Source organism: Sphaerisporangium album (genome assembly GCF_003323745.1).
Classification (GTDB): Bacteria; Actinomycetota; Actinomycetes; order Streptosporangiales; family Streptosporangiaceae; genus Sphaerisporangium; species Sphaerisporangium album.
Map to the genome: position 1 here is coordinate 165934 of NZ_QOIL01000010.1, position 112176 is coordinate 278109.

General features: G+C 71.9%; 107 protein-coding genes. 75 read left to right on the forward strand and 32 right to left on the reverse strand.

The features are described from left to right. Positions 1–919, forward strand: a 919-nt coding sequence (locus tag DQ384_RS19180) for a M20 family metallopeptidase (RefSeq protein WP_220183015.1), incomplete at its 5' end; no start/stop codon positions are given. Here DQ384_RS19180 and DQ384_RS19185 read toward each other — a convergent pair. Then, positions 916–1104 (reverse strand): hypothetical protein, encoded by a 189-nt coding sequence (locus tag DQ384_RS19185; protein ID WP_114030214.1) that lies wholly within the window; start codon positions 1102–1104, stop codon positions 916–918. The two genes, DQ384_RS19180 and DQ384_RS19185, sit on opposite strands and share 4 nt — an antisense overlap. Positions 1105–1429: 325 nt before the next feature. Here DQ384_RS19185 and DQ384_RS19190 point away from each other — a divergent pair, with 325 nt between their 5' ends. The 3 genes from DQ384_RS19190 to DQ384_RS19200 all read left to right on the forward strand — a co-directional run bounded on the left by DQ384_RS19190 (position 1430) and on the right by DQ384_RS19200 (position 4748). Next, a complete protein-coding gene (locus DQ384_RS19190; protein ID WP_114030215.1) occupies positions 1430–3106 on the forward strand; it encodes a thiamine pyrophosphate-binding protein in 1677 nt (558 codons plus the stop codon). 202 nt (positions 3107–3308) lie between these two features. After that, positions 3309–3833 (forward strand): NUDIX hydrolase, encoded by a 525-nt coding sequence (locus DQ384_RS19195; RefSeq protein ID WP_114030216.1) that lies wholly within the window; start codon positions 3309–3311, stop codon positions 3831–3833. A 201-nt stretch (positions 3834–4034) separates the two neighbouring features. Beyond that, positions 4035–4748 carry a response regulator transcription factor gene (locus tag DQ384_RS19200; protein ID WP_114030217.1) on the forward strand — a complete coding sequence of 238 codons (714 nt, stop codon included), beginning with the start codon at positions 4035–4037 and terminating at the stop codon, positions 4746–4748. 50 nt (positions 4749–4798) lie between these two features. Here the strand turns inward: DQ384_RS19200 and DQ384_RS19205 are convergent, their stop codons facing one another. The 3 genes from DQ384_RS19205 to DQ384_RS19215 all read right to left on the reverse strand — a co-directional run bounded on the left by DQ384_RS19205 (position 4799) and on the right by DQ384_RS19215 (position 8978). After that, positions 4799–5359, reverse strand: coding sequence for an SgcJ/EcaC family oxidoreductase (locus DQ384_RS19205; protein WP_181871288.1), 561 nt, complete (start codon positions 5357–5359; stop codon positions 4799–4801). Between the two features lie 364 nt (positions 5360–5723). Further along, on the reverse strand, positions 5724–7118 hold the full coding sequence (locus tag DQ384_RS19210; RefSeq protein WP_114030219.1) for a Dyp-type peroxidase: 1395 nt from the start codon (positions 7116–7118) through the stop codon (positions 5724–5726). A 705-nt stretch (positions 7119–7823) separates the two neighbouring features. Next, complete coding sequence (locus tag DQ384_RS19215; protein ID WP_114030220.1) at positions 7824–8978, reverse strand: RtcB family protein; 1155 nt, start codon at positions 8976–8978, stop codon at positions 7824–7826. A 381-nt stretch (positions 8979–9359) separates the two neighbouring features. On the opposite strand from DQ384_RS19215, the gene DQ384_RS19220 reads away from it, so the two are divergent. The 4 genes from DQ384_RS19220 to DQ384_RS19235 all read left to right on the forward strand — a co-directional run bounded on the left by DQ384_RS19220 (position 9360) and on the right by DQ384_RS19235 (position 13038). After that, on the forward strand, positions 9360–10745 hold the full coding sequence (locus DQ384_RS19220) for an amidase (protein WP_245966602.1): 1386 nt from the start codon (positions 9360–9362) through the stop codon (positions 10743–10745). A 217-nt stretch (positions 10746–10962) separates the two neighbouring features. Continuing rightward, positions 10963–11952: a GTP 3',8-cyclase MoaA gene (moaA, locus tag DQ384_RS19225; RefSeq protein ID WP_114030221.1), complete on the forward strand. Its 990-nt coding sequence runs from the start codon at positions 10963–10965 to the stop codon at positions 11950–11952. 131 nt (positions 11953–12083) lie between these two features. After that, positions 12084–12713 carry a molybdenum cofactor guanylyltransferase gene (gene mobA, locus DQ384_RS19230; protein WP_245966603.1) on the forward strand — a complete coding sequence of 210 codons (630 nt, stop codon included), beginning with the start codon at positions 12084–12086 and terminating at the stop codon, positions 12711–12713. A 67-nt stretch (positions 12714–12780) separates the two neighbouring features. After that, positions 12781–13038 carry a DUF6457 domain-containing protein gene (locus tag DQ384_RS19235; protein WP_114030223.1) on the forward strand — a complete coding sequence of 86 codons (258 nt, stop codon included), beginning with the start codon at positions 12781–12783 and terminating at the stop codon, positions 13036–13038. Positions 13039–13244: 206 nt separating this feature from the next. Here DQ384_RS19235 and DQ384_RS19240 read toward each other — a convergent pair whose 3' ends face one another. Next, a complete protein-coding gene (locus DQ384_RS19240; protein WP_114030224.1) occupies positions 13245–13556 on the reverse strand; it encodes a DUF3099 domain-containing protein in 312 nt (103 codons plus the stop codon). Between the two features lie 92 nt (positions 13557–13648). Here DQ384_RS19240 and DQ384_RS19245 point away from each other — a divergent pair, with 92 nt between their 5' ends. Further along, positions 13649–13861, forward strand: a complete 213-nt coding sequence (locus tag DQ384_RS19245; protein ID WP_114030225.1) for a dodecin — start codon at positions 13649–13651, stop codon at positions 13859–13861. An 87-nt stretch (positions 13862–13948) separates the two neighbouring features. On the opposite strand, the gene DQ384_RS19250 is transcribed toward DQ384_RS19245, so the two are convergent. Next, positions 13949–15316, reverse strand: coding sequence for a metallopeptidase TldD-related protein (locus DQ384_RS19250; RefSeq protein WP_245966604.1), 1368 nt, complete (start codon positions 15314–15316; stop codon positions 13949–13951). Beyond that, positions 15313–16812, reverse strand: coding sequence for a TldD/PmbA family protein (locus tag DQ384_RS19255; RefSeq protein WP_114030227.1), 1500 nt, complete (start codon positions 16810–16812; stop codon positions 15313–15315). Before DQ384_RS19255 ends, DQ384_RS19250 begins: the two co-directional genes overlap by 4 nt. A 76-nt stretch (positions 16813–16888) precedes the next feature. Between DQ384_RS19255 and fabG the strand changes: the two genes are divergently transcribed. Next, positions 16889–17593, forward strand: coding sequence for a 3-oxoacyl-ACP reductase FabG (fabG, locus tag DQ384_RS19260; RefSeq protein ID WP_114030228.1), 705 nt, complete (start codon positions 16889–16891; stop codon positions 17591–17593). A gap of 1 nt (position 17594) precedes the next feature. After that, on the forward strand, positions 17595–18359 hold the full coding sequence (gene fabI, locus DQ384_RS19265; RefSeq protein WP_114030229.1) for an enoyl-ACP reductase FabI: 765 nt from the start codon (positions 17595–17597) through the stop codon (positions 18357–18359). Between the two features lie 48 nt (positions 18360–18407). On the opposite strand, the gene DQ384_RS19270 is transcribed toward fabI, so the two are convergent. Continuing rightward, positions 18408–19364, reverse strand: coding sequence for a hypothetical protein (locus DQ384_RS19270; protein WP_114030230.1), 957 nt, complete (start codon positions 19362–19364; stop codon positions 18408–18410). 187 nt (positions 19365–19551) lie between these two features. Then, complete coding sequence (locus tag DQ384_RS19275; RefSeq protein WP_114030231.1) at positions 19552–20499, reverse strand: aldo/keto reductase; 948 nt, start codon at positions 20497–20499, stop codon at positions 19552–19554. 191 nt (positions 20500–20690) lie between these two features. Here DQ384_RS19275 and DQ384_RS19280 point away from each other — a divergent pair, with 191 nt between their 5' ends. The 5 genes from DQ384_RS19280 to DQ384_RS19300 all read left to right on the forward strand — a co-directional run bounded on the left by DQ384_RS19280 (position 20691) and on the right by DQ384_RS19300 (position 24389). Continuing rightward, positions 20691–21512 carry an undecaprenyl-diphosphate phosphatase gene (locus tag DQ384_RS19280; RefSeq protein WP_114030232.1) on the forward strand — a complete coding sequence of 274 codons (822 nt, stop codon included), beginning with the start codon at positions 20691–20693 and terminating at the stop codon, positions 21510–21512. A 10-nt stretch (positions 21513–21522) separates the two neighbouring features. Continuing rightward, positions 21523–22236 (forward strand): histidine phosphatase family protein, encoded by a 714-nt coding sequence (locus tag DQ384_RS19285; protein WP_114030233.1) that lies wholly within the window; start codon positions 21523–21525, stop codon positions 22234–22236. Positions 22237–22245: 9 nt separating this feature from the next. Beyond that, positions 22246–22815, forward strand: coding sequence for a DUF3090 domain-containing protein (locus tag DQ384_RS19290; protein ID WP_114030234.1), 570 nt, complete (start codon positions 22246–22248; stop codon positions 22813–22815). Further along, entirely contained in the window at positions 22812–23576 is a 765-nt protein-coding gene (locus DQ384_RS19295; protein ID WP_114030235.1) for an SCO1664 family protein, read from the forward strand. The genes DQ384_RS19290 and DQ384_RS19295 overlap by 4 nt, the downstream gene beginning before the upstream one ends. 78 nt (positions 23577–23654) lie before the next feature. Further along, positions 23655–24389, forward strand: coding sequence for an NRDE family protein (locus DQ384_RS19300; protein WP_114030236.1), 735 nt, complete (start codon positions 23655–23657; stop codon positions 24387–24389). Between the two features lie 34 nt (positions 24390–24423). Here DQ384_RS19300 and DQ384_RS43655 read toward each other — a convergent pair whose 3' ends face one another. Next, positions 24424–26118 (reverse strand): serine/threonine-protein kinase, encoded by a 1695-nt coding sequence (locus DQ384_RS43655; protein WP_181871289.1) that lies wholly within the window; start codon positions 26116–26118, stop codon positions 24424–24426. A 210-nt stretch (positions 26119–26328) separates the two neighbouring features. Here DQ384_RS43655 and mshC point away from each other — a divergent pair, with 210 nt between their 5' ends. Next, positions 26329–27564, forward strand: coding sequence for a cysteine--1-D-myo-inosityl 2-amino-2-deoxy-alpha-D-glucopyranoside ligase (gene mshC, locus DQ384_RS19310; protein WP_114030238.1), 1236 nt, complete (start codon positions 26329–26331; stop codon positions 27562–27564). Between the two features lie 67 nt (positions 27565–27631). On the opposite strand, the gene DQ384_RS19315 is transcribed toward mshC, so the two are convergent. From DQ384_RS19315 to DQ384_RS19365, 11 genes are all read right to left on the reverse strand, one after another. Further along, on the reverse strand, positions 27632–28009 hold the full coding sequence (locus DQ384_RS19315; RefSeq protein ID WP_114030239.1) for a gas vesicle protein K: 378 nt from the start codon (positions 28007–28009) through the stop codon (positions 27632–27634). After that, complete coding sequence (locus DQ384_RS19320) at positions 27990–28238, reverse strand: gas vesicle protein (protein WP_220183016.1); 249 nt, start codon at positions 28236–28238, stop codon at positions 27990–27992. Before DQ384_RS19320 ends, DQ384_RS19315 begins: the two co-directional genes overlap by 20 nt. Positions 28239–28362: 124 nt before the next feature. Beyond that, positions 28363–29175: a GvpL/GvpF family gas vesicle protein gene (locus DQ384_RS19325; protein ID WP_114030240.1), complete on the reverse strand. Its 813-nt coding sequence runs from the start codon at positions 29173–29175 to the stop codon at positions 28363–28365. A 57-nt stretch (positions 29176–29232) separates the two neighbouring features. Beyond that, on the reverse strand, positions 29233–29661 hold the full coding sequence (locus DQ384_RS19330; protein WP_114030241.1) for a gas vesicle protein: 429 nt from the start codon (positions 29659–29661) through the stop codon (positions 29233–29235). 1 nt (position 29662) lies between these two features. After that, positions 29663–30094, reverse strand: coding sequence for a gas vesicle protein GvpO (locus DQ384_RS19335; RefSeq protein ID WP_245966605.1), 432 nt, complete (start codon positions 30092–30094; stop codon positions 29663–29665). A gap of 51 nt (positions 30095–30145) precedes the next feature. Next, positions 30146–30367 carry a gas vesicle protein GvpG gene (locus tag DQ384_RS19340; RefSeq protein ID WP_114030242.1) on the reverse strand — a complete coding sequence of 74 codons (222 nt, stop codon included), beginning with the start codon at positions 30365–30367 and terminating at the stop codon, positions 30146–30148. A 14-nt stretch (positions 30368–30381) separates the two neighbouring features. Beyond that, positions 30382–31230: a GvpL/GvpF family gas vesicle protein gene (locus DQ384_RS19345; RefSeq protein ID WP_114030243.1), complete on the reverse strand. Its 849-nt coding sequence runs from the start codon at positions 31228–31230 to the stop codon at positions 30382–30384. Between the two features lie 2 nt (positions 31231–31232). Next, positions 31233–31643, reverse strand: a complete 411-nt coding sequence (gene gvpJ, locus DQ384_RS44195; RefSeq protein ID WP_114030244.1) for a gas vesicle protein GvpJ — start codon at positions 31641–31643, stop codon at positions 31233–31235. Positions 31644–31734: 91 nt separating this feature from the next. Beyond that, a complete protein-coding gene (locus tag DQ384_RS19355) occupies positions 31735–33006 on the reverse strand; it encodes an SRPBCC family protein (protein ID WP_114030356.1) in 1272 nt (423 codons plus the stop codon). 5 nt (positions 33007–33011) lie between these two features. Continuing rightward, complete coding sequence (locus DQ384_RS19360) at positions 33012–33752, reverse strand: hypothetical protein (RefSeq protein WP_114030245.1); 741 nt, start codon at positions 33750–33752, stop codon at positions 33012–33014. Between the two features lie 135 nt (positions 33753–33887). Next, positions 33888–34367 (reverse strand): peptide deformylase, encoded by a 480-nt coding sequence (locus tag DQ384_RS19365; protein ID WP_114030246.1) that lies wholly within the window; start codon positions 34365–34367, stop codon positions 33888–33890. Positions 34368–34602: 235 nt separating this feature from the next. On the opposite strand from DQ384_RS19365, the gene DQ384_RS19370 reads away from it, so the two are divergent. The 7 genes from DQ384_RS19370 to DQ384_RS43660 all read left to right on the forward strand — a co-directional run bounded on the left by DQ384_RS19370 (position 34603) and on the right by DQ384_RS43660 (position 44287). After that, complete coding sequence (locus DQ384_RS19370) at positions 34603–35961, forward strand: MFS transporter (protein WP_220183017.1); 1359 nt, start codon at positions 34603–34605, stop codon at positions 35959–35961. 87 nt (positions 35962–36048) lie between these two features. Next, positions 36049–38187 (forward strand): molybdopterin oxidoreductase family protein, encoded by a 2139-nt coding sequence (locus DQ384_RS19375; protein WP_245966606.1) that lies wholly within the window; start codon positions 36049–36051, stop codon positions 38185–38187. Next, positions 38184–39587: an FAD-dependent oxidoreductase gene (locus DQ384_RS19380; protein WP_114030249.1), complete on the forward strand. Its 1404-nt coding sequence runs from the start codon at positions 38184–38186 to the stop codon at positions 39585–39587. The genes DQ384_RS19375 and DQ384_RS19380 overlap by 4 nt, the downstream gene beginning before the upstream one ends. Next, entirely contained in the window at positions 39584–42004 is a 2421-nt protein-coding gene (gene nirB / locus DQ384_RS19385; RefSeq protein WP_114030250.1) for a nitrite reductase large subunit NirB, read from the forward strand. The genes DQ384_RS19380 and nirB overlap by 4 nt, the downstream gene beginning before the upstream one ends. Further along, on the forward strand, positions 42001–42366 hold the full coding sequence (gene nirD, locus DQ384_RS19390) for a nitrite reductase small subunit NirD (protein WP_114030251.1): 366 nt from the start codon (positions 42001–42003) through the stop codon (positions 42364–42366). The genes nirB and nirD overlap by 4 nt, the downstream gene beginning before the upstream one ends. Then, positions 42363–43532 (forward strand): uroporphyrinogen-III synthase, encoded by a 1170-nt coding sequence (locus DQ384_RS19395; RefSeq protein ID WP_114030252.1) that lies wholly within the window; start codon positions 42363–42365, stop codon positions 43530–43532. Before nirD ends, DQ384_RS19395 begins: the two co-directional genes overlap by 4 nt. Then, complete coding sequence (locus DQ384_RS43660; protein WP_114030253.1) at positions 43529–44287, forward strand: sirohydrochlorin chelatase; 759 nt, start codon at positions 43529–43531, stop codon at positions 44285–44287. The genes DQ384_RS19395 and DQ384_RS43660 overlap by 4 nt, the downstream gene beginning before the upstream one ends. 42 nt (positions 44288–44329) lie before the next feature. On the opposite strand, the gene DQ384_RS19405 is transcribed toward DQ384_RS43660, so the two are convergent. Continuing rightward, positions 44330–45184: a PAC2 family protein gene (locus DQ384_RS19405; RefSeq protein WP_114030254.1), complete on the reverse strand. Its 855-nt coding sequence runs from the start codon at positions 45182–45184 to the stop codon at positions 44330–44332. A 210-nt stretch (positions 45185–45394) separates the two neighbouring features. Between DQ384_RS19405 and metH the strand changes: the two genes are divergently transcribed. The 8 genes from metH to DQ384_RS19445 all read left to right on the forward strand — a co-directional run bounded on the left by metH (position 45395) and on the right by DQ384_RS19445 (position 57189). Continuing rightward, a complete protein-coding gene (gene metH / locus DQ384_RS19410) occupies positions 45395–48862 on the forward strand; it encodes a methionine synthase (RefSeq protein ID WP_114030255.1) in 3468 nt (1155 codons plus the stop codon). A 58-nt stretch (positions 48863–48920) separates the two neighbouring features. Continuing rightward, entirely contained in the window at positions 48921–49568 is a 648-nt protein-coding gene (locus tag DQ384_RS19415; RefSeq protein ID WP_114030256.1) for an HAD family hydrolase, read from the forward strand. Positions 49569–49812: 244 nt separating this feature from the next. Beyond that, positions 49813–50313 (forward strand): cellulose synthase, encoded by a 501-nt coding sequence (locus tag DQ384_RS19420; protein ID WP_114030257.1) that lies wholly within the window; start codon positions 49813–49815, stop codon positions 50311–50313. Positions 50314–51135: 822 nt separating this feature from the next. Beyond that, positions 51136–52131 (forward strand): ABC transporter permease, encoded by a 996-nt coding sequence (locus DQ384_RS19425; protein ID WP_114030258.1) that lies wholly within the window; start codon positions 51136–51138, stop codon positions 52129–52131. 54 nt (positions 52132–52185) lie between these two features. After that, a complete protein-coding gene (locus DQ384_RS19430) occupies positions 52186–53970 on the forward strand; it encodes an ABC transporter substrate-binding protein (RefSeq protein ID WP_114030259.1) in 1785 nt (594 codons plus the stop codon). Positions 53971–54057: 87 nt separating this feature from the next. Further along, positions 54058–55077, forward strand: coding sequence for an ABC transporter permease (locus DQ384_RS19435; protein ID WP_114030260.1), 1020 nt, complete (start codon positions 54058–54060; stop codon positions 55075–55077). Between the two features lie 55 nt (positions 55078–55132). Next, positions 55133–56158, forward strand: coding sequence for an ABC transporter ATP-binding protein (locus DQ384_RS19440; RefSeq protein WP_114030261.1), 1026 nt, complete (start codon positions 55133–55135; stop codon positions 56156–56158). Further along, positions 56155–57189 carry an ABC transporter ATP-binding protein gene (locus tag DQ384_RS19445; protein WP_114030262.1) on the forward strand — a complete coding sequence of 345 codons (1035 nt, stop codon included), beginning with the start codon at positions 56155–56157 and terminating at the stop codon, positions 57187–57189. Before DQ384_RS19440 ends, DQ384_RS19445 begins: the two co-directional genes overlap by 4 nt. A gap of 31 nt (positions 57190–57220) precedes the next feature. Here the strand turns inward: DQ384_RS19445 and DQ384_RS19450 are convergent, their stop codons facing one another. From DQ384_RS19450 to DQ384_RS19460, 3 genes are all read right to left on the reverse strand, one after another. Beyond that, entirely contained in the window at positions 57221–57904 is a 684-nt protein-coding gene (locus tag DQ384_RS19450) for a response regulator (protein ID WP_114030263.1), read from the reverse strand. 3 nt (positions 57905–57907) lie between these two features. Further along, positions 57908–59104, reverse strand: coding sequence for a sensor histidine kinase (locus DQ384_RS19455; protein WP_114030264.1), 1197 nt, complete (start codon positions 59102–59104; stop codon positions 57908–57910). A gap of 107 nt (positions 59105–59211) precedes the next feature. Then, complete coding sequence (locus DQ384_RS19460; protein ID WP_114030265.1) at positions 59212–60072, reverse strand: RecB family exonuclease; 861 nt, start codon at positions 60070–60072, stop codon at positions 59212–59214. Positions 60073–60187: 115 nt separating this feature from the next. Between DQ384_RS19460 and DQ384_RS19465 the strand changes: the two genes are divergently transcribed. After that, the gene (locus DQ384_RS19465) at positions 60188–61324 is read left to right on the forward strand and encodes a site-2 protease family protein (protein ID WP_245966607.1); all 1137 of its coding nucleotides are present in this window, start codon (positions 60188–60190) and stop codon (positions 61322–61324) included. A gap of 304 nt (positions 61325–61628) precedes the next feature. After that, complete coding sequence (locus DQ384_RS19470) at positions 61629–63113, forward strand: FHA domain-containing protein (protein ID WP_114030266.1); 1485 nt, start codon at positions 61629–61631, stop codon at positions 63111–63113. 65 nt (positions 63114–63178) lie between these two features. Here DQ384_RS19470 and DQ384_RS19475 read toward each other — a convergent pair whose 3' ends face one another. Together DQ384_RS19475 and DQ384_RS19480 are read right to left on the reverse strand one after the other, a co-directional pair. Next, complete coding sequence (locus tag DQ384_RS19475) at positions 63179–63868, reverse strand: class II aldolase/adducin family protein (RefSeq protein WP_114030267.1); 690 nt, start codon at positions 63866–63868, stop codon at positions 63179–63181. Then, on the reverse strand, positions 63865–64500 hold the full coding sequence (locus tag DQ384_RS19480; RefSeq protein WP_114030268.1) for a TetR/AcrR family transcriptional regulator: 636 nt from the start codon (positions 64498–64500) through the stop codon (positions 63865–63867). Before DQ384_RS19480 ends, DQ384_RS19475 begins: the two co-directional genes overlap by 4 nt. A gap of 88 nt (positions 64501–64588) precedes the next feature. Between DQ384_RS19480 and DQ384_RS19485 the strand changes: the two genes are divergently transcribed. After that, complete coding sequence (locus DQ384_RS19485) at positions 64589–65545, forward strand: carbohydrate kinase family protein (RefSeq protein ID WP_114030269.1); 957 nt, start codon at positions 64589–64591, stop codon at positions 65543–65545. 6 nt (positions 65546–65551) lie between these two features. Beyond that, a complete protein-coding gene (locus DQ384_RS19490) occupies positions 65552–66790 on the forward strand; it encodes an aminotransferase class III-fold pyridoxal phosphate-dependent enzyme (protein ID WP_114030270.1) in 1239 nt (412 codons plus the stop codon). Positions 66791–66841: 51 nt separating this feature from the next. On the opposite strand, the gene DQ384_RS19495 is transcribed toward DQ384_RS19490, so the two are convergent. Further along, positions 66842–67897, reverse strand: a complete 1056-nt coding sequence (locus DQ384_RS19495) for a GNAT family N-acetyltransferase (RefSeq protein ID WP_114030358.1) — start codon at positions 67895–67897, stop codon at positions 66842–66844. A gap of 164 nt (positions 67898–68061) precedes the next feature. On the opposite strand from DQ384_RS19495, the gene DQ384_RS19500 reads away from it, so the two are divergent. The 3 genes from DQ384_RS19500 (at position 68062) to dop (ending at position 72613) form a co-directional block, all read left to right on the forward strand. Further along, complete coding sequence (locus tag DQ384_RS19500) at positions 68062–68922, forward strand: tRNA (adenine-N1)-methyltransferase (RefSeq protein WP_114030271.1); 861 nt, start codon at positions 68062–68064, stop codon at positions 68920–68922. A gap of 222 nt (positions 68923–69144) precedes the next feature. Next, a complete protein-coding gene (arc, locus tag DQ384_RS19505; RefSeq protein ID WP_114030272.1) occupies positions 69145–70908 on the forward strand; it encodes a proteasome ATPase in 1764 nt (587 codons plus the stop codon). A gap of 187 nt (positions 70909–71095) precedes the next feature. After that, a complete protein-coding gene (gene dop, locus DQ384_RS19510; protein ID WP_114030273.1) occupies positions 71096–72613 on the forward strand; it encodes a depupylase/deamidase Dop in 1518 nt (505 codons plus the stop codon). Positions 72614–72669: 56 nt separating this feature from the next. Here the strand turns inward: dop and DQ384_RS19515 are convergent, their stop codons facing one another. Beyond that, positions 72670–73551: a serine/threonine-protein kinase gene (locus DQ384_RS19515; protein WP_114030274.1), complete on the reverse strand. Its 882-nt coding sequence runs from the start codon at positions 73549–73551 to the stop codon at positions 72670–72672. Between the two features lie 121 nt (positions 73552–73672). Then, positions 73673–74098 (reverse strand): DUF8059 family membrane protein, encoded by a 426-nt coding sequence (locus DQ384_RS19520; protein WP_245966608.1) that lies wholly within the window; start codon positions 74096–74098, stop codon positions 73673–73675. Positions 74099–74375: 277 nt separating this feature from the next. Between DQ384_RS19520 and DQ384_RS19525 the strand changes: the two genes are divergently transcribed. From DQ384_RS19525 to DQ384_RS19610, 18 genes are all read left to right on the forward strand, one after another. Next, positions 74376–74585: a ubiquitin-like protein Pup gene (locus DQ384_RS19525; RefSeq protein WP_114030275.1), complete on the forward strand. Its 210-nt coding sequence runs from the start codon at positions 74376–74378 to the stop codon at positions 74583–74585. 753 nt (positions 74586–75338) lie between these two features. Beyond that, positions 75339–76169, forward strand: coding sequence for a proteasome subunit beta (gene prcB / locus DQ384_RS19530; protein WP_114030276.1), 831 nt, complete (start codon positions 75339–75341; stop codon positions 76167–76169). 39 nt (positions 76170–76208) lie between these two features. Next, the gene (prcA, locus tag DQ384_RS19535; RefSeq protein ID WP_114030360.1) at positions 76209–76994 is read left to right on the forward strand and encodes a proteasome subunit alpha; all 786 of its coding nucleotides are present in this window, start codon (positions 76209–76211) and stop codon (positions 76992–76994) included. A gap of 217 nt (positions 76995–77211) precedes the next feature. Beyond that, positions 77212–78312: an S-methyl thiohydantoin desulfurase family protein gene (locus DQ384_RS19540; RefSeq protein WP_114030277.1), complete on the forward strand. Its 1101-nt coding sequence runs from the start codon at positions 77212–77214 to the stop codon at positions 78310–78312. Next, positions 78309–79865 carry a hydantoinase/oxoprolinase N-terminal domain-containing protein gene (locus DQ384_RS19545; RefSeq protein ID WP_114030278.1) on the forward strand — a complete coding sequence of 519 codons (1557 nt, stop codon included), beginning with the start codon at positions 78309–78311 and terminating at the stop codon, positions 79863–79865. The genes DQ384_RS19540 and DQ384_RS19545 overlap by 4 nt, the downstream gene beginning before the upstream one ends. A gap of 13 nt (positions 79866–79878) precedes the next feature. Beyond that, positions 79879–81498 (forward strand): ABC transporter substrate-binding protein, encoded by a 1620-nt coding sequence (locus DQ384_RS19550; RefSeq protein WP_245966609.1) that lies wholly within the window; start codon positions 79879–79881, stop codon positions 81496–81498. A gap of 3 nt (positions 81499–81501) precedes the next feature. Further along, on the forward strand, positions 81502–82518 hold the full coding sequence (locus DQ384_RS19555) for an ABC transporter permease (protein WP_114030279.1): 1017 nt from the start codon (positions 81502–81504) through the stop codon (positions 82516–82518). Between the two features lie 7 nt (positions 82519–82525). Next, a complete protein-coding gene (locus DQ384_RS19560; RefSeq protein ID WP_114030280.1) occupies positions 82526–83398 on the forward strand; it encodes an ABC transporter permease in 873 nt (290 codons plus the stop codon). Between the two features lie 61 nt (positions 83399–83459). Continuing rightward, positions 83460–84230: an ATP-binding cassette domain-containing protein gene (locus DQ384_RS19565; RefSeq protein ID WP_114030281.1), complete on the forward strand. Its 771-nt coding sequence runs from the start codon at positions 83460–83462 to the stop codon at positions 84228–84230. Next, positions 84227–85279, forward strand: a complete 1053-nt coding sequence (locus DQ384_RS19570; protein WP_114030282.1) for an ABC transporter ATP-binding protein — start codon at positions 84227–84229, stop codon at positions 85277–85279. The genes DQ384_RS19565 and DQ384_RS19570 overlap by 4 nt, the downstream gene beginning before the upstream one ends. Beyond that, positions 85263–86705 carry a helix-turn-helix domain-containing protein gene (locus DQ384_RS19575; RefSeq protein ID WP_147268826.1) on the forward strand — a complete coding sequence of 481 codons (1443 nt, stop codon included), beginning with the start codon at positions 85263–85265 and terminating at the stop codon, positions 86703–86705. Before DQ384_RS19570 ends, DQ384_RS19575 begins: the two co-directional genes overlap by 17 nt. Positions 86706–86793: 88 nt before the next feature. Next, positions 86794–89064: a hydantoinase/oxoprolinase family protein gene (locus DQ384_RS19580; RefSeq protein WP_114030284.1), complete on the forward strand. Its 2271-nt coding sequence runs from the start codon at positions 86794–86796 to the stop codon at positions 89062–89064. Then, positions 89061–90788: a hydantoinase B/oxoprolinase family protein gene (locus DQ384_RS19585; RefSeq protein ID WP_114030285.1), complete on the forward strand. Its 1728-nt coding sequence runs from the start codon at positions 89061–89063 to the stop codon at positions 90786–90788. Before DQ384_RS19580 ends, DQ384_RS19585 begins: the two co-directional genes overlap by 4 nt. A 165-nt stretch (positions 90789–90953) precedes the next feature. Continuing rightward, on the forward strand, positions 90954–92312 hold the full coding sequence (gene pafA / locus DQ384_RS19590; protein WP_114030286.1) for a Pup--protein ligase: 1359 nt from the start codon (positions 90954–90956) through the stop codon (positions 92310–92312). A gap of 322 nt (positions 92313–92634) precedes the next feature. Next, positions 92635–93588 carry an FKBP-type peptidyl-prolyl cis-trans isomerase gene (locus DQ384_RS19595; protein ID WP_114030287.1) on the forward strand — a complete coding sequence of 318 codons (954 nt, stop codon included), beginning with the start codon at positions 92635–92637 and terminating at the stop codon, positions 93586–93588. Between the two features lie 123 nt (positions 93589–93711). Further along, positions 93712–94392 carry a helix-turn-helix transcriptional regulator gene (locus DQ384_RS19600; protein WP_245966610.1) on the forward strand — a complete coding sequence of 227 codons (681 nt, stop codon included), beginning with the start codon at positions 93712–93714 and terminating at the stop codon, positions 94390–94392. Positions 94393–94424: 32 nt separating this feature from the next. After that, complete coding sequence (locus DQ384_RS19605; protein ID WP_114030288.1) at positions 94425–94910, forward strand: DUF3291 domain-containing protein; 486 nt, start codon at positions 94425–94427, stop codon at positions 94908–94910. Between the two features lie 72 nt (positions 94911–94982). Then, positions 94983–96122 carry a sensor histidine kinase gene (locus tag DQ384_RS19610; RefSeq protein ID WP_114030289.1) on the forward strand — a complete coding sequence of 380 codons (1140 nt, stop codon included), beginning with the start codon at positions 94983–94985 and terminating at the stop codon, positions 96120–96122. Positions 96123–96324: 202 nt separating this feature from the next. Here the strand turns inward: DQ384_RS19610 and DQ384_RS19615 are convergent, their stop codons facing one another. Beyond that, positions 96325–97443, reverse strand: coding sequence for a DUF3866 family protein (locus DQ384_RS19615; protein WP_114030290.1), 1119 nt, complete (start codon positions 97441–97443; stop codon positions 96325–96327). Positions 97444–97481: 38 nt separating this feature from the next. Between DQ384_RS19615 and DQ384_RS19620 the strand changes: the two genes are divergently transcribed. From DQ384_RS19620 to DQ384_RS19650, 7 genes are all read left to right on the forward strand, one after another. Next, positions 97482–98426 carry a helix-turn-helix transcriptional regulator gene (locus DQ384_RS19620; protein ID WP_114030291.1) on the forward strand — a complete coding sequence of 315 codons (945 nt, stop codon included), beginning with the start codon at positions 97482–97484 and terminating at the stop codon, positions 98424–98426. Next, positions 98423–99379 (forward strand): helix-turn-helix transcriptional regulator, encoded by a 957-nt coding sequence (locus DQ384_RS19625; protein ID WP_220183018.1) that lies wholly within the window; start codon positions 98423–98425, stop codon positions 99377–99379. The genes DQ384_RS19620 and DQ384_RS19625 overlap by 4 nt, the downstream gene beginning before the upstream one ends. Before the next feature lie 71 nt (positions 99380–99450). Further along, positions 99451–99639: a hypothetical protein gene (locus DQ384_RS19630; protein ID WP_114030292.1), complete on the forward strand. Its 189-nt coding sequence runs from the start codon at positions 99451–99453 to the stop codon at positions 99637–99639. Positions 99640–99705: 66 nt separating this feature from the next. After that, positions 99706–100062, forward strand: a complete 357-nt coding sequence (gene tatA / locus DQ384_RS19635; protein ID WP_114030293.1) for a Sec-independent protein translocase subunit TatA — start codon at positions 99706–99708, stop codon at positions 100060–100062. A 56-nt stretch (positions 100063–100118) separates the two neighbouring features. Then, positions 100119–100979, forward strand: a complete 861-nt coding sequence (gene tatC / locus DQ384_RS19640) for a twin-arginine translocase subunit TatC (protein WP_114030294.1) — start codon at positions 100119–100121, stop codon at positions 100977–100979. 262 nt (positions 100980–101241) lie between these two features. Then, entirely contained in the window at positions 101242–102114 is an 873-nt protein-coding gene (locus DQ384_RS19645; RefSeq protein ID WP_114030295.1) for a M23 family metallopeptidase, read from the forward strand. Between the two features lie 121 nt (positions 102115–102235). Beyond that, the gene (locus DQ384_RS19650) at positions 102236–103114 is read left to right on the forward strand and encodes a diacylglycerol/lipid kinase family protein (protein WP_114030296.1); all 879 of its coding nucleotides are present in this window, start codon (positions 102236–102238) and stop codon (positions 103112–103114) included. Between the two features lie 95 nt (positions 103115–103209). Here the strand turns inward: DQ384_RS19650 and DQ384_RS19655 are convergent, their stop codons facing one another. Further along, entirely contained in the window at positions 103210–104493 is a 1284-nt protein-coding gene (locus DQ384_RS19655; RefSeq protein ID WP_114030297.1) for an NsdA family TPR-like regulatory protein, read from the reverse strand. Between the two features lie 170 nt (positions 104494–104663). Here DQ384_RS19655 and DQ384_RS19660 point away from each other — a divergent pair, with 170 nt between their 5' ends. The 11 genes from DQ384_RS19660 to DQ384_RS42945 all read left to right on the forward strand — a co-directional run. Next, positions 104664–105137, forward strand: a complete 474-nt coding sequence (locus DQ384_RS19660) for an ATP-binding protein (protein WP_181871290.1) — start codon at positions 104664–104666, stop codon at positions 105135–105137. A gap of 215 nt (positions 105138–105352) precedes the next feature. Then, positions 105353–105592 (forward strand): hypothetical protein, encoded by a 240-nt coding sequence (locus DQ384_RS19665; RefSeq protein WP_114030299.1) that lies wholly within the window; start codon positions 105353–105355, stop codon positions 105590–105592. Further along, on the forward strand, positions 105561–106085 hold the full coding sequence (locus DQ384_RS19670) for a DUF6879 family protein (protein ID WP_114030300.1): 525 nt from the start codon (positions 105561–105563) through the stop codon (positions 106083–106085). The genes DQ384_RS19665 and DQ384_RS19670 overlap by 32 nt, the downstream gene beginning before the upstream one ends. Positions 106086–106117: 32 nt before the next feature. Further along, a complete protein-coding gene (locus DQ384_RS19675; RefSeq protein ID WP_114030301.1) occupies positions 106118–106966 on the forward strand; it encodes a helix-turn-helix domain-containing protein in 849 nt (282 codons plus the stop codon). A 154-nt stretch (positions 106967–107120) separates the two neighbouring features. Further along, entirely contained in the window at positions 107121–107819 is a 699-nt protein-coding gene (locus DQ384_RS19680) for a radical SAM protein (protein ID WP_114030302.1), read from the forward strand. Position 107820: 1 nt separating this feature from the next. Further along, entirely contained in the window at positions 107821–108678 is an 858-nt protein-coding gene (locus DQ384_RS19685; protein WP_114030303.1) for an aminoglycoside phosphotransferase, read from the forward strand. Continuing rightward, positions 108672–109418 (forward strand): AAA family ATPase, encoded by a 747-nt coding sequence (locus tag DQ384_RS19690; protein ID WP_114030304.1) that lies wholly within the window; start codon positions 108672–108674, stop codon positions 109416–109418. Before DQ384_RS19685 ends, DQ384_RS19690 begins: the two co-directional genes overlap by 7 nt. Before the next feature lie 208 nt (positions 109419–109626). Further along, positions 109627–109974, forward strand: coding sequence for a hypothetical protein (locus DQ384_RS41325; RefSeq protein WP_181871291.1), 348 nt, complete (start codon positions 109627–109629; stop codon positions 109972–109974). Continuing rightward, positions 109913–110125, forward strand: coding sequence for a GH-E family nuclease (locus tag DQ384_RS44200; protein WP_425451472.1), 213 nt, complete (start codon positions 109913–109915; stop codon positions 110123–110125). Before DQ384_RS41325 ends, DQ384_RS44200 begins: the two co-directional genes overlap by 62 nt. Continuing rightward, positions 110112–110513, forward strand: a complete 402-nt coding sequence (locus DQ384_RS19700) for an ankyrin repeat domain-containing protein (RefSeq protein ID WP_114030306.1) — start codon at positions 110112–110114, stop codon at positions 110511–110513. The genes DQ384_RS44200 and DQ384_RS19700 overlap by 14 nt, the downstream gene beginning before the upstream one ends. 276 nt (positions 110514–110789) lie before the next feature. Next, positions 110790–112176 (forward strand): DEAD/DEAH box helicase (locus tag DQ384_RS42945; protein ID WP_245966611.1); only part of this gene is annotated, 1387 nt, incomplete at its 3' end.

Sequence of the window (112176 nt, forward strand, 5' to 3'; positions counted from 1 at the left end):
CCGCGTGATCCTCAACGCCCACCTCGACGTCGTCCCCGCCGAGCCGCGCCAGTTCCGGCCGCGCCGCGACGGCTTTCGGCTGTACGCCAGGGGCGCGCAGGACATGAAGGTCTCGGCGCTGGTGCTGGCGAAGGTGTTCCGCGAGCGCGCGGCGCTGCTGCCGTACCCGGTCGCGCTGCAGCTCGTCACCGACGAGGAGACCGGTGGCCGCGACGGCACGCTGCACCAGCTGGAGCGGGGGGTCGCCGGCGACTTCGCGCTGATCGGCGAGCAGAGCGGCCTGCGCATCGTCACCGACTCCAAGGGGATGGTCACCGCCGACCTGCGCGCGGCCGGCCGCGGTGCCCACAGCGCCTACCCCTGGCTCGGCGACAGCGCCGTGCTGAAGCTCATACGCACCCTGGGCAACCTGCTGGCCCGCTACCCCGCCGCCACCGAGGAGGCCTGGCGCACGACCGTCAACGTCTCCCGGGTCACGACGCCGGACACCGCGCGCAACCAGGTGCCGGAGCTGGCCGAGGCGTGGCTGGACATCCGCTATCCACCCGAGGACGCCGACCTGAACGGCAGGACCGCCCGGCAGATCGCCGAGCACCTGCTGACCTTCTGCGAGCCCGGCGTCACGCCCGTCGTCGGCCATGTCGGCCCGCCGCACCACGCCCGCCGCGACAGCCCGGACGTCCTGGCGCTGTGGAGCGCCGTGCGCGCGCAGGGGTACCGGCCCGACTTCCTGCGCAAGCACGGCGCCGCCGATGGGCGGTTCTACTACGAGCGCGGCGTCGACGCCGTCATCTTCGGCATCGGCGGCGACGGCCAGCACGGCCCCGAGGAGTACGCTGACCTGACCACGGTCATGCCCTACCACCGCGCCCTGGAGGACTTCCTGTCCCGGCTGGGCCCCGGCCGCGCGGGTCCCTAGTCGCGCCGCAGGCAGCGTTCCCCTTCGGCGACGGCGAAGCCCGCGATGATGGCGGCGAGCACGCAGCAGGGGAACAGCAGGGACCACATCTCGGTCAGCCCCGCGTAGATCGCGAGCGCGACGCAGATGACGACCGCGGCGCACGCGGCCCAGAGCCACGCGCGTGGCCGCCGGAAAGGCCCCATGGGTAAGCCGTACCCGCTCGAATGAGCATGTACCACGTAAATACATGACATCAAAGCGAACGGCGGCCGATCGGCGGAGGAATCCGGCGTCCGGCGGGATCTGACGTAGTGCGGCCCGGGACCTTGGATAGTGCGCGACCTCCGTCGCGCTCCCATGTGCGCCGCGATCTCCCCCGGTTAGCGTGGTCCGAGGCTGAATGCCGCGTACAGGCGAGGTTTCGAACCGGGCGCACGTGCCTGCTCGGCACCGTCCCGCTCGGCACCGTGCCGGACGCGGCCTCCTACCGCGAGCGAGACCCCCGCACACGAAGAGAGGCAGGAGAACATGGCCGCCAGCAGACCCGCCCGCGTGGCGATCATCGAGCAGTTCCAGGCCGACGGCATCACTCATATCTTCGGGAACCCGGGAACGGTCGAGCAGGGGTTTCTGGACGAACTGCGCCGCTTTCCCGACATCCAGTACGTCCTCGCGCTCCACGAGGCCGCCGCCGTGGGCATCGCCGACGGGTGGGCCCGCTCCACCCGCAGGCCCGCGCTCGTCCAGCTCCACTACGGTGTCGGCCTGGGCAACGGCATCGGCATGTTGTACGAGGCGCTGCGCGGCCAGACCCCGATGGTCGTGATCGCCGGCGAGGCCGGGGTGGCCTACGACGGCATGGACGCGCAGGGATCGGCCGACCTGGTCGGCATGGCCAAGCTGGTCACCAAGTGGTCCACCCGCGTGGTCAACCCCAGGACCTCGCTGCGCATGCTGCGCCGCGCGTTCAAGATCGCGGCCACGCCCCCGTACGGGCCGGTGCTCGTCGTGCTGCCCGCCGACGTGATGGACGCCGAGACGGACGAGGCCGCCGTCCCCACGTCCTTCCTGGACGCCGCGAGCAGCCCCTCGCAGGACTCCATCGCGCAGGCCGCGCGGCTGCTCTCCGCGGCCCGCCACCCGATCGTGATCGCCGGCGACGGCATCCACTTCTCCGGCGCGCAGGACGCCCTGGCCCGGCTCGCCGAGACCTGGGGCGCCGAGGTGTGGGGCGCCGACTGGTCCGAGGTCAACATGGCGGCGGACCACCCCCTGTACCGGGGCGAGCTCGGCCGCATGTTCGGCACCTCCAGCCACAGGATCACCGCCGCGGCCGACGCCGTGCTCGTCTGCGGCACCTACCTCATGCCCGAGGTCTTCCCCGCGATGGACGGCGTCTTCGCCCCCGGCGCCAAGGTCGTGCACATCGACCTGGACGGCGACGCGATCGCCAAGAACTACCCCGTGGACCTCGGCCTGGTGGCCGATCCCAGGCACGCGCTCGGCCTGCTCGCCGACGCCCTCGAGGTCGAGATGACCCCGCGGGACCGCGCCGCCGCCGCGGAGCGCATGCGCGACGGCGCCGCGCACAAGGCCGAGGCCCTCGCCGAGGCCCGCGCCCGGGACCTGGACAACGCCGAGAGCCTGCCGCTGTCCACGGCCGTGTTCGCCCACGAGCTGGCCAAGCACCTGCCCGAGGACGTGATGATCTTCGACGAGGCGCTGTCCTCTTCGCCGGCCATCTCGCGGTATTTGCGCGCGAACCGGCCCGGGCACTGGCACAAGAGCCGTGGCAGGACGCTGGGCGTGGGCGTCCCCGGAGCCGTCGGCATGAAGATCGCCAACCCCGGCCGGACCGTGATCGGGTTCGCCGGGGACGGCGGCACCATGTACACCTTGCAGGCCCTGTGGACCGCCGCCCGGTACAACATCGCGGCCAAGTTCGTCATCTGCAACAACGGCCGGTACCGCACGCTGGACGACAACGTCGCCCACTACTGGGGCACACAGGGCATCGCCGAGCACCCGCTGCCCGAGATGTTCGACATCAGCTACCCCGCGATCGGCTTCAGCCAGCTCGCCGCCTCCCTCGGCGTGCGCTCCGTCCGGATCGAGAAGCCGCAGCAGGTGCGCGACGCGGTCGCCCAGGCGCTGGACTACCCGGGGCCCTTCCTCATCGACCTCGCCATCAGCCGCGACTCCTGAGGACTAAGGCAGGAGATCACGCCCCTGCCGAGATTCCCTGATCGCCGCCCCTGCGATGACGCGCGCCGGCCGCCGATCGGGCGCTGGGCGGTCCGATCGGCGGCCGGATCCGGCTCTCGTCCGGGGCGGCGGGCGGGGGTGGCGGGGGTCGCCTTGTAGCGTGGGCGCGGGGACCAGGGCGAGCCGAGCCGGGAGTGGGCGCATGCGCTGGAAGGTCAACTCGGAAGTTCCGCTCTACACCGACCAGTGGCTGGACATCCGGCTTGCCGATGTCGAGCTTCCCGACGGCTCACGTATCGGCCACAGGCTCGTCCGCATGGCCCCGGGGGCGGCGGCCGTGGTCGTGGACGACCGGCGGCACGTGCTGATGATCTGGCGGCACCGCTTCATCACCGACTCCTGGGGGTGGGAGATCCCCGGCGGCCACGTGGACGCGGGGGAGGAGCCGATCGCCGCCGCCGCGCGCGAGGTCGTCGAGGAGACGGGCTGGCGTCCCGGGCCGCTGCGCCCCATGTTGACGATGCAGCCCCTCAGCGGCATCTCCGACTGTGAACAGCACATCTTCCGCGCGGACGGTGCCGTCCGCCTCGGCCCGCCGCTGGACGGCTCGGAGGCCGAGCGCGTCGACTGGGTGCCCTTGGCCGACGTCCGCGGCCTGATCGGCAAGCGCGAGATCGTCGCCGGCTCCACGATCGCCGCCCTGCTCTACCTGCTCGGCGAGGCCTGAGCACGCCTTTCCGGACGCGCGGGCCGCCCGGCCGCGGGGCCCGCTCATCATGAACGCCCCTTGCGGTCGTCCGGCGACGTGTGCCCGCCTGCGCCGATCAAGGCCGAGGGCCGGTGGGGGACGCCGAAGCCCATACCGTATCCTGTATCCGGCTTATGCGTTCCTGTTGATCTCTAATCGTCACCACACCTGGGGCGACTCGTGCATGTTCTGCTGGTAGAGGATGATGAGCCCCTCGCAGAAGCACTGCGGGACGGTCTGGGCCGGTTCGGCTACCGGGTGGACTGGGTCGGTACCGGACGGGCCGCGCTGGCCGCCGCACCGGCCGAAATGGTACTCCTCGATCTCGGTCTCCCGGACGGGGACGGCCTGGACGTCTGCCGCACGCTGCGCGGCCGGGGCGACGTGCCGATCATCGTGATCAGCGGCCGCACCGACGAGACCGAGAGGATCGTCGGGCTGGAGATGGGCGCCGACGACTACGTCACCAAGCCGTTCGGGCTGCGCGAGGTGGTCGCCCGCATGCGCGCGGTGGCGCGGCGCGCGCGGCCCGGCGACGGATGGCCCGGCGCACCCGAGAGCGGCCAGGACGGGAACGGCGCCGGCCGCCCCGCCGTACCCGGTCTCGACCGGCACGGCAGGCTCGGCATCGACCGCCGCGCCCGCCGGGTGTACGCCGACGACCGCGAGGTCACGGTCACGCCCAAGGAGTACGACCTGCTGGCGTACCTGGCCGAGGACGACGGGGCGCTGCTGACCAGGGAGAGCATCATGCGGGCGGTGTGGGACGCCAACTGGTTCGGCCCCACCAAGACGCTGGACGCCCACGTCGGCGCGCTGCGCCGCAAGCTCGGCGAGGTGGCGCGCATCGAGACCGTGCGCGGCGTCGGCTTCCGCCTGGTCGTCACGCCCTGACCCGGGCGGGCGCCGGTGCGGACCGCTCGCCCGGGTGGCCGTCCCCCCGGTCAGTCGCCTGCCGGCATCAGGGAGGAGTGGTGGCTGACGATCAGCCACTTGCCCGCGATGCGCTCGTAGACGAAGGTGTAGCGGGCCTGCACCGTCTCCATGACGCCCTCGGCGTTCTTGAGGGAGAACTCGTAGGTGCCGCTGTTGACCGCGCTCCGGTCGCCGAGGATCTCGATGATCGACTGCTTGACCGTGGCGCGCGGCTCCTTGGCGAGGAATCCCGTGAAGTAGTCGATCATGCCCGCGCGGTCGGTCCGGACCTGCGCCGACAGGGTGGGCAGCAGGACGCCCTTCGGCGCGTACAGGTCCGCGACGCGGGCCGGGTCGCGGGTGAGCAGTGTGGCGGCCCAGGTGTCCAGCAGGGCGGCGACGCGCGCCCTGGTCGGACGGCCGGCGAACTCCGTGGCGTGCGACCCGGGCGCGGCGTGGACCGTGCCCCGCGTGCGCGCCTCGGCGCTCGCGGCGGTGCCGGCCAGCGGCGTGAGGGTCAGCAGGACGGTCAGACCGGCCAGGCCGGCACGGCGGGCGGGGGAGAGCTTCGCCCACTTCGTCGAAGACATCGGTATCCCTTGGGGGTAGGGCGCGGTGGAGGTCGTCCCCCACCCTTGATCACCACCCCCAGCGCCCGGAAAGGACAAATCCAACGGAAGTGTAATTTTTCCCCAATAACTCGCTATGCACCCCAGCCGCCCCACCGGCGAGGCCGGCCCCGACCGCCCGATGATGAGGCCCACCCGAACGCCCGCACGGGTGAGGCCCCCGCCACACCCCCCGCCCGTCCGCGCGACGACGAGGCCCGTGCCGGACAGACCTCCCGGCTCCGCGGCCGTGTGATCTCGCCGCGGCGTGGTCCCGCCCATGGCCGGGCCGGGGACCACAGGGATCCCCGGCGCCCGGCTCGGTCGTCCGTCGATCAGGACTCGCTCAGCGGTCCTTGAGGCCCTTCAGATAGGCCAGCGACGGCATGAAGAAGTACTCTCCGCCCTTCATGGTCACCGTCTGGGGTACCTGCGCCTGCGGGGCGCTGCGTTTCTCGCTGCCCCACGCCTGCGGGAACCGCACCTTGCCCTCACGCTCGCCCTGCCCGATCACCGGGTCGTGGCCGGTGCCGTCCACAGGGAAGCCGGGGCTGTCGGCCCACGCCTGCTGGGTGAACTCGAACTGCGCCTGCAAGCTTGCGTTGAACGCCATGAACAGCAGGCCGACCCCGCCCGTGGGACGGTTCTGCGGCGGCGCGTCGTCCCACGGCACGTCCGTACGCGTCCCGTACGTCTGCCCGCGCCGCGCCATCATCACCCCGAGCACCCGCTCCAGGCCGCCGTCGCGGGAGTCACGGGGGTTTGTCTTGCGGATGTGCGCGCTCACCGGGCACTTGGACCCAGGGTCGTCGCGGTAGCTGAAGTCGTTCTGCACCGCGAAGCCGTCCGAGCTGGGCCGGCCGTGAAGCCGCAGCGGGGTTCCGTTGCGGAACCGGCCCACCAGCATGGCCCCCGCCAGCGGGCGGTCGGCCCCCGTGAGCCCCAGGGCGTCCGCGAGACGCTCCTCGGCCTCCCGGAAGGCCCGGACGTTCTGCTCCAGCTTCCGGAACACCAGGTAGCTGCCGAAGTGACGCTCCGGTTTGGGCGCCAGGGGGTCGGAGACCAGGATGTGGCTCAGCGGGAAGAACGGCGTCCAGTTGACCCCACGCTCCGCGGCCACCTGGTCGGCCAGGAAGAGCGGCTGGCTACGGCCGTCGACGTACCCGAAGTGCTCGATGCCCCTGCCCTGCGCGTCGCGCAACCCGTTCCCGGTCTCCTCGCCGACCACCTTCGCCGTCTTCGGCAACAGTGCCAGCACGCGCGCCCGGGTGGCCGCGACCGGTCCGGGCGTGGCGTCGCCGATCAGCACGACCGCGTGGATCTCCTCCCGGTACGACGCCTCCCACGCGCTCACCGGAGGGTCGCTCAGGGTGTCCTTGCGGCGCTTGAGCCCAGACTTGAAGGCGTTGTCGGTGAACTTCACCGTGTCGTGGCCGAGCTTGTTGTAGCCGAGCCTGCTGATCCCGACTCCCACGTACGGCGTCCCGGGCGCCTTCGAGGCGTTGAACGCGCGCACCTCCTCGAAATGCCGCCGCGCCGACTTCATCAGCGCGGCCACCTCCCGCAGAAACCGCCGCCCCCCGGCACCATCCCCGAACTGCAGGAACAGCACCGCGAGATGCTCCCGCACGTGCGCCTGCAGGATGTTGGGCTGCAGGTTGTCGAGCATCGCCCTGGTATCGGCGTCCAACGCCGCCGAGTCCCAGACGAGCGGCTTGCCGTTGGACAGTTGCACCGGCATGGCAGTCCTTTCCCCGTGGTACCTGTTGTCGGGCCCCTCCCATACGAGTCTTTTCTCACGCCAAAGGTTCACCGCCTAGCGAAATCCACCAATCAACCGCGCTCTTCCCGAACCACACCTCAGACGCGCGCGGCGAGACTGGTACGAAGATCGCGATCCCGTCCCAGAGACACGTGACTCCCGATCGCCGGCCCAGTGCTCGGCCAGACCGGGGCCATCGGATGGCGCGGCACGCTGCTGAAGTCGCATTATGGGCGCATTCTGTGCCGTTTGATTGCCGGTAACTCGGCGGCAGCTCCACACCCAGCCGCTCTTCAAGCTCGCGGACCTCTGCTTCGGTAGCCGGGGGATACAGATCGCCGAGTGGACTGACCGCCGGGTGATCAGAACTTCTGGTCACCGGATGCCTTGCAGGGAAGCGTTCAGACCATGCGTACTGGGCACTCACGGCGAGGAAGATATCCCGATTCGAGTGGCTCCTGCATTTGCAGCACAATGCATGGGCCGCCCTCCGCGATAACCTCCAGGCGTGGGACGAACGCGGGATGACCAGGGCGTGACGCTATCGACGCTTATTATCCTCGCAGGTCACCCGGCACATATGACCACAGGAGCATAGCTCTCTTAACGAGGGTGTCGTTCATTTGGCTCTCGGAGAGGGGCGCCCCGTCGCCTGGTGTGGGCGGCGGGGCGCGTGTCCAGGCTTCAGCCTTTGTAGTTGAAGATCTGGTGCAGGGTGTGCTGGATCTCCACCAGGTCCTTCTGGTCTTCCATCACCTGGTCGATGGACTTGTACGCTTCGGGGTGCTCGTCCACCAGGGCGGCGGCGCGCTCTGCGTTCCAGGTTCGGCCGCGCATCGCTTCGGTGAGTGACTTGGCTGATAGCTCTCGCTTGGCTCGGCTGCGCGACATTCGGCGGCCGGCGCCGTGGGAGCAGGAGTTGTAGGAGTCGGGGTTCCCAAGTCCGCGGACGATGTAGGACTGGGTGCCCATCGAGCCGGGGATGACGCCCTCGTCGCCGGTGTCGGCTTTGATGGCCCCCTTGCGGGTGATCCACAGCTCCTTGCTGTTGTGCGTCTCCTGCTGGGTGAAGTTGTGGTGGCAGTTGATCGTGCGGACGCGCTGGCCCTTGCCGACGACGCGGAACAGGGCGTTGATCAGGACCTTGTCCATGCGGGCGCGTGAAGCCATGGCGTAGCGCTGGGCCCACAGCATGTCTTCGATGTAGGCGGTGAACTCCGGCGTGCTCTGGATCAGGTAGGCCAGGTCGGGGTCTTCCAGGCCGATGGCCTGCTTCTTCATGAGCTTCTTGGCGTCCACGATGTGCATCGTGGCGAGCTGGTTGCCGATGCCGCGTGAACCGGAGTGCAGCACCGTCCAGACCCGGTCACGTTCGTCGAGGCAGACCTCGACGAAGTGGTTGCCGGAGCCGAGGGTGCCGAACTGCTCGGATACCTTCTTCGCCTGCCTGGGGTTCAGGTCGGTGTGGGGGAGTCCGAGTTCGCTGAGGGTACGGTCCATGGACGGGTCGGCGTGGCCCTTGCCGACGCCGGCCGGGATGCGGTGCTCCACCATGGGCATCAACGCGGCCAGGGTGTCGGGCAGGTCGGCGGCGGTGAGCGTGGTCTCGGTCGCGACCATGCCGCACCCGATGTCCACACCCACGGCGGCCGGAATGATCGCACCCTCGGTAGGAATCACGGATCCGACTGTCGCGCCAATGCCGATATGCGCGTCCGGCATGAGCGCGACATGACCGGAAACGAAACGCAGGCGGGCGGTACGTGCCGCCTGCTCGATCGTGCCCGGGTCTATTTCGCTGGCCCACGACAGAAGGTTAGGTGCGATCTGGTTCGGCATGGTGGATCTCCTCTTTGATCGAGATCTACTCTGCCCAAGTCCTCGCCGACATCCCACTCATTATTCAACACGCCCGCGCGTAAGCATTCACGGCTTGCGCATTCCGGTGTCGCATGATCGCCGAGTGTGATCGCCCCAGGGGCGTGAGTTGTCGCTGGTGGTCACGCACCGCGGGGTCTCCGTTCGCCCCGGACGGGCTGGACGGAACCGCCCAGGCCGGAGCCATCGGCGCGGCGTGGCACAGTGGGATTCCTGCACGGTGACCGTCTCCGGTCGTACCGGCCTCGCGGTGGTCTTCTGGTGGATCGTCGGTAACGTGCTGCCCATGACAGCGTGCGTGACTTCCGGAATGCCAGGGCCCGTCCCCGGGGGCCGGGCGAAGTGAGCGACGACATCACCGGTGTCCGCCCCCGGGGGTTCTTCGCCGGGCGTACGATCGCCGGGCTCGGACGCGACATGAGGGCCGGCGTCCTGTCCGCCGCCGATCTGGTCGATCGTGCGCTCGAGTCCATAGCCGCGCTCGACGGGCCGCTCAACGCCTTCGTGACGGTCGACGCCGAAGCCGCGCGCCTGGCCGCCCGGCGGGCGGACGCCGAACGCGCGGCCGGAGTGGACCGAGGTCCCCTGCACGGGATCCCGGTCGCGGTCAAGGACATCATCGAGACCGCGGGGATGACGACCGAGATGGGCTCCGCGCACTTCGCCGGCCACGTTCCCGGCCAGGACGCCACCTGCGTGCGCCGGCTTCGCGAGGCCGGGGCGATCATCGTGGGCAAGACCACCACCCACGAGTTCGCGTACGGCCCCACCGGCGACCGATCCCGCAACGGCCCGTCGCGCAACCCGCACGACCCGGCGCGGATGACCGGAGGGTCGAGCGGCGGTAGCGCGGCGGCCGTGGCGGCGGGCATGGTCCCCCTCGCCATCGGGACCGACACCGGGGGGTCGGTGCGCATCCCGGCGGCCCTCTGCGGCGTGGTCGGCTTCAAGCCCGCGTACGGCGCCGTCCCCGTCCACGGGGTCTTCCCGCTCGCGTCCTCTCTGGACCATGTGGGAGTGCTCGCCGGTACGGCCGAGGACTGCGGGCCGGCCTTCCGCGTGCTGGCGGGGCAGGTGCCGGCCTCCGCCACACAGGTGGGCTCGCCCCGCGTGGCCCGGCTGGTCACGGACGCGCCGCCGCTCGTCGACCCGTCCGTCGCAGGCGTGGTCGAAGCCGCATTTCCGGACGCCGAGGAGGTCACGTTTCCCGGTGTCGCCGAGCTGTACCAGGTGTACGCGGCGATTCAGGGCAGTGAGGCCTACGCGGTGCACGCCGATCGGGTCGCGCGGTCGCCGCACCTGTTCGACCCCGAGGTGCTCGACCGGCTGCGCCACGCCGGTGGGATCCCCGGCTGGCGTTACGTCCGCGCGGCGGAGGCCCGCGAGTCCTTCCGCGGGCGGGTGGCGGCGCTGCTCGACCGGTACGACCTGCTGGCGCTTCCGACCGTCGCGGTCCCGGCGCCGCCGATCGGCGCGCGCGACCTCGAGGTGGGCGGCGTCCGGGTTCCGGTCCGCGACGCGCTGCTCTCCTTCACCAGCCCGTGGAACCTGGCGGGTGTGCCGGCGGTGAGCGTCCCGGCCGGGGCCGTCGGCGGCCTGCCGGTCGGCGCCCAGCTGATCTGTGCCGCCGGGCGCGAAGAGACGCTTCTCGCGTACGCCGACCGTGTGCGGGCGGTATCCTCACGCGCACCGTCCCGGCCGGCGCCTCCGCGGGGTGAGCCGCGCTGAAGCAGTTTGAACGCGATCGAATCCACGCGCGGCCCGGGGCGCGTGTGTTCTTACGGCGCCGCACCGTCTACTGTGAAACGAGTTTCACGTCCACCGCGCCCGGTGCCCGGGCCGGCGCGTCACCGGCCGGGAGTCCTGGACGGTGCCGCCACGGCGCCAGGCCAGGGCGGCCGTCGTCCGCCGGTGGCGCGACACGCAACGCTAGGAGGGCCTTCCGGTGCTCGTTGACTCGTTCGGGCGAGTGGCGACCGACCTGAGGGTCTCGCTGACCGACAGGTGCAACCTCCGCTGCTCGTACTGCATGCCCCCGGAGGGCCTCGACTGGCTGCCCAAGCCCGAACTGCTCACCGCGGACGAGATCTGCAGGCTCGTGGCGATCGGCGTCGAACGGCTGGGCATCACCGAGGTCCGCTACACCGGGGGCGAGCCGCTGCTGCGCCGCGAGCTGGTGGAGATCGTCGGGCGGGCGGCGGCGCTGCGGCCGCGTCCGCGGCTGTCGATCACCTCCAACGGCATCGGCCTGGCCCGTCTCGCCGAGCCCCTGGCCGCGGCCGGGCTCGACCGGGTCAACATCTCGCTGGACACCCTCGACCGGGACACCTTCGTCCGGCTCGCGCACCGAGACCGGCTGGAGGACGTCCTCGCGGGCCTGGCCGCCGCCGACGCCGCGGGGCTGCGCCCGGTGAAGGTCAACTCGGTGCTCATGCGCGGCGTCAACGACCACGAGACGGTCCCGCTGCTGCGCTTCTGCCTGGAGCGCGGCTACGAGCTGCGGTTCATCGAGCAGATGCCGCTGGACGCCCAGCACGGCTGGCGCCGCGAGGACATGGTGACCGCCGACGAGATCCTCGGCACGCTCACGCGGGCCTTCGCCCTGACGCCGGACGACCCGGCGGCGCGCGGCAGCGCCCCGGCCGAGGTCTTCCTGGTGGACGGCGGGCCCGCGCGGGTCGGGGTCATCGGCTCGGTGACCCGCCCGTTCTGCGGCGCCTGCGACCGGGTGCGCCTGACCGCCGACGGTCAGATCCGCAACTGCCTGTTCGCCACCGAGGAGTCCGACCTGCGCGGCGCGATGCGCGCCGGAGCCTCGGACGACGAGCTCGCCGAGCGGTGGGTGGCCGCCGTCCGCGGCAAGCGCGCGGGGCACGGCATCGACGACGCGGGCTTCCTCCAGCCGGCGCGCCCCATGTCGGCCATCGGCGGCTGACGATGCCTCCCGGAGGCCGCGCGGAGGCCGGGGATCGCGCGGACGCCGACGATCGCGAGGCGGCCGGGGATCACCGGCCGCCCTTCCAGGCCCTCCATGGCCCCTCTGGGTGCGCGTGGCGGCCGGGTGAGGTGGGAGATCGCGCCGGCGTCTCCGAAGGCTCGTACGGCCCCTACGACGCGGTGGTGCTCGCCGGCGGCGAGGCGCGCAGGCTTGGGGCGTTCGCGAGAGGGGACAAGCCGGGGGTCACCGTCGGCGGGCTGGCGCTCATCGAGCGGGTCGCCGCCGCGGTCACCGGCGCCGCCCGCCTGATCGTGGTCGGCCCGGCGCGTGACGGCCTGCCCCGCGCCGAGTTCGTCCGCGAGGACCCGCCCGGCGGCGGCCCGGTCCCGGCGGCGCGCGCGGGGCTGGCGCGCGTCTCGGCGCCCTGGACGGCGCTGCTGGCCGCCGACCTCCCGTTCCTGATGCCCGGTCACCTCGCCGCGCTGCGCGAGGCGGCCGGGAGCGGCCCGGGGGCCGTCCTGGTGGACGACGAGGGCCGCGAGCAGTGGCTCACCGGCGTGTGGCGCACGGACGTGCTCACCGGCGCGCTGGCCGCCTACGCGGGGCGGTCGCTGCGCGGGGTGCTCGGGCCGCTGGAACCGGTGCGGCTCGGCCTGCCGGTGGGGGACGGGGAGCGGGTTCCGTGGTTCGATTGCGACACGATCGACGATGTGAAAGACGCGAGAAGGCGGTTGACTCCTACGTCCGGCGAGTCATGATTCACCGGACGACGTGCGGGAAAACCCGTTTTGGCCCGTACGGATATCACCGGAGGAAAGGGACGCGATGAATGTGCTGGCCGAGTGGACGGCGCTTGTCTGCAAGGAGCTCGGTGTCGACCCGGAAAAAGTGGATCGAGACGCGGTTCTCGATCTGACGAGGGACGTGGCCCACGGTGTCGCCCGCCCGGCCGCGCCGCTGACGGCGTACCTGCTCGGGCTGGCCCAGGGGGCGGGCACCGCGTCGCCGGACGCGCTGGAAAGGCTCTCGATGCTGGCCCGCAACTGGGGCCAGGCCACGGCCGAGACACTGGGTGATCACTAAGGCATCCGGAACATCCGGAAAATCGATTCAACGGATGTTTTCCCGGGAAATGGACGACGCCGGGTGGTTACGGGGGCAAACCACCCGGCGTCGCTTCATCGGCGTTCCGACGGGGGCCCGGAACGCCGGCACGAGCGCTCCGACGGGGGACCAGAGCGCTTGTCTAAAGCGTACACCTACAACCCATGGGGTGCGTCAAGAGTTTGTCACGACCCGATCTCGCGTCGGTGGCGTGGTATCTCGGTTTGGTTAGGTGCGTCCCCGTCAAAGGTCGAGCTCACGCCACGAGTCGGCTGGTTCGCCCCCACGACGGCGATGTACGGCAGGAAGATCGCTCCTGCGACGAGCAACGCCCTGACCGGCCATGGAACGGTGAGCACGACCGCCAGGACGAGGCATACCAATCGGATCCCCATCTGGACGAAATACCGCTTCTCGCGGCGGCCGATGTCCGAGGACAAGGACGGCTGCGCGTCGGTGACCTGGTGCACGACGGTACGGCGACGCCATAGCTTCACAACTTCCACGGTAGACCCCGGGGCGACCGGGGTGTCCCGCGCGGCCGTCCGAGCGGTCGCATACGATCAAGGACGACGGTGAGGAGAGTCGGATGAGCGATCGTACGTACCGCGTGACCGAGATCGTCGGCACGTCACCCGAGAGCGTCGACCAGGCGATCCGCAACGGCATACGCCGCGCGGCCGAGACCCTGCGGCACCTGGACTGGTTCGAGGTCACCGAGGTACGCGGCAGCATCCAGGACGGCGAGATCGCCCACTACCAGGTGGGCCTGAAGGTCGGCTTCCGCCTAGAGGACTCCTGACCCCCGCCTTGACAGCCCTCGCGCCCGGCCCCGCGACCGCCGCCGGGCGCGTTCCCGGCGGCGGAGGGTCACGCCATCGTCGGCGGATCAGTTGGCCTGGCTGACCGTCGACATGTTGAAATCGGGCACGCGCACCGGCGGCATGATCGCCCGGGTGAAGTAGTCGCTCCACTCGCGGGGCAGGGTCTGCTCCTCGCGCCCGACCTCGGTCATCCGGTCCAGCAGGCCGACCGGGCTCTCGTTGAAGCGGAAGTTGTTGACCTCGCCGACGACCTCGCCCCTCTCGACGAGGTACACCCCGTCGCGCGTGAGGCCGGTCAGCAGCAGCGACTGCGGGTCAACCTCGCGGATGTACCACAGGCAGGTCAGCAGCAGCCCGCGCTCGGTCGAGGCGACCATCTCCTCCAGCGAGCGGCCGCCCCCGGGCCCGGCCATGATCAGGTTGTCGATACCCGGGGTGGTCGCCAGCCCGGTCAGCTCGGCGGAGTGGCGGGTCTGCAGCAGCGCCGAGAGCGACCCGTCGTGGATCCAGTCGGTGGAGGACAGCGGCAGGCCGTTGTCGAACACCGACCGCTGCCGCCCGCCCGCGTGCGCGATCACGAACGGCGCGCACTCGATGCCCCGGGCCGCCGGGTCGCTGTAGAGCCGCACGGGGGACCCGGACAGGGACTCGCCGACGCGGGTCGCGCCGTCCGGCTTGGAGAAGACCGTGCGGCCGTCCGCGGCGTCCCTGGCGCCCGCCGACCAGTAGAGGTAGATCATCAGGTCGGCGACCGACGAGGGCGGGATGAGCGTCTCGTACCGCCCCGGGGGCAGGTCGATGCGGCGCTTGGCCCACTCCAGGCGGCGCGCCAGCGTGGCGTCCAGTGCGGCGACGTCGACGTCGGTGAAGTCCCGGGTGGCGACGCCCGCCCAGGCCGAGCGCGCCATGTCGGGGGACTTGGCGTTCAGCTCCAGCCGGCCGGTGGGCTGGTCGTGGCGCAGCCGCAGCCCCGTGGAGGAGCCGAGGAACGTCGTGGTGAGCAGGTGCTCGGCGAAGCCGTACAGCTTGCGGTCGCCGGTCTCGGCCACGGCGAAGGCCTCGCCGAGCGCCGGGGCGAAGTCGCCGAACACGCCGATCGTGGTCGGCTCCGCCGGGGCGTCCCAGTCGGGCGACACGGCCGCGCCGACCAGCGGGCGGGCGTCCTCGGCGGGCGGCGCCTCGCGCGAGGCCAGGTCCGCCGCCGCGACGACGTCGGCGAGCTGGTCGGGACGCACGGCCGAGCGCGACACGACGCCGACGCCCCGCCCGGTCACCGAGATCACGGTGAGGCGCGAGGACCGGCTCACGCCGTTCGTGGTGAGCGTGTTGCCGGCGTAGCGGAGGTTCGCGGCGGACCCCTCGTCGACGATCACGACGCAGTCGTCGGCCCCGCTCAGGGCGAGGGCACGCTCGACGGTCTCCTGGGGAGTCACTTTCCACCCTCCTGGACGGTGTTGAGGATCTTGACCCCGCGGAACAGCGCCGACGGGCATCCGTGGCTGACCGGTGCCACCTGGCCCGGCTGGCCCTTCCCGCAGTTCATGGCGCCACCGAGCACGTAGGTCTGCGGGCCGCCGACGGCCTCCATGGAGCGCCAGAAGTCGGTGGTGGTGGCCTGGTAGGCGACGTCGCGCACCTGGCCGGTGACGCGGCCGCCCTCGATGAGGTAGAACCGCTGGCCGGTGAACTGGAAGTTGTAGCGCTGCATGTCGATCGACCAGCTCTTGTCGCCCATGATGAAGATGCCCCGCTCGACGCGCGAGATCAGCTCCTCGGTCGTGAGGCCGTCACTGGCGGGCATCAGCGAGACGTTGGCCATGCGCTGGATCGGCACGTGCCCGGGCGAGTCGGCGAACGCGCACCCGTTGGACCGGCCGAGCCCCTTCAGCAGGGCCATGCGCCGGTCGAGCTGGTAGCCCACCAGCCGGCCCTCGCGCACGATGTCGAACCGCCGCGTCTCCACGCCCTCGTCGTCGTAGCCGATCGTGGCCAGGCCGTGCTCGGCGGTGCGGTCGCCGGTGACGTTCATGATCGGCGAGCCGTACCGCAGCGTTCCGAGCTGGTCGAACGTCGCGAAGCTGGTGCCCGCGTAGGCGGCCTCGTAGCCGAGGGCGCGGTCCAGCTCGGTGGCGTGGCCGATCGACTCGTGGATCGTGAGCCACAGGTTGGAGGGGTGGATGACCAGGTCGTAGTGACCGGCCTGGACCGACGGCGCCTTGAGCTTCTCCTCCAGCAGCTCCGGCAGGATCGCCACCTCGGAGGGGAAGTCCCACCCGGTCCCCGTGAGGTACTCGTACCCGCGCGCCGACGGCGGCGCCAGCGTGCGCATGTCGTCGAAGCGTCCCTCGGCCGCCCGCATCACCGTGAGCACCGGGTGCGTCCTGACCCGCTGCTGGGTGGTGTCGGTGCCGGCGGTGTCGGCGTAGAACTTCTGCTCCTTGACCTGCATGAGCGAGGCGGCGACGTGGTCGACCCGCGGGTCCTTCAGCAGGCCGGAGGACCAGTCGGCCAGCAGGGCCACCTTCTCCTTCAACGGCACCGTGAAGGGGTCGACGTCGTAGGGCGACACCCACGTGGCCCCGGCGTACACCGGCTCGGGAGCCAGCTCGACGGGTTCGCGGTTGACGGCGGCGGCCACCCGGGCGACCTCGACGGCCTGCTCGGCCACCGCCGCGGCCGCCTCGGGCGTGAGCAGGATGCCCGCGGCGAAGCCCCAGGTGCCGTCGCGGATGACGCGCACGGCGTACCCGAGGTCGTCGGCGTCCATGGACCCTTCGAGGCGGGCGTCGAAGAGGCTCAGAGTCTCGCCGCGCACCCGCTCCAGCCGGAAGTCGGCGTGCTCGGCGCCCAGGTCACGGGCACGTTGCAGGGCCGCGTCCGCCAGTTGCCTCAGCGGCAGGGCGAGAAAGTCGGGATCGATCTGGCGCATGTCCACGATCCTAACCCCGTGATCTTGTACGGCGCGGATAAGGATTTACCTGCGAGTAGGCGATAGCGTCGTGGGCATGGCTCGATCAGTACTCGTAACCGGCGGCAACCGCGGGATCGGCCTCTCGATCGCCCGCGAGCTGGCCGCCGCCGGTGACGCCGTCGCCGTCACCTACCGCTCCGGAGAACCCCCCGAGGGCCTGTTCGGGGTGAGGTGCGACGTCACCAGCTCGGAAGACGTGGACACGGCCTTCTCCAAGGCGGAGGCCGAGCACGGGCCCGTCGAGGTCGTCGTGGCCAACGCCGGCGTCACCCGGGACACGCTGCTGCCCCTCATGAAGGAGGCGGACTTCACCGGCGTCCTCGACACCAACCTCACCGGCGCCTTCCGCGTCGCCAAGCGCGCCACGCGCGGCATGCTGAAGATGCGCCGGGGCCGCATCATCATGGTGTCCTCGGTGGTCGCGCTGCTCGGCTCGGCCGGCCAGACGAACTACGCCGCCTCCAAGGCGGGCATGATCGGCTTCGCCCGGTCGCTGGCCCGCGAGCTCGGCTCCCGTAGCATCACCGTCAACGTCGTCGCCCCGGGGTTCGTCGAGACCGACATGACGGCCTCGCTCGAATCCGGGCAGCAGCAGGCCATACTCAAGAACGTCCCGCTCGGCCGCGCCGCGACCGCCGCGGACGTCGCGCGTGCGGTCAAGTTCCTGGCGAGCGAGGACGCCGCGTACATCACCGGAGCGGTCCTGCCCGTCGACGGCGGCCTGGGAATGGGGCACTGACATGGGAATTCTCGACGGCAAGCGCCTGCTGGTGAGCGGCGTGCTCACCGAGGCCTCGATCGCCTTCTCCGTGGCCAGGCTGGCCCAGGAGCAGGGCGCCCAGGTCGTGCTCACGGGTTTCGGCCGGCTCAGCCTGGTCGAGCGCATCGCCAAGCGGCTGCCCGAGCCGCCCCCGGTGGTCGAGCTGGACGTCCAGAACACCGACCACCTGGACACGCTGGCCGACCGCGTCGGCGAGCACCTCGACGGCCTCGACGGCGTCGTCCACGCCATCGCCTTCGCCCCGCAGACCGCGCTCGGGGGCAACTTCCTCAACACCACCTGGGAGGACGTCTCCACGGCCGTCCAGGTCTCCACGTACTCGTTCAAGTCGCTGGCCGTCGCCTGCCTGCCGCTGATGAAGGAGGGCGGCGCCGTCGTCGGTCTCGACTTCGACGCCACCAAGGCCTGGCCGGTCTACGACTGGATGGGCGTGGCCAAGGCGGGCCTGGAGTCGTGCTCGCGCTACCTCGCGCGCGACCTGGGCAAGCACGGCATCCGGGTGAACCTCGTGGCGGCCGGCCCGGTGCGCACGATGGCGGCCAGGTCCATCCCCGGCTTCGCCGAGTTCGAGGAGAGCTGGCCGTCCAAGGCCCCCCTCGGGTGGGACCTGGGCGACCCCACCCCGACGGCCAAGGCGTGCGTCGCGCTCCTGTCGGACTGGTTCCCCGCCACCACGGGTGAGATCGTCCACGTGGACGGCGGCGTCCACGCGATGGGCACCTGACACCGCGGGCCCCCGGCCTCGCGCCGGGGGCCGGTTCCCGGCCCGTCCTCAGGCCAGGCGGTGACGCCCGGCGTCGGGGCGGCCCAGCCCCTCCAGGGGCATCGTCCTCGGCGGCTCGTCGCGCCTGCGCGCCTGCACGACGCGCGTGGCGAGGATCGCCGAGGCCAGTAGCACCGCCGTGAGCGCCGTCCCCGCCGCGTCGTAGGGCCTGCCGGGGGCGACGGGACGGGCGCCGAGCCGTCCCGTGAGCGTCGGAAGCCGCTGGCCGGGCCACAGCGGCATGATCGGCGGCGTCTCGACGTCGGCGGACGGAACCGGCGAGGGCGTCACCCGCGGGACCTCGACGGCCCAGGAGCCGCCTCCCGGCCGCGCGCCGCCCGTGGGCCCGGGCTCCACCGGCCATGAGGGGGACAAGGGGGTGGGCGTCTTCGCGGGCTCGGGGGACCGCGGAGCGTCCGGCACGCGGGACGGGGATGGGGACGGGGACGGGGCGACGGGCAGCGGCGCCGGGGTGGGAGTGGAACGATCCCGGGGGGCGGGCGGGCGCGGGGTCGGAGAGACCGCTTCCCGGTCGCAGTCGTCGGACGCGATCAGCGGCAGGCACGAGGTGTCCACGGGGACCCGCAGCAGCTCGCCGCCTGTCGGCGAGTCATCGGCGGGCGACCCGCTCGGCGCCGCGGCCTTCGGCGAGGCGGGCGCGGGGGGTGTGGCGGCGGGGGAGGGTCCGGCGGACGAGCGGTCGCCGCCCAGCAGCTTGTCGGCCGTCTCGTCGATCGGGCGGGTGATCCCGTCCAGGTCGCGGGTGAGGTGGTCCACCGTGTCGGCGACGCCGCCGAGCAGGCCGCACAGGTCGTCGGTGAGGCCGGACGAAGGGCCGCCGCCCCCGTCGCAGCCGGCCGGGCGCGCCGGCGCCGCCGCGGCGGGCGCCGCCACCAGGAGTGCGGTCACCCCGCTCAGCGCCAGCGTCAGCGCTCCCGCCGATACGACGGTCGTGCCCTTGCGCATGCCTTCTCCTCCATCTCCTCGTGCGGCGAGGGCCGCCGGGCTCCCCTCCCCGCCGACCCCCGTCAATCGTGTAACTCCGCGCCCGTCATTCCAGTAAAAGGTGCGATTCGGTACCGACTAGTGATACGCGAGGACGATTCCCGTTCACCGTGTGCCCACTCCGATGACGGCCCGGTGAACGCGGCCTTCAGTCGACGGCGGAGACGTCGTCCAGTGCCTCGCGGATCTCCACCGGCAGGGTCAGCGCCTCGGCCTGCAGGACGCCCTTGAGCTGGGCGTGCGTGCGCGCCCCCACGATCGCCGAGGCCACGCCCGGCTGGTCGCGCACCCAGGCCAGGGCCACCGCCAGCGGCGACACCCCGAGCCCGTCGGCGGCAGTGGTCACCGACTCCACCACGCGGCGGCAGCGCTCGTCGAGGTAGGGCTGGACGAAGTCGGCGAAGTGCGGCGTCGCGGCCCGCGAGTCGGCCGGGATGCCCACGCGGTACTTGCCCGTCAGCACCCCACGCCCGAGCGGCGACCAGGCCAGCACCCCCGCGCCGACGTGCTCGGCCGCGGCCAGCACCTCGCGCTCGGCGTCCCTGGCCAGCAGGGAGTACTCGACCTGGACCGACACGATCGGCGCGCGGGCGGGCGCCGAGCGCTGCCAGACGCCGGCGGCGGCGACCTGCCACCCGGTGTAGTTGCACACCCCCGCGTACATCGTGCGGCCCGAGGAGACGGCCGTGTCGACCGCGGCCAGCGTCTCCTCCAGCGGGACCTCGGGGTCGAAGGCGTGAAGCTGCCACAGGTCGACGTCCTCGACCCCCAGCCGGTCCAGCGAGGCGTCCAGCGCCGAGATGAGGCTCCTGCGCGAGGCGTTGCGCGAGCGGGGCCCACGCGGCGTCAGGACCGCCTTGGTGGCGATGACGACCTCCGAGCGCGGCACCGACGCGCGCAGCAGGCGGCCGAGCAGCCGCTCGGCGTCGCCCCCCGCGTACACGTCGGCGGTGTCGACGAGCGTGCCCCCGGCCTCGGCGAACGCGACGAGCTGCGCAGCGGCCTCCTCGGCCGCCGTGTCCCGCCCCCAGGTCATCGTGCCGAGCCCCACTCTCGACACCGAAAGACCGCTGCGCCCGACCAATCGCTGATCCATGATCCGGCCAGGTTACCGTGCCGGGTCCTGCCACCGGCCGGGAAGCCCCCGGACGCGCCCCCGCGGGCCTTCCGCCACCCCGGCGGCCGCCTCCGCGGCGGCCCTCGGCGATTCCTTCACCGTCTCATCGCCGCGTTGTCACCGCGCCGGGCTCACCGGGGCGGCGGCGCTGCCCTAGGCTGGCGCGCACTATGGACGCACTGCAAGCGATCGTGCTCGGCATCGTGCAGGGTCTCACCGAGTTCCTGCCGATCTCGAGCTCCGCCCACCTGCTCATCGTTCCCCGGTTGTTCGGCTGGGCCGACCCGGGCGCCGCCTTCACCGCCGTGATCCAGCTCGGCACCATGCTGGCCGTGGTCATCTACTTCTGGCGCGACATCGTGCGCATCGCCTGGACGTGGCTGCGGAGCCTGTGGACGCCCGAGCTGCGCGGCGAGGTGGACGCGCGCATGGGCTGGTACATCGGGCTGGGCACGATCCCGCTGGGGGTGCTCGGGGTGGTGTTCAAGGACGCCATCGAGGGCCCCGCCCGCAACCTGTGGATCAACGCCACCGTGCTGATCGTCTTCGGCCTGCTGCTCCTGCTCGCCGAGCAGATCGGCCGCCAGCGCACCCCGATCGACTCCCTCACCCTCCGGGACGGCCTGATCATCGGAGGTTTCCAGGCGCTCGCGCTGGTGCCCGGCGCGTCCCGGTCCGGCTCGACGATCACCGGCGGGCTGTTCCTCGGGTTCACCCGCGAGGCGGCCGCCCGCTACTCGTTCCTGCTCTCCATCCCGGCAGTGGTGCTGTCCGGCCTGTTCGAGATGCGCAACGTCGGCGAAGGCGGCGGCCCCGACCTGGTCCCGACCGTGATCGCGACCGTCGTCTCCTTCGCCGTCGGCTACGCCTCGATCGCCTGGCTGCTCCGGTACATCACGCGTCACTCCATGATGGTCTTCGTCACCTATCGCGTATTCATCGGTGCCTTTCTGCTGACTCTGTTGTCCCTAGGGGTGATCACGGCCCAATAGGCTTGGCGTTGTGACCACTTTGCTTCTGGTGCGGCACGGTCTGACGGACATGACCGGGCCCGTGCTCGCCGGCTGGACCCCCGGGGTCCACCTCAGCGAGCGGGGGCTGGCGCAGGCCGAGGCCCTCGCCGCCCGGCTCACCCCCGTGCACCTGGACGCGATCGTCTCCAGCCCTCTGGAACGCTGCCAGGAGACCGCCTCCGCGGTGCTCCGGGGACGTGACGGAGTGAAGATCGAGACCGATGAACGTTTCGGCGAGTGCGGGTACGGCGACTGGACCGGCCGGCCGCTGAAGGAACTCGCGCAGGAGCCGCTGTGGCGGGTCGTGCAGCAGCACCCGAGCGCCGCCGTCTTCCCGGGCGGCGAGTCGCTCGCCGGGGTGCAGCGCCGCGCGGTCGCGGCCGTGCGCCACTGGAACGACAGGCTGGGCGAGAAGGCGACGTACCTGGTCTGCAGCCACGGAGACGTCATCAAGGCCATCGTGGCCGACGCGATGGGCGTCCACCTCGACCAGTTCCAGCGCATCACCGCCGACCCGGCGTCCCTCACGGCGATCCGCTACACCCCGCTGCGGCCGTTCGTCCTGAGGGTCAACGATGTGGGAGGCGGGGTCGAGAATCTCCTACCCCCACCGCCCGGGCCTGAGGGTTCGGAGCAGGAAGACGGGGCAGAAAAATCCACCGAGAGCGACGCCGCTGTCGGCGGCGGAGCCGGGACCACGTAAGGTCGGGCTATGCCGGTCTTCGACTACGATCCGCCAGACAGGTTCGTGGCCGGTGCCGTTGGGCAACCGGGGTCACGCGCCTTCTTTCTGCAAGCCCGTGGTGAGGGGCGCCTGACGACCGTCGGGCTGGAGAAGTTCCAGGTCGCGGTCCTGGCCGACCGGCTGGACGAGCTGCTCGACGAGGTGTTGCGCCGCAGCGGGGGCACCGCGCCCGTGCCGGCCATGGCGCCGGTGGAGCTCGCCGACAAGGGCCCCCTCGACCTCCCCATCGAGGAGGACTTCCGGGTGGGCACCATGGCGCTCGCCTGGGACCCGGACACCGCGCAGGTCGTCATCGAGGCCCAGGAGGCCACCGACGAGGACGAGGAGCAGCCGGAGGACGAGCTCGACCGGCTCGACCGTCCCGAGTCCGCGGTCCTGCGGGTCCACATCAGCGCCGCCGCGGCCCGGGCGTTCACCCAGCGGGCCCTGGAGGTCGTCGCGGCGGGCCGGCCGCCCTGCCCGCTGTGCGGGCAGCCGCTCGACGCCGAAGGCCATATCTGCGTCCGGCTGAACGGCCACCGGGGGGACCGTACGTGAGTGCAGAGAGCGACCCCCGGCTCAGCAGCCTCCCCGGTGCGTCGGGCCTCGACGACGTCACCGCGCTCCGCCTGCTCCGCGAAGGGACCATCGAGGTCGCCGGCCGCTTGGTCGAGGCGACCAACATGACGCTCTACTGCACGATCCGCCTGGACGGCCTGGTCTCCGAGTGCGTGTACAAGCCGGTGCGGGGCGAGCGGCCGCTGTGGGACTTCCCGGACGGCACGCTGGCGGCCCGGGAGGTGGCGGCCTTCGAGGTCTCCGCCGCGACCGGCTGGCACATCGTGCCGCCGAGCGTCCTGCGCGACGGGCCGTTCGGCCGCGGAATGTGCCAGCTCTGGATCGACACCGACCCCGAGGCCGACCTGATGGCCCTGATCCGCAGCCGCAACCCCGCGCTGCGCCGCATGGCCATCTTCGACGCGGTGGTCAACAACGCCGACCGCAAGGGCGGCCACCTGCTCCCGCTGCCCGACGGGCACATCTACGGCGTGGACCACGGCGTCTGCTTCTCCGAGGAGGACAAGCTCCGCACCGTCCTGTGGCAGTGGCGCGGCAAGCCGCTTCCCCGCGAGGCCGTGAACGTCCTGGCCAGGCTCGAACGCGAGATCGAGCGGGGCAGGCTCGGCCGGCGGCTGCGCGAGCTGCTGACGCTCGCGGAGGTCGAGGCCACCTGGGAGCGGGTGCGCCGCCTGCTCAGCACGGGCATCCACCCCTACCCGTCGGAAGACTGGCCCGCCATCCCCTGGCCGCCCATCTGAGCCGGTTCCGGCGGTAACGGGCGCAGGCGTACCCTTCCAGAGGGCTGTCCATCTCTACCACCCCTGGAGGGAACGGGCATGTGCACCGTCGTCATCGGATTCCAGCCGGGCGCGCCGACGCCGGTGGTCCTCGCGGGCGTGCGCGACGAGTTCGCCACGCGGCCGTGGGAGCCCCCGGGGCCGCACTGGCCCGAGTACCCGCGCCTCGTGGGCGGGCGCGACCTGGAGGCGGGCGGCACCTGGCTGGCGGCCGACCCCGGCGCCTCCCGCGTGGCCGCGCTGCTGAACGGCCACGGGACGCCCGCCGCCGCCGGGACCCGCAGGTCACGCGGCGACCTCCCCCTGCGCGCCGCCGTCGCGGGCGAGCTTCCGGCGGGCGACCTGGCGTGTTACGACCCCTTCCACCTGCTCGTGGCCGATCCCGGCGGCGTGCGCCTGTGGAGCTGGGACGGCGAGCGGGTGACCGACGCCAAGCTCCCCGAGGGCACGCACGTGATCGTCAACGGCGGCTGGGAGCGCGACGAGGAGGGGCCGCGCGGCGCCTACTTCCGCCCGCGCTTCGCCGCGGCGGCGCGCCCGTCCGCGCACGACGACGGCGCCTCGTGGCAGCAGTGGCGCGGGCTGGCCACCGGGGCGGGGCTGCCGGTCTCCGACCCCCGCGCCCTGGTGGTCCGCCACGAGCTTCCCGAGGGGAGCTGGGGCAGCAGCTCGGTCACGCTGGTCGCGCTGGCCCCCGACGCCCTGCGCTACGAGTTCTGCCCGCGTCCCGCCGACCCCTCGTCGTGGTATCCCGTCCCGCTCCCGGGGGCCTGATCGGCGGCACGGGCGGTCAGCGCGGCACGGGCGGTCAGCAGAGCGTGCCGCCCCAGGCGATCGTCACGGTCCTGGCGCCCCCGTTGGACGTGAACCTGATCCGCGAGGTGCTGCAGTACGGCGTCCCGTAGGCGGTGATCGTGGCCGAGCGGCCCGCGCGGATCGTGCCGTGCGTCGAGCTGAGCACCCCGCCCTCGGTGATCGACGCCCGCCACCGCACGGTGCCCTTCGGCGCCCGCAGCCGGATGTTCACGTAGAAGATGAAGTCGGAGTTCACCCGGTAGTTGGTCGGGCTGACCTCCAGCACGGGCTTGGGGGCCGGCGGCCTGGTCGTCTCCGGCGGCGGGCTCGGGGTCGGGCTCGGCTTGGGCGTGGTCTTCTCCGGCGAGGGCACCGGGGTCGGGTCCGTGGCGGGCGGCTCGCTGGCGGAGGGCGTGGGCTGGGGGAGGAGCGTGGGCGGCGGCGCGAACGACCCCGGTATCGCCCGCTCGTCCCCGCCGCCGGGGGAGGAGACCACGACGATCGCGGCGGCCAGCGCCGCGCCTCCGGCCGTGATCGCGGCCACGGCCAGCAGACGGCGGCGCCCGCGCCCGCGCGCGGGGACGGGCCTCGCGCCGGGACCGGGCCCGGCGGCGGGCGGCAGCGCGTGACGGCTCGGCGGGGGGACCGGGCGGCCGGGCGGTACCGGGTGGCCCGCCGGCGCGACGGGGCGGCCCGGCGGCACGACGCGGCCACCGGCCACCGGCACGTCGCCGGACGTCCCGCCGGGAGCCTCTGCGGCCGGCCCGGGCGGCGGGACGGCCGGGGCAGGCGGGGCCGGAGGGACTGCCGGGACAGGCGGGGGAGGCGGGGAGACGGGCGGGACCGGGCCCGCCTGCGCCGGGGGAGCCGGCGGGGGGAGCACCGGCGTGTACCCCCAGGCGGGGACGCCCGTGGACGGCGGGACCCCGCGCGGGTCGCGCAGCCCGTCCAGCAGGGCACGGGCCGTGGGCCGGCGGGCGGGCTGCTTGTCCAGGCACGCGGCGACGGCCTCGCGCAGGGGCCCGGCGAGCATCGAGACGTCAGGGACGCCGGTCAGGATGCGGTTGACCACGGCCGGGACCGAGTCCTGCCCGAACGGCGCGCGGCCGGTGGCCGCGTAGGCCATGGTGCCCGCCCAGGCGAACATGTCGGCCTCCGGGCCGAGCGGCGTGCCGGCCAGGTTCTCGGGCGCGGTGAACGGCGAGGCGACGGGGGACGGCGCCGGCGCCGCCGCCAGCGCGCGCCCGAGGCCGACCTCGGCCACGCGGGGGCCGTCCGGCCCGATCAGCACCGCCCGGGGGCCGAAGCCGCCGTGCGCCGTGGACGCCTCGTGCACGGCCGCCAGGGCCTCCAGCGTCGCGACCGCCAGCCGGTCCAGCTCGCCGCCGCCGCGCGGCCCCTGCCGCTCCACCAGCCCGGCCAGGGAGGGGCCGTCGACGTACTCGGAGGCGAGGTACAGGCGGCCGTCGTGGATGCCGTACGACAGGACCCGCGCCACGTGGGGGCCCGCCACCCGCTGCGCCCGCCGCAGCTCCGCGCCGAAGGCCCGCCGGACGCCCTCGTCCTCCGACAACCGGCGGTGCAGCAGCTTCACGGCCACGCGCTCGCCCCGCGCCGTCTCGGCGGCGTACACGACGCCCTGGCCGCCCTCGCCGATGCGGCCGGTCACCCGGTAGGAGGCGACGAGGGGCGGATCGTCGGGGCCCAAAGACCTGGAGGACGGCAAAGGCGGCAAATGAGGTCTCCTTGGCAGCGAACGCCTGACGTGCCGAGCCCCCGCACCCGTGGCGGCAAGATTCTGCCACGTCGAGACCGCCTTGGTATGGGTTTGCGTGATCGGCCACGCCCGACCCCTACTCTGACGAAACGGACACCCCAGGGTGATCCCACCGGACCTGCGCATGGATAGGCTCAGGGCATGCGATCCTGGCCTGCTCCCGAGATAGCGCCACTGCCCGGCGCCGGCCTCCCCCTCCGGCTCTACGACACTTCGGCGCGCGAGGTCAGGCCGACCTCCCCGGGGCCGACGGCGCGCATGTACGTGTGCGGGATCACCCCGTACGACGCCACCCACCTCGGGCACGCGAACACATACCTGGCGTTCGACCTGGTGAACCGTGTCTGGCGGGACGCGGGGCACGAGGTGCACTACACCCAGAACGCCACCGATGTGGACGATCCGCTGCTGGAACGCGCCGAGCGGGACGGCATCGACTGGCGGGAGCTGGCCGGCCGCGAGATCGAGCTGTTCCGCACCGACATGGAGGCGCTGCGCCTGCTGCCGCCCCGTGAGTACGTCGGCGTGACGGAGGTCGTCGGCCAGGTCGCCGAGCTGATCCAGCGGCTGAAGGACAAGGGCGCCACCTACGAGGTCGGCGGCGACGTCTACTTCTCGGCCGCCGCCGCCCCCAAGTTCGGCGCCGTCTCGGGTTACACCGAGGAGCGCATGCTGGAGCTGTTCGCCGAGCGCGGCGGAGACCCCGCGCGCGAGGGCAAGCGCCACCCCCTCGACTGGCTGCTGTGGCGCGCCGAGCGGCCCGGCGAGCCGTCCTGGCCGTCCCCCTTCGGCCCCGGCCGTCCCGGGTGGCACGTCGAGTGCACCGCGATCGCGCTGAGCTGCCTCGGAAGCGGCTTCGACGTCTCGGGAGGCGGGTCGGACCTGATCTTCCCCCATCACGAGATGGGCGCCAGCGAGGGCCACGTCGCCACCGGCGAGTGGCCCTTCGCGAAGTCCTACGTCCACGCCGGCATGGTGGGGCTGGACGGCGAGAAGATGTCGAAGTCCCGGGGCAACCTCGTTTTCGTCTCCCGGCTGCGCGCCGAGCACGACCCGCTGGCCGTGCGGCTCGCGCTGCTGGCCCACCACTATCGCTCCGACTGGGAGTGGACCGGCGACCAGATCGACCGGGCGGCGGCCCGCCTGGCGCGCTGGCGAGCGGCTACGGCCCTCACGGCCGGTCCTGACGCCCGGCCGGTCCTGACGGAGGTCCGGGAGCGCCTCGCCGCCGATCTGGACGCGCCCGGCGCCCTGACCGCGATCGACACCTGGGCCGAGCACGCCCTGGCGGGCACGGACGGCACGGACGGCACGGATGCCGAGGCCCCCGGCCTGGTCCGCGCCACGGCCGACGCGCTGCTCGGCGTCCGGCTCTGAGGGGCCCATGCCAGGGGCCCGGTAGCGACGCGCGGGCGCCGGTCGCGCGGCCGGCGCCGGGCGGGTCCTAGCGGTCGGTCGGCAGCAGCGTCCCCAGCGGGCCGAGGTCGAGGTTCAGGTCCGCGGGGGACACCTCGAAACGGTCGCACAGGTCGTTCATCGCCTCTTCCAGGCGCATGAGCGTCACCCCGAGCGCCTCGACCTGCTCGTCCGACAGGTCGCCCTGGTCCATGCGCCGCACGCACTGGCGCTCGACGAGCTGGCGGACCAGCTCGACCAGCGTCAGGACGAGCCGGGTCAGGTCCCGCTCCACCGTGTCGGGGTCGGCCCGCAGGTGCCAGCGCCCGGCGGAGGCCGGCTCAGGGTCCCCGTGTCCCGCCCGCCGCTCGGAGCGACGCTCCGGGGCCTCGGGGGGCCGGGGGGGCTCAGTACCGTTGGGGTTCATAGCGCACTCCCGTGTCCAAAGACTCCGAGGACCGGACCGACATGATCAGCGCGCGCAGCGAGATGCGCACGAGCTCGATGTCGGCGATCGACAGCACCAGATCGCCGGTGACCACGACGCCGCCCGCCAGCAGCCGGTCCAGCAGGTCCACCAGGGCGACCCGCTCCGGCGGCAGCCGCCCCTCGGCGGCCATCGCGGCGCCGCGCGGGGCGGCGTCCCGGGCCCGCATGACGGGCTCCCTCGCGGCCGGCCCCGCACCCGGCTCCCGGACGTCCCCGGTCTCCCTCGCCGTCGTGCCCCCCGGCTCCCGCGCCGTCGTGCTCCCGGTCCGGCCGGCCGTGGCGCCTCCGGTCTCATCCGCCATCGCGATCCTCCGGGGCCGCGAACTCCAGGGCGGTGAACGAGTACGGCGCCCAGGGCCCGGTGATCTCGACGTCGATGCCCGGCTCCCTCAGCCCCTCGACCGCGGCCGCGAACTCGCCGCGCCGATCCTCGTCGACGAGGTAGGCGCCGTTGAGCAGCATCCACTCGTCGCGGCCGGAAAGCCGCGGGTCCTGGGCCCGGTGCCGCCGGGTCGCCACCGCGACGTCCGCCAGGGCCTCATGGATGTGCTCGGCACGCTCGGCGGCCTCCCGCCACGCCTCGTCGCGGCCGCGCAGGCTGGCCTTGCGCCGCCGCAGGTAGGCCGTGCCCGGCCCGGCGCCGGAGGCCTCGGGGGACTCGGGGGCCCGCGCGCCGACGGGGGAGGCGGGGCGCGCCGGGTGGGCGTACACCTTGACGCCCCACTCGCGCCGCCCGGCCACCTGGGCCAGCACCGTGGCGAGGTCCTCGTGCCTGCGCTCCAGCATCGCGCGGACCTGCGCGTCGCCGCTGTACACGGTGACCAGCCGCACCGGCGCGGTCGCCGCGTCCATGGCGACCGTCTCCACGACGCGGTGGTGGGCGCGGGCCGTCTCGCCCACCCAGTCCAGGTCCTCCAGCGAGCGCCGCAGGGGCTCCTCGCCGAACTCCGCCAGCGGCACGGTGCTCACGTAGGCGACCAGGCCGGCTTGCGGTACCGCGCGGACCGGCGCTCCGGCCACGCCCGCGACGCCCGCCAGCCGCTCCGGGTCGGCCCGGTCCTTCTCCCGGGTGATCGCGTACAGGTATGTCGCGCTGTCAGCCACCGTGGTCCTCCTCCCTCGCGGTCCCGGCCGCCGGACGCGTCACGGTCACTCACGGCCTCACTCACGGCGGCGTTCCCGGCCGTACGCCCGTTCCGTCCGGCGGTCCCGGTCGTCGTAGGTGTCCGCCCGCCGCGGCCCCTCGACGCGCGGGCGCTCCTCCTCGCCCTCCTCGACGGCGGCGAGCCGGCGGCGCAGCCTGCGATTCTCCTCGACGAGGTCGCGGTCCTTGGAGCTGAGCCACGGGTCGTGCTCCCACCAGTCGATGCCCAGCTCCCGCGCGGTGTCCACCGAGGAGATCAGCAGCCGCAGCTTGATGGTGAGCAGCTCGATGTCGAGGAGGTTCACACGGATGTCGCCGACGATCACCACGCCCCGGTCGAGCACCCGCTCCAGGATGTCGCCCAGGTTGCCCCCGGAGTCACGGGCCACCGGCGCCCGCGGCTGCCCGTAGGACTGCGGCACCACGCGTCCGGTCGGGTCGGACATGTCAGTACACTCCGCCCGTGTCGCCCCGCGCGCGCTTGTAGGTGCGCACGCGGCGGTAGGACACCAGGTCGCCCTCGGAGTCCAGGTCGGCCGCGTAGATGCCGAGCGTGTCGCCCGAGGAGGGGATGCGGTGGTCCTCCACCACCTCGACCTCGACCGTCCAGCCGTCGCCCGCCGGCTTCACCAGCGTCACGCCCTCGACGTCCTTGCCGGTCAGGTCGGCGATGTGCCGAAGCGCGACCCGGCCCGCCGTCGCCGCCGTCAGGCGACGCGGTCCGCCCCCGGCCTCCCGCGCGCGCTCGCGCCGGGTCCTGAGGGTCTCCCGATCATCGGCGGTGTTCTCGTCGTGGTCGTAGGAGTCGTCCTCGTAGGAGTCCTCGCGCGCGTGTCCGCCGGCGGCGCGCTCGCCCCGGCCTCTCCGGTTCACGGCCACGGTCGCACCTCCTCTCGGTTCCCCCGGTCCGCCACGGGCGGTCGCGTGCCGTCAGCCGATCATCCGCTGGAGGATCTCCTCGGTCGCCCGCTCCGCCTCCTCCTCGGTGATCAGGCCCTCGGCGGCGGCGCGCTCGACCTCCTCCAGCTGCCGCCGCACCGCCGCCGGGTCGTGCAGCTGCGTCTCCACCTGCTCCTCGATCAGCTCGCCCAGGCGGATCAGCGCCTGGACGGGGGCGAGCGGCCAGGTCACGAGCAGCTTCAGCAGGCCCATGTCATCGCTTCCCCTCAGGCCTCCCGCGTGGTGACGAAGTCGTACGGCGCCTGCGGGCCGAGCAGCCGCAGGGTGACGCGGCCCTCCCACCGGCGGCCGAAGTCCTCCAGCGCGTCCTCGAAGCCCTCCTGCCGGTCGGTCTCCACCAGGACGGCGAGGTGGGCGGCGTCCTCCTCGTGAGTCGGCTCCCGGATGACGACCGCGACGCACTGGGGGGCCAGGCCCTCGGCGAGCGCCTGGGTGTCGGCGTCCCGCTTCCGCTCGACGGCCTGGTTGATGATCTCGCCGAGGCGGATCCTGGCGTCCCAGGTCGCCTCCTCGGGCAGGTCGCGGATCTGCTCGCGCAGGCGGGCCGCCTCCGGCTGCTCCTGGAGCACCTCCCGCAGGAGCGTGCCCTCCTCGTACCGGCCCTTGACGACGTACTGGGCGCGGCCCTCCAGCCGTTCCAGGGCGTCGCGGAACTCGTCGTGGTGCGGGGCCAGCAGTTCGCGGACGACGGCCTCCGGGCTCTCCATGACGGCCCCGAAGCGCAGGGGAAGGACGGGGACCTCCGCCGCCACGTCGTCCAGCAGCTGCTGGTGGGCCATCAGGTCGGCGGGCTTGCCGAGGGGCCTGGTCGGGCGCAGGTCGCTGATGAGGGCGGCGATGTCGTCGTGCCGCACGAGACGGATCTCTCCGGGGGGATCTCCCACTCCGCGCGCCTCGGGGGTGAGCTCGACGTCGCCGGGCAGGATGCCGTAGACGTACGAGGCGGTCGCCCGTTCGGAGTCCGAGGGCGGGGCGCCGGGCTCGCGGGCGGGCGCGTCCGAGCGGTCGTGGGGAGCCTCGCCTCCTGCCGTGGCACTGGGCGTCGAACGGGCCATGGTCAGTCCTCCTCTCGGCCGCGCCTGCGGCGGGGTGCGGGTTCCTGGGCGTACTCGCCGGCGAACTCGCGCAGCTTCTCGCCCGCGGCCTCCAGCGCGCCCTGCGCGATGCCCTTGGTCTTCGACTTCGCCACGCCCTGCGTCATGTCCTGCATCAGCTCGGGAAGCCCCTTCTGGTGCTCCGCGAGGTCCAGCCGGTTCACCGCCTGGGCGAAGCGCAGGTAGGTGTCCACGCTGGCGACCACGATGCGCGCGTTGATGGTCAGCAGCTCGATGCCCACGAGCGCCACGCTGACGTAGGCGTCGATGACCAGTCCCTTGTCCAGGATCGTGTCGATGACGTCGGCCAGTCCGCCGCCCGACGAGGACGGCCTTCCGGGTGCTCCGCCCGCTGAGGGCTGCACGATCGTCATTCGTCCCTCCTTGTCATTTGTCGTGTCGTCTGTCCCCGGCAGCCATTTCCTGCCGGTGGTCCCTGGCGAACCGGCCGGGCGCGCGACGTCCTCACCGGCCCTCCGGCTCCGTGCGCCGCCGCGGCCCGCGAGGCGGCTCCTCGCCCTCGGGACGGCGCCGCCGCGTGGGCCGTTCCTCGGCGCCCTCGGGACGGCGCCGCCGGGTGCGGGGTTCCTCCTCGCCTCTGGGCGGACGGCGCCTCGGACGCTCCTCGTACTCCTCGGTCTCGGCGCTGCGCCGGCCGGAGGACTCCTCGCGGGGACGGCGCCGCGGCGGTCCGCCCTCCTCCGGGCGAGGGCGCTCGCCGCGCCTGCCGCCCCATCCCAGCCGGCGACGGCCCTGGGGGCGCTCCTCCCCGGCCTCCTCGGTCTCCTCGGGCTCCCCGGTCTCCTCGGGCTCCCCGGCCTCCTCGGGCTCCTCGCCTTCGCCCCGCTCCCCGGCCCCGGCGGCCTCCGCGCCCTCTTCGGCCTCCTCGGCCTCGCCCGCGCGCTCCTCGCCCTCCTCGGGCTCCTCTTCCCGCTCGGCGCGCTCGCGTTCCTCCTCCTCGCGCAGGGCGGTCTCGTGGTCCTTGACGACCTCGCCGTCGCGGATCACGCCGCGCCAGCCCTCGACCTCGTCCGGGTTCGGCAGGACGTGCACCATGATGTGCCGCCGGATGTGCTTGAACTCCAGGCGCGCCCGGCGGCCCACCGCGCGCCAGATGATGCCGATGTGCTCGATGAACCCTTTGGGGTGGTACTCGAGTACCATCAGCACCCGGGTCATCGTGGGCGCGAGCTCGTGGAAGGTGACCGACCCGTCGACGTACCCCTTGGCGGCCTTCGAGCGCCAGACGATCTTGTCGTCCGGCTCCTGCTCGATGATCGTGGACTCCCACGTCCGGCGGGGCAGGAAGATCTGCACCTGCCAGGTGAGCTTCTCGTCGCTGTCCTGGACGACCTTCTCCACCTTCTTCGTGAAGGTGGGCCAGTCCTCGAACTGGGTCCAGACGTCGTAGACCAGCCGGATCGGCGCGCCGATGTCCAGGCTCTCCACGATGTTGGAGAACTTGAGCTTGCGCCTGCCGCCGAAGCCGAGCTTCCTCTTGAGGCCGCCCCACGCCATCTTGGCGAGGCCCTTGATGCGGCCGGTGCCGCCTTCCGCGCCGGCGAGCTGCCCGATCGTGCGGAACCCGTCGCCCTCGGCGAAGCTGGTGAGCTGCTTGGTGGTCTGCTCCACCTTGCGCCGCACCGCCCGCAGGGCCATCGTGCCCGCGAGGCCGGCCAGGCCCCGGATCTGCTGCTTGATCGGGGACAGCAGCCCGCCCCTGTCCTTGTCCGCCATCGCGGTCACTCCCTCCGGCGAACCGGCCGGGACCGCGGCGACGGCCGGTCACGGACCACGCGCCCGCGCGGGGCCGGCCCCTCGTCCTCGTCCTCGGGCCCCTCTTCCTCTTCTTCCTCTTCGTCCTCCATCTCGACGTCCCGGGCACGCCCGCCTTCGCGCCGGGGCCCGCGCCGGGGCGGCGCCTCCTCGTAGTCCTCTTCCTCCTCGTACTCGGCGTAGTCGCCGTACTCGTCCTCGTACGGCTCCGGCTCTTCCTCTTCGCCGCGCCGGCGTCGCGCCCTGGCGGTCCTGAAGCCGCCCGTGGCCCGATCCCGCAGGCCCGACACGCCGCCGCGCGCGGTCCTGGCGGCTCCTCCGGCGGCGCCGGTGGCCGTCGCGGCCGCTCCGGTCGCCGCTCCCGCCGCGGTCTCCTCCAGCCCCGCCGCGACGTTGGCCGCGTGCTGCAGGGCCTCGGCGCGGTCCTGGAGCTTGGTGCTGAGCGAGGAGACCTGCCTGCTCGCCGCGGCCTTGGCGGCGGCCTTGCCCGCCTCGAACAGCTCGCCGCGGACGCTGTTGACGATCTTCTCCAGCTCGGGGGACGAGCCGACCAGCTTCATCCCCTGCTCCAGCAGGTTGCCGCGCGTTCCGCCGAGCCTGCCCGTCGCGCCCGCCACGGCCAGGGCGATCGCGAGCTTGAACCTCCGGTGCCGGCCGAGGAAGTAGCCGAGGGCGACCGCTACGGCCACCTTGAGTCCGCCTGCCACGATTGCCTCCTTCTCCGGCTACCGATTCGACGGTTCCTGCCCTACCCGCCCAGATCGGTACAGAACACGCATGACCGGAAAAAATGGACATCGCGCACGAAGAAGATGGAGGTGGCCGCCCGGCCTTGGCCGGGCCTACGCCAGCGCGGCGAAGAAGCGTTCCCGCTCGTCGGCGGGCAGGTGATCGCTGAACAGCACGCCGTCCAGGTGGTCGACCTCGTGCTGCAGCACGCGGGCCAGCATGCCGAGGGCGCGGAGCGTGACCGGCTTGCCGTACATGTCGCGCCCCTTGGCGACGACCGAGTAGGAACGCTCCAGCGGCCACCACACCCCGGGCGCCGACAGGCAGGCCTCGTCGGCGACGATCGTGCGCGGGGACGCCTCCAGGCGGGGGTTCACCAGATGGCCCGACCTGCCCTCCACCTCGAACACGAGCACGCGCAGCGGCACGCCGAGCTGGGGGGCCGCGAGCCCGGCGCGCCCGGCTCCCGCGCGGGTGGTGGCCTGCAGGGATCTGACGAGCTCGCGCAGGGACCGGTCGAAGTCGGTGACCGGGGCGGCCACGGTGCGGAGCACGGGGTCGGCGAAGAGCCTGATCGGCTGGACGCTGGACAAGCTCGCTCCAGGGGGTGTCGTCGGGTCGGCTGGGACGGTTCCCGGGAGGAATTCCCGGATCGGCCTGGTGGCAACCTTTGTTAAATCCAGATTGCCTCAGTGATGCCTATGGATCACATGTTTCAAGGGTGCGTCGGAAGTAACGGCGATATCTAACCATCGTCGCGGGACAGTGTGATGAGCGCGGATACGGTCTGAACCTCCTGAAAATCAGCGAAATAGGAGGAAAGCGACCGTGGTGGAGCTAACGCGGACGGCGTCGGCGAAAGGCCGCTGGATAAACGACTGGAATCCGGACGATCCGGACTTCTGGCAGCGCCGGGGCAAGCGGATCGCCCGCAGAAATCTGGTGTTCTCGATCCTCGCCGAACATCTCGGCTTCACCCTCTGGACCGTCTGGAGCATCGTCGCGGTCAAGCTCGGAGACCACAGGTTCTCCACCGACCAGCTCTTCTGGCTGGTGTCCCTGCCGAACCTCGTCGGGTCCGCCCTGCGCCTGCCCTACACCTTCGCGCCCGCCCGGTTCGGCGGCCGCAACTGGACCGTGGTCAGCGCGTTGCTGCTGCTCGTGCCGGCCGTCCTGCTCGCCGTGGCGGTCGGTGACCCCGGCACTCCGTACTGGGCCTTCCTGCTCATCGCCGCCACGGCCGGGCTCGGCGGCGGCAACTTCGCCTCCAGCATGGCCAACATCACCTACTTCTACCCCGAGCGCCGGCAGGGCTGGGCGCTCGGGCTGAACGCGGCGGGGGGCAACATCGGCGTCAGCTCCGTGCAGCTGGCCATGCCGCTGGTGATCACCGGATTCGGCCTGGCGGCGGCCGGGCTCTTCTGGGTGCCTTTCATCGTGCTCGCGGCGGTCGGCGCGTTCTTCTTCATGGACAACCTCACCTCCGCCAAGGCCGACCCCCGCGAGCAGCTGAAGATCGCGGGCAGGGCGCAGACCTGGATCATGTCGCTGCTCTACATCGGCACCTTCGGGTCCTTCATCGGCTACACCACGGCCTTCCCGCTGCTCATCAAGAGCCAGTTCCCCGAGCACGCCTCCACCGTCTCCTGGGCCTTCCTCGGGGCCCTGGTCGGCTCGCTGATCAGGCCGCTCGGGGGGCTGATGTCCGACCGCCTCGGCGGGTCGAAGGTCACGCTCGCCACCTTCGCCGCCATGGCCGGAGCGGTCGCGCTGGTCGGGACGGGCGTCGGCGCCCACCACTTCGCGACATTCTTCGCCGCCTACCTGCTGCTGGTGGCGCTGACCGGCGTCGGCAACGGCTCGACGTACCGGATGATCCCCGCGATCTTCATGGCGAGGGCGCTCAGGGACGTCCCGCCGGGCGACGAGCGGGCGCGCGCGGCGGCCGTGGCCGCGGGCAAACGCGACAGCTCCGCCGCGATCGGGATCATCTCCGCCGTCGGCGCGTTCGGCGGCTTCTTCATCAACCGCGGCTTCGGCACCTCGATCGCCGCGACCGGCGGCGCGGGCGCGGCCCTGGCGGCGTTCGCCTGCTTCTACGCCGTCTGCGCGGGGTTGACCTGGTTCTGCTACCTGCGCCCCGCCGGCGCGCTGCCGGCCGCGGGGGTGGCGGAAGCCCGTGTCTGAGCCCCTTTTCCCGGCCCGGCGGGGATGTAGCACAGAGGTAACAGGAGGGACCCAACGGTGAAACGGCCCGAAAGCACCATCGGATCCATGCCGATCTCACTTTCCCCGCGGGCGTCTGTGATGTCGCCCGCGCATGTGGGAGCGGCCACGCACTGCCCGTACTGCGCGTTGCAGTGCGGGATGTACGTCACGCGGGAGCCGGGGGCGGGGGACGGCGCGGTCACCGTCACCCCCCGCCAGGACGTCCCGGCGAACGAGGGCGCCCTCTGCCAGAAGGGCTGGACCGCAGCCGAGCTGCTCACCGGCGGCGCGCGCCTCACCACCCCGCTGGCCCGCGAGCGCCGCGACGGCCCGCTGGTGCCGGTGACCTGGGACGACGCCCTGGACCGCGTCGCGGCCGGCGTCCGCGCGATCCAGGAGCGTCACGGCGCCGACGCGGTCGCCGTGTTCGGCGGCGGTGGCCTCACCAACGAGAAGGCCTACCAGCTCGGCAAGTTCGCCCGGGTCGCCCTGCGCACGAGCCAGATCGACTACAACGGCCGGTTCTGCATGTCCTCGGCCGCCGCCGCGGCCGGCCGCGCCTTCGGGATGGACCGCGGCCTGCCGTTCCCGATCACCGACCTCGCCGGGGCGGAGGCCGTGCTGCTGGCCGGCGGCAACGTCGCCGAGACCATGCCGCCGTTCATGCGGCACCTGCGCGGCGCGCTGATCGTGGCCGATCCGCGCGAGACCCGCACCGCGCGGCGGGCCGCGCTGCACCTGCGCCTCGCCCCCGGCACCGACCTGGCCCTGGCCCTCGGCCTGCTGCACATCGCGATCACCGAGGGGTACGCCGACGAGCCGTACATCGCCGCCCGCACGACCGGCTTCGAGGCGGTCCGGGCGTCGGTGGCGACCTGGTGGCCCGAGCGGGCCGAGCGCGTCACCGGCGTGCCGGTCGCGGACCTGCGCGAGGCCGTCCGCCTGCTCGGGACCGCCCGCACGGCGGTGATCCTCACCGGGCGCGGCGCCGAGCAGCACGCCAAGGGCGTGGACACCGTGACGGCGTTCATCGACCTCGCGCTCGCGCTCGGCCTGCCCGGCCGCGCGGGGTCCGGCTACGGGTGCCTCACCGGCCAGGGCAACGGCCAGGGCGGGCGCGAGCACGGGCAGAAGGCCGACCAGCTCCCCGGCTACCGCCGCATCGACGACCAGGCCGCCCGCGCCCACGTCGCGCGCGTGTGGGGCGTCGACCCCGCAGAGCTGCCCGGACCGGGCCGCTCGGCGTACGAGCTGCTCGACGCGCTCGGCACCCCCGGCGGACCGAAGGGGCTGCTGGTGTTCGGCTCCAACCCGGTCGTGTCGGCGCCGCGCTCCGGCCACGTCGCCGGGCGGCTGGCCGCGCTGGACCTGCTCGTCGTCTCCGACCTCGTGCTGTCGGAGACCGCCGCGATGGCGGACGTCGTGCTGCCCACCACCCAGTGGGCCGAGGAGCACGGCACGATGACCAACCTGGAGGGCAGGGTCCTGCTGCGCCGCCAGGCGCTCGCCCCGCCCCCGGGCGTGCGCGGTGACCTGGAGATCCTCGCCGACCTGGCCGCGCGCCTCGGGCGGCCCGGCTTCTCCGGCGACGCCGGCGTCGTCTTCGACGAGCTGCGCCGCGCCAGCGCGGGCGGGATCGCCGACTACGCCGGCATCACCTACGAGCGCATCGCCGCCGAGACCGGCGTCTTCTGGCCCGCCCCCTCCGAGGACCACCCCGGCACGCCCCGCCCGTTCCTCGACCGGTTCCCCACCCCGGACGGGCGGGCGCGGTTCGTCCCCGTCGACTATCGGCCGCCCGCCGAGGAGGTCGACGACGACTACCCGTATTACCTGACCACCGGCCGCGTGCTAGCCCAGTACCAGAGCGGCGCGCAGACCCGGCGGATCCACGCGCTGAACGACGCCGCGCCCGGGCCGTACGCCGAGCTGCACCCGGGCCTGGCCGCCCGCCTGGGCGTCTCCACGGGCGACATGGTCAGGGTGGAGAGCCGAAGGGGCGCGACCGAGGCCGTCGCCCGGGTGAGCGCGGCGATCCGGCACGACACGATCTTCATGCCCTTCCACTGGGAGGGCGTCAACCGCCTCACCAACCCCGCCCTGGACCCGGTGTCGCGCATGCCGGAGTTCAAGGTCTGCGCCGTGCGGGTGCGCAGACCGGACGCCCCGGGCGGCTCCGAGGGTGAGCGGGGGCGGCGCCCGTGAGGCTCGTCGTCGTGGGGAACGGCATGGCGGGCTCGCGCCTCGCCGCCGAGGTGCGGGCCAGGGACGCGGACCTCACGATCACCGTGGTCGGCGCGGAGGCCCGGGGCCCCTACAACCGGGTGCTGCTGTCGAACGTGCTCGCCGGCACCGCGAGCCCCGAGCAGGTCCGCCTGCCCGCGCAGGCGGGGGACGGCGTGAACGTCCGGCTCGGCGTCACGGTCACCGCGATCGACCGCGCGGCGCGCGAGGTGCGCACGGCGGACGGGTGGCGCGAGCCCTACGACGTGCTGGTGCTCGCCACGGGCAGCGAGGCCGTCGTACCGCGGATCCCCGGCGCGGGACGCGCGATCGCGCTGCGCACCATGGACGACTGCGACCGGATCCTCGCCGCCGCCAGGACCGCCACCTCCGCCGTGGTGGTCGGCGGCGGCCTGCTCGGCGTCGAGGCCGCCCGCGGCCTGGCCGGACGCGGCCTGCGGGTCACGCTGCTGCACCGCACCGGCCACCTGATGGACCGCCAACTGGACGCCGAGGCCGGGCTGGTCCTGGGCGAGGCGCTCGCCGGTCTCGGCGTCACGGTCAGGACCGGCGCGCGGGTCGCCGCGATCCGCGCCCGCGGCGTCGAGCTGTCCACCGGCGAGGTGCTGCCCGCCGGCCTCGTGGTACTGGCCTGCGGGGTACGCCCGGTGACGGGCCTCGCCGAGGACGCCGGCCTGGAGGTCGGGCAGGGCGTCGTCGTGGACGACCGGCTGCGCACCGCCGACCCGGCGATCTACGCGATCGGCGAGTGCGCCCAGCACGACGGCACGGTGTACGGCCTGGTGGCGCCCGCGTGGGAGCAGGCCGCGGTGGTGGCCGATCTGATCACCGGGGCCGACCCGTCCGCGCGCTACCGGGGGTCGCGGCTGGTGACCCGGCTCAAGGCCAGGAGCGTCGAGCTCGCGGCGATGGGCGAGACGCACCTGGCCGAGGACCCCGCGGGCGCCGTGGAGGTCGTCATGTTCACCCACAGGGCCCGCGGCATCTACCGCAAGCTCGTGATCAGGGACGACCGCCTCGTCGGCGCGATCCTGCTCGGAGAGGCGCCCACGGTGGGGACGCTCACCCAGCTCTACGACCGGGGAGGCCCCCTTCCCGGTGACCCGGCGGGCCTGCTGTTCCCCGGTCTGGACGACGCTGTGCCCGCCGACACCCCCGTGCGCATGCCGGACTCGGCGCGCGTGTGCGAGTGCAACAACGTGACCAAGGGGAGGATCCGCGCCTGCTGGGAGGCGGGCGCGCGCGACCTGGCCGCCGTGACCGCCGCGACCAGGGCGACCACCGGCTGCGGAAGCTGCGCGGACGCGGTCGAAGGTCTCATCGGGTGGCTGTGCGCTCAGGAAGAGGAGGTTCCGGTATGAGGATCGTCGTCGCGGGATACGGGCCCGCCGCGCACCGGCTCGTCGAGACGCTCGCGCGCCGCGGCTTCACCGGGACCATCACCGTGATCGGGGAGGAGCCGCGGCCCGCCTACGACCGGGTCGCCCTCACCTCGTACCTGAAGGGAACCGGCGCGGGCGAACTGACCCTCCCCGACCCGGGAGCCTCCGCACGGGTGCTGCTCGGCGACCGCGTGGTCCGCGTCGACCGCGGCCGGCGCACGGTGACCACGCGGGACGGGCACGAGGAGCCGTACGACGTGCTGGTGCTCGCCACCGGCTCGGCGCCCTTCGTCCCGCCGGTGCCCGGCGCCGGACGGGCCTTCGTCTACCGCACCATCGAGGACCTGGACGCGATCCGCGCCGCCTCGGCCGGCGCCACCACCGGCGTCGTGGTCGGCGGCGGCCTGCTCGGGCTGGAGGCCGCCGACGCGCTGCGCGGCCTCGGCCTGGCCACGCACGTCGTCGAGATGGGCCCCTGGCTCATGCCCCGCCAGGTCGACGAGGGCGGAGGCGCGGTGCTCCGGGGCCACGTCGAGCGGCTCGGCCTCACCGTGCACACCGGCACCGGCCTGGACCGCATCGAGGACGGCCGGGTGGTGCTCGCCGACGGCACGTCCATCGACGCGGGCGTGGTGGTGTTCTCCGCGGGCGTGCGGCCGCGCGACGAGCTGGCCCGCCGGGCCGGGCTGCCGGTGGGCGAGCGCGGCGGCGTCGTCGTCGACGAGGGCATGCGCACCGCCGACCCGGCGATCTACGCGGTGGGGGAGTGCGCCCTGGCGGGCGGCATGGTGTACGGCCTGGTCGGGCCGTGCAACGCCATGGCCGAGGTCGCCGCCGACCGCGTCCTCGGCGGCTCGGCCTCCTTCACGGGCGCCGACCTGTCCACCAAGCTCAAGCTGCTCGGCGTGGACGTCGCCAGCTTCGGGCGGTTGTCCGGCGCGCTCGACGTGACCTACATGGACCCGGTCGGCGGCGTCTACAAGAAGCTGTTCGTCAGCGACGACGCCCGCACCCTGCTCGGCGGCATCTGCGTCGGCGACGCCACGCCGTACACGCTGCTGCGGCCGTTGGTCGGCAGGGAGCTGACCGCCTCACCGAGCGACCTGCTGTTCGCCGGAGCGGGCGGGCCGCGGGTGGACCTGCCGGACGACGCGCCGGTCTGCTCGTGCAACAACGTCACCCGAGGCGAGATCCGCGCGGCCATCGCCGAACGCGGCGCGACCGACGTGCCCGCGCTCAAGAAGTGCACGCGGGCGGGCACGAGCTGTGGCAGCTGCCTCCCGGCGCTGGCGTCGATCCTCGCCGCCGAGGGCGTCGCCCAGGACAAGGCGCTGTGCGAGCACTTCGCCCACAGCAGGTCAGAGCTGTTCGACATCGTCCGCGTGCGCGGCATCACCACCTTCTCGCGGCTCATCGCCGAGCACGGCCGGGGGCGCGGCTGCGACATCTGCAAGCCGGTCGTCGCCTCGATCCTCGCCTCGCTCGACGGCGGCCACGTGCTGGAGGGCGAGCGCGCGGCGCTACAGGACACCAACGACCACTTCCTCGCCAACATCCAGAAGAACGGCACCTACTCGGTGGTGCCGCGCATCCCCGGCGGCGAGATCACCCCCGAGAAGCTCATCGTCATCGGCGAGGTCGCCCGCGACTTCGGCCTCTACACCAAGATCACCGGCGGGCAGCGGATCGACCTGTTCGGCGCGCGCGTCGAGGAGCTGCCCCTGATCTGGAAGCGCCTCGTGGACGCGGGGTTCGAGTCCGGGCACGCGTACGGCAAGGCGCTGCGCACGGTGAAGTCCTGCGTCGGGTCCGCCTGGTGCCGGTACGGGGTGCGGGACTCGGTCGGCATGGCCATCGCGCTGGAGCTGCGCTACCGTGGCCTGCGCTCGCCGCACAAACTGAAGGCGGCCGTCTCCGGCTGCGCCCGCGAGTGCGCCGAGGCCCGCGGCAAGGACTTCGGCGTCATCGCCACCGAGACCGGCTGGAACCTCTACGTCGGCGGCAACGGCGGCTTCACCCCCCGCCACGCCGAGCTGCTCGCGACCGACCTGTCCGACGAGGAGCTGATCCGCTCGATCGACCGCTTCCTGATGTTCTACATCCGCACCGCCGACCGCCTCCAGCGCACGTCCGCCTGGATCGAGCGGATCGGCCTCGACCACCTGCGCGACGTGATCGTCGGCGACTCGCTCGGCATCTGCGCTGACCTGGACGCGGCGATGGAACGGCACGTCGGCGGCTACTTCGACGAGTGGCGCGCCACCGTCGAGGACCCCGAGAAGCTGCGCAGGTTCGTCAGCTTCGTGAACGCCCCCGGCACCCCCGACCCCTCGATCGTCTTCGAGACCAGGCGTGACCAGATCACGCCCGTCCTCGTGGAGGTGACCCGCTCATGACCCCGACCGGCCGGGCGACGGCCCCCGGCGACGACCTCCGGACATGGGTGCCGATCTGCGCCTACGCCGACCTCATCCCCGAACGCGGCGCCGCCGCCCTGGTCGCGGGCGACCAGATCGCGGTGTTCCGCACCTTCGACGGCCGCTTCTTCGCCGTCGGCAACCGCGACCCGTACAGCGGCGCGTACGTCATGTCGCGCGGCATCGTCGGCACCCGGGATGAGGAGCCCGTGGTCGCCACGCCCATGCACAAACAGGTCTTCTCCCTCGTCACCGGCGTGTGCCTTGACGATCCGGAGACAGCGCTACCGACCTATCCCACCCGAGTCACCGACGGCACCCTGGAGGTGAGCGTGGAATGACAGCCGCGCTTCTGGACAATCCCCTGACCAGCCCCGAGACGGCGCCGGACGCGCTGGCGGGCTTCACCATCGGGGTGACCGCCACCCGCAGGCGCGAGGAGTTCGCCGCGCTGCTCGAACGCCGGGGCGCCCGCGTCGTGCGCGCCCCGGCGATCCGGCTCGTGCCGCTCGCCGAGGACGCCGGCCTGCTCGCGGCCACCCGTGAGTGCCTGGACGCTCCCGTCCACGACGTCGTGGTCACCACCGGCGTGGGCTTCCGCGGCTGGATGGCCGCCGCCGAGGGCTGGGGGCTGTGCACCGACCTGGCCGCCCATCTCGCCTCCGCGCGCATCCTGCCCCGCGGGCCCAAGGCGCGGGGGGCCGTCCGCGCCGCCGGGCTGAACGACGACTGGACCCCGCCCACCGAGTCCTGCGACGAGATCAAGCAGTACCTTCTCAGCCAGGACCTGCGCGGGCGCCGCATCGTCGTGCAACTGCACGGCGAGCCGCTGATCGGCTTCATCGCCGCCCTGCGCGGCGCCGGCGCCACCGTCATCGAGGTCCCGGTCTACCGATGGCTGCCCTACCGCGACCCCTCGCCGCTGCGCCGCCTGATCACCCAGGCGATCTCTGGCTCGGTGGACGCCGTCGCCTTCACCAGCGCCCCCGCCGTGCTCGCCATGCTCAACGCCGCGCGCGCCGAGCACCTGGAGGACTCGCTGGTCAACGCCTTCCGGGGGTCGGTCGTGGCCGCCTGCGTGGGCCCGGTCACCGCCGGGCCGCTGGTGGCCAGGAACGTGCCGGTGATCCAGCCCGACCGCTCGCGGCTCGGCGCCCTCGCCCGCACCCTGGCACGGCACCTGCCCGAGCACGGCGTCACCCGGGTCACCGCCGGCTCCCACGAGCTGGAGATCCGCGGCCACGCCGTCGCCGTCGACGGCGACCTCAAGCCGCTGCCGCCCGCGCCCATGGCCGTGCTCAAGCGCCTCGCCGAGCGGCCCGGACACGTCGTCGCCCGCTCGGAGCTGCGGGTCGTGCTCCCCGGCGGCCCCGCCCGGGACTCCGCCGAGCACGCCGTCGAGATGGCGGTCACCCGGTTGCGCCGCGCGCTCGGCCCGGCCGGCATCGTCGAGACCGTCGTCAAGCGCGGCTACCGCCTGGCCTGCGACCGGCTGGAGGTGCGGTGACCCTGCCGCCCGCGCTGGTGCTCGCGGCCCATGGCACGCGCAGCGCCGAGGGCGAGGCCACGATCGCGGCCCTGGCGGCCCGCGTGCGGCGGGCGCGTCCCGGCCACCGCGTCGAGGCCGCCTATCTGGAGATCAGCTCGCCCCCGCTGGACGGGATCCTGGCCGGGCTACCCGGACCGGCCGTCGTGGTCCCGCTGCTGCTCGCCGGCGGCTACCACGTCCACATCGACCTGCCCGCCGTCGTCGCCCGCGCCAAGCCCGGCGCGCTGGTCGCGGGCAAGCTGGGCCCCCACCCGCTCATCACATCCGTGCTGGTGCGCCGCTTGGTCGCCGCGGGGCTGCGCTCCACCGACGCGGTGATCCTCGGCGCGGCCGGCTCGTCCGACCCCGGCGCCCTGGACGACGTCCGCGCCGCCGCCCGGCTGCTGTCGGTGCGGCTCTCGCGGCCGGTCACCGTGGCCTTCGCCTCGGCGGGCCGCCCGACGATCGGCGAGGCCATGGACAGGCTGCGGTCGGGCCCGGCCCCCCGGGTCGCCCTGGCGTCCTACCTGCTCGCCCCCGGGTTCTTCCAGGGGCGGCTGGAGGAGTGCGGGGCCGACCTGGTCTCCCGCCCGCTCGGCGCCGACGACGAACTGGCCGCCCTGGTGTGGCACCGGTTCGATGAGGCGACGGCCGGGGCGGCGTGGCAGGGAGCGGCGCGGCGGGTGCCCGGCGCGGCCGGCGGGCTCAGGGCGGCGCCGGCGTCCGGGGGATGACGGCCTCCAGCCGCAGCCGGCCTCGGCCGTCTGTGGTCGTCCCTAGCCGTCGGTGTCGTGGTCGCGCCGCCGCAGGTAGCGCTCGAACTCGGCCGCGATCGCGTCACCGCTGGCCTCGGGCAGCTCGGCGGCGTCCTTGCGCTCCTCCAGCTCGCGGACGTACTCGGCGACCTCGGAGTCCTGCGCGGCCAGCTCGTCCACGCCGTGCTCCCACGCCCGCGCCTCGTCGGGCAGCTCGCCCAGCGGCATCGGGATGTCGAGAAGGTCCTCCATGCGGCTCAGCAACGCGAGCGTGGCCTTGGGGTTCGGCGGCTGGGCGACGTAGTGGGGCACCGACGCCCACAGGGAGATCGTCTTGGTGCCGGCCGCGCCGAGGGAGTGCTGGAGCACGCCGACGATGCCCGTGGGCCCCTCGTAGCGGGTCAGCTCCAGGTTCAGGGAACGGGCCAGGCCCGGATCGCTCACGCTGCCCACGATCGGCACCGGCCGGGTGTGCGGGGAGTCGTTCAGCAGGGCGCCGAGCAGCACCGCCGTCTCGACCCCGAGCTCCAGGCAGATGCCGACGATCTCGGAGCAGAACGTGCGCCAGCGCATGTTCGGCTCGATGCCGCGCAGCAGCACGACGTCGCGGTCGCTGCCGGGAGGCCGCGCGACCAGCAGGCGGGTGGTCGGCCACACGATGGAACGGGTGACGCCGTCGCCCAGTTCGACGACCGGGCGGGTCACCTGGAAGTCGTAGTAGTCCTCAGGATCGAGCTCGACCAGCGGGGTGGCCTTCCACTCCGCCTCCAGATGCGCCAGAGCGCCGCTCGACGCTTCGCCCGCGTCGTTCCAGCCCTCGAACGCGGCGATCAGCACCGGGTCGACGAGCTCGGGAAGTCCTTCGAGCTCGATCACACGCCGCCTCCTCCTGGCATGGCCAAGGGCGTTCACGCGTCGAAGCGCCCTCTCGGCCGCCGGCGGCGGCCTTGTGCCTAACTAAGCCTATTCGTTGAGGGGCGGTCAGTGTCACCGAGAGGGGATAGCCGTACGCGAGACAGGTCCAATTGGACGTCGCGTGCAATGTCGCCCGGCTCCGATTTCCGCCTGCCCGCTAGGCTTGGGCGCATGAATCGTGAAGCCTCCTCCTTCAGGCGTCAACTGGCCGAACGCGTCCTGGTGGCGGATGGCGCGATGGGCACCATGCTGCAATCGTACGATCCCACACTCGACGACTTCGACGGTCATGACGGATGTAACGAGGTCCTGAACGCCACCCGCCCGGACATCGTGCGGGCGGTGCACGAGGCGTATTTCGCGGTCGGCGTCGACTGTGTGGAGACCAACACCTTCGGTGCCAATCTGGCGGCGCTGGGGGAGTACGGCATCGAGGAGCGCATCTTCGAGCTCTCCCAGGCGGGCGCCGCCCTGGCCCGGCAGGCGGCCGACCAGTGGTCGGCGGAGGATCGGCCGCGGTTCGTCCTGGGGTCGATGGGTCCGGGGACGAAGTTGCCGACGTTGGGTCATATGCCGTACGGGGCGTTGCGGGATGCCTATGAGCTGAACGCGGCGGGGTTGATCGCTGGTGGTGCCGATGCGTTGATCGTGGAGACGTGTCAGGACCTGTTGCAGGTGAAGGCGGCGGTGATCGGGGCTCGTCGTGCGGTGGAGGCGGCGGGTCGTGATGTGCCGGTGATCGCGCAGGTGACGATCGAGACCAACGGGGCGATGCTTCTGGGGTCGGAGATCGGTGCGGCGCTGGCGGTGATCGAGCCGCTGGGTGTGGATGTGGTCGGGCTGAACTGCGCGACGGGTCCGGCGGAGATGAGCGAGCATCTGCGGTATCTGGCGCGTCATGCGCGGTTGCCGTTGTCGTGCATGCCGAACGCGGGTCTGCCCGAGCTCACCTCCGACGGCGCCCGCTACCCCCTGACCCCGGGGGAGCTCGCGGCGGCCCACGTGCAGTTCACCTCCGAGTACGGGCTGGGCCTGGTGGGCGGGTGCTGTGGCACCACCCCCGAGCACCTGCGCCAGGTCGTCGAGGCGGTGCGCGGGCAGGCCCCCGCCGCGCGGCGCCCGCGCCCCGAGCCCGGCGCGGCCTCGCTGTACCAGGCGGTCCCCTTCCGTCAGGACACCTCCTACCTGGCGATCGGTGAGCGGACCAACGCCAACGGCTCCAAGGCGTTCCGTGAGGCGATGCTGGCGGAGAACTGGGAGGAGTGCGTCGACATCGCGCGCGGCCAGGTACGCGACGGGGCGCACATGCTGGACCTGTGCGTGGACTACGTCGGGCGTGACGGCGTGGCCGACATGAAGGAGCTGGCGTTCCGGTTCGCCACCGCCTCCACGCTGCCGATCGTGCTGGACTCCACCGAGCCGGCCGTGCTGCAGGCCGGTCTGGAGATGCTCGGCGGCCGCGCGGTGATCAATTCGGTGAACTACGAGGACGGCGACGGCCCCGATTCTCGTTTCACAAGGATCATGCGGCTGGTGAAGGAACACGGCGCCGCCGTGGTGGCCCTGACCATCGACGAGGAGGGCCAGGCGCGCACGGCCGAATGGAAGCTGCGCGTCGCCTCCCGCCTGATCGAGGACCTCACCGGCAACTGGGGGATGTCGGTCTCGGACATCATCATCGACTGCCTCACCTTCCCGATCGCCACCGGCCAGGAGGAGACCCGCCGCGACGGCGTCGAGACCATCGAGGCCATCCGCGAGCTCAAGCGCCGCTACCCCGAGGTGCAGACGACCCTGGGCCTGTCCAACATCTCCTTCGGCCTCAACCCCGCCGCCCGCGTGGTGCTGAACTCGGTGTTCTTGAACGAGTGTGTGAACGCGGGTCTGGATTCGGCGATCGTGCACGCCTCGAAGATCGTGCCGATGGCGCGGATCGCCGATGAGCAGCGGCAGGTCGCTTTGGACATGGTGTACGACCGGCGGCGGGAGGGTTATGACCCGTTGCAGCGGTTCATGCAGCTGTTCGAGGGGGTGGACGCGGCGGCGGTGCGCGCGGGCCGGGCGGCCGAGCTGGCGGCGTTGCCGCTGGCCGAGCGGCTCAAGGCCCGGATCGTGGACGGCGAGCGCAAGGGCCTGGAGGCCGACCTGCAGGAGGCCCTGGCCGTGCGGCCGGCGTTGGAGATCATCAACGAGGTGCTGCTGGAGGGCATGAAGACGGTCGGGGAGCTGTTCGGGTCGGGGCAGATGCAGCTGCCGTTCGTTCTGGCGTCGGCGGAGGTGATGAAGGCGGCGGTGGCCTATCTGGAGCCGTTCCTGGACCGGGTGGAGGGCGAGACCAAGGGCCGGATCGTGCTGGCGACGGTGAAGGGCGATGTGCACGACATCGGCAAGAACCTGGTCGACATCATCTTGTCGAACAACGGCTATGAGGTGATCAATCTGGGGATCAAGCAGCCGGTGTCGGCGATCCTGGAGGCGGCGGTGGAGAAGGACGCCGATGTGATCGGGATGTCGGGGCTGCTGGTGAAGTCCACGGTGATCATGAAGGAGAACCTGCAGGAGATGAACGCCCGCGGCATCTCGGCGCGGTTCCCGGTGCTGCTGGGCGGGGCGGCGCTGACCAGGGCGTATGTGGAGCAGGACCTGGCCGCGAGCTTCGCCGGGGATGTGCGTTATGCGCGGGACGCGTTCGAGGGGCTGCGGCTGATGGACGCGTTCATGGCGGTCAAGCGGGGGGTGGCGGGGGCGCGGTTGCCGGCGTTGCGGGAGCGGCGGGTCAGGTCCGGGGCGACGCTGGTGCGCACCCCGGACGCCGAGCTGCCCGCCCGCTCGGACGTGGCCACCGGCAACCCGGTGCCGGTGGCGCCGTTCTCGGGGGAGCGGGTGGTCAAGGGCATCGCGCTGGGGGACTACGCGGCGTTCCTGGACGAGCGGGCCACGTTCATGGGGCAGTGGGGGCTCAAGGCCGCCCGCGGCGCGGGCGGGCCGTCGTATGAGGAGCTGGTGGAGACCGAGGGGCGGCCGCGGCTGCGGATGTGGCTGGAGCGGTTGCAGACCGAGAACCTGTTGCAGGCCGCGGTGGTGTACGGCTACTTCCCGTGTGTGTCCCGCGGCGACGACCTGATCATTCTCGACGAGGCGGGTGGGGAGCGGACCCGGTTCTCCTTCCCGCGGCAGCGCCGGGATCGGCATCTGTGCCTGGCCGATTTCTTCCGTCCGGAGGAGTCGGGTGAGGTGGACGTGGTGGCGTTCCAGGTCGCGACGATGGGGTCGCGGATCTCGGAGGCGACGGCGGAGTTGTTCGCCAAGGACGCCTACCGCGACTACCTGGAGCTGCACGGGTTGTCGGTGCAGCTGACCGAGGCACTGGCCGAGTACTGGCACGCCCGGGTCCGGGCCGAGCTGGGCATCGGCGGGCAGGAGTCGCTGGAGGACATGCTGAAGGTGAACGTCACCGGCTGCCGGTATTCCTTCGGTTATCCGGCCTGCCCGAATCTGGAGGATCAGCGGCAGTTGTTCGAGTTGCTGGATCCGTCCCGGATCGGGGTGTCGCTGTCGGAGGAGTTCCAGTTGCATCCCGAGCAGGCGACCTCCGCGATGATCGTTCACCACCCCGAAGCCTCGTACTTCAACGTCTGACGCCTGACGGCCAGACGGTACGGTCAGGGTGTACGCAGGCACTGTCAGGGGGTTTTGAGTGGACGCGGTCTTCTTCGACATGGACGGGCTTCTCGTCGACACCGAGAAGCTCTGGTTCCAGGTCGAGTCGGATGTGATGCGACGTCTGGGAGCCGCGTGGTCCGACGCCGACCAGGAGAACCTGGTCGGCGGTTCCATGCCGGCGACGGTCGCGTACATGCTCAAGGCCAGCGGGTCGGACCGGTCTCCCGCCGAGATCGAGGCGTGGATGATCGACGGCGTGCTCGACAGGCTCGCCGAGGGCTTCGAGACGATGCCGGGAGCCCTGGAACTGCTGGGCGAGGTCCGCGCCTCGGGCGTGCGCACGGGCCTCGTCACGTCCTCCGCCCGGGTGATGGCCGACGCCGTGCTCGGCGGCATCGGGCGGCGCGACCACTTCGACATCATCGTGACCGGCGACGACGTCCGTAACTACAAGCCCGACCCGGAGCCGTACCTGCTGGCGGCGCGCCTGACCGGCGTGGAGCCCGCGAACTGCGTCGCCCTGGAGGACTCCCCGAACGGCGTCGCCGCCGCCACCGCGGCGGGCTGCGCGGTCGTGGCCGTCCCCAGCGTCCTCCCCATCGCCCCGGCTCCGAGGCGCCTCGTGGCCGAGTCCCTGAAGCAGGTCGACGTGGCGGCCCTCCGAGCCCTCTCCCTCTCCTGAAGCCCACCTGGAGCTCCGGGATCCACCAGGGAAGCTCCCCGCGGCGTGGCGAAGTCGCCTGAAGCTCGGCTTGGAAGCTCCACCTGCGGTGCCTTAGGACCACCGGCCTCGGACATCCCACCCTGAAACTGGCCCTATGAGGATCATCCTCCCTTAGGGGACGTCCCCTCCTTGGGGAGGAGGGGACCCGCGCGTGCCAGGTGCCAGGATGGAAGGGAAAGCCATGACAAGGGGGCGAGCCGTTATGTCGTACGACCAGATCGCCTGGTTGCCGTTGTGCGGGGGACTTACCGCCGTGGGCCTGGTGCTGAGCTTCCTGGCGTTCCGCAGGCGAGGCGCGGGCGCCGGGCTGCGCGCCGCCGCCTGGTCGCTGATCCCGGTCGCCGCCTACCTGACCGGAGCGCTGCCCGCCCTCTGGCAGATGGGCACCGCCGCGGTCGGCTTCGTCACCGGCCTGGTGTTCTCGCCGAAGGTCTGGGCCGGCGTCGCCGTGGCCGGCCTGTCCGCGCTGCTGTTCCTGATCTCCGGGTTCCTGCGCGGAGGCCGGTCCCGCGGGCGCAGGTCCAAGCCCTCCACGGAGCCCCAGCCGGTCGCGGGGCCGTCCGCCACGCCCCCCTCCGCCACGGCCCCCACCCAGCCGAACCGGCCGCCCCTGCCCCGCCGCACGCCCACCACCGCCGCCGCACCGCCCGACGAGGACCTCTCCGACATCGAGGAGATCCTCAAGCGCCGCGGCATCAGCTAGCGCGGGCGAGGCACCGGTCCGGCCGTCGGCGGAGTGCGCCGCGGCCGTGGGCAGAGGGGGGCGCGAGCTCCGTGCGGTGGACGGCTTTGGGGCCTCCCACCGCACGGATGTGGGCCGGCGCGGGGTGGACCGCGTCCGGCCACGGGCTCGCGTAGGGCTGACAGGCACCGGCGGCGAGCGCCGCCGCGGGCGGGGGAGCACGTACGGCCTGCCCCCGCCCGGCGTCGACGTCCCAGGACATACCCGGATCTTGCCCAGAGCATCCGCGATGACCGGAGTGCCCGGTGACGACCGGCGGATCGCCGGGTGCGGGGGCGCTAAGATGATCACCGAGGTTTCAGGCCCTGGTCAGGCCCGTACCGGCATGCTGGGTAAGGGAATCGGATCGAGATCAGGTCACATTGCCATAACGGCGTGGCGGGGTCCGTGCGCCCGGAGGGGGGCGCGTAGCGTCCTCGATATGATCGGCCACCCTCGACCGGGTCCCCGTCTCCCGGGGCGTCCCGCGCCGCCGCCGGCGGCCCCCGAGGTCCGCGGGCGCGGGCGCCACGGCGCATCCGCGCGCCGTGTCACGGATCCGAGACACAATGCGGACAGCCCCCGGACAATCGGTCCAAGATCGATACAAATGAATTTCGCATGAATCACAGTTGAGCCACATAGCGTGCGCAGGTACTGGTCAGTGCAGCTCAGCACATAGATTCTGCGTCCGGGGCCGTAAACGCGGTCTCCCATGCAACATGGGGCGATGCCCGCCCGCCACCATCGGACGGGCGGCGCGCCAGACGGACAAGTCGTCTGGGATCCAGGGGGCCGACACTTATGACCGCACCGCTCGACGTCTCCGGCTCGGAGCTCGAAGCCGCGCCGGAAGCCGTGCTGGACGGGCAGGCCAAGGCGATCCAGGGCAGGTCGCTCGGCCAGATCGCGTGGATGCGCCTGAAGCGCGACAAGGTGGCCCTCACCGGCGCCGGGGTCGTGATCTTCCTGATCCTCGTGGCGGTCTTCGCCCCGGTGATCGTCGGCCTGATCGGCCACCCTCCCACGGACTTCAACCAGGACCTCATCAGCTCTGAGACGATGGCCCCGAAGGACGGAACCGGCATCGGCTGGGACCACCTGTTCGGCGTCGAGCCCGTCAACGGACGCGACATCTTCAGCCGCATCGTCTACGGCGCCCGCATCTCGCTGCTGATCGCCTTCCTGGCGACGCTGCTGTCCGTGGTGATCGGCACGCTGCTCGGCGTCATGGCCGGGTACTTCGGCGGCTGGGTCGACTCGGTCATCAGCAAGACCATGGACGTCTTCCTGGCGTTCCCGATCCTGGTCTTCGCCATGGCGCTGTCCGGCATCGTGCAGCAGAGCGACAGCGCGTTCGGGCTGACCGGTGACACCCTCAGCGTCACCCTGCTGATCTTCATCATCGGTTTCTTCAACTGGCCCTACATCGGGCGCATCATGCGCGGCCAGACGCTGTCGCTGCGCGAGCGGGAGTTCGTGGACGCGGCGCGCAGCCTGGGCGCGCGCGGGCCGTACATCATCTTCCGCGAGATGCTGCCCAACCTGGTCGCGCCGATCCTGGTGTACTCGACCCTCCTCATCCCGACGAACATCCTCTTCGAGGCGGCTCTGTCGTTCCTCGGAGTCGGGGTGCGCCCGCCCACGCCCACCTGGGGTGGCATGTTGTCCGAAGCGGTGCGGTTCTACACGATCCCGCACTTCATGTTCTTCCCCGGTATGGCGATCTTCATCACCGTGCTGGCCTTCAACCTGTTCGGTGACGGACTCCGTGACGCCCTCGACCCAAGGGCCCGATAGCTCGATCCGGTTCCCCCGTTAGTTCCCTGGCCTCGACAACAAGGGGTTGTGTAGATGAAGAGAAAGACCACGCTGGGGGTGACCGCCCTGAGTGCGGTTCTCGCCCTGGGGTTGGCCGCGTGTGGCGGCGGCACCGCCACGTCGCCGAGCTCCTCCGGCTCGGCGCCCGCGAGCGGCGGTGGCGACGCCGTGAAGGGCGAGTTCAACGCCGCCCTGGACAAGGTGTTCAACCCTTCGGACAAGAAGGGAGGCATCCTGAAGTTCGCCAACTCCGGTGACTGGGACTCGCTGGACCCGGCGGACACGTACTACGGCTACTCGTGGAACTTCGTCCGGCTCTACGGCCGGTCCCTCGTGATGTTCAAGCCGGCGCCGGGCCAGGAGGGCAACCAGCTCATCCCCGACCTCGCCGAGAGCCTTGGCGTCCCGAGCGACGGTGCGAAGACCTGGACGTACAAGCTGAAGCAGGGTGTGAAGTTCGAGGACGGCACGCCCATCACGTCCAAGGACGTGAAGTACGGCGTGCTGCGGTCGCTGGACAAGGAGGTGTTCCCGGACGGGTACACCTACTTCAACGACACCCTCGACCTGCCGAAGGACTACAAGGGTCCGTACAAGTCCAAGGGCGTCAACACCGACAGCGCGATCGAGACGCCGGACGACCAGACGATCATCTTCCACCTGAAGCAGCCCTACAGCGGCTTCGACTACTTCGCCCAGCTCCCGGCGACGATCCCGGTGCCCGAGGCGAAGGACACCGGCGCCAAGTACCGCGAGCACGTGATCTCCTCCGGGCCGTACAAGTTCGACAAGAACGAGATCGGCAAGGGCTTCAACCTGGTCCGCAACGAGAACTGGGACCCGGCCACCGACCCGAACCGCAAGGCGCTGCCCGACGGGTACCAGGTCTCGACGAACGTCAACGCCGACGACATCGACAACCGGATCCTCGCCGGCGACCTGCACGTCGACGTGGCCGGCACCGGCGCCCAGCCGGCGACCCTCGGCCGCGTGCTGACCGACCCGAACCTGAAGGCCAACGCGGACAACCCGACGCTGACCCGCCTCTGGTACACGTCGATCAACGGCAACGTGAAACCGCTGGACAACATCGACTGCCGCAAGGCCGTCGAGTACGCCGCGGACAAGGTCGCCTACCAGACCGCCTACGGAGGCGAGTTCTCCGGTGGCCAGATCGCGACCAGCCTGCTGCCGCCGCTGATCCCGGGTCACAAGGACATCAACCTGTACCCGGCCGGGCCGGACAACCACGGTGACGTGGCCAAGGCCAAGGAGCATCTGGCGGCCTGCGGCCAGCCGAACGGCTTCGAGACCAACATCTCCTACCGGGCCGAGCGTCCCAAGGAGAAGGCGACCGCGGAGGCGCTGCAGCAGTCCCTGGGCAAGGTCGGCATCAAGCTGACGCTGAAGCCGTTCCCGCAGGCGGACTACTTCGCGCTGTACGCCGGCAAGCCGGGGTACGCCAAGGCCAACGGGCTCGGCCTGGCCGTCAACGGCTGGGGCGCCGACTGGCCGGACGGATACGGCTTCCTCAGCCAGATGGCCGACAGCCGCGTGATCCGCGAGACCGGTGGCTCCTCGAACGTCAGCGTCCGCGACCCCGAGGTCGACAAGATGTTCGACCAGGCCGCGATGGAGACCGACATCGCCAAGCGCGAGGCGATCTGGGGACAGATCGACCAGAAGGTCATGGAGGACGCCTTCATCCTTCCGGGTCTGTGGGCCAAGAGCCTGCTCCTGCGCGGCAAGGGCGTGACGAACGTGTACATCAACGACGCGTTCAGCATGTACGACTACCTCAACATGGGCGTTCAGTAAGCGCTCCTGAGCACCCGTCAGATCCGACAGACACGTGAACGCGGCAGGGGGCCGGCCGACCGGCCGGCCCCCGGAGCCGGGGGGACTGTGGTCACATACATCATCCGGCGCCTGATCTGGGGTGTCTTCATGCTCGCCATCGTGAGCCTGATCACCTTCGCCATCTTCTTCCTGGTGCCGCGCCTGGCCGGCGCCACCTCGGAGAGCCTCGCCACCCGCTACGTCGGGCGTACCGCCAACGCCGAGCAGGTGCAGATCGCCACAGAGCGGCTGGGCTTCAACGATCCGCTGATCGTGCAGTACGGCCGGTTCGCCAAGGGCATCGTCGCGGGCGCCGACTACGACTACGGGCCCGGCGTCGAGCACTGCCCCGCGCCGTGCTTCGGCTACTCCTTCCTGACCCGGCTGCCCGTGTGGCCGGACCTGCTCAACCGGTTGCCCGTCACGATGTCGCTGGCCTTCGGCGCCGCGGTCATCTGGCTGCTCACCGGCGTGGCGACGGGCGTCGTGTCGGCGCTGAGACGCGGCAGCGTCTTCGACCGCGCGGCGATGACCGTCGCGCTCGCCGGCGTCTCGCTCCCCATCTTCTTCACCGGCATCGTGTCGCTGGTGGCGTTCAGCTACGGGCGTCCCCTGGCGATCACGGCGCCGGGCGGCAGCTTCACCCCGTTCTTCGACAATCCGGTCCAGTGGGCCTACAACCTGATCCTGCCCTGGATCACGCTGGCGTTCCTGTACGCCGCCGGGTACGCCCGGCTCACGCGATCGGGCATGCTGGAGACGATGAACGAGGACTACATCCGCACGGCGCGGGCCAAGGGCCTGTCCGAACGCGTGGTGGTCTTCAAACACGGCCTGCGCGGCGCGCTGACCCCGATCGTCACCATCTTCGGCCTCGACGTCGGCCTGCTGATGGGCGGCGCGGTGCTCACCGAGAGCACGTTCTCCCTGCCCGGCATCGGCAAGTACGCGATCGACGCTATCGTCAACCAGGACCTTCCGAAGGTCATGGGCGTCACGCTGGTCACCGCGTTCTTCGTCGTCGCGGCGAACCTGATCGTCGACCTGCTGTACGCGGTGGTCGACCCCAGGGTGAGGCTCACGTGAGCGGCGACCATCGGGTGGGCGGCCTCGACGGCGCCCGGGCGGCGAAGGAGGGTTCGTGAGCTTTCTCGAGCTGAACGACCTGCGCATTCATTTCCCCACCGACGACGGCCTGGTCAAGTCGGTCGACGGCCTGTCCTTCACGCTGGAGCGCGGCAGGACGCTCGGCATCGTCGGCGAGTCCGGGTCGGGCAAGAGCGTGACCAGCCTCGGCATTCTCGGCCTGCACAAGGGCGGCAGGGCGAAGATCTCCGGCGAGATCTGGCTGGACGGCGAGGAGCTCGTCGCCGCCAGCCCCGAGCACGTGCGCACGCTGCGCGGCAAGAAGATGGCGATGATCTTCCAGGATCCGCTGTCGGCGATGCACCCGTACTACACGGTGGGCGCGCAGATCATCGAGGCGTACCGGATCCACCACCAGGTGAGCAAGGCCGTGGCGCGCAAGCACGCCGTCGACCTGCTCGGCCGGGTCGGCATCCCGCAGCCGGACCGGCGGGTCGACAGCTACCCGCACGAGTTCTCCGGCGGCATGCGCCAGCGCGCGATGATCGCCATGGCGCTGTCGTGCGACCCCGAGCTGCTCATCGCCGACGAGCCGACGACCGCGCTGGACGTGACCGTCCAGGCGCAGATCCTCGACCTCATGCGCGACCTGCAGCAGGAGTTCAACTCCGCGCTGATCATCATCACCCACGACCTCGGCGTGGTGGCCGAGCTCTCCGACGACATCCTGGTGATGTACGGCGGCAGGTGCATCGAGTACGGCAGCGCCGAGGACATCTTCGAGCGGCCCGAGCACCCCTACACCTGGGGCCTGCTGGGCTCGATGCCCCGGCTCGACCGCGAGCGCACCGAGCGGCTGACCCCCATCAAGGGCACGCCTCCGTCCCTCATAAACGTGCCGTCCGGCTGCGCGTTCCACCCGCGCTGCGCGTTCGAGCCGCGGACCGGCGGCAAGGGGAGGACCGAGGTGCCCGAGCTCCTGGAGACCGAGGGCGGTCACCTGGTGCGCTGCCACATGACGCGCGAGGAACGCCGTGCGGCCTGGGAGCAAGAGATCAAGCCCACCCTGGAGTCCGAGTGAGCGAGCCGTCCGAGTCCCTGCTGTCCGTCCAGGGCCTTGAGAAGCACTTCCCGATCACCAAGGGCCTGATCAAGCGCCAGGTCGGAGCCGTCAAGGCGGTCGACGGGCTGGACTTCGAGGTCCGCAAGGGCGAGACGCTCGGCCTGGTGGGGGAGTCCGGCTGCGGCAAGACGACCACCGGCCGCCTGATCACCCGGCTGCTGGAGCCCACCGGCGGGAAGATCCTGTTCGAGGGCCGGGACATCACCCACATGTCGCAGGGCGGGTTGCGCCCGCTGCGCCGCGACATGCAGATGATCTTCCAGGACCCGTACAGCTCGCTGAACCCGCGCCACACCGTCGGCGCCATCGTCGGCGCGCCGTACCGCATCCAGGGCGTGAAGACCGAGCACGGCACCAAGAAGGCCGTCCAGGACATCCTGGAGCTGGTCGGGCTCAACCCTGAGCACTACAACCGCTACCCGCACGAGTTCTCCGGCGGGCAGCGGCAGCGCATCGGCATCGCCCGGACGCTGGCCCTCAGGCCCAAGCTCATCATCGCCGACGAGCCGGTCTCGGCGCTCGACGTGTCGATCCAGGCCCAGGTCGTCAACCTGCTGGAGGACCTGCAGAACGAGCTGGACCTGACCTACGTCGTGATCGCGCACGACCTGTCGGTGGTGCGGCACATCAGCGACCGCGTCGCCGTCATGTACCTCGGCAAGATCGTCGAGATCGCCGACCGCAAGGGCCTGTACGAGGCGCCGATGCACCCGTACACCAACGCGCTGCTGTCGGCCGTGCCGGTGCCCGACGTCAAGGGCCGCACCGGGCGCGAGCGGATCCGCCTCCAGGGCGACGTGCCGAGCCCGATCAACCCGCCGCCGGCCTGCCGGTTCCACACCCGCTGCTGGAAGGCGCAGGAGGTCTGCAAGACCGTCGAGCCCCCGCTCGCCGAGCTCGCCACAGGACACCGCGTCGCCTGCCACTTCCCGGAGAACGCCCCTAAGGACGCCGTCCCGGGCGACGCGGCCACGCAGGTGCCCGCCTGAGCGCGCGGCCCTCCTGAGCCCCGGGCGCGGTCTAGGGGATCGTGCCCGGGGTGATCAGCCCCGTCTCGTAGGCCAGCACCACCGCCTGGACCCGGTCGCGCAGCGCCAGCTTGGTCAGGACGTTGCCGACGTGCGTCTTCACGGTGGTCTCGCTGACCACCAGCTCGGCGGCGATCTCGGCGTTGGACATCCCCCGGGCGATCAGGCGCAGGACCTCCAGCTCGCGCTCGGTGAGGCGGTTGACGCGGGCCGGGGTGGCCTGCTGGTGGGCCGAGGGCAGCCGGCTGGCGAACTTGTCCAGCAGCCGGCGGGTCACGCTCGGCGCGACGATCGCGTCGCCGGCCGCGACCACGCGGATCGCCTGGACGAGCTCGTCGGGCGGGACGTCCTTCAGCAGGAAGCCGCTCGCGCCCGCGCGCAGCGCCTCGACGATGTACTCGTCCAGGTCGAAGGTGGTGAGCACCAGGACGCGGGGCACGTGCGCGCCCGGGGCGGCGTCGCGGACGATGCGCCGCGTCGCCTCGATGCCGTCGACGCCGGGCATGCGGATGTCCATCAGGACGACGTCGGGCAGCAGCGCCCGCGACTGGTCCTGCGCGGTGGAGCCGTTGCCGGCCTCTCCCACCACCGTGAGGTCGGGCTCGGCCTCCAGGATGAGCCGGAAGCCCGTGCGCAAAAGGGGCTGGTCGTCGACCAGCAGCACGCGGATCGTCATGTGTCAGTCCTTGAGGGGGAATCGGGCCCGTACCTCGAATCCGCCCCCCTGCCGTGGGCCGATCCGCAGAACTCCACCATAAAGGGCGACGCGCTCGCGTATGCCGACCAGACCGTGCCCGGGACGGTCGCCGGGGCCGCGGGTGAACTCGCCCGTCCCGCCGCGCCCGTCGTCCTCGACGTGCACCAGCAGCTCGTCCCGCTCGTGGCGCACCGTCACCCACGCGCGCGCGGACGGGCCCGCGTGCCGCAGGCTGTTGGTGAGGGCCTCCTGGACCAGCCGGTAGGCGGCCAGGTCGATGCCGGGGGGAAGGGCGGGCCGCTCGCCCTCGATCCAGAGCTGCGCGCGCAGCCCGGCCTCGCGCATCTGGTCGACCAGCACGGGCAGGTCCCCCATGCCGGGCTGCGGGGCGAGCTCGCCGCTCTCGCCGTCGGTGCGCAGCACTCCCACGATGCCGCGCATCTCGCGCATCGCCGTCCTGCCCATCTCCTCGATGGCCGTCAGCGCGTCCCTGGCGGCCTCCGGGCGGGTCTCCAGCACCTTGCGCGCGGCGGCGGCCTGGACGGTCATCACGCTCACGTGGTGGGCCACGACGTCGTGCAACTCGCGGGCGATGCGCGAGCGCTCCTCGGCGCGGGCGGCGCGGGTGTCGGCCTCCCGGGCGCGCTCCAGCCGCTCGGCGCGGTCGACCAGCTCGGCGGTGTAGGCGCGGCGCAGCCGTACCGAGCGGCCCACCACCCACACCGCCAGGGACACCACCAGGATGATCGTGTGCTGGGCCCAGTCGCCGGACTCGGAGGCCAGCGTCGTGCCGGCGGCGTAGGAGGCGGACAGGACGGCGGCCGCGACCAGGCTCAGGGCCAGCCCCCGGTAGGCGGCGACGGTGTAGAGCAGGACGAGGGACACCAGGCCGGTGAGCCCGCTCTCGTACCGCATCGCCGTCAGGGCGAGCTGGGGCACCTCCGCCGCGCAGAGCAGGACGAACGGCCAGCGCCTGCGGAACGCCACCAGCAGGCAGGCCGCCACGATGAGGCCGCCGCCGAGGACGTCCACGCCGTGTGGCGGCGCGCCGGGCGACCGCCCGCCGGAGATCATGGCCATCGCGACCGAGGCCACCGCCAGGACGAGGGCGAGGACCGAGTCGCCGACCAGGGGGTGGGTTCTCAGCCAGGCTCGCGGACTGCCGGGGGTGGTGCGCACCCTCTCAATTTAGGACGACTTCGCTGTTCGCCACCCTGCTGAGGACGGATCTCGCTCTCATCCCCCGGAAGGACCCGCGCACGAGCGTGACCTGCGCCACACCCGGTTCACAGCTCGTCGGTCGCCGAGCGGCGCGAGCCCCGGACCGCGTCGCCCGGGCGGCGGTCGGGGACGGGCGGAGGGGTGCCCCCCCACTCGGGGCACAGGGCCTGGTAGTCGCACCAGTCGCACAGGCGGCTGCGGCGGGCGCGCCACTCGCGGGTGGTGAGCGAGCGCTCGATCGCCTCCCACAGGGCCTGCACCTTGCGCTCGGTCGCCCGCAGGTCGGCCTCGTCGGGGGCGTAGCGCAGGACCTCGCCGTTGCCGAGGTACATCAGCTGCAGCACGCGGGGGACCGTGCCGTGCAGCCGCCACAGCACCAGCGCGTAGAACTTCATCTGGAACAGCGCCTTGGCCTCGAAGTCGGGGCCCGGGGCGCTGCCGGTCTTGTAGTCGACCACGCGCAGGTCGCCGGTCGGCGCGACGTCGAGCCGGTCGATGTAGCCGCGCAGCATCAGCCCGCTGTCGAGCACGGCCTCGACGTACAGCTCGCGCCGGGCGGGCTCCAGCAGGCGCGGGTCCTCCAGGGCGAAGTAGCGCTCGAGCATCTGCCGCGCCTGGCCGAGCCACCGCTCGCGCTCGGCGTCGTCGTCGAACAGGGAGGAGTATTCGGGGACCTGGCCGAGCAGCTTGTCCCACTGCGGGTCGAGCAGCGACTGCGCCGCCGCGACGGTGCGCTCGGCCGCCGGCAGGTCGTACAGCCGCTCCAGCACGGCGTGCACCAGCGTGCCGCGGACGGCGGCGGGCGAGGGCCGCTCGGGAAGCTGGTCGATCACCCGGAAGCGGTAGAGCAGCGGACATGTCATGAAGTCGCCCGCGCGGGAGGGGGAGAGGCTTCCGGTGATCGCGGGCGGCTCCGTGATGCTCATGAACGGAACTGTAGGTCAGCGCACCGACACTTCGCGCCCATGGGTGCGCACGTGATCGGCCTATCGCCCGCCGCGGGCGCGTAGCATCGAGGCACAAGGAGGGAAGACGACAATAATGAGCACCCAGACCCCGCAACGGCCCGAGTCGCCGGGGCTGCGCATGGGACGCCCCTTCGGCATCCCCGTCTACGTCTCGCCGACGTGGCTGATCGTCGCGGCGTTCATCACCTACAGCTTCCAGCCGCAGGTGGCGGAGGGCCTCCCGGGCAGGGGCACCCTGGTCACCTACCTGGTCGCGTTCGTGTTCGCCGTCTTCCTGTACGTGTCGGTGCTGCTGCACGAGCTGGCGCACTGCGTGGTCGCGCGCCACTTCGGGCTGCCCGTGCGCCGCATCACGCTGTACCTCCTCGGCGGGGTCTCCGAGATCGAGCGCGAGCCCGAGACCCCTCTGCGGGAGTTCATGGTCGCGTTCGCCGGCCCTCTGCTCTCGCTCGGGCTGGCGGGCGTCGGCTGGGTCGCCAGCGGGTTCATCCCGCAGGGCACCATCATCCACGTCCTGGTGTTCCAGCTCTGGGTCTCCAACCTCATCGTCGGCGTGTTCAACCTGCTTCCCGGTCTCCCGCTGGACGGCGGCCGCATGCTGCGCGCCGGTGTGTGGAAGATCACCCGAAGCTCCGGCTCGGGCACCATCGCCGCGGCCTGGTTCGGGCGGGGCCTGGCCGTCGCGCTGGTCGCCGTGCCGCTGCTGCTGTCGCTGATGACCGGCCAGGAGCCGGGCTGGGAGCCGCTGATCTGGTCCGTGCTGCTGGCCTCCTTCATCTGGATCGGCGCGAGCCAGTCGCTGCGCGTCGCCAAGGTGCGCGCCCGCATGCCGCAGGTCCAGGCCCGCACGCTGGCGCGGCGCGCGATCCCGGTCACGGCCGAGGTGCCGCTGGCCGAGGCGATGCGCAGGGCCCAGCAGGCGGAGGCCGGTGCCATGGTCGTGGTCGACCACGACGGGCACCCGATCGCCATCGTCAACGAGTCGGCGGTGGCGGCCACGCCCGAGCAGCGGCGGCCGTGGGTGACCGTCGGCTCGCTGGCGCGCAGCCTGGAGCCCTCGCTGGTGCTTCCCGCCGACCTGTCGGGAGAGTCCCTGCTCGACGCCATGCGCGGCTCGCCCTCGGGCGAATACCTGCTGGTGGAGGGCGGGGGCGAGGTGTTCGGCGTGCTCGTCACCGCCGACGTCAACCGCCTCTTCTCGGGGGTCTGACCGCCCGTCCCCGGTGCCCCCGTCCGGAATCGGACGGCCCGCGGCTCCGCCGCCCGCGCGTCCTCTCAGGAAGAGGACGCGGCGCACGCCTGATTTGTTTAGTTCGCACGCGCCGGTGCAGGTAGGACATCTGCGGCGGTTTTTGCTACGGTCCGGTGCCATTGGAAGCGTTTCCGGCCTCGTCCCGCCCACCACCGCCCTCCGGCCCCGGTGCGCGATCGTCCGGATATGTGTTTGGCTGGTGGCGGGTGGGGCCGGCGCGGGCGCCGTTCGTCCGGTCGTGTTGCCCGGGGAGGAGAGTTCTGTGACGGAGCAAGGCGTGGGGGTGGTGCGCCCGCTCCCCGGCGACGGGCTGATCGCCCATATGGGCGGCCTGCTGCTGGTGTGCGACGCGGCCGACGCCGTGGCCGACGACCTGGTGGCGGCGGTGCGCGAGACCGCGGCCGCGGGAGGGGACGGCCGGGCGCTCGCCCGGCGCGCCGCCCAGGTCCTGGCGCGGACGATGACGGCCGAGCCGATCGCCTGCGCCGTCGCCGGCCGCACGGGCGGCGGCATCGCGGTGCTGGTCTCCGGGGACGCGCAGGCGTCCATCACCGGGCCGGGCACCGACGTGCACCTGGACGGCAAGAACGCCCTCACCTGGACCGACCGCCTCGTCACCACCCCGGTGACCTCGGTGGAGCTGCGCCTGCCCGGCGCGGGGCGGCCGCTGCGGCAGAGCAGGCTGGACTCGGGGGTGATCCCCGGCGGCGGCGTCGTCTCCGACCTCGGCGAGGACGCGGGCGCGCAGGCAGGCGGGCCCTCCCGCTCGCCGGCCGAGTCCTCCCGTCCCGCGCCGCCGGCCGAGCCGTCCCATGCGGCTCCGGCGGGCGCCGGCCCGTCCCCGGTGGTCTCCGAGCCCGCGCCGTCCTCCTACGAACCGTCCTTCGAACCCGCGCCCTCCTCCTACGAGCCGTCCTTCGGGTCCGCGGCGCCCTCCTACGAGCCCTCCTTCGGGGGCGAGCCGTCGGGCCCGCCGTTCGGCCAGGGCCACGGCCCGGCCGAGGGCCCGCCGCCCGTCACGCCCCCGCCGCCGGTGAACGTCCCGCCGCCTCCGTCCGACCTGTCCGGCCCGCCCCTGCGCGAGTACGAGCAGCCGCCCGCGCTGCTGACCGACCCCGAGATGCCCCACGCGGGCAGGGGAGGTCACGGCCCGGGCGAGCAGGAGTTCGACCCCTTCCTGCTGCACCCCGAGCCTCCCGGGGAACACGCGGGCGCGCCCGGGTCGATGCTGGAGCCGACCGAGATGGGCCCGACCCCCGAGCCGCCGAGCCGGCCTATGGTCTACGGCGTCGACTGCCAGAACGACCACTTCAACGACCCGCGCGTCCCCTACTGCGCGGTGTGCGGCGTCGCCCTGGTGCAGCGCAACCTCGTGCCGTACAAGGGCGAGCGGCCGCCGCTCGGGGTGCTCCTGCTCGACGACGGCGTGGCCCTGACCCTCGACGCCGACTACCTGCTCGGGCGCGACCCCGACCGGGCGCCCGAGGTGACCTCCGGAGAGGCCCGCCCGGCCCGGGTGACCAGCCCGGACGGCTCGGTCTCGCGCCGCCACCTGCGGGTGCGGCTCGACGGCTGGGACGTCAACCTGCTCGACCTCGGGTCGGTCAACGGCACGCAGGTCCAGCCGCCCGGCGACCCGAACTTCTACGACATCCCGCCGAACGAGCCGGTGCCGATCCTGCCGGGCACCACCGTGCGCATCGGCGTCTCGCGCACCATGCGCTACGACTCCCACCGCCAGGCCTGACCGCCCCGGGCACGGCGGGGGCGGTGGACGACGGCCGGGCGCGCCTGAGAGGGCCGCGCCCGGTCCTACCGCCCGTCCTCGCGGGCCTCCGAGGCGGGGGCGGAGGTGAGACCCCCGCGGGCGCCCTCGCGGGCGCTGAGCGCGGCACGGCCGATCACGCCGATGAGCTCCTCCTCGCTCAGCACGCGCGGCTCGCCGATCATCTTGGCCTGGACGTAGACCGCGCACAGCCACTCCAGCAGGCGCGCGCCCTCCAGGGCCTGCGCGAGGTCGGCGCCGAGCGCCACGGCCCCGTGGTTCTGCATGAGGGCGGCCTGCCGGCCCGTGAGCGCCTCGCGGACGTGCGCGGCCAGCTCGGGGGTGCCGTAGGTCGCGTACGGGGCGACGCGGACGGCGCCGCCGAGCAGCAGCGCGTTGTAGTGGATCGGCGGCAGCTCGGTCATCGTCGTGGAGACGACCACGGCGTACCGGGAATGGGTGTGCACGACGGCCGTGGTGCCGGTGCTCTCGTAGATCGCCAGGTGCATGGGCACCTCGGAGGACGGGGGGTGCGTGCCCTCCACCATCTCGCCCGACAGGTCCAGGACCGGGCAGTCCGCGGGGGTCAGCTCGTCCAGGGCGACCCCGCCGGGTGTGACCGCGACCAGGTCGCCTTCGCGCACGCTGATGTTGCCGGACGTGCCGAGCACCAGCCCGTCCCCGACCATCCTGCGGCCGGTCTCGCACAGCCGCTCGCGTTCCTCGGCGAGTTTCATACCGTCCCCGTCCCCGGCCCGGTCCCGGTGCCCGGCGGGCCGGGCGTGGCGAGGCGGTCCAGCTCGGACGTCATCAGCCGCCGCAGCGTCCCGGGGGAGACGCGGTCGGGGTACAGCAGCCGGTGGGCGCTGAGCCCGTCGACCAGCGCCAGCAGCCGCTCGGCGACGTCGTCCAGGTCCTCGCCGCGGGCGATCTCGCCGGCCGCCGCGGCGGCGTCGAGCAGGGTGCGCACCAGGTGGCGCAGCTCGGCGGCCTCCTCGCGCTGGACCTCCAGCAGCGTCCCCCCGGCCAGGCTCCTGCCCCAGAATCCGACCTCCAGGGCGGTCTCGCGGGCGCGCTCCTCGTCGAGGGGCAGGTTGTCCAGCAGCAGCTCACGCAGCGCGGACAGCCCGGTGCGCCCGGCGAGCTTGGCCTTCAGCCGCCGCACGATGTGGCGGTGGGACGCGCGCAGCGCCGACAGCAGGATGTCGTCCTTGTCGGTGAAATAGTGGGTGAGCACTCCGTTGGAGTAGCCGGCCTCCCTGGCGATGGCACGGGTGGTGGCCGCCTCGATGCCCTCGCGCAGGATCACCCTGCGGGCGGCGTCCACCACCTCCTCGCGGCGCACCTCGTGATCGACGATCTTAGGCATCTCTCGTCCCTTCGGTCAAAGGCTTGACATTTTAGTCGGACGCCCGTCTATTATCCGGCAATCCCGGCACACCGAAGAAGGAAGCGCCATGACCGTCCTCACGCTCGGGGTCCACATCGTGGACGTGCTCGCGAGGCCGGTGGAGTCCATCCCCCAGGGGCAGGACACACACCTGCTGGAGCAGATCCGCCTCACCGCCGCCGGCGCCGCCGCGGGGGTCGCCGTCGACCTCGCCAGGCTCGGCGTGCCGGTCGCCTCGGCCGGGGCGGTCGGCGGCGACGAACTCGGCGACTTCCTGCTCATGATCATGGCGCGGCACGGCGTCGACGTGAGCGGCGTGGTGCGCAAGCCGGGGGAGCAGACCGCCGCCTCGATCCTGCCGATCCGCCCCGACGGAGGCCGCCCCTCCTTCCACGTGCCCGGCGCCAACCTCGGCCTCTGCCTCGCCGACCTGGACCCCGGCCTGCTGACCCGGGCCCGGGTGGTGCACCTCGGCGGCATGGACGCGACCTGGGGCCTGCACGACCCGGCCTTCCACGACCTGCTGCGCGCGGCGCGCGAGGGCGGCACGCTCGTCACGATGGACCTGCTGTCCAACATGCCCGACCTCATGCCCGCCACCCGGGCCTTCCTGCCCTACGTCGACTACTTCCTGCCCAACGAGGAGCAGGCGCTGATGATCAGCGGGGCGTCCGAGGTCGAGGAGGCCGCCCGGCGGCTGCTGGAGGAGGGGCCGGGCGGGGTGCTCGTCACCCTCGGCGCGGAGGGCAGCCTGGTCGCCACCGCCTCGGGCACGGTGCGCGTCCCCGCGCTGGACGTCGCCGTCGTCGACACCACCGGCTGCGGGGACGCCTACTGCGCCGGGTTCATCGCCGGCCTGCTCGACGGCCGGGACGTCACGGAATCGGCCCGCCTCGGCACCGCCGTCGCCGCCAGGGTCGCCGGCGGCCTCGGCTCCGACGCGGGCCTGGACGGCACGACCGCCGGGGAGCTCGGCCTCCTCCACGACCGCGCCGGCTCCGCCCACGGCATCGAAGGGATCTGAGAGCACATGGCAGAGAACATCTCCGGCCGCGACGCCTCCCTGCGCGAGAGGGCGGCCAGGGTGGTCCCCGGCGGCATGTACGGCCATCTCAACGCCGCGATCTTCACCCCCGCGTACCCGCAGTTCTTCGTCCGCGGCGAGGGGTGCCGGCAGTGGGACGCCGACGGGCGTGAGTACGTCGACCTGATGTGCAGCTGGGGGCCGGTGATCCTCGGCCACCGCCACCAGGCGGTCGAGGCCGCCGCGGCCGCCCAGCGGGCCTCGGGGGACTGCCTCAACGGGCCCGGCCCGGTCATGGTGGAGCTCGCCGAGCTGATGGTGGACACGATCCCGTCGGCCGACTGGGTCATGTTCTCCAAGAACGGCACCGACGCCACCACCCAGGCGCTGATGGTCGCCCGCGCCGCCACCGGCCGGGCCAAGGTGCTCCTCGCCCACGGCGCCTACCACGGCGCCGACCCCTGGTGCACCCCGAGCACGGCCGGCACCACCCCCAGCGAGCGCGCCGACCTCGTCGAGTACCCCTACAACGACCTCGCGGGGGCGGAGGCCGCCGCCGCGTCGGCGGACGGCGACGTCGCCGCGATCATCGTGACCCCGTTCAAGCACGACTCCTTCGAGGACCAGGAGCCCGTCGACCCGGCGTTCGCCCGCGGCCTGCGCGCGCTCGCCGACCGGATCGGCGCCGCGCTGGTGATCGACGACGTCCGCGCGGGCTTCCGGCTGGACCTGCGCGGCTCCTGGGAGCCGCTCGGCGTCCGGCCCGACCTGACGGCGTGGAGCAAGGCCATGGCCAACGGGTACGCCATCGCCGCCGTCACCGGGACCGACGCGCTGCGCGGCCCCGCCCAGACCCTGTACTCCACGGGCTCGTTCTGGTTCTCGGCCGTGGCCATGGCCGCCGCCAAGGCGACCATCGAGACCCTCCGCGACATCGACGGCGTGGCCCTGATGGAGCGGGCGGGCGCCCGGCTGCGGGAGGGTCTCGCCGCGCAGGCGGCCGCGCACGGGTTCGCCGTCCGCCAGACCGGCCCCGTGCAGATCCCGTGGCTGTCCTTCGAGGGGGACGCGACCCTGGAGAAGGGCATGTTCTGGTCGGGCGCGTGCCTGGAGGAGGGCGTGTACCTGCACCCGTGGCACAACTGGTTCATGTCCGCGGCCCACACCGACGCCGACATCGACCGGGCGCTCGCGGGCACCGACGCGGCCTTCGGCAGGCTGCGCGCGAAGTTCGGCGCCGACTGACCGCCGAGGGCGCCCCGGGCCCGGCCATCGAGGGGGCGCCCCGGGCCGGGGTCAGCCGCGCAGGCGGACCCACTGGATGTCGTCGTGGCGGGTGCCGTCGGCCGCGGGCAGCAACGATCTGATCACGGCCTCCCGGGTGAACCCGGCGCGCTGCAACACGCGCTGGGAGGCCGTGTTGCCCGTCGCCGTGCCCGCCACCAGCCGGTGCAGCGGCGTGGCGGCGTACGCCCACTCGGCCAGCAGGTTCACGGCCCGGGTCATGAACCCCCGGCCGCGGAACCGGCCCAGCAGGCTGTATCCGATCATGGCCTGGCCGATCGGCGGGGCGACCTGCATGAGCTGGATGTGCCCGGCGAACGCCCCGGTCGCGGCGTCCCTGACGCTCATCTCGGCGCGCTCGCCCGCCAGCCACCACGTCCCGGTGTACCGGCAGCGGCGGACCGTCTCCTCGCGGTCGGGGATCTGCGGCGGCACGCTGTAGATGTAGGAGTCCGGCTCGCTCGCCATCTCCTGGTAGGAGTCCACGTCGTCCATGGTCAGCGGCGCCAGGAGCACCACGCCGTCGCTCAGCGACCCGCCGGGCAGGCCGGGCAGGTAGGAGCGCTGCGGCTCGCCGGGGTCCCGGGCCAGGCGGGCGAAGGCCACCATGTCGACGTGGCCACCTCCGCGCCGCGGGCCGGCGTCCCGCAGGACGCCCTCGCGCCGGTAGCCCGCGGCCATCGCCACGCGCTGGCTGACGACGTTCTCGACGTCGGCGAGGATCGAGACCCGGTGCACGCCCTGGGCGAACGCCCATTCGGTCAGTGCCCGCACCGCCGCCGTGGCCACACCCCGGCCGCGCGCCCAGGGGGCGACGAGGTATCCGATCTCGCCCGCGCCGCGCGCGTCGAGCGGCTTCAGTTCGATGTCGCCCAGCCACTCGCCGCCGGCGGCGTCGGCCATGACGAAGGACGCGCCGCCAAGATCCCAGACGCCTGGGGACAGCTCGGTGATGAAGGCGAGGGCGTCGTCGAGAGCATAGGGCTGGGGGAGGGCCGGCAGGAAGTCTGCGGTCTCCGGGGCCGAGCAGGCTCGGGCGATGGCTTCGGCGTCGTCCTTCACCGGCATGCGTAGTACGATCGGCCCTGCGTGGATGGTGTCGCGGGGGAGCATGTTCCAGTGCTATCAGCATCGGGACGCCGAGGGCGAACGCTTATCGCAGCGGCCCCGGTCACCCCACAAGGCTCGCCGTCCATCACCGGTGGGTCGCGCGCGAGTATAGCCTAGCGGGCATGGGTTTTCGCAGGCACGGGCCGTTCCGGCCCGGTGATCAGGTTCAGCTCACCGACCCCAAGGACAAGCGTCACACGGTGACGCTGCGCGAGGGCGCGCAGTTCCACACGCACAAGGGGTCCATCCCGCACGACGACCTGATCGGCCTGCCCGAGGGCTCGGTCGTCCGCTCCTCCGGGGGGACGTCCTATCTGGCCTTCCGCCACCTGCTGGAGGACTACACGGTGTCGATGCCGCGCGGCGCGGCCGTCGTCTACCCCAAGGACTGCGCGCAGATCGTCGCCATGGCCGACATCTTCCCCGGGGCGCGCGTCGTGGAGGCCGGCGTCGGCTCCGGCGCGCTCACGTGCTTCCTGCTCCGGGCGGTGGGCGAGTCGGGCACGGTCACCTCCTACGAGCGGCGCCAGGATTTCGCGGACGTCGCGCGCAAGAACGTCGAGAAGTTCTACGGCGGCCCCATGCCGCAGTGGCGGCTGGTGGTGGGCGATCTGGTGGCGTCCCTGGACGAGCAGGACGTCGACCGGGTGATCCTCGACATGCTGGCTCCGTGGGAATGTGTGGACGCGGCGGCCAAGGCGTTGACCCCAGGGGGTGTGATCTGCTGTTATGTCGCGACGACGACGCAGTTGTCGCGTACGGTGGAAAGCCTCCGTGATCACGGAAGTTTCACCGAGCCGCATTCGTGGGAAACCTTGGTCCGCGACTGGCATGTCGAAGGGCTCGCCGTGCGACCCGGCCACCGCATGGTGGGTCACACGGGGTTCCTCGTCACGTCTCGTCGCATGGCGGACGGCGTCACGCCCCCGCCGAGGCGGCGGCGTCCTGCCAAGGGCGCTTATGGGGAGGATTCGGCCATATGACGTCTGGAATCCACGTGTGGCGTTTCGGTAAACAATCATGGCCAGTGGCATCGCCGGGGAACAGAACCGCTTCCGTAGCTGCTTACTAGCAATGAGCGGCCAATAGGGCCCTAAACGCTGAACACTGGATGTAATGACACGAACACTCCCCGGCCAGGTTACGGATGCCCCCGAGATAGGTAGGGTCTTGAGTAGTCGCCCTCGACTGGGAAGGAGGTGACTGTGGCAGCTCGCGAGGACGCTGAGGCTCGAGCCGCCCAGCGCGAACGGGAGGTCGCCGACCTCACAACTCAGGTCTCCTTCCTCCAGGAGGAGATCACCGCGTTGCGCCGGAAGCTGGCCGAGTCCCCCCGGCAAGCCAGGGTCCTGGAGGAACGACTTCATGAGGTGCAGGCCAATCTGGCCGCCGTCACCGGTCAGAACGAAAGGCTGGTGGCCACCCTCAAGGAGGCCAGAGACCAGATCGTCGCCCTGAAGGAGGAGGTCGACCGGCTGGCGCAGCCGCCGTCCGGTTTCGGCGTGTTCCTGGAGGCCCGCGACGACGGCACCGTGGAGGTGTTCACCGGCGGCCGCAAGCTCCGCGTGAACGTCAGCCCCGCGGTCGACGTCGAGTCGCTCAGCCGCGGCCAGGAGGTCATGCTCAACGAGGCGCTCAACGTGGTCGAGGCGCTCGGCTACGAGACCGTCGGCGAGATCGTGATGCTCAAGGAGCTGCTGGAGGACGGCCGGCGCGCGCTGGTCATCTCGCACGCCGACGAGGAGCGCGTGGTCCGCCTCGCCGACTCCCTGCTCGACCAGCCGATCCGGGCGGGCGACTCGTTGCTGCTCGAGCCGCGCTCGGGCTACGTCTACGAGCGCATCCCCAAGTCCGAGGTCGAGGAACTGGTGCTGGAGGAGGTCCCCGACATCTCCTACGAGGAGATCGGCGGTCTTTCCCGGCAGATCGAGCAGATCAGGGACGCCATCGAGCTGCCCTACCTGCACGCCGACCTGTTCCGCGAGCACCGTCTGCGCCCCCCCAAGGGCGTGCTGCTGTACGGCCCCCCCGGGTGCGGCAAGACCCTCATCGCCAAGGCGGTCGCCAACTCCCTGGCCAAGCAGGTGGCCGAGAAGACCGGGCAGTCCGGCAAGAGCTTCTTCCTCAACATCAAGGGTCCCGAGCTTCTCAACAAGTACGTCGGCGAGACCGAGCGGCACATCCGCCTGGTCTTCCAGCGGGCGCGTGAGAAGGCCTCCGAGGGCACGCCGGTGATCGTGTTCTTCGACGAGATGGACTCGATCTTCCGCACCCGGGGCTCGGGCGTCTCCTCCGACGTCGAGAACACCATCGTGCCCCAGCTGCTGTCGGAGATCGACGGTGTCGAGGGCCTGGAGAACGTCATCGTCATCGGCGCCTCCAACCGCGAGGACATGATCGACCCGGCGATCCTGCGGCCCGGCCGCCTGGACGTCAAGATCAAGATCGAGCGGCCGGACGCCGAGGCGGCCAAGGACATCTTCTCGAAGTACATCACCGCCGACCTGCCCCTCCACGGGGAGGACGTGACCGAGCACGGCGGCTCCCGTGAGGCCACCGTCCAGGGCATGATCCAGCGGACCGTCGAGCGCATGTACACCGAGAGCGAGGAGAACCGCTTCCTCGAGGTGACCTACGCCAACGGCGACAAGGAGGTCCTGTACTTCAAGGACTTCAACTCCGGCGCGATGATCCAGAACATCGTCGACCGTGGCAAGAAGATGGCGATCAAGGCGTTCCTGGAGACCGGGCAGAAGGGCCTCCGCATCGCGCACCTGCTCGCCGCCTGCGTGGACGAGTTCAGCGAGAACGAGGACCTTCCCAACACGACCAACCCCGACGACTGGGCGCGCATCTCCGGAAAGAAGGGCGAGCGGATCGTCTACATCCGCACCCTCGTCTCCGGCAAGCAGGGCACGGAGGCCGGGCGGTCCATCGACACGGTCGCCAACACCGGCCAGTACCTCTGATCTGATTGACAACCGGCATGCGACGGCGTGGTTCCTCAAGGGGCCGCGCCGTCGCCGTTTCCCTCAGGGGCGCGCGGGCAGCGGACCGGAAGGTCCCACCGCCCGCGCGACGGTCTAGGCTCGTGATTACGGGCCACGCGACGGCGGTGGTCCGGGTGCGAGAGAGCACAGATGAAGGGCTGGCAGCGTGACGGTACGGCGGGTGATGGGCATCGAGACCGAGTACGGGATTTCCGTACCCGGGCAGCCGGGCGCGAACGCGATGGTGACCTCCTCACAGGTGGTCAACGCCTACCTGGCGGCCTCGGCCGCGCGGGCGCGCCGCGCCAGATGGGACTTCGAGGAGGAGAACCCACTTCGTGACGCCCGAGGCTTCGATCTGGCCCGTGAGATCGCCGACCCAACGCAACTGACCGACGAGGACCTCGGGCTGGCCAACGTCATCCTGACCAACGGGGCGCGGCTGTACGTCGACCACGCCCACCCGGAGTACTCCACCCCCGAGTGCACCAACCCGCGCGCCGCGGTCATCTGGGACAAGGCCGGCGAGCGGGTCATGCACGACGCCGCGGTCCGCGCCTCGGCCATGCCGGGGAACGCTCCCATCCAGCTGTACAAGAACAACACCGACAACAAGGGCGCGTCCTACGGCTGCCACGAGAACTACCTCATGCGCCGGGCCACCCCCTTCGCCGACATCGTCCGCCATCTGACGCCGTTCTTCGTCTCGCGTCAGGTCGTCTGCGGCGCCGGCCGGGTCGGCATCGGGCAGGATTCCCGGGGCGAGGGCTTCCAGATCAGCCAGCGGGCCGACTTCTTCGAGGTCGAGGTCGGCCTGGAGACGACGCTCAAGCGGCCGATCATCAACACGCGCGACGAGCCGCACGCCGATCCCGAGAAGTACCGCCGCCTGCACGTGATCATCGGCGACGCCAACATGTCGGAGATCTCCACCTACCTCAAGCTGGGGTCCACCGCGCTCGTGCTCGCCATGATCGAGGACGGCTTCCTGACCGGCGACCTGTCGGTCGAGAGCCCCGTGGCGGCGCTGCGGGCGGTCTCCCACGACCCGGCCTGCAAGCACGAGGTCACGCTGCGCGACGGCCGCAAGATGACCGCCGTGCAGCTCCAGATGGAGTACCTGGAGCAGGCCCGCAAGTACGTCGAGGACCGCTTCGGCTCCGCCGTGGACGACATGACCAAGGACGTCCTCAACCGCTGGGAGTCGGTGCTCACCCGCCTCGCCGAGGACCCGATGCAGCTCTCCCGGGAGCTGGACTGGGTGGCCAAGCTGGAGCTGCTGGAGGGCTACCGCACCCGCGACGGGCTGGCCTGGTCCCACCCGCGCCTCCAGCTCGTCGACCTGCAGTACTCCGACATCCGTCCCGACCGCGGCCTGTACAACCGGCTGGTGGCCCGCGACCGCATGCAGCGCCTGGTGACCGAGGAGGACGTCCAGCGGGCGATCGAGCTGCCGCCGAACGACACCCGCGCCTACTTCCGCGGCCGGTGCCTGCGGCAGTACAGCGAGTCGGTGGCCGCCGCGTCCTGGGACTCGGTGATCTTCGACATCCCCGGCCGGGAGTCGCTCCAGCGCGTGCCCACCCTGGAGCCCCTGCGCGGCACCAAGGCCCACGTCGGCGAGCTGCTCGACCGCTGCCGCACCGCCGCCGAACTCGTGAGTGCCCTGACCGGCGAGAAATGAGCAGGTGAAGGGGGCCGCTCAGGCCCCCGTGAACGTTCCGTCCCGGCGCCCGCGATCTACATTGTAAAGGCGCCGGGCGGGAACAGGCCGCTGCCGGTCAGGCGCATCGGCGGGACGGCGATGCCCTCCTTGCGCAGGATCTCCGAGAGCAGCAGGGCGGCCTGGTCGCTGGTGAGCCGCTCCACGGGGTCGTCGTGCAGCAGCCCTTCCAGCAGCCCGCGGAGCGCTCCGGCGCGCCGCGAGGGCCGCGCCTCCTCGGGGGAGCGGTCCGTCAGGATGTCCCCGCCCGTGGCCGGCGGGCGGCCCTCCACCGAGAAGTACAGCGTCGCCCCGAACGACCACAGGTCGGCCGCCTGGGTCGCCGGATGCCCGCGCAGGCGCTCGGGCGCGATGTAGCCGGGCGAGCCGACGATCGGCATGGTGTTGGTGTGGGTCGACGGCTCGCCCTGGAGCACGGCGATGCCGAAGTCGCTGAGCACCACGCGCTCACCGGTGAGCAGGACGTTGCCGGGCTTGATGTCGCGGTGCAGCACGCCGGCGGCGTGGGCGTGCCGCAGGCCGCTCAGCAGGTGGAAGCCGATCCACGCCGTCCAGTGGACCGGCAGCCGGCCGAGGTGCCACGCGGTGGCCTGCAGGGTGAGCGCCTCGACCAGCTCCATGACGATCCAGAGCCGGCCGTCCTCTTCGAGCAGGTCGTGCACGGTGACGATCGCGGGATGGCTGAGCCGCGCCGCCGACCTCGCCTCGCGCAGCGCGTGGCGCCGGGCCGTCCGGACGTCGAACTCCTCGTCGTGCCGGCTGGGCCGCAGCTCCTTGATCGCGACGTCGCGCGCGAGCCGGCGGTCGTGCGCCCGCCAGACGATCCCCATTCCCCCTTGGCCCAGCGGCGAGATCAGCCGGTATCGATCTCCGAGCAGCTGCGCTTGGTCCGCTCTCATGTCACCCGTTCACAGTCGGCATCCTGCTCTGCCCCCACAGCCGCTCTATTTTTCCGTCTCTGACGGCATAACTACGGACGGATCACCGGAGAATGCCCAAAGGGTCGGGTAACGATCTGGTCTACACGAGCCCGATGCCCAGGGTCAGCGCGGCCGCCGCCAGGCACGAGCCGCCGAGGCCGGTCAGCCAGATCAGCTTGTTCGGCCGCGTGTCGCCCGGCCGGACGACCGACAGGAAGAACCCGAGGGGCATCAGGATCGGCGCGGCGACGAACAGCACGCGCACGAGCGTCCTGAGCCCGCCGCTCAGGTCGGCCTGGTCGACGTAGAGCAGCGCCAGGAGGGCGAACATCACCAGGACGCCCGCGTGGGCGTGCCCCGCTCGCCACAGGCCCCGGCGCACCGGGTTGTCCAGGTAGCCGGGCGTGCGCCGGCCGATGAAGGACAGCAGGCCGGCGCCGCCGATCGCCACCGTGGGGACGGTGATCAGCACGATGCCCGCGGTCCTGGAGGAGGCGGGGGACATGGCGGGCAGAGGGGATGACATCTGGAGAGCGTCGGCCATTACGGACGCGGCGAATGCTGCGGACACGGTTTCCTCCTCATTGGACAGTGGCCCTATCTAATCATTGGATAGGGCCACTGTCTACCGGGTGTGAAATCAGTCCATTTCTGCTGATTTGCCATGGCCCCCACCGGGGAGGTTGTCTGACAGAACGGCCTCCTCCAGCCGGTCTCGCGTAGATCGCAGGATGATCCGCGCGAATTGTCGTCCGGTTCGGGGAAGATATGAGTCAGATGCGTCCCCCAAGCGGAGGTACCACATGGCGACGAAGGACACCGGCGGTCAGAAGCACACCAGTCGGCAGGAGTCCGAGGTCGAGGAGACCGAGGCACAGGCGTCTTCGGACGTCCAGGAGCGTCAGGAGAAGCTCAGCGACGACGTCGACGCGATCCTCGACGAGATCGACGAGGTCCTCGAGGAGAACGCCGAGGAGTTCGTCCGCAGCTACGTGCAGAAGGGCGGCCAGTAGGCGGCCGGTTCACGGCGAGCACGTGGCGGCACGCGGCGAGCGGCCGGCACCGCGCTCGGCGAACCCGCTCCGCCCCGGCCGACGCGCGCCGGGTCGGCCTACCCGGCCGGCGCGACCCACCAGGGCGGAGCGGCAAATGCTCGTCGCGATCCGCGGCGGGCCCTCTGACGGCATGAGCGGTGAAGCGTGACCCACTGAGGCGAGTTTCGACCGAACCGACGACCATGTCCGGCCGGACGCGGGCGGCGTGGAGCACCCGCTCCTCACCACCCCGGAAACCTGGCGGACATGTCCCCATATACCCCTAAGTACGGGCCGTCCCGACCCCGCCGGCGCCCCGCCCTCAGCACGGGCGGCGCCCCGACCACCCCCCGCGGCCCGCCGAGCCACCGGCTCACGTCCGGAAGGCCGATCCCGCGGTGGCGCGTGCCCGGCGCGCGGCCGGCCTTCCGGCGACGGATCTTCAGCGGACGTGCACCGGCGCGATCTCGAACGCGCGCAGCGGCAGACGCCCACGCGGGCGCGCAGACCAGGCGTGGAGGCGTACGTGTTCGTATGTCACGACAACTCGACAATTACACGCCCTGTCTGCGCCGTAAAGAATATTTTTGTGGAAGATGAGGCTTGATGGGCTAAAGCGGTTCGCGCTGAGCTGATCGTGGGAAGTGCAACCACGACAGCACCACGAGTAGGGTCGGCGTAGAAGCCTGAAGGTCCTTTGGAGGGAGTCGCGTGGCAGCACAGCCGGGCTGGATGAGCAACCTGTTCCTGGACACTGGGTCGACATCGTTCACCGAGTTCGTCGGGTCGTACGCTCCAGGGCTGCTCCCGGGGCGGCTTGAGATGACCGCGGGCGGTGGCGGCGGTGGCGGCGTGGCCGACCGCATCCCGCACGCGACCACCATCGTGGCCGCGACGTTCGCGGGCGGCGTGGTGATGGCCGGCGACCGGCGGGCCACCGCGGGGAACTACATCTCCCAGAAGGACATGGAGAAGGTCTTCCGCACCGACGAGTACTCGTGCATGGGCATCGCCGGCACGGCGAGCACCGGCATCGAGCTGGCCCGGCTCTACTGCGTCGAGCTTGAGCACTACGAGAAGCGCGAGAGCCGCACGCTGTCGGTCGAGGGCAAGGCCAACCGGCTGGCCACCATGATCCGCGGCAACCTGCCGATGGCGATGCAGGGCATGGTGGTCGTGCCGCTGTTCGCCGCCTACGACGAGGACCGCGACTCCGGCCGCATCTTCAGCTACGACGTCGGCGGCGGGCCCTACGAGCAGCAGAGGTACGCCTCCATCGGCTCGGGCTCGCTGTTCGCGCGCGGCGCGCTGAAGAAGCTGTACCGCGACGGCGCCACGTCCGACGAGACCATCCTCGCGTGCGTCCACGCCCTGTACGACGCCGCCGACGACGACTCGGCGACCGGCGGCCCCGACGTCACCCGCAAGATCTGGCCGCTGGTGGCCGTGATCGACGCCGACGGCTTCCGGCGCCTGCCGGACGAGGAGGTCGAGGGGTTCGTCCGCCAGGTCCTCGACGTCCGCATGGCCGACCCCGACGGACCCACCGCCCCGCTGCGCTAGTCACAACCCACGGCCACGAGAGGATCACCACCGGTGTCCATGCCCTTTGGATATGTGTCCCCAGAACAGGAGATGCGGGACAAGGCCGATTTCGCGCGGAAGGGCATCGCGCGCGGCCGCAGCGTCGTGGTGCTGCAGTACGAGAACGGCATTCTGTTCGTCGCCCCCAACGCGTCCCGGGCTCTGCACAAGATCAGCGAGATCTACGACCGCATCGGCTTCGCGGCGGTCGGCAAGTACAACGAGTTCGAGGCGCTGCGCCTCGGCGGCATCCGCTACGCCGACATCAACGGCTACACCTACGACCGCAGCGACGTCACCGCACGGGGGCTGGCGAACCTGTACGCCCAGTCGCTCGGCATGGTGTTCACCGAGTCTCGCAAGCCGTACGAGGTCGAGCTCGTCGTCGCGGAGGTCGGCGACACCGCGGAGGGCGACCAGATCTACCGCCTGACGTTCGACGGCTCGGTCACCGACGAGCACGGCTTCGTGGTCATGGGCGGCGTCGCCGACGCCGTGGCGGCCCGCCTGAAGGACCGCTTCCGCGAGGGCCTGACGCTGACCGAAGCCCTGGACGCCGCCCTGGCGGCGCTGACCGAGCCGGGCGGCGAGCGTCCGCCGGTCTCCCAGCTGGAGGTCGCCGTGCTGGACAGGTCGCGCGACCACCGCAAGTTCCAGCGGCTGACGGGCCCGCGCCTGGAGCGGCTGCTCGGCGGCGCGCCCGCCGGGGACGCCGCGACGGCCGAGCCGTCGGAGCAGGAGGAGGGGGCGGGCGGTCCGGCGACCGCTCCGGAGGGCGACATCGACACCGGGTCCGGTGCGTGACGCCGTCCTGACGCCCCCGCCGTCGCGGTCCGGTCCGCGCCGATCCTGACCGATGTTCGTCCCGGTCCCCGTCCGCGAGAGGGGGCCGGGACGCGGCGTTTCCGGGGCAACGCTCCGGTAAGGGGGCGCTCTCGTTGTCGTCTAGTGACAATATTGGCCGGTGTCATATTATGCGACGACATTGAGAGGAATGTCCTGATTGCACCATGCTCTCGCCATGCAGCCAGCCATAACCCTGGACGACGTCGCCCCGCTCGCGCGCGGGTGCGCCGTGCTGGGCACGGGGGGCGGCGGAGACGTCCGGTCGGGGGCGCTGGCCGCCGCGCGGGCGATCCGCGAGCACGGTGAGGTGCCCCTGGTCACCCTGGCCGACCTCGACGCCGACGCCCTCGTCGTCCCCCTGTCCGGCATCGGGGCCCCCACGGTCAGCCACGAGATGATCCACGCCGAGGCCGAGCCCGACCGCATCCGCGACGAGATCGAGCGCCTCTTCGGACGCCCGCCCGCCGCCGTCATGTCGTCCGAGATCGGCGGGTCCAACGGCGTCGCACCCGTGGCCTGGGCCGCGCGCCTCGGCGTCCCCCTGCTGGACGCCGACGGCATGGGCCGCGCGTTCCCCGAGGTGCAGATGGTCTCGATGTACGTCGCCGGGCTGCCCGCCAACCTGGTGATCATGTCGGACGTCGTCGGCAACGTGGTCACCATCCGGCCCGTGGACGGGCTGTGGGCCGAGCGGATCGCCCGCGCCGTCTGCGTCGCGGCCGGCTCCAGCGCGCTGATGGCCGACTACGTCCTCACCGCCCGCGAGGCCCGCGGCGCGGTCATCGAGGGCACGGTGACCCGGGCCATCGCGGTCGGCAGGTCCACCGACGGCGCCGCCGACCCGCTCGCGGCCCTGCGCGAGACGCTCGGCGCCGAGCTGCTGATCGGCGGCAAGGTCACCGACGTCGCCCGGCGCACCGCCGGAGGCTTCGTGCGCGGCACCGTCACCGTCGAGGGCGTGGCCGGGGACCGCGGCCGCACGCTCACCCTGGAGATCCAGAACGAGAACCTCGTCGCCCTGGAGGACGGCCGGGTGCTCGCCATGGTCCCCGACCTGATCACGGTCGTGGACACCCAGGCCGCCACGGCCGTGCAGACCGAGGCCCTGCGCTACGGCCAGCGCGTCAGCGTCCTGGCCTGGCCCTGCGACCCGCTGTGGCGCACGCCGAAGGGGCTGGCCACCGCGGGCCCCCGGGCGTTCGGCTACGACCTCGACTACGTCCCCGTGGAGCGGAGCGCGCGCGTGAACGGCGGCACCCGGGAGGCGGCCCGATGACGCTCCGTATCGGCATCGACGTCGGCGGCACCAACACCGACGCCGCCGTCCTGGACCGCTCCGACCGCATCGTCGCCCGAGCCAAGCGGCCCACCACCCCCGACGTCACCGGCGGCCTGCGCGCCGCCCTGGCCGCCGTGCTGGACGAGCTCGGCGACCGCGCCGGCGCCGTCACCCGCGTGATGCTCGGCACCACCCACGCCACCAACGCCATCCTCGAACGTCGCGCCCTCGGCCGGGTCGCCGTCCTGCGGCTCGGCGCCCCGGCCACCACCTCGATCCCCCCGCTGGAGGACTGGCCGGACGACCTGCGCCGCGCCGTCGCCGCCGGGGCCGCCATCCTGCCCGGCGGGTACTTCGTGGACGGCCGCCCGATCGCGCCCCTGGACGCCGGCGCGGTCAGGCGCTTCCTCGCCGGGACCGCCGCCGCGGGCCCGGTCGAGGCCGTCGCCGTCACCGGCGTCTTCAGCCCCGCGAGCGCCGACCAGGAGCAGCGGGTCGCCGAGATCGTCCGCGCCGAGCTGGGCGAGTCCGTCGCGATCAGCCTCAGCCACGAGATCGGCTCCCTCGGCCTGCTCGAACGCGAGAACGCCACCGTGCTCAACGCGGCCCTGTACGGCGTCGCCCGCGACGTCACCGCCGCCCTGCGCGTGGCGCTGGAGGAGCGCGGCCTGGCCGTCGAGACCTTCTTCGCCCAGAACGACGGCACGCTCATGGCCGTCGACTACGCCGCCCGCTACCCCGTGCTCACCATCGGCTCCGGGCCCGCGAACTCGCTGCGCGGCGCCGCGTTCCTGTCGGGCGTGGGCGACGCCATCGTGGCCGACGTCGGCGGCACCTCGACCGACCTCGGCGTGCTCACCGGCGGCTTCCCCCGTGAGTCGGCGGCGGCCGTCGAGATCGGCGGGGTCAGCACGAACTTCCGCATGCCCGACATCCTGTCGGTCGCCCTCGGCGGCGGCACCGTGGTCGGCGGCGGCCCACAGAGCGGCGGGGACGGCGCCGCGCTCGGCCCGCGCTCGGTCGGCTACCGCATCACCGAGGAGGCGCTCGTCTTCGGCGGCGCCACCCCGACCATGACCGACGCCGCCGTGGCCGCCGGGCGCGGCCGGGTCGGCACCCACCCCGTGACGGCGGCCGAGCGGCTGGCCCGCGCCGTGCGGCTCGCGGACGAGATGGTGGTCGACGCCGTGGACAGGATCGCCCTGGGCAAGGCGGACCGGCCGCTCATCGCCGTGGGCGGCGGCGCGTTCATCCTGCCCGACGCGCTGCCGGGCGTCGGCGAGGTCGTCCGCCCGAAGGACGCCGAGGTCGCCAACGCCGTCGGCGCGGCCATCGCCCTGGCCAGCGGCCGGTTCGAGACGATCGCCCCGGCCGGCGCCGGCCGGGCCGCGGCCGTCGAGCGCGCCAAGGAGGAGGCCGCCGCGCGCGCCGCCGCCGCCGGCGCCGACCCGGCCCGCGTCCGGATCGTCGAGCTCACCGAGATCCCGCTCAGCTACCTGCCCGAGTCGGCCGTGCGCGTCCACGTCAAGGCCGCGGGCCCCCTGACCTGAAAGAGAGGACCCCATGATGCGCTGGCACAAGGGCCTGGCCGCCGTCGTGGCCGCCGGCTCGCTCGCCCTCACCGCCGCCTGCGGAGGCGGCCAGGTACGCGGGGCGCAGGGCGGCGGCACCCCGCAGGCCGGCTCCGCGTCCGGTGCCGCCGACGCGACGTTCGTCTACGTCCCCAACCTCGACGTCGTCACCGACTGGGACCCCGCGACCTCCTACTCCAACGAGATCATCGCGATGGAGAACATCTACGAGTCGCTGACCCGCTACGACCCCCAGGCCAAGAAGGCCACACCCCGCCTGGCCACCTCCTGGAAGTCCTCCTCCGACGGCAAGACCTGGACGTTCACCCTGCGGCCCGGCGCGAGATTCCACACCGGCAAGCCGGTGGACGCCGCCGCCGTCAAGGCCTCGATCGAGCGCACCAAGAAGGAGGCCGGCGGCCCCGCCTACATCTGGGACTCCGTCGAGTCGATCAAGGCCGGCGACCCCGCCACCGTCGAGTTCACGCTCAAGTACCCGGCGCCGCTCGACCTGATCGCCTCCTCCGACTATGGCGCCTACGTCTACGACACCACCGCCGCGGGCGACCTCAAGGCATGGTTCGGCGAGGGGCGCGACGCCGGGTCCGGCCCGTACACGATCGACGGCTGGCAGAAGGGCAAGGAGACCGAGCTCACGCTCAAGGCGTTCGACGGCTACTGGGGCGGCTGGTCCGGCCCCCACTACAAGCGGGTCGAGTTCCGCGTCACCCCCGAGATCACCACCGCCTGGCAGCTCCTCCAGCGCGGCGAGGCCGGGTTCGTCCAGCGGCTGAACCCCCAGCTGTTCGCCCAGGCGTCCTCGCAGGGCGCGCAGACCTCGCAGACCGCCTCCTTCCAGAACCTGCTCGCCCTGTTCAACACCGAGAGCGGCCCGCTGAAGGACGTCCGGCTGCGCAGGGCCGTCCAGAAGGCCATCGACTACGACGGCCTGGTCGCGGCGCTCAAGGGATCGGGCGTCAAGGCCAGCGGCCTGGTGCCCGAGGGTCTGCTCGGCCACGTGCCCGGCCGCGAGCCCGTCCAGGACCTCGCCGGCGCCGAGAGCCTGCTCAAGGAGGCCGGGTACGGCCCCGGCGGCAAGAGCCTCACGCTGACCATGACCTACGCCCAGGGCGACGGCGACCAGCAGCTGCTCGCCACCCTGCTCGGCTCGGCCCTCGACAAGCTGAACGTCAGGCTGGAGGCCAAGCCGCTGCAGTGGAACACCCAGTGGGACCAGGGCAAGTCGGCCGACCCGTCCAGGCGCCAGGACATCTTCGTCATGTACTGGTACCCGGACTACGCCGACGCCTACTCCTGGTTCTTCAACGTGTTCCGCAGCTCCGAGCAGCCCGCCTTCAACCTGTCCTACCTCAAGGACGACCAGGTCGACCGCGAGATCGACGCCCTGCCCGCGCTGACCGCCACCGACAGGGCCGCCGCCGAGAAGGCCTACGCCGGCCTCCAGGCCCGCATCATCGACGAGCATGCCGCCGTCGCGGTCCTGTTCACCCAGAACTACCAGCGCGCCTACGCCAAGAGCGTCCAGGGCTATGCCGACAACCCGGCCTACCCGAACGTCGTGTTCGTGTACGACCTGAAGCCCGGCGCGTGAGGGGTGGCCCGGTACCTCGCCCGTCGCCTCGGCCAGGCCGCGCTGGTCGTGGCCGGGGTGATCGCCCTCACCTTCGTGGTCACGCGGCTGGTCCCCGGTGACCCGGCCGTCGCCTACGCGGGCCCGAAGGCGAGCCCGGCCGAGCTGGCCGCCGCCCGCGCGCGGTTCGGCCTGGACGACTCGGTCCCGGCGCAACTGCTCGCCTACGTCCGTGACCTGCTGTCCGGGGACTGGGGTACCAGCCTGCACACCCGCAGGCCGGTGGCCCTGGACCTGGCCACTGCCTTCCCCGCCTCGCTGGAGCTGGTCGGCGCCGCGCTGCTCGCGGCCGTCGTGATCGGCGTCCCCGTCGGCGGGCTGGCCGCGCGCCACCGGGGGAGGGGGCCGGACCTCGGCGTGCGCGTGTGCTCGGTGCTCGCGGTCTCGGTGCCCGTCTTCTGGCTGGCCCTGGCCGTGCAGACCGTCTTCGCCAGCAACCTCGGCTGGTTCCCCGTCGCCGGCGAGTACGACAACGCGCTCGACGCGACCAGCCCCCTGCACGTCTACACCAACATCACGGTGGTGGACGCCGCGATCACCGGCAACTGGCCCATGCTGACCAGCACCCTGTCCCATCTGGTGCTGCCCGCGCTGGTCGTCGCCGCCTACCCGGCCGGGCTCATCGCCCAGATGACCCGCGCCGCGCTCATCGAGGAGGCCGGGCACGACCACGCCCGCATGGCCCGCGCCCTCGGGTTCGGCGAGACCGCGGTGCTGACCCGGTTCGCGCTGCGGCCCGCGCTCAACCCCGTGCTGTCGCTGATCGCCCTGGTGTTCGCCTACTCGGTGGTCAACGGCTTCCTCGTCGAGGCGGTCTTCAACTGGCCGGGCCTCGGACGCTACGCCGCCGACTCCATCAGATCCCTGGACACCCCGGCCATCGCGGGGGTCACCCTGCTCGTGGCCCTGCTGTACGTTCTGGCCAACCTCGTCGTGGACCTGTTCCAGGGCGTGATCGACCCGAGGGCGAGGGCCCGGTGACCACGCCATGACCACGCTCGCGCTCCGCCGCACCCCGCTGCGCAGGCTCGGCGACCTCGCGCGCGCCGACGTCCTGGCGGCGGTCGGGCTGGTCGTCCTGGTGCTCATCGTGCTGGCCGCGCTGCTGGCGCCGTGGATCGCCCCCTACCCCGACGACGGCGGGGCGGCCACCCACCCCGCCGAGGCGCTGCTGCCGCCCGGCGGCGACCACTGGTTCGGCACCGACCAGGTCGGCCGGGACGTGCTCAGCCGGGTGCTGTTCGGCGCGCGCACCTCCCTGTTCATCGCGGCGGCCGTGCTCGTCGTCGCGGCCGTGGCCGGGGTGGCGCTCGGCGTGGTGGCCGGGTACGCGGGCGGCTGGGCCCGGGACGTGATCATGCGGATCACGGACGTGTTCCTGGCCTTCCCCGCGCTGCTGCTGTCGCTCGCGCTGGCCGTCGTCCTGCAACCCTCGGTGACGACGGTGGTCGTCGCCATCGCCGTCACCTGGTGGCCCTGGTACGCGCGGCTGACCGCGTCCGTCGCCGCCTCCGTGGGCCGGCGCGGCTACATCGACGCCGCCCGGTGCCTCGGCGTGCCGGCCCCGTTGATCATCGTGCGGCACGTGCTGCCGAACTCGCTCACGCCCGTGCTGGTGCAGCTCTCGCTGGACGGCGGGGGAGTGATCCTCACCGCCGCCGCCCTGTCCTACCTGGGGCTCGGCGCCCACGAGCCCACCGCCGAGTGGGGGCTGATGGTCGAGCAGGGCCAGACCCTGTTCACCACCGACTGGTGGGTGGTCACCTTCCCGGGCCTGGCGATCCTCGTGACCGCGTTCGCCTTCAACGTGCTCGGCGAGGGGCTGCGCGCCTCGCTCGACCCCCACAGGAGGCCGCGATGACGTCGTACGAGCCGCGCCCGCCGGAAGCACCGGAGGTCGTGCCGGGCGGAGGGGGGCGGCGATGACGCTCGTCAAGGTGCGCGACCTGGTCGTCCGGGCCGGCGGCCGGGTCATCTCCAGCGTTCCGGTGCTGGACGTCGAGCCCGGCCGGTGCGTGGCCATCGTCGGCGAGAGCGGGTCAGGCAAGACCACCGCGCTCATGGCCACGCTCGGCCTGCTGGACACGGCCGAGGTCACCGGCGAGATCGGCGTCTGCGGCGTCGACGTGGCGACCGCCTCGCCGCGGCGGCTGCGCGAGATGCGCGGCGCGCGTGCCGCGCTGGTCATGCAGTCCCCGAGGGCCGCGCTCACCCCCACCATGCGCCTCGGCACGCTGATGCGCCGCGCGCTCGCCCGCCACGGCGTCACCGGCCGCGAGGCCGCGCGGCGCGCCGAGGACGCGGTCGCCGCCGTCCTGCTCGACCCCGCCCTGCTGGCGCGGTACCCGCACGAGGTCTCCGGCGGGCAGGCCCAGCGGTTCGCCATCGCGCTGGCCATCGCCCTCGGCGCAGAGGTGATCCTGGCCGACGAGCCGACCAGCGCGCTGGACGTCACCGTGCAGGCCGAGGTCGTCGGCGTGCTGAGACGCCTGCGCGACGAGCGGGGCCTGGCGCTGCTGCTGGTGTCCCACGACCTGGCCCTGGTGTCCTCGGTCGCCGATCACGTGCTGGTCATGCGGGACGGCGCGGTGGTCGAGAGCGGCCCCGCCGCCGAGGTCTTCGCCCGCCCCCGCGACCCCTACACCCGCGAGCTGATCGCCGCGGTCCCCGAACTCCCGGAGGCGACCCCATGACCCGGTCGAACCCGCCGGACCCGTCCGGCCTGGACGAGCCGTCGCCCTCCGCGCGCACGCCCGGTGCCGGGCCCGGGGTTCGTCCAGGAGCGTCACCCGATTCCGGCGGCCCGGGTGGACGGCTGTGCGCCGAGGCGGTGACGCTCGCCTACGGGCGCACCACGGTCGTGCACGAGGTCGGCCTCACCGTCGAGGAGGGCGGCGTCGGGCTGGTCGGCGAGAGCGGGTCCGGCAAGACCACCCTGGCCCGCGCCCTGCTCGGCCTGCTGGCCCCCCGCTCCGGCAGGATCACCTACGGCGGGCGAGACCTCGCGGCGATGCGGCGCGGCGAGCGGGCGGGCTTTCGCGGCGCCGTCCAGCCGGTGTTCCAGGACGGCAGCGACGCGCTCGACCCCCGCATGCGCCTCGGGTCCTCGATCGCCGAGGCGCTCGCCGCCCACCACCGGCTCGACCGCGCCGCCCGCCGCGCCCGCGTCGCCGAGCTGCTCACCGACGTCGGGCTGGACCCGGAGCTGGCCGCCAGGCGGCCGCACGAGGTGTCGGGCGGGCAGCGGCAGCGCGCCGCCATCGCCCGCGCCCTCGCGGTCGAGCCGCGCGTCCTGGTGCTGGACGAGCCGACCAGCGCGCTGGACGTCACCGTGCAGGCGCGCGTCCTCGACCTGCTGGAGGACCTGCGCGCCGGGCGCGGCCTGACGTACCTGCTGATCACCCACAACCTGGCCGTCGTCGACCGGCTCTGCCGCACCTGTCACGTCATGTTCGCCGGCCGCGTCGTGGAGTCCGGACCCGCCCGCGAGCTGCTCACCCGCCCCGCCCACCCCTACACGCTCGCCCTGCGCGACGCCGTGCCCCGGATCGGCGGCGCGCCGCCCCGCGCCGCCGGGCGCACCGACGCCGTCCCCGCCGCCGAGGGCTGCGCGTTCCGCCTGCGCTGCCCGCTGGCCGTGGACCGGTGCCGTACGCAGGCCCCGGCGCCGCGCCCGGTCCAGGGCCGCGTGGTCGCCTGTCACCGCGCCGAGGAGGTCCTCGCGGGTGCCGCACGTAAGTGACCTGCTGAGGACCCCGGCCGGGCGGCGCCTGACGCTGGTCGCCGGCCCCTGGGACGCGCGGCCGGTCGAGAGCGTCGTCCTGGTCGACGAGCCGGGGGAACTGTCCCGCGCCCCGGCCGGCGCGGTCGCCGTGCTGTCGCGCGGCGCGGCCCGCGACGGGCCCGGCGTCACCGCTTCGCTGCGGGTCGCCGGCGAGCGCGGGCTGGCCGCGCTGGTGGTGCAGGGCCTTTCCGGCACCTCGCCGCCGATCGTCGAGCTGGCCCGCAAGGCGCGTGTGGCGCTGCTGGCGGGCGCCCCGGGCCAGACGCTGTCGGACCTGGTGTTCGGCCTGCGCGAGGTCGTGCGCTCCGACCCCGGCGTGCTGCTGCGCCGCACCCGCGAGGCCGTCGAACGGCTGGGCGCGGTCGAGGGCGCGGGTGAGGACGTCATCCTGCGCGCCGCGTCGGCGGCGGTCGGCGTGGCGTACGACGTGGCGGGCGTCGCGGGCCCGGCGGGTACCCCAGGGGCCGTCTCCGCGGCGACCCCGGACTCGGGGGCCGTTTCGACGGTCGCCTCGACCTCGGGGGCCGTCTCGGCGGCCACCTCGGCCGTGATCCGGGTGGACGGCCGCGCCGACGGCTACGTCCGGTGGGCCGAGGAGGACCCGGCCGCCGCGATCGTCGCGGGGGTGGTCGCCGCCATGCTCGGCCGCGTCCGCGCCGCCGCCCGCGCCGCCGAGGCCGCGCGCTCGGCCGCCCTGCTGGCGCTGCTCCGCGCCCCGGCCAAGGACCTGCCCGCGGCGACACGGCGGGCCCGTGTCGCGGGCGTCCCCGTCGAGGGCTGGCACGTCGCGGTCTTCACCCGCGCGGCCCCCGCCGCGTTCGCCGGGGCGGACCTCGGAGGGAGCGTCCTGACCACGCCGTGGCAGGACGGCGTGCTGACCGTCCACACCCGCGACGAGCGTCCCCCGCGCGGCGAGGACCCGCTGGACACGGCGCTGATCGCCAAGGTGCTGCCCCCGGACGCCGTGGCGGGCCTCGGCACCTGCCAGCGGGGCCCGGAGGGGCTCCGGCGCACCGCCGCGCAGGCCCGCACGGCCGCCGCCCGCGCGCGTCCCGGCGAGGCGGAGGCGTTCGACCGGCTCGGCGTGCACGCCGTCCTCGCCGAGCTGACCGGCAGCGACAGCGCCGTCATGGCCGCACGCGACATGCTCGGGCCCCTGGACCGGCTCGGCGCGCTGGCCCCGCACGCCGTGCCCACCCTCAAGGCGTACCTGGACGCGTGGGGCTCGCGGACGAAGGCCGCCGCCGTGCTGAACCTCCATCCGAACGCCGTCGCCCACCGCGTCCGCCGGATCGCCGAGGTCCTGGATCTCGACCTGTCCGACCCGCAGACCCGGTTCGCGCTCCAGCTGGCGTGCCACGTCCTCACCGAGGCGGGCCCGTGACCCGGTGTGCCGGGGAGACAACACCCCCGGGGGCGTCGTTGTGAGGGCACATCGACACCCGTCCGGCACTGGCCGTACGGTCCCTGCCATGCTCACAGGGTCCACCGGTTCGACCGGGTCGACAGGGTCCACCGGGGCCGCGCCGTCCACGCCGTCCACGCCGTCGGACGCCTCCGTGCCGTCCGCGCGCTCCACGGGCTCCCCGGCGTCCCGGGACGCGCGCGAATCCGGCGCCTCCACGGTCATCGGCGTCGACGTCGGCGGCACGTTCACCGACCTGGTGGCCTACGACGCCGGCACCGGCGAGATCACGGTGGCGAAGCAGCCCACGACCCCCGAGGCCCCCGAGCGGGGCGTCCTCGCGGCCGTCGACGCGGCGGGCGAGGGCCTGCTGGCCCGCTGCTCCTACTTCGTCCACGGCACCACCGTCGGACTCAACGCGCTGCTGGAACGCCGTGGCGCGACCGTCGGCCTGATCACCACGCGGGGCTTCCGCGACGTCCTGGAGATCCGCCGGGGCGACCGCGACGACCCCTACGACCTGTTCTGGACGCCGCCACCGCCCCTCGTGCCCCGCAGGCTCCGCAGGGAGGTCCGCGAGCGGGTCGCCCACGACGGGACGACCGTGCAGGACCTCGACGAGGCGGGCGTGGCCGCCGCGGCCGAGGTCTTCCGCGCCGAGGGCGTGGACGCGGTCGCCGTCGTGCTGATCAACGCCTACGCCGACCCCGCCCACGAGCTGCGCGTGCGCGAGCTGCTGCGCGCCGCCGGGTTCGGCGGCGAGGTGTCGCTGTCGCACGAGGTGTCGGGGGAGTACCGCGAGTACGAACGCACCACGACCACGGTGGTCGACGCGTTCGTCCGCCGCCGGATGGGCCCCTACCTGCACCGACTCGACCGTGAGCTGCGCCGCAGGGGCTTCTCCGGCCGTCTGCTCGTCACCCGCTCCGGCGGCGGCGCCTTCACCCTGGCCGAGGCCGCCGCCCGCCCGTTCGAGACCATCCTGTCCGGGCCGGTCGCCGGGGCCGCCGCCACCGCGCGGCTCGCCCGCGTGCTCGGCATCGGCGCGGCCGTCGCCGCCGACGTCGGCGGCACCAGCTTCGACACCGCCCTCATCGAGGACGCCCGGCTGCCGCTGCTCTTCCAGGGCGAGGTGCAGGGCCTGCCGCTGCAGAGCCCGTGGGCGGACGTGCGGTCGGTCGGCGCGGGCGGCGGATCGGTGGCCTACGTGGACGCGGGCGGGCTGCTGCGCGTCGGCCCGCGCAGCGCGGGCGCCGTCCCCGGGCCCGCCTGTTACCAGCGGGGAGGCGCCGAGGCGACGGTCACGGACGCCGCGCTGCACCTCGGCATGATCGTCCCCTCCGGCATGTCCGGCGGCATCACGCTCTCGACGGCGCGCGCGGCGGAGGTGCTCGCGCCGCTGGCCGCGCCCTCCGGGCTGCCCGGCGCCGACGAGGTGGCCGAGGGCGTCGTCCGCATCGCCGCCGCGCACATGGCGCAGGCCGTGCGCGGGGTGAGCGTCGAGCGCGGCGCCGACCCGCGGGGCGCGACGATCGTCGCCTTCGGCGGCGCGGGCCCGCTGTTCGGCTGCCTGCTCGCCGACGAGCTCGGCGTGGACCGCGTCGTCGTCCCGCCCAACGCCGGCAACTTCTCCGCGGTGGGGCTCATGCAGGCCGACATCCTGCGCAGCGCCGCCCGCACGCTCGTCCGTCCCCTGGACGACGCGGCGCTGGAGGAGATCGCCGCGACGGCGGACGCGCTGTTCGCCCGCCTGTCCGGCCGCGACGCCGCCGGAGCCGCCACAGACGGGGAAGGCCACGGGGACGAGGGGGAGGCCGTGCGCGAGCTCGACCTGGACCTGCGCTACCGGGGCCAGGAGCACACGCTGACCGTGCGCGCCGAGCCCGGCGAGGACGCCGCCGCCGTCCGGGAGCGGTTCGCCGCCGCCTACCAGCGCTCCTACGGCCACGAGCTGGCCGACCCGCTGGAGGTCGTCACCGTCCGGGCCGCGCTGCGCGTGCGGCTGCGGGACGAGCGCGAGCTGGTCCCCGCGCCGCCCTGGCCGGGCGGGCCGTCCGCGCGGGAGATCGAGCTGTGGTCCTTCCGGCGCCGCGCGTTCGTCCACTCGCGGGCGGTCCCGCGCGCCGCGCTCGCGGGCGCCGTCCCCGGCCCGCTCGTGGTGGTCGAGCCGACCGCGACCACCTACGTCGACGAGGGGTTCACCGTGGAGGCGCACCCCAGCGGATGCCTGCTGGTCACCAGGACCGGCACGGACGGCGGCGCGGCGCACGCGGAACGGGCGACCCGCGAGCGGGACCGCGCGGTACAGGGACCATGGGAGCACGGGGGGAAGGCATGAACGCCATCGTCAGGACCACCTTCGCCGAGCCCCACCCGGGACTCGCCGAGGGCGCGGACCCGATCACGACCGAGATCGTCCGGCAGGGGCTCAACGCCGCCGCCGACCACATGAAGCGGTCGCTGATCCGCACCGCGTTCTCGCCGATCATCTACGAGGCCCTGGACTTCGCCGTCGCGTTCTACGACGCCGACCTGTGCATGCTCGCCCAGGCCCCCACGCTGCCCGCCTTCATGGGCACGCTGGGCTTCTGCGTGCGCGAGGCCGTGGAGGGCGTCGGCGGCCCCGCGGCGCTGGCTCCCGGCGACGTCATCCTCTACAACGACCCCTACGGCACCGGCTCCCACCCGCAGGACGCCGCCATGGTCGTCCCGATCTTCGTGGAGGGCCGCCTGGTCGCCTACTCCGCGATCAAGGCCCACTGGCTCGACATCGGCGGCAAGGACCCGTACTGCACCGACACCCTGGACGTGTACCAGGAGGGCACGATCTTCCCCGGCGTGAAGCTGTACGACGCCGGCCGCCTGGTCACCGACGTGTACCGGATGATCCTCGCCAACAGCCGCATGGCGGACATGGTGATCGGCGACATCAACGCCATGGTCGCCGGCGCGCGGGCGGGGGCCGAGGCGCTGGCCGCCATCGTCGAGCGCTACGGCGCCGAGGTGTTCGGCAGGTGCGTCGCCCGCATGTACGCCCACGGCGAGGCGCTCGTGCGGAGCTGGTTCGAGAAACTGCCCGACGGCGTCTACACCGCTTCCAGCGTGATCGACTCCGACGGCGTCAGCGGCGTCCCCGTGCCCTTCGGCGTGCGGGTCACCGTCGAGGGCTCGGGCATCGTCGTCGACCTGACGGACTGCCCGGACCAGACGCCCGGCCCGATCAACTGCCCGCTGCCCTCCACGGTCGCGGCCTGCCGCCTGGCCATCGCGTTCCTCGCGGGAGCGGGCGAGCAGCCCAACGAGGGCCACTTCCTGCCCCTGGAGGTGATCACCCGCGAGGGCTCCCTCTTCCACCCCGTCCGGCCCGCGCCCTGCTTCATGTACGGCATCCCGTCCGACCACGCCATCGAGCTGATCATCCGCGCCCTGGCCCCCGCCGTCCCCGGCTCGGTGCCCGCGGCCAGCGGCGGCGACATCAACGCCCTGGTGTGGTGGGGGAACCGCGAGGACGGCGGCGCCCCCTGGGCCGACGGCGCCCCGCACCCCGTCGGCCAGGGCGCCTCCCCGTCCGCCGACGGCGCCAGCGCGCTGATGTACATCTCCGAGTCGGCCACCCGGTTCACGCCCGCCGAGGTCTGGGAGGCGCGCAACCCCTGGCGCGTCGAAAGGCTCGCCCTGGCCGAGGACTCCGGGGGGCCCGGCCGGTACCGTGGCGGGCTCGGGCTGGACCTGTCCTTCCGCTGCCTGGAGGACCAGTACCTCACCTCCGCCCTCGCCCGCACCGCGCTCGCCCCCTGGGGCCTGTCCGGCGGCCTCCCCGGCCGCCCCAACCGGCTCACCGTCGAGTACCCGGACGGCACCACCGAGGAGCACTCGCTCAGGACGCGCATCCCCCTGCCCAAGGGCACCATCGTGCACCTGCGGACCGGCTCGGGCGGCGGCTACGGCGACCCCTCGGAGCGCGACCCCCGCGCGGTGGCCGACGACCTGCGCGAGGGCTACATCACCGAGGACCACGCCCGCCGCCACTACCCGCACGCGCTCCCGGCTCGATCGCGGTAGGGCTTTCTCCGGTCGCCGCCGGGCGCGGGGGATCGTCAAGGCGGCGGAGATCTATCCGCTCCGGGGGAGATCCAGGGTCGCCGGCCGGTGCGGGCACGGGGTGCCCACCGCGAAACCCGGGGAAGATCCCTCCCTTCCCGGGCCCGGAGAACATAGTGTGATGTGATGGATCGTCGCATCTTCGGCTTGGAGAACGAGTACGGCGTCACCTGCACGTTCCGGGGTCAGCGCAGGCTGTCCCCCGACGAGGTGGCGCGGTACCTTTTCCGCAGAGTCGTGTCCTGGGGCCGATCGAGCAACGTGTTCCTCCGAAACGGCGCCCGCCTCTACCTCGACGTCGGCAGCCATCCCGAATACGCCACCCCCGAATGTGACAACGTCGTCGAGCTCGTCACGCACGACAAGGCCGGCGAGCGCATCCTCGAGGGCCTGCTCGTGGACGCCGAGAAGCGGCTTCGCGAGGAGGGCATCGCGGGGGACATCTACCTCTTCAAGAACAACACCGACTCGGCCGGCAACTCCTACGGTTGCCACGAGAACTACCTGGTGGGCAGGCACGGTGAGTTCGGCCGCCTGGCCGACGTGCTGATCCCCTTCCTGGTGACCCGGCAGATCATCTGCGGCGCGGGCAAGGTGCTCCAGACGCCGCGCGGCGCGGTGTACTGCGTCTCGCAGCGCGCCGAGCACATCTGGGAGGGGGTGTCGAGCGCGACCACCCGGTCCCGCCCGATCATCAACACCAGGGACGAGCCCCACGCCGACGCCGAGCGCTTCCGCAGGCTGCACGTCATCGTCGGCGACTCCAACATGAGCGAGGCGACCATGCTGCTCAAGGTCGGCGCCACCGACCTGGTGCTACGCATGGTCGAGGCCGGCACGGTCATGCGCGACCTCAGCCTGGAGAACCCCATCAGGGCGATCCGCGAGGTCTCCCACGACATGACCGGCCGCAGGCGCGTGCGCCTGGCCAACGGCCGCGAGGCCTCCTCGCTGGAGATCCAGCAGGAGTACCTGTCCAAGGCGCGCGACTTCGTCGACCGGCGGGGCGGCGACGCGACCACGCGCAGGGTGCTGGAGCTGTGGGAGCGCACGCTGCGCGCGGTCGACACCGGCGACCTCGACCTGGTCTCGCGCGAGATCGACTGGGTCACCAAGTACCAGCTCATCGAGCGCTACCGCAACAAGTACGACCTGCCGCTGTCCTCGCCGCGGGTGGCCCAGCTCGACCTCGCCTACCACGACGTGCACCGCAAGCGGGGGCTGTTCTACCTGCTGCAGCGGCGCGGCGCGGTGGAGCGGGTGGCCTCGGACCTGAAGATCTTCGAGGCCAAGTCGGTGCCGCCGCAGACCACGCGGGCGCGGCTGCGCGGCGAGTTCATCCGCAAGGCGCAGGAGAAGCGCCGTGACTTCACCGTCGACTGGGTGCACCTCAAGCTGAACGACCAGGCCCAGCGCACGGTCCTCTGCAAGGACCCGTTCCGCAGCGTGGACGAGAGGGTGGACAAGCTGATCGCCGGCATGTGAGCCGTCCGGTCGCCGGCCCGCCCTCGCCTCGGCGTCGGCGGGCCGGCGGCCTGCCGGGGCCGGACGGGCCTCCCGGCGGGCGTCCGCTCTGAAACTTTCACCCGTGCCGGTGGCGCGCGCCGCCGTCGCGCGCCACCCGCCTCGCGCATTACCCCTTCTTTGCCTGCGGCTTTCCCGCACCTGTCCTGCACGGCCGATGTGACTCCGCTAGAAGGGTTTACGAAGGTAAGGTCACGCTTCGGCAAGATCGAGTCGCGTGATCCTCGTGGTCGTGGCCGTCGGGTAGTGTTACGCGAACGTGACGCCTCTTCGAGGGATACCCATGCGCCGACTGGCCCTTCTCGCCGCCCTTCCGCTGCTGTTCGCCGCCGCCTGCGGCAACAGCGGCGACGTCACCGCCAAAACGGGGGGCTCGTCCGGCGCGTCCTCCGGCGTCAAGGTCGCCGGTGATTTCGGGAAGAAACCGCAGGTCACCTTCCCCTCGGGCAAGCCGCCGGCGACGTCCTCCTCCCAGACGATCACCTCGGGGCAGGGCGCGCAGCTCAAGGACGGCGACGCGGTCGTCGCCAACCTCACCGCCTACAGCTGGGACGGCAAGACCAACGCCCTGTCCGGCTCCACCTACGACGAGGGCGCGCCGCAGCTCATCACCGTCGACAACAAGCTGCCCTCCGTGGTCCACAAGGCGTTCCAGGACAGCAAGCCGGGCGGCCGCTTCCTGGCCGTCGTCGCCAAGGACAGCCTGACCGCCGAGCAGATGGAGCAGGCCAAGTCGCAGGGAGCCGACACCTCGATCGCCAGCGTCTACGTCGTGGACGTGATGGGCGTCTCCACCGTCAAGGCCGCCCAGGGCACCGCCACCGACCCCGGGGTCAAGGGCGTCGCGCTGGAGAACCCCGGCGGCGACCAGGCTCCCAAGCTGACCACCAAGACCGACGCGGCCGCCCCCAAGGAGCTCGTCAGCAAGACCGTGATCAAGGGCACCGGGCCGGTGGTCAAGTCGGGCCAGACCATCCTCGTCCACTACACCGGCAAGATCTGGGGCACCGACACCGAGTTCGACAGCAGCTGGGGCCGCGGCCAGCCGGTCATGTTCCCGATCGGTGTCGGCAAGGTCATCAAGGGCTGGGACCAGAGCCTGGTGGGCGTCCCGGTGGGCAGCCGCATGCTCGTCACCATCCCGCCGGACCTCGGCTACGGCAAGGCCGGTCAGGGCGACAAGATCAAGGGCACCGACACCCTGGTCTTCGTCGTGGACGTCCTCGGCGCGTACTGACAGGCATGAGACGGGGGGACCCCGCGGCCTGAAGCCCGCTTCGTGAAGGCGCCCGGACCGGTGACGGTCCGGGCGCCTTCACGCGTGAGGGGTGGCCGGTGGGAGCGGCCTAGACTCGCCACTGTGAGCAGCGACGATCTCGATGTCCCCGGTGCGCCGGACACCGCCGGTGCCCCGGACGCGCTGGCCGCGCTGAGCGTTCTCCGCGACCCGGTGCGGCGGGCGTTGTACGACTACGTGGCCGGGCAGAGGAACGAGGTCGGGCGGGACGAGGCCGCGCGGGCGGCCGGGGTGGGCCGCACCCTGGCCGCCTTCCACCTGGACAAGCTCGTCGAGGCCGGCCTGCTGGAAACGGGCTTCCGGCGGCTGACGGACCGGACGGGGCCGGGCAGCGGGCGTCCCGCCAAGGTCTACCGCCGCTCGCCGGGGGAGCACCAGGTCAGCCTGCCCCCGCGCGACTACCGCACGCTGGCGCTCGTACTGGCCGAGGCCGTGGACGCGCTCGGCGGGGAGGAGGCCGCGGAGGCGGCGGCGCGCCGGGTGGGGGAGCGGGCCAGGGCGTCCGGGCTTCGCGAGGCCCTGGAGGAGCGGGGCTACGAGCCCTACCACGACGGCGACGTGATCCGCCTGCGCAACTGCCCCTTCCACGTGATCGCCCAGGAGCGCCCCGTCCTGACCTGCGCGCTCAACCTCGCCCTGTGCGAGGGACTGCTGTCCGCCCTCGGCGACGACCACGTCACCCCGCGTCTGGACCCCCGTCCGGGCGAGTGCTGCGTCTCGTTTTCTAAAAACAATGAACATTGACATGGAGTGGGTCGGCGTGGTGTCCTGGCGCCATGCACCTCGCCCAGCTCAACGTCGCCCACCTGCGCGCCCCCGTGGACTCCCCTGAGATCGCCCAGTTCGTCGCCGCCCTGGGGCCCGTCAACGCGATCTCCGACGCCTCTCCCGGCTTCGTCTGGCGCCTGAAGGAGGACGAGGACGACCCCACCGCCACCGTCCGGCACGACCACGGTGACCTACTCCTGATCAACTTCTCGGTCTGGGAGTCCCGCGAGTCCCTGTGGAACTTCGTCTACCGCAGCCCCCACCTGGAGTACCTGCGCCGCCGCCGCGAATGGTTCCTGCGCGCCGCCGAGCCGTACAGCGTCATGTGGTGGATCCCCGAAGGCCACATCCCCACCTTGGACGACGGCATGAGCAGGCTGCGGACGCTCAGGGAGAACGGCCCCTGCCCGGACGCCTTCACCTTCACCGACTTCCACGAGCCCCAGGCGCCCCGGCCGCAGCGGGAAGGGAACCTGGCCGGCCGGCCCGCCTGAACCGGGACGCGCCAGGCCGCCGGGGGCGACGCTGATGCATGGATTCCCAGGTCAAGGCAGCAAACTAGCGGTATGAGGGGAAGATGGGCCGAGTTCGCGGCCAGGCACCGTGGCGAGATCGGGGACGCGCTGCTGGCCGTGGCGGTCCTGGCCTTCACCGTCCCGACCACGCTCGTGCACCGGGCCTTCTCGCTGTTCTTCGAGGCGCCGGACTGGCTGGAGATCCTCGCCGGGGTCATCACGGCGGCGACCATGCTGCTCCGGCGCCGCACGGCCTGGCCGATGATCGTCGCCGCGATCGGATGCGCCGTCCTGACCGGGCAGGCGGTGCCGTTGACGCTGGCCGCCTACTCGATGACGTCGGAGAACAAGGTGCGCCGCTGGCACTGGGCGGTGGCGGTGATGGCGGCCGTCTACGTCGTGGCGGACTACGTCAATCCCTACACCGACGAGTTCCTCTACCTCGCCGTGGTCCGCGCGCTGACGCTCGTCTACCTGCCCGCGCTGGTCGGTACCTGGGTGTGGGAGTACCGCGACCTGATCGGGGAGTTGCGGGCGGGGGTGCGGCTGCGTGAGGAGCACGCCGCCTCCCGGGAGCGGCGGTGGCTCGCGGGGGAGCTGCACGACACCGTGACCCACGCGGTGACCTCCATGGTCCTCAACGCGGGGATCATCCGGGAGGCCGGGGATCCCGCGGAGATCGGCGAGCTGGCCGCCACCGTCGAGGACAAGGGGGTGCAGGCGCTCGCCGAGCTCCGCGAGCTGCTCACGGTGCTACGCCGCGAGGACGTGCCCCGGTCGGCGGCCGGCGTGGACGCGATCCCGCGCCTGGTGGAGGAGGCGTCCGCCACCGGCATGCGCGTCAGCCTCCACTTCGACGTCCCACGGGACGTGCTGCTGCCCAGGCAGGTCGGGCACACGTGCTTCCGCGTGGTGCAGGAAGGGCTGAACAACGTCCGCAAGCACGCGCCGGGATCGCGGGTTCGGGTGACCTGCACGGTGGCCGGCGAGGTCGTGAACGTCTCGGTGGTCGACACCGGCTCCGGCGGCGACGGGACGGCTCACCGCTTCCCTCCTATCCAGAAGTCCGGTTACGGCCTGAGCGGTCTACGGGAACGCGTCGTCCACGCGGGCGGCGAACTCCAGGCCGGCCCCACCCTCGAAGGCGGCTTCGCCCTGACCGCCCGGATCCCCATCCCCGCCGCGTCCTGAACCAGGATGGCGGCGAACCGACACATCGGTCGACAGGCGAGCCCTTACTCCGAGGCGCGCCATTGTCGGGCCTGTAGGGATTCATCGCGCGGCAAATGCGGCCGCGCGTCTAGCCTGCCTGGCAAGTGACGTCCGAACGCCCCGATTTTTGCAAGGAAACAGGCCGCGGAATACCCGCCACGCGCAGGCGGGAAGGCATGAGTCAGGACAGCAGTGAAGCCGCGTGCCTGCCGGCGGCGGCCGAGGTCAGGAAGCCGGCCAGGTCCTCGTCGAGGCCGCGGCCCATCGTGGACAGCTTCACCGGGCTTCGCCGGAGCAGCTCCTCCAGGCCGTCCACCGGGACGCGGACCAGCTCGTGGCGGCCGGCCAGCTCGGACGCCTGCTCGGCCACGCGGTCGCCGAAGTCGCCCGGGAGCTCCGGCACCACCACCTGCGCGGGCGCGAGGGCCACCCGGCCGTAGGCGGTGAGGGAGTGGTGGGAGACGCCGATGTGGCGTTCGCGCAGGTCGCCCTCGCTGACCCTCAGCGCAGCCACAGGACGGCCGCCGAGGACGGCCGCCGCGTTGACGGCCTCGCCCGCCGACACGCCCGAGAAGCCCCAGCGCGTGCCGGTGCCGAGATTGCCGGGGCCCTGCGTCACGATCGCGACGTCGGCGGACAGCACGTGCCTGGCCGCCAGCAGGCCCGTATGGACGGTGACCGCCTCGACGTCCCCGCCGAAGGACTGCCCGGTCGTGACCACCCCGCACAGCCAGCCGATCTCGCGCAGGCGGGCCGCCGACATCGAGAACCACCCCGGCAGCGCGCCGCCGTCGAGCATCACGTAGGCCACCCTCGGCGCTCTCACCGGCGAAGACGCGACCTCACCCGCGGGGCCGGCGTAATCCGCCGGGGGCCGTGAGCCGAACAGGCCGCACAGGATCGCGGGCAGGGCGGAGTGCAGGTCGGCGACGACCACCGGCATGCCGTCGAGGGAGTCCGCGTCGCGCAGGACGTCGTGGAAGGGGGAGTCCTGCTCGTCGGCGCCGAGCACCGTCGCCTGCAGCGGGGTGTACCGGGCCTTGACCAGGTGACCAGGTCCTTGAGGATCTTCGGGCAAACGATCCGGCAGGGCCACTACCATGGCATAGCCTCCCGTACCGAGGCCCATGGCGAGTGCGGTCGTGTTGAGCAGCACCGCGTCGCCTGGCTCGGGACGGCCCACCAGCCGTGGGTAGGCCAGCGCCCGGCATTCCCCCTCGGGAAGGCTCACCTGAAGTTCGATCGCCCCCGGCCACTCGCGCCGGACCGACAGCACCTCGCCCTTGCGCCACCTGATCACCCGGCAAGGGTAGCGTCACCCAGGAGAAGGGAGGCCCGATGTCTCGGCGGAAGACCGAGCGGCTGCTGAACCTCGTCATCTGCCTGCTCGCCACCCGGCGCCCGCTCAGCGCGGAGCAGATCCGCCACGCCGTGCCCGGTTACGACGCCGGGAACGACGAGGCCTTCCAGCGCATGTTCGAGCGGGACAAGACCGAGCTGCGAGAGATCGGCATCCCCGTCCAGGTGCACAAGGACCCCTGGGAGGACGAGCCCGGGTACCGCATCGAGCGCCAGGCGTACGAGCTGCCCGAGATCACGCTGGAGGCCGACGAGGCGGCCGTGCTCGGCCTGGCCGCCCAGGTGTGGCAGCGCGCCACCCTGGCCGAGGCCGCGAGCGGCGCGCTGCTCAAGCTCAGGGCCGGGGGAGTGCAGACCGACGAGTCCGCCGCCGGGCCGCTGGAGCTGCGCGTGGACACCCGCGACCCCGCCTTCGCGGGCCTGTGGGAGGCCGTGCGCGACCGCCGGGTCGTCCGGTTCGACTACCGCGCCGCCGGCAGCGAGGTCATGCTCACCCGCACCGTCGAGCCCTGGGGCGTGGTGAGCCGCCGCGGCCGCTGGTACCTGGTCGGCCACGACCGCGAGCGCCGCGCCCCCCGCGTCTTCCGGCTCAGCCGGATCAGCGGCCCCGTCACGCCGGTCGGGCGCCCGGGCGCGGTCACGGTGCCGGACGACGTCGACATCCGCTCCATGGTCGGCCATCGCGACAGCCTGCTGCCCGAGCGGGCGGCCACCGTCCGGGTCCGCGTGGGCACCTGCCTGTGGCTGCGCCAGACGGGCACCGTCCGCCCCGGAGACGACGGCTGGGACGTCGTGACGCTCGACTTCGCCGACCCCGAGTGGATCGCCGGGTCGATCGTCGGCTTCGCGTCCGACGCCGAGGTCCTCGACCCGCCGGACGTCCGCGAGGCGGTCATCCGCAAGCTGAAGGGAGCGCTGGCGTGAGCACCGCCGACCGCCTGCCGAGGCTCCTGGCCCTGGTGCCCTACCTCATGTCCCACCCGGGCGCGCAGGTGCCGGAGGTCGCCAGGCTGTTCGGCCTGACCGAGAAGCAGCTCATCGACGACCTGCAGCTCGTCTGGATGTGCGGCCTGCCCGGTCACACCCCGGGAGACCTCATCGACGTCTCCTGGGACGGCGGCGAGATCCTCATCGACAACGCCGAGACCATCGCCCGTCCCCTGCGCCTGGGCGTCGACGAGGCCAGCGCGCTGCTGGTGGCGTTGCGCATGCTCGCCGAGCTGCCCGAGTTCCGGGACAGCGAGGCGCTCGCCCGGGTGGTCGCCAAGCTGGAGAGCGCGGCGGGCGAGGGTGCCGCGGCGATCAGCAGCCAGGTCGCCTTCGAGCTGGACGCGGCGCCCGACGCGATGACGACGGTCACCGACGCCCTGCGCAGGCGGCGCCGGCTGTCGCTGCGCTACTACGTGCCGGGCCGCGACGAGATCACCCCGCGTGAGGTGGACCCGACCCGGCTGGTGATGGTGGACGGCCGTTCCTACCTGGAGGGCTGGTGCTACCGCGCCGACGGCATGCGGCTGTTCCGGCTCGACCGCATCATCGGCGTCCAGGTGCTGGACGTGCCCGCCGAGCCGCCCGCCGAGGCCGAGCCGATCGACGTCACCGACGGGGTCTTCCGGCCCTCGCCGACCGACGAGCTGGTGGAGCTGGAGCTGACCCCGGCCGGCCGCTGGGTCGCCGAGTACTACCCGTGCGAGGAGGTCACCGAGCTGGGGGAGGGCCGGCTGCGGGTGACGCTGCGCGCCCGCGACCAGGGCTGGCTCGTACGGCTGGCGCTGCGCCTCGGCGACGGCGGGCGGGTGACCGCCCCGGAGTCGCTGGCGCTGCGGGTGCGCGAGGAGGCCTCGGCGGCGCTGCGGCTGTACGAGTCCGCCCGGTGAGGGCGTCTCACGGCCCTGCGATGTGATCGAACCGCGATATTTCGCCTCCGCCTTGGGTAAAGTGCCACCTCATGATGTGGATCTACGTCGCGGTCGGCCTGGCCGTCGCCGGCCTGGTCCCGCTCGGGTTCCTGACCGCGCGCGTGCTGGTGGCCGTACGAGGTCTGACACGTGAAATCGAGCGGACCGCCGGCCGTCTGGAGACCGTCAGGCCCGCCCCCGCCCCCTCCGCGGCAGCATTGAAAGGCCGGGAGGGGTGAAGTATGTATCCGGGGCAGCGTACGATCGACCTGAGATTGCACGTCTGTCTGCTTTAAGGATGTGACATGGGTGGATTGGGTGCGCCCGAGCTGATCATCATCGGGCTGGTCCTGGTGCTGCTCTTCGGCGCCAAGAAACTTCCCGACACCGCGAGGGCTCTGGGTCAGTCGCTGCGGCTGTTCAAGAAGGAGACCACCAAGCTCCACGAGGAGGACGACGCCAGGGCCGCCCAGGCGAACGCCCAGCCCATCGTGGTCCAGCCGCAGCCCATCCAGCCTGCGGCGCCGTCCGTGGAGGACCGGCTCCGCCTCCTGGAAGAGGAGAACGCCAAGCTGCGCACCACGTCGCAGGCGCGTGCCGGCGAGGCCACCGTCGGCGGCTCCTCCGCCGCGCAGACGCCCAAGGACCAGGGCTCCGTCTGACCACAGGTCCCGTACGGCCCGCATAATCTGACCGCCCGCGAAGACAGGGACGCCGGATGGCACTGCTGAAACGGTCGAGCCCGGCCGACAACGGCCAGGTCGCCCCCGAATCCGAGGGGCGCATGTCGCTCATGGATCACCTCCGTGAGCTGCGCAACCGACTGGTCAAGGCCATGCTCGGCCTGATCGTCGGCACCGTGATCGGCTTCGTCTTCTTCGACCGGTTGTGGACGTTCATGACCGGTCCGTACTGTCGCCTGCCCGCCGCGCACAAGCTCAACAACCAGTGCACGCTCGTGGTCCAGGGCGTCTTCGAAGGCTTCATGGTCAACCTCCAGGTCGCCCTGATGTTCGGCGTCGTGGTGGCCGCGCCGATCTGGCTCTACCAGCTCTGGGCCTTCGTCACCCCGGGGCTCTACCGCAACGAGCGCCGGTACTCGATCGCGTTCCTGGCGCTGGCCGTCCCGCTGTTCGTGGCCGGCGCGGCGCTGGCGTACCTCACGATGGACAAGGGCCTGTCCCTGCTGCTGGGGTTCGCCCCCGGCAACGTGATCCCGCTCATCAGCATGGACCAGTACGTCGGGTTCCTGATGGCGATGCTGATCATCTTCGGGCTCTCGTTCGAGCTGCCGCTGCTCATGGTCTTCCTCAACCTCATCGGCGTGCTGCCGTTCAAGCTGGTCAGCAAGCACCAGCGCATGGTCGTCTTCCTGATGTTCCTGTTCGCCGCCGTGGCGACGCCCAGTCAGGACCCGATCACCATGCTGGCGCTGGCCGTGCCGATGGTGGGCATGTTCATGATCGCCGAGGTCTTCATGTACTTCCACGATCGCAGGAAGGAACAGGCGGAGGCCCAGCGCCAGCGCGAGCTGGCCGAGGAGCTGGACGGCCAGGGCGCCGGTCCGTCCGTGGATTAGCCGCGGCGCTACGCGCCGCCTCCAGGCGATGATCCGGCCCACGAGCCGCTTCGCGCTGCCTGCGGGCCTCCGGTAACCCTTCGAACCGACCACGCCGCCGCACGCTTCGCCGTGCGGTGGCTTCGTCGTGTCCGGGCAGGGCCCGCCCTGGCATAGTGCGCTCCCCCCTCACAGATGGGAGGTAGGCGGACGATCTCTTCTGCGGTTCCATCGAGGCAGATCTTCGCGATGCCGCCCTATCGGGGGCAGGGAAGGAACGCCGATGGGAACCATCGCCCGCTTGTCGAAGGCCGGCAGGGTCACGGCGGCGCTCGTCGCCGCGATCACGGCGCTGGGCCTGACGCTCGGGACGGGAGCGTCGGCGGCCCACGCGGACCCCGCCGATGACGCTCCGGCGGTGCTGGCGGCGCCGGCCTTCCAACTGCCCGTCCCGTGCGGGCAGCGGTGGACGACCTCCACGCACAGCGGGCACGCCAGCCAGTACATGGTCGACATGATCTCCCAGAGCGGCGCCACGGCCGGCACCCCCGTCCTGGCGTCCGCAGCCGGGACGGTGACCACGTCGACCTTCTACAGCGACGCCGGCAACACCATCGTCATCGACCACGGCGGGGGCTGGACGACGCGTTATCTCCACATGGCGAGCCGGGCGCTCGGGGTCGGCGCCGTGGTCGGGCGGGGCCGGCAGATCGGCACCGTCGGCAGCACCGGAAGCGCGACCACCGGGGCGCACCTGCACTACGAGCAGAAGCTGAACGGCGGGGTCGTGCAGGCGACCGTCGACGGGCACCTCATCCCCGTGACCTGGTCGTACGGCCAGCACACCGAGACCAGCCGCAACTGTGACGCGGGCGGCCCGGCGAAGTACTGGGTCGACATCTTCACGGCGGCGCCGGGGTACTCCTCGCCGGGCGGAGTCCGGACGGGCACGCTGAACCAGGGCACCCAGTACGTGTACTGCCGCGCGTGGGGCCCGATCGTGCAGGTGGGAAGCGCCTACAACCACTGGTGGCTGAGGACCGACCTCGACTCGGGCAACCCGTGGCAGAACCAGTGGGTGTCGGCCTACTACCTCGCCCGCTGGGGCAACGACGAGGCCAGGGACAACAGCGGTGCCCAGATCCCCGACTGCTGATCACCTCCTTGCGCCGAGCGGATCCCCGGGAGGCGCCGGGCCCGGCCCGTCCGGCACGGGAGTGGCAGGGATCCCCTCCTCACCCCTAGATCGGATGGGTTCGTGCGGATAGGTTCCGGTTGTGGCTGGTGAGCTCGTAGTCCTCGTGAACCCCGCGGCCCGTGGCGGCCGTACCCTGCGCCTGCTCGACCCGGTCGTGCGCCGACTGCGGGAGGGCGGCCGGCCGGTGTCGGTCATCGTGGGAACCTCGGCCGACGACGCGCTCGAACGCGCATGCACCGCCGTCGCCGAGCAGCCCGACGCGCTGGTCGCGTTCGGCGGCGACGGGCTCGTACACCTGGCGCTCCAGGCCGTCGCGGGCACCGACGTCCCGCTCGGCGTCATCCCGGCGGGCACGGGCAACGACATCGCCGCCGCCCTCGGCATCCCGCACAGGGACCCGGTCGCGGCGGCCGGTGTCGTCGCCGAGGGCAGGACGCGGGTGGTCGACGCGGCCAGGACCGGCGGCGGCGAGTGGTTCGCCGGGGTGATGGCCTGCGGCTTCGACTCCAAGGTCAACGAGCGGGCCAACCTGCTCACCCGCCCGCCGGGCGCGGCCAAGTACCTGCTGGCGATGCTCCAGGAGCTGCGGTCCTTCGCGCCCATCCCGTTCACGGTCACCCTGGACGGGGAGACCACCGAGCGCGAGGCCATGCTGGTGGCCGTCGCCAACACCGGGTCCTACGGCGCGGGCATGCGGGTGTGCCCGCAGGCCGTGCCCGACGACGGCCTGCTCGACGTGCTCGTGGTGGGCCCGATGCCCACGGCGGCCTTCCTGCGGGTCTTCCCCCGCGTCTACCGGGGCACCCACCTCGGCCACCCCGCCATCACCACCCACCGCGCCCGGCAGGTGACCGTCCAGGCCCCGGACGTCATCGCCTACGCCGACGGCGAGCGCCTCGGCCTCCTGCCCCTCACCTGCGAGATCGTCCCCGGCGCGTTACGCGTGATCACTCCTTGATCCGATGGCGCTCACCCGCGGACGGATACCGGTCCGGCCCTACGAGAGGTCCAATCAGCTCGTCCATGATCACTCCGTCCGGCCGGTGGATGTGCCTAGTTAGAGTTCAGGTGTCGCGTCAGCGCGTCGGCGGACTCGCGGGCGCCGGCGGAGTCGACCGCGGCCAGTGTGTCCCGTGCTTCTACCGCACGGCGGCGTATTTGGCCGGACGAGATCTCACGGAGTTGGCCGAGGGCGATGATGGCGAGGGATGCACCGTCATCGACTTCGCCTGCTTGCACGAGGCATTGGGCCAGAACGAATTGTCTGCCTGCGCGGTTGCGTCCGAATGATGTTCCGGTGTGGGCAACGGAGGACTGGTAGTACGGGATCGCAGCCTTGTGCTTGCCGGCGTCGGTGAACAGATGGGCCTGGATCACCTCGGTTTCTGACTGGTCGTAGAAGGCCGTCCAATCAGGAGATGGCGGTCCTGTTCGCGGTCGCTCCAAAATGCGCATGGCTCGGGTCAGGGCGGCGCGAGCGCCCGCATGGTCGCCCATGAGTGAGAGAGCACGTGCCTCACGGCTAGCGATGATCGACAGCAGGACAGGAGATCCGAGAGGCTGGGCTTGATGACGTGCGGCGGCCAACAGGTCGAGAGCGTGCCTCGGTCGCTTTTCGTAGTTCGCCTGGAGGCCGAGCATCGCCAGTGACTGCACTTTGAGATCGGTGTGGTCGAGGGTGGTGCCGATGGTCAGGCCCTCGTTCCAGTAGTGGCGTGCCTTGTCCTGTTCGCAGGCGTCGAAGTGGAGGTAGGCGCAGCGATTCGCGGTCTCGCCGGCCAGCAGGCGGAGCTGGCGGCCGATCGAGTCGGAGTAGGTGCTCGTCTCGATGATGCGACGGATCCGGTGCAGGTGCCGGACGGCCAGGGCGCGGACCTCGCTGCCGCCGTGGGCGTCGCCGAGCGTGCGGAGTGCGCGCAGGCCCGCGCGCAGCTCCTGGACGTGCGGCGTGCCGACCGCTTCGGGAGGGGTGAAGGCGCCGAGGGCGGCGCCGGCCGTCGTTCCCATTGCAGTCGTCACGAATGTACGACGGTTCACGTCCGATTCCTCTATTTGATCCGTTATTAGAAAACTGCATGGGTTTATTTCACCGTAAGGCGCGGGTGGGAAACCCAGGTCCGCCGGGTTGACCCCGAACATGGCGTGCAGCACGCGCCAGGCCTTCTGACGGGGTCGGGGCGGGTTGGGCAGGCACCAGCGCCGGAATTGGCGGTCGGTCAGCTCGACCGGCTCGCCGACCATGTATGCCGCCTGCGTGAACGCGGCCAGGAACGCGGCCGGCCGGTCCCACCCCCGATCGGCGCACGCCTGCTCGAACAGCGTTCCCTGTCGCCCCATGCCCACCTCCGCGTGATCGACCCAATTCGGAGGGTAATCGAAAGTCCGGAGAAGAAAAGCCCATCGGCAAAGAAAAGTCGTCCCGAATGACGGCGCGAAGATCGTCGGTGTACCGGCCCTGCCCGGTTGTCTTGAGGCAAGGTTCCCCCTGGAGAAGGACACCCGGACGAATGAGAATCTATTCCCACGACGGACAGCAGGAGAACGCCGTTTTCGCCGGTGACGAGGCGTCTGTCGGGAAGGCCCGGCGGTGGCTGCGGAAGATCCTCGGTGACCATCCCCGCCGCGACGACGCCCTGCTGCTGCTTTCGGAGATCTTCACCAACGCCGTGGCCCACACCGCGTCACCGGAGATTCCGGTGACCGTCCTCGTCGAGTGGGACGGGACCGTCCAGGTCAAGGTCACCGACCGGGGAGGCGCGACGGTGCCGTGCGTCTGCCGCGCCCCGGCCGATGCCCTGGCGGAGGGCCGACGCGGGATGCACCTGGTCCGCGGCCTTTCCAGGCGCTGGGGCTTCGTCAAGGACACCACCGGCTGCACGGTCTGGTTCACCCTCGACCCCCGCGAACCCCCGCAGGCGGACGGGCCGCCGATCTCACCGGCCAATCGCCGATCGACCTATCAGGAGGTCCAGGACGGGTGAGCGTGAGGACGACGCCGTAGCGTCCTTCGGCCGGTCCGCCGTCTGTCGGGCGGGACGGCTCGGCGTCAACCTTCATGACGTTCCGAATGTTCCGCCGGCTTGTCCGGCTCTGGCCATGGCGTCGGTTACCGGTGCGAACACCTTGACCGTCATGCCTTCTCAGGCGAGCGTTGATCCCTCGAGTCCGTGCACACTTTGACGCAAAGGAGGGTTCCATGGGACTACGGTTCATCGGAAAGGACCCGGAAAGTGACAGCGACCACTCGCCGGCGGTGTGGCTCGATGAGACGACCGGCGACCTCATCCTGCAAGGCTGGAGGATCACCGACGCCGAGACGCAGGCGGAGATCGGGACCGTGCCCAAGAACGAGACGATCATACGATTCCCCTTGCGGATGATCCCGTTCGTACTGGAGGCAAACGGTGGAGACGGTTCCGGTTCCGTCGTTCGGTGAGCTGATCTCCGGTGCCCGGCGGTCGGCGGTGCATCTGGAGATGCGCGACGTCTACGATCCCGGGTCACGCCGGTTCGCCGCGTGGCGGGCCGGTCACCGTGAGAATCCGGCGGACCGAGAGGGGTGGTGGAGCCCCTTCCACCAGGTCATCGCCGACTCCGTCACCCGGGGCGTTCAGGTGCGCCGCGCTCGGGTCGTGTCCGAACCGCTCAGCGAGTATGTCCGCTTCGAATACGACGTCACCTTTTCCAACATCGCTGCCGGTGAACAGGTGCGGTGGCTGGCCCGGCGTCGCGCTTCGGACCTGGCCCTTCCGGTCAACGACTTCTGGGTGTTCGACGACCGCCTGGTCCGGCTCAGTCATTTCGCGGGCGACGGGACGTTCGTCGAGGACGAGTTGACCGAGGACCCGGCGATCGTGAAGCTGTGCCTCGAATCGTTCGAGCAGGTGTGGGAACGCGCCCTCGACCACCACGACTTCCACCCCGCCTGACCGGCTCGCTGCTCAACAAGGCACCCGCATCGATGCCCTCGTCGCCGTCGTCCAGCGTCCAGCAGGCCCGGGAGGCACTGGCGGGCCGCCTGCGTGAGATCCGCCTCGATGCGGGCCTGTCGGCCCGGGCGCTGGCCGTGGCCGCCGGGTGGCACGAATCGAAGACCTCGCGGATCGAGAACGCCAAGACCCAGCCGTCCGACGCGGACATCAAGATCTGGTGCTCGGTGTGCGAGGCCAATGACCAGGTGGGCGATCTGATCGCCTCTTCGCGGGCCGTCGCCTCGATGTACGTGGAGTGGCGGCGAGTCCAGCGTACGGGTCTCGAACGCCTCCAGAAGTCCTCTATCCCGTTGTACGAGCGGACACGACGCTTCCGGTTCTACCACTCGCTCCTGATCCCCGGCCTGTTCCAGACCGCTGGCTACGTGGGCGCGCTCATGGCTGCCATCAGCACTTTCCGCGAGATCCCGGACGACATCGAGCAGGCGGTAGCCGTCCGGATGGAGCGTCAGAAGGTCCTCCACTCTGGCGCACGGTTCGCCGTCCTGGTGGAGCAGTCCGTGCTGTACTACCAGGTCGGTGACGCGGAGGTGATGGCCGGGCAGCTTGATCATCTGATCTCCATGGCCGCCCTGCCCTCGGTAAGCCTGGGCGTCATCCCGTTCGCCACCGGAGGGCGACCCGTGTGGCCGCTGGAGGGCTTCAGCGTCTTCGACGACCATCAGGTGAACGTCGAACTGCTCTCGGCCATGGTGACCGTCACGCAGCCCCGGGAGATCGCTCTGTACGTCAAGGCGTTCGGCCGACTCGCCGACATGGCGGTGTACGGAGGGGCCGTCCGATCGTTGATCGCAGCGGCGATCGACGATCTCCGGTAGGAACTCGGCCGCAAGTTCGTAGAAGTTCGTAGGCGCAGGGAAGCCCGGCTACCTACCGTCATGGTCTGCCTACACCTGTTCTGAGCCGTCGCGCCCGCCTCACGAAGCCCCGGCGGCGTCGTGACGCGCCTCCCCACGCCTTTCAGGAGACCTCATGCAAAGTCTTGACCTTCTCCGGTTCACCTGGTGGGAGATCACCGGCAAGTGCCAGCTGACGTGCGGCCACTGCTATGCATCCTCAGGCCCGGATGCGACCCATGGCACCATGACCACCGCCGACTGGCGGCGCGTCATCACTCAGACCTACCAGGCCGGCGCGAAGATGGGGCAGTTCATCGGGGGTGAGCCGACCCTGCACCCTGATCTCCCCGAGCTCATCTCTCACGCGCTCGACACCGGCATGGAGGTCGAGGTTTACACCAACCTGGTCCACGTCTCAGCGGCCAACTGGCAGACTTTCCGGCTCCCGGGCGTGCGGTTGGCCACGTCCTACTACTCCGACCAGGCCGAGGAACACCGATCGATCACCGGCCGGTCGACACTCAGGAACACGACGAAGAACATCGCCCGCGCGGTGGAACTGGGGATCCCCCTGCGTGCCGGGGTGATCGGGGTCCTCGACCGGCAGCGCACCGGGCAGGGTATCGCCGCCCTGGAACGTCTCGGTGTGCGGGAGATCGGCTATGACGACCTCAGGGAGGTAGGCCGTGGCGAACGGGACAGGGGGCCCGGCGTCGATCAATTGTGCGGCAACTGCGGGGATCGGCAGGTGGCCATCTCGCCCACGGGCGAGGTGTGGCCGTGCGTCCGGCCTGTGAGCCGAACAAGTGCCGCCCCGCCAAGTAGGGCCTGAGGTGACCAGCCGGCACCGGCGCCTTGAGTCCGGGCAGCGCGCCTTTCTGCGCCGTGTCTTGTCGGAAGGCGCGACCCGGCTTGATGTGTCTCTGATCGGGGAGTCGGTGTTCGGCTGGCACGATCGCACCATCGGGTCGGCCGCTCTCCGCGCTGGGGGCGGCCGGTTCTGGTTGCGTGCGACTGCCGAGCATCGCGACTGGGCCTGCGGCGACACCTGGACCGGTAACCACGACGCCAACCGGATAACCGGTGTGCCACGGCCGGAGGTCATGGCCCGCGCCGAATGGGACGAATCGCCCGTCGTCATGTACGCCGAGCTGATGACCTATGTGTCCGATGCCCCGTGCTCATCCACCCCTGAACTCACCGAGTGGGTCACGCTTCCCAGCAGATGGTGGATCGAGCTGCGCCAGGCGCTCGACACGCTGGCCGTGCAGCCGACGAACCGGGGCTGCCGCGATCCGCGATCGTTCGTCCGCCGTGTCGAGGACTACTACGGCCGACGGCTGCGCCCGCACATGCCGGCGTTGCGGACGGAGCACACCGACCTGCACTGGGCCAACCTCACCCAGCCTGGCCTGTGGCTGCTCGATTGGGAGTATTGGGGAGCCGCCCCCGCCGGGTACGGCGCCGCGCTCCTGTACTGTCACAGCCTTCTCGTCCCCGACATGGCGGCCCGGGTGCACGAGGTGTTCGCCGACCTTCTCGACACGCCTACCGGTCGTGTGGCGCAGCTGTCCGCCGCCGCACACATCCTTGATCGCGCTGAGCGCCTTGGCGACTATCGCGATCTGCGGATCCCGGTCCGGGAGCACGCCGTACGGATCCTTTCCACGGCAGGCGGTGAGCCATGCTGATCAGCCGGCTCGCTGTACCCGCCCGCCCGGCGGCGAGGTGGCCATTCACTCTTCCCGCCGTCAAGGCGCTTACCCATGGGGTCGAGCTGACCGCCCCTGTGACCTTCCTCGTCGGAGAGAACGGCTCGGGGAAGTCCACGATCGTCGAAGCGGTCGCGGATGTGTGCGGCATCAACTCCGAAGGCGGCAAGGCCGGCACACGGTATGCCAGCACCGGTCCCGCTACCCCCCTCGGGGAAGTCCTCGAAGCAGAACTGACCGTCGATGGGCTACGGCTCGTCCGCGGTCCCCGTCTTAAACGGCGGGCGTTCTTCTTCCGTGCCGAGACGCTGTTCAACCTCGGACGGAACGTGTCCGGCCGATACGGCTTCTGGGAGGAGGACCTCACTGAGCAGTCCCACGGGGAAGGATTCTTCACCGTGCTGGACCGAATGGTGTCCGGCCCCGGCCTGTATTTGATGGACGAGCCAGAAGCCGCCCTGTCATTCCACTCGTGCCTGCGCTTGGTCGGGCTTATGGACCGGGTCGCGGCTCAAGGCGGGCAGATCATCTGCGCGACCCATTCGCCGATTCTCGCCGGTCTCCCCGGGGCGCAGATTCTGGAACTCGGTGACCGCGGCATCCGCCCCACCGATTGGGACCGGCTCGAACTGGTGGACCACTGGCGACGCTTCCTCGTTAAACCCGACTTCTATCTGCATCATGTCCTGGATGAGACATCGCCGGGCTCGCTTGAATGAGGGTTCCCACGATGAACACCGGCGTCCTTCAGACCGCCAGCCGGCTCCACGCCGACCTCATCGACCTCCTGCCTTGACACAGGCCACATCTGGAATCCGCCTCTTCTGCGCCAACTATATGCTGCTTCGAATCGTACCCCCTCGGGCCTCTGCCAGCCTGTCGCTCGATATCGCGTTCTGCGCCTAACTGAAGGTGGAGTCGGCGTCGATGAGTGTAGTCCGGGTCGAGTTGGACCGTCATGACTGGGAGTCCCTGCGTATGGCGGGCGGAACGGCCGAGCATGTTCCCGGCAGTATTCTAAGACTCGTCGCGGGACAGGCCGAGGATGAAGTCTCGGCCGCCTATTGGGAGCTCGAGAACCACGTGGTGGTGCAAGGACAACTTTTCGAGTCCGCGTATTACGTAGTACCCGCCTTGCTCGCTGCTCTTCTCGAAGATCCTTCGAGAACGGCTCGTGAGTCGATTCTCGAGCTGCTGTTCCAGATCGTCGCCGGTGAATCGCATATCTCCGAACACATTGCAGCCAATTACCGGCAAGTTTCATTATGGACATAAACCTGGCAGTGAATATGGGCGTGCCAGGGATGCGGCAAAGGCGGAAGGAACCATGTCGCGAGAAGATTTCATCAAGCATCAGAACGATCCCGAAAAATATCAAACCGAAGACGCGTATGAGAACATGAGTCATCGCCATGAACAGTGCTAGTATCGATCGAAAGGGGCGGTCCGAGCTGCACTATGCTGCTCTCAAGGGAGATGCGGGGAGGGTATCTGAGCTGATTGCGGCCGGCCTGGATCCCAATCTTGTCGACGGTGACGGTTTCGTTCCTCTGCACATGGCCGCGCAGGAAGGTCACGTTGATGCCGCCCGAGCACTCCTTGACAATGATGCAGAGGTTGATGCGGAGAACAGGCATGGCAATACGCCCTTGTCGGTAGCGGTATTCAACTCTCGTGGTAGGGGTGATCTCATGGCGCTCCTGCGAGAGCGGGGCGCCGACCCATGTCGAGAGAACAACTATGGGCAGACCCCCTTAGGGCTGGCCAAGTTGATCGCCAACTATGACGTCGCGCAGTATTTCGCGGACCTGTGATGTGATGCCGGCGCCGTTTTGATGGCACAATTTGAGGTGTCGGGTCTCGTTCGAAGCCGATTTGACAGCCATAGCGTGTGATCGTTTTCCCCAGGCCTACGTTCGGCACGGCTGCCGGGAGCGCCGCCATGCGTTCAATGGGTCCGGGTCCTGCCATGGATCTGTGTCCGTCCGGCGCCGCGTTGCCGGATGCCGCCAGGAGGAATCCGCGCTGTGGACGAAGATCGTCTCGGTCGGCGACGGGACCGGAAAGCTGGTGTCGGTAGGCTGAAGTGCATGACGACGCCTGCGGAACGCTATGCCGCCTTCCGTGACAAGCATGCCGGCAGCGGGCCCGCTCTCACCTCCTTCCGCGGCCTGTACGACTTCGAGCTCGACGAGTTCCAGCTCGACGCCTGCAGGGCGCTGGAGGCGGGCGACGGCGTGCTGGTGGCGGCCCCGACGGGGTCGGGCAAGACCGTCGTGGGCGAGTTCGCCGTCCACCTGGCCCTGGAGCAGGGCAGCAAGTGCTTCTACACCACGCCGATCAAGGCGTTGTCCAACCAGAAGTACAACGACCTGGTCCGCCGCTACGGGGCCAAGAACGTCGGGCTGCTCACCGGCGACAACAGCGTGAACGGCGACGCCCCGATCGTGGTCATGACCACCGAGGTGCTGCGCAACATGCTCTACGCGGGCTCCAGCACGCTCGCCGGGCTCAGCCACGTGGTCATGGACGAGGTGCACTACCTCGCCGACCGCTTCCGCGGCGCCGTCTGGGAAGAGGTGATCATCCACCTTCCCGAGTCGGTGCGGGTGGTGGCCCTGTCGGCGACCGTCAGCAACGCCGAGGAGTTCGGCGAGTGGCTCGGCGAGGTGCGCGGCGACACCACGGTGATCGTGGACGAGCACCGTCCGGTGCCGCTCTGGCAGCACATGCTGGTCGGCGACCGCCTGTACGACCTGTTCGTCGACGAGGACAACCGGCCGCGCATCAACCCCAGCCTCATGCGCATCTCCCGTGACGAGCAGCGCCTGGCCCAGGCGCGCGGCCGCCGCGGGTACTCGCGGCCGCGCCGCTCGGCCAACGGCGTCAGCCGGTCCGACGCGATCGAGAAGCTCGACTCCGAGGGGCTGCTGCCCGCGATCACGTTCATCTTCTCCCGCGCCGGGTGCGACGCCGCCGTCCTGCAGTGCCTGCACGCCGGAATCCGGCTCACCACCGACAGCGAGCGCCACGAGATCCGCCAGATCGTGGACGAGCGCACCGCCCACCTGCCCGACGAGGACCTGTCGGTGCTCGGGTACCTGGAGTGGCGCGACTGCCTGGAGCGCGGCCTGGCCGCCCACCACGCCGGCATGCTCCCGGCCTTCAAGGAGGTCGTCGAGGAGCTGTTCACCCGAGGCCTGGTCAAGGCCGTGTTCGCCACCGAGACCCTGGCCCTCGGCATCAACATGCCCGCCCGCTCGGTGGTGATCGAGAAGCTCGACAAGTGGAACGGCGAGACCCACGCCGACCTGACCCCGGGGGAGTACACCCAGCTCACCGGGCGTGCCGGGCGGCGCGGCATCGACGTCGAGGGGCACGCGGTGGTGGCCTGGCAGCCGGGGACGGACCCGGTGGCCGTCGCGGGCCTGGCCAGCACCCGCACCTACCCGCTGCGCTCCAGCTTCCGCCCGTCGT

Coding starts and splice junctions, on each gene's coding strand:
- DQ384_RS19185 (WP_114030214.1), bottom strand. CDS start 1,104: ATGGGGCCTTTCCGGCGGCCACGCGCGTGGCTCTGGGCCGCGTGCGCC.
- DQ384_RS19190 (WP_114030215.1), top strand. CDS start 1,430: ATGGCCGCCAGCAGACCCGCCCGCGTGGCGATCATCGAGCAGTTCCAG.
- DQ384_RS19195 (WP_114030216.1), top strand. CDS start 3,309: ATGCGCTGGAAGGTCAACTCGGAAGTTCCGCTCTACACCGACCAGTGG.
- DQ384_RS19205 (WP_181871288.1), bottom strand. CDS start 5,359: ATGTCTTCGACGAAGTGGGCGAAGCTCTCCCCCGCCCGCCGTGCCGGC.
- DQ384_RS19210 (WP_114030219.1), bottom strand. CDS start 7,118: ATGCCGGTGCAACTGTCCAACGGCAAGCCGCTCGTCTGGGACTCGGCG.
- DQ384_RS19215 (WP_114030220.1), bottom strand. CDS start 8,978: ATGCCGAACCAGATCGCACCTAACCTTCTGTCGTGGGCCAGCGAAATA.
- DQ384_RS19235 (WP_114030223.1), top strand. CDS start 12,781: ATGAATGTGCTGGCCGAGTGGACGGCGCTTGTCTGCAAGGAGCTCGGT.
- DQ384_RS19245 (WP_114030225.1), top strand. CDS start 13,649: ATGAGCGATCGTACGTACCGCGTGACCGAGATCGTCGGCACGTCACCC.
- DQ384_RS19255 (WP_114030227.1), bottom strand. CDS start 16,812: ATGCGCCAGATCGATCCCGACTTTCTCGCCCTGCCGCTGAGGCAACTG.
- fabG (WP_114030228.1), top strand. CDS start 16,889: ATGGCTCGATCAGTACTCGTAACCGGCGGCAACCGCGGGATCGGCCTC.
- fabI (WP_114030229.1), top strand. CDS start 17,595: ATGGGAATTCTCGACGGCAAGCGCCTGCTGGTGAGCGGCGTGCTCACC.
- DQ384_RS19270 (WP_114030230.1), bottom strand. CDS start 19,364: ATGCGCAAGGGCACGACCGTCGTATCGGCGGGAGCGCTGACGCTGGCG.
- DQ384_RS19275 (WP_114030231.1), bottom strand. CDS start 20,499: ATGGATCAGCGATTGGTCGGGCGCAGCGGTCTTTCGGTGTCGAGAGTG.
- DQ384_RS19280 (WP_114030232.1), top strand. CDS start 20,691: ATGGACGCACTGCAAGCGATCGTGCTCGGCATCGTGCAGGGTCTCACC.
- DQ384_RS19290 (WP_114030234.1), top strand. CDS start 22,246: ATGCCGGTCTTCGACTACGATCCGCCAGACAGGTTCGTGGCCGGTGCC.
- DQ384_RS19300 (WP_114030236.1), top strand. CDS start 23,655: ATGTGCACCGTCGTCATCGGATTCCAGCCGGGCGCGCCGACGCCGGTG.
- mshC (WP_114030238.1), top strand. CDS start 26,329: ATGCGATCCTGGCCTGCTCCCGAGATAGCGCCACTGCCCGGCGCCGGC.
- DQ384_RS19315 (WP_114030239.1), bottom strand. CDS start 28,009: ATGAACCCCAACGGTACTGAGCCCCCCCGGCCCCCCGAGGCCCCGGAG.
- DQ384_RS19320 (WP_220183016.1), bottom strand. CDS start 28,238: ATGCGGGCCCGGGACGCCGCCCCGCGCGGCGCCGCGATGGCCGCCGAG.
- DQ384_RS19330 (WP_114030241.1), bottom strand. CDS start 29,661: ATGTCCGACCCGACCGGACGCGTGGTGCCGCAGTCCTACGGGCAGCCG.
- DQ384_RS19340 (WP_114030242.1), bottom strand. CDS start 30,367: ATGGGCCTGCTGAAGCTGCTCGTGACCTGGCCGCTCGCCCCCGTCCAG.
- DQ384_RS19345 (WP_114030243.1), bottom strand. CDS start 31,230: ATGGCCCGTTCGACGCCCAGTGCCACGGCAGGAGGCGAGGCTCCCCAC.
- gvpJ (WP_114030244.1), bottom strand. CDS start 31,643: ATGACGATCGTGCAGCCCTCAGCGGGCGGAGCACCCGGAAGGCCGTCC.
- DQ384_RS19355 (WP_114030356.1), bottom strand. CDS start 33,006: ATGGCGGACAAGGACAGGGGCGGGCTGCTGTCCCCGATCAAGCAGCAG.
- DQ384_RS19375 (WP_245966606.1), top strand. CDS start 36,049: ATGCCGATCTCACTTTCCCCGCGGGCGTCTGTGATGTCGCCCGCGCAT.
- nirB (WP_114030250.1), top strand. CDS start 39,584: ATGAGGATCGTCGTCGCGGGATACGGGCCCGCCGCGCACCGGCTCGTC.
- nirD (WP_114030251.1), top strand. CDS start 42,001: ATGACCCCGACCGGCCGGGCGACGGCCCCCGGCGACGACCTCCGGACA.
- DQ384_RS19395 (WP_114030252.1), top strand. CDS start 42,363: ATGACAGCCGCGCTTCTGGACAATCCCCTGACCAGCCCCGAGACGGCG.
- metH (WP_114030255.1), top strand. CDS start 45,395: ATGAATCGTGAAGCCTCCTCCTTCAGGCGTCAACTGGCCGAACGCGTC.
- DQ384_RS19420 (WP_114030257.1), top strand. CDS start 49,813: ATGTCGTACGACCAGATCGCCTGGTTGCCGTTGTGCGGGGGACTTACC.
- DQ384_RS19425 (WP_114030258.1), top strand. CDS start 51,136: ATGACCGCACCGCTCGACGTCTCCGGCTCGGAGCTCGAAGCCGCGCCG.
- DQ384_RS19430 (WP_114030259.1), top strand. CDS start 52,186: ATGAAGAGAAAGACCACGCTGGGGGTGACCGCCCTGAGTGCGGTTCTC.
- DQ384_RS19450 (WP_114030263.1), bottom strand. CDS start 57,904: ATGACGATCCGCGTGCTGCTGGTCGACGACCAGCCCCTTTTGCGCACG.
- DQ384_RS19460 (WP_114030265.1), bottom strand. CDS start 60,072: ATGAGCATCACGGAGCCGCCCGCGATCACCGGAAGCCTCTCCCCCTCC.
- DQ384_RS19465 (WP_245966607.1), top strand. CDS start 60,188: ATGAGCACCCAGACCCCGCAACGGCCCGAGTCGCCGGGGCTGCGCATG.
- DQ384_RS19475 (WP_114030267.1), bottom strand. CDS start 63,868: ATGAAACTCGCCGAGGAACGCGAGCGGCTGTGCGAGACCGGCCGCAGG.
- DQ384_RS19480 (WP_114030268.1), bottom strand. CDS start 64,500: ATGCCTAAGATCGTCGATCACGAGGTGCGCCGCGAGGAGGTGGTGGAC.
- DQ384_RS19485 (WP_114030269.1), top strand. CDS start 64,589: ATGACCGTCCTCACGCTCGGGGTCCACATCGTGGACGTGCTCGCGAGG.
- DQ384_RS19490 (WP_114030270.1), top strand. CDS start 65,552: ATGGCAGAGAACATCTCCGGCCGCGACGCCTCCCTGCGCGAGAGGGCG.
- DQ384_RS19495 (WP_114030358.1), bottom strand. CDS start 67,897: ATGCCGGTGAAGGACGACGCCGAAGCCATCGCCCGAGCCTGCTCGGCC.
- DQ384_RS19500 (WP_114030271.1), top strand. CDS start 68,062: ATGGGTTTTCGCAGGCACGGGCCGTTCCGGCCCGGTGATCAGGTTCAG.
- DQ384_RS19515 (WP_114030274.1), bottom strand. CDS start 73,551: ATGAGAGCGGACCAAGCGCAGCTGCTCGGAGATCGATACCGGCTGATC.
- DQ384_RS19520 (WP_245966608.1), bottom strand. CDS start 74,098: ATGTCATCCCCTCTGCCCGCCATGTCCCCCGCCTCCTCCAGGACCGCG.
- DQ384_RS19525 (WP_114030275.1), top strand. CDS start 74,376: ATGGCGACGAAGGACACCGGCGGTCAGAAGCACACCAGTCGGCAGGAG.
- prcB (WP_114030276.1), top strand. CDS start 75,339: ATGAGCAACCTGTTCCTGGACACTGGGTCGACATCGTTCACCGAGTTC.
- prcA (WP_114030360.1), top strand. CDS start 76,209: ATGCCCTTTGGATATGTGTCCCCAGAACAGGAGATGCGGGACAAGGCC.
- DQ384_RS19540 (WP_114030277.1), top strand. CDS start 77,212: ATGCAGCCAGCCATAACCCTGGACGACGTCGCCCCGCTCGCGCGCGGG.
- DQ384_RS19545 (WP_114030278.1), top strand. CDS start 78,309: ATGACGCTCCGTATCGGCATCGACGTCGGCGGCACCAACACCGACGCC.
- DQ384_RS19550 (WP_245966609.1), top strand. CDS start 79,879: ATGATGCGCTGGCACAAGGGCCTGGCCGCCGTCGTGGCCGCCGGCTCG.
- DQ384_RS19560 (WP_114030280.1), top strand. CDS start 82,526: ATGACCACGCTCGCGCTCCGCCGCACCCCGCTGCGCAGGCTCGGCGAC.
- DQ384_RS19565 (WP_114030281.1), top strand. CDS start 83,460: ATGACGCTCGTCAAGGTGCGCGACCTGGTCGTCCGGGCCGGCGGCCGG.
- DQ384_RS19570 (WP_114030282.1), top strand. CDS start 84,227: ATGACCCGGTCGAACCCGCCGGACCCGTCCGGCCTGGACGAGCCGTCG.
- DQ384_RS19580 (WP_114030284.1), top strand. CDS start 86,794: ATGCTCACAGGGTCCACCGGTTCGACCGGGTCGACAGGGTCCACCGGG.
- DQ384_RS19585 (WP_114030285.1), top strand. CDS start 89,061: ATGAACGCCATCGTCAGGACCACCTTCGCCGAGCCCCACCCGGGACTC.
- pafA (WP_114030286.1), top strand. CDS start 90,954: ATGGATCGTCGCATCTTCGGCTTGGAGAACGAGTACGGCGTCACCTGC.
- DQ384_RS19595 (WP_114030287.1), top strand. CDS start 92,635: ATGCGCCGACTGGCCCTTCTCGCCGCCCTTCCGCTGCTGTTCGCCGCC.
- DQ384_RS19605 (WP_114030288.1), top strand. CDS start 94,425: ATGCACCTCGCCCAGCTCAACGTCGCCCACCTGCGCGCCCCCGTGGAC.
- DQ384_RS19610 (WP_114030289.1), top strand. CDS start 94,983: ATGAGGGGAAGATGGGCCGAGTTCGCGGCCAGGCACCGTGGCGAGATC.
- DQ384_RS19620 (WP_114030291.1), top strand. CDS start 97,482: ATGTCTCGGCGGAAGACCGAGCGGCTGCTGAACCTCGTCATCTGCCTG.
- DQ384_RS19630 (WP_114030292.1), top strand. CDS start 99,451: ATGATGTGGATCTACGTCGCGGTCGGCCTGGCCGTCGCCGGCCTGGTC.
- tatA (WP_114030293.1), top strand. CDS start 99,706: ATGGGTGGATTGGGTGCGCCCGAGCTGATCATCATCGGGCTGGTCCTG.
- tatC (WP_114030294.1), top strand. CDS start 100,119: ATGGCACTGCTGAAACGGTCGAGCCCGGCCGACAACGGCCAGGTCGCC.
- DQ384_RS19645 (WP_114030295.1), top strand. CDS start 101,242: ATGGGAACCATCGCCCGCTTGTCGAAGGCCGGCAGGGTCACGGCGGCG.
- DQ384_RS19655 (WP_114030297.1), bottom strand. CDS start 104,493: ATGGGGCGACAGGGAACGCTGTTCGAGCAGGCGTGCGCCGATCGGGGG.
- DQ384_RS19660 (WP_181871290.1), top strand. CDS start 104,664: ATGAGAATCTATTCCCACGACGGACAGCAGGAGAACGCCGTTTTCGCC.
- DQ384_RS19665 (WP_114030299.1), top strand. CDS start 105,353: ATGGGACTACGGTTCATCGGAAAGGACCCGGAAAGTGACAGCGACCAC.
- DQ384_RS19675 (WP_114030301.1), top strand. CDS start 106,118: ATGCCCTCGTCGCCGTCGTCCAGCGTCCAGCAGGCCCGGGAGGCACTG.
- DQ384_RS19680 (WP_114030302.1), top strand. CDS start 107,121: ATGCAAAGTCTTGACCTTCTCCGGTTCACCTGGTGGGAGATCACCGGC.
- DQ384_RS19690 (WP_114030304.1), top strand. CDS start 108,672: ATGCTGATCAGCCGGCTCGCTGTACCCGCCCGCCCGGCGGCGAGGTGG.
- DQ384_RS41325 (WP_181871291.1), top strand. CDS start 109,627: ATGAGTGTAGTCCGGGTCGAGTTGGACCGTCATGACTGGGAGTCCCTG.
- DQ384_RS19700 (WP_114030306.1), top strand. CDS start 110,112: ATGAACAGTGCTAGTATCGATCGAAAGGGGCGGTCCGAGCTGCACTAT.